The following is a 96671-nucleotide window of genomic DNA, read 5'->3' on the forward strand; positions in this document are numbered from 1 at the left end:
TACTGGTTAAAATAACCAACTACTGCGTTATTTATTTAATAATTAGAACAACTAGTTATTAAATAAATGCCTTATATTTGGCCATTTTTCCTGCGTATAAAGTAGACCACCTAATTAATGAAATTGGTATTATTAATTTTAGCGGTAAGCTAAGTAGTCGCCTGCCGATAAAAATCTACCTTAAGGCGAATAAGCAGCCTTGCCGTGGTTTAACTTCTTGGCAAAAGCGCTCTCTTGCAAGTTATGCGTCCAAGCGTATGTCATTTCACTGATTTATACCGGCTTATAATAAAAAAACTTAGCTTAGTTTACGTCAGCTAAAAGTGATAACCCTAGGCATTTGCTTTTAATTCGTCTATAATCGCGCCAAAATTTATACCGTATTTTAATTCTAATTTATTGAGAGGGCTATCATGGCTATCGAACGTACTTTTTCTATCGTAAAACCTGACGCAGTTGCTAAAAACTTTATTGGTCAAATCTACAACCGTTTTGAAACAGCTGGTTTAAAAATTGTTGCTGCTAAAATGATTCACTTATCAAAAGAAAAAGCAGAAGGTTTTTACGCTGAGCACAGCGAACGTCCTTTCTTTGGTGCTTTAGTTGAATTCATGACTTCTGGCCCAGTAATGGTACAAGTTTTAGAAGGCGAAAACGCTGTACTTAAAAACCGTGAAATCATGGGTGCTACTAACCCAGCTGAAGCGCTTGCTGGTACTATTCGTGCTGATCTTGCTGATTCAATCGATGAAAATGCAGCTCACGGTAGCGATGCATTAGAATCTGCTGCTCGTGAAATTGCTTACTTCTTCGCTGATGAAGAAATTTGCCCACGTACGCGTTAATTTAAAATATTACATAATAAGCTAGTGCTTTAGTCATTAGCTTAATGTAGTTTAAAAATTAATTTGAAGGATTTTACTGATTAATCGGTAAAGTCCTTTTATCTGTTTTAAGACCATATAAAACTGAGTGTTTTTGTCAGTAAGCATACTACTGAGAACATTGACTTTTATTGATATAGTGCGAATAAATATCTAATATCGATCCACTAAATTGTTTGTTTTGTCCAAAAAGCGTACAATTTATTCTGTAATTTTTGTAGTATTGAGAAGTTTTTATCATGAGTGATGTAACCGAAGTAGTAACCCCAGTGAAGAAAAAAATCAACTTACTAAACCTTGACCATCAAGGGATGCGAGAATATTTTTCTTCAATCGGCGAGAAGCCATTTCGTGCTGACCAAATTATGAAATGGATCTACCATTTTGGTTATGATGATTTTGAGTTGATGACCAATATAAATAAAAAATTACGTGAAAAATTACAACGTGATACTGAAATTAAAGCGCCCGAAATCTCTGAAAAACTGGTGTCAGACGACGGCACAATTAAGTACGCGTTAAGCCTTGAAGGCGGTCAAGAAATTGAAACCGTTTGGATCCCTGAAAACGGCCGTGCAACACTTTGTGTTTCATCACAAGTGGGTTGTGCATTGGAATGTACCTTTTGCGCCACCGCGCAGCAAGGTTTCAACCGTAATCTCACTATGGCTGAAATTATCGGTCAAGTTTGGCGAGTAGCAAATGATATTGGCGCGACGCGTATTGCGGGTACACGTCCGATTACCAACATTGTTATGATGGGTATGGGTGAACCATTGCTTAACATGAAAAACCTGATCCCGGCATTAGACACCATGTTAAATGATTTAGGCTATGGCTTATCGAAACGTCGTGTCACTGTGAGCACTTCAGGCGTGGTACCAGCCTTAGATATGTTAAAAGAGAAAGTAGATTGCGCATTGGCGATATCTATTCATGCGGGTAATAATGCCTTACGTGACGTACTAGTCCCGATTAACAAAAAGTATCCATTAGAGGAATTTTTAGCAGCAGCGGGTCGTTATATCGACGGTTCAAAAGCCAATAAGCAGGCGACAATAGAATACGTAATGCTTGATCATGTTAACGATAGCACCGAACAAGCACATGAATTAGCGCTTGCTTTGAAAGATTTACCCAGTAAAATCAATCTTATTCCATTTAATCCTTACCCAGGTTCACCCTACAAACGCTCGAGTAATTCTCGTATTGATCGCTTCGATAAAGTACTGCAAAGCTATGGCTTAACCGTGATCACGCGTCGAACTCGTGGGGACGATATTGATGCAGCATGTGGTCAATTAGCGGGTGAAGTGTTAGATAGAACCAAGCGGACAGGAAAAAAAGAGGTGAAAGCTGAGTCAATTTCAGTAAAGATGGTCTAATTACTCTTGAATTGATATTTACTAAGTGACTGTGCCTTTATGATGAAAAAATTATTACCATTGTTTATTGCGTTACTAACGACAAGTACATTAACGGCTTGTGTGACGCAAAATTATGGCAATGATAAAGATACGCCGATAATTGAAAATGAAGCCAGTAATAATGAAATAGCCATGACCCGTATATCACTCGGGTTAGGTTATTTAAAAATGGGCAATACTCAACAAGCTAAGCTTAACCTAGAAAAAGCCAAACGTTTTTCACCTAATTTAGTGCAAGTATACACAGCTTTTGCCCATTATTATGACACGGTAGATGAGGCTGAATTAGCGACCCAAGCTTATGAACATGCGCTAAGCATTGATAGTCAAGATGCGGATACGCTTAATAATTATGGCGTTTTTTTATGTCGACACGAAAAGTACGCTGCCGCTGAAAAAATGATGCTAAAAGCGATAGCCATTCCTAGCTATATTTTAGTAGCGCAAAGCTACGAAAATTTAGCCTTATGCCAACTCAAAGCAAAGCAGTTCCATAAAGCCGAAACATACCTTGAAAAAGCGATTGCTCACAGCCCTAATAGAGCGAGTTCTCTGCTGCAAATGATGCGCTTGCAATATGCTAAAAGTGATTATAAGTTAGCGCAAACTTACCTTTACCGCTATGAAAAATCAACGCGTCGTTTTAATGCTGAGGGATTAGCTTTAGCCTATAAAATATTTGCCAAGCAAGGTAATAAAGTTATTGCTAGAAATTATGGCAATATGCTGGTTAAAATGTTTCCCCGTTCTTTTGAAGCCAAACAATATATTTTAAATGAACTTTATCAGATTGATGCAGACAAACTAGCTGAAGACTACCTATTTTTTGTCTCGGGTGGTAACAGTAAAAAACGTGTGGTGATATTGTCGCCAAAAACGAGAGCAAGCGTTGCAAACTCTAGCTTAAGTCGTGATGGTTTAAAGCCTATTATGGCCAATTCAGTTATGGCAACGGTAGAGCAAACAGCTGAGTTAGAAGCAAAATCAGCCGACAAAAACCTTGACGGTAATACGTTGGTCAAAAATATTGAGCCAGTTAGGATGAAAAAAGCGCCGTCAAAAAAACAGACAAGTCAAAAACAAAGTAATGAAATAATGGCTGGCGAAGCACAAGTTAAACAAGAAAATAACAGTACACTTATGGTGTCTTTACCGATTCATGTTGTCATACAAAGTGATAGTTTGTTTGCAATTTCTAAACACTACAATATTGTGATTGAAAGTTTAGCGCGTTGGAATAAGTTACGCCGCCCCTATCTTATAAAAATTGGTGATGTTCTCTATCTCTCAGATCCAAAATCAGCGATTAAACGCTAAGAGAAATACTTGATGAATCAAGAGCTTGAAGTATTGAAAAATGAAAGTGATAAACTGTCAGAAACCACTGATGATATCGATGTAGTGGGTCCTGGCGCTATGCTCAGATCAGCACGAGAAATGCGAGGGTTAAGCCAACAGCAAGTGGCTAATAAACTCAATTTTAGAATTCACTTAGTAGAAAATATTGAAGTAGATAAATTTGACTGTAGCTTACCTGAGGCTTTTAATCGTGGTTATCTTAAAAATTATGCCAAGTTGGTTAATATTGCTCAGGAAGACGTTTTAAAAAGCTATGAAAAATTAGCGATAACGCAAAATCACTGTGCAGACATGCAAAGTTTTTCTAAAGGCACAGAGAAACAAGCAGAACACAATATGTTGATGTGGATCACTTATCTTATTTTAGCCATATTAGTGACAGCAACTGTAGTTTGGTGGTTTCAAACGCCTTCCGAACAAGCTGAACCGATAGCGATAAATACTGTTGAGACCTTAGCGGTAGATAATACGGCGACTAAGCAAGCCAATCTAGCCAATGAATACAACGCAAAAGACTCAAGTAGTATGCCAAATGACGAGTCAGTCGTTAGTGTAATTAAAGAGGTTAAAACTGAGGCAAATGTAAATAGCGATGCAGAACAACTCGATATAGCCACGCCGCTTGATGTTGAACAGGTGCTACCAACGGCTGATTTAACCGGCGCTCAAGTCGATTTAAATAATAACAAAGCGGTTGGTGAAAATGCATTATCTGCCACAATCGACAATGTTGTTTTCACTTTCGCGGGTGACTGTTGGGTTAATATATTTGATGCTACTGGAGAGCGAATTGCTTGGGGCGTGAAAAAATCAGGTTATATCATGCGAATTTCTGGTCAAGCACCTTTTTCTATCACCTTAGGTAAGCCTGAATTGGTGCAAATAGATTACAATGACGTTCCGGTTGATATGGCTGTATTTAATGCCGGTAATATTGCCAAATTTTCATTACCGCTAGCGCCTTAATACGGTAAGTTTTTTTTAATTAACGCAACACTATTGAAGTTTTATTATGTTTAAAGAATCTCCTATTATTCGTCGAAAGTCCCGCCAGATCATGGTTGGCAATGTCCCTGTTGGCGGTGATGCCCCGATTACAGTGCAGTCAATGACCAATACTCTGACCACTGATGTCGCGGCAACAGTTGCACAAATTAATGCCCTTGAGGGTGTTGGAGCCGACATTGTTCGCGTGAGTGTGCCAACGATGGACGCGGCGGAAGCATTTCGTGAAATCAAGCTACAAACTAATATTCCATTAGTGGCTGATATTCATTTTGATTATCGTATTGCGTTAAAAGTAGCGGAATACGGCGTTGATTGCCTGCGCATTAACCCAGGTAATATCGGTCGAGAAGACCGGGTGCGCTCTGTAGTTGAGTGTGCTCGGGATAATAATATTCCCATTAGAATTGGCGTCAATGGTGGTTCGTTAGAGAAAGATATTCAAGAAAAGTATAGAGAACCAACGGCTGAAGCTTTGCTAGAATCAGCCATGCGACATGTTGATATTCTTGATCGCTTAAATTTCAATCAATTTAAAGTCAGTGTCAAAGCCTCTGATGTCTTCCTTGCCGTGGGGGCTTATCGCTTGTTAGCGAAGCAAATTGATAACCCTTTGCATTTAGGCATTACCGAAGCTGGCGGTTTACGCTCAGGCTCTGTTAAATCATCAGTAGGACTCGGATTATTGCTTGCTGAAGGTATTGGCGATACGTTAAGGGTTTCATTAGCGGCTGATCCTATCGAAGAAATTAAAGTTGGCTTTGATATTTTAAAATCATTGAAGCTTCGTAGTCGCGGCATCAACTTCATTGCTTGTCCAAGTTGTTCGCGCCAAGAGTTCGATGTTATCTCAACGGTAAATGCTTTAGAGCAACGTGTTGAAGATATAACCACGCCAATGGATGTTTCAATTATCGGCTGTATTGTTAACGGACCCGGTGAAGCTTTAATTTCGGATTTAGGCTTAACGGGCAGCAGTAAAAAAAGTGGTTACTATCTTGATGGTATTCGTCAAAAAGAGCGCTTTGATAATAACAATCTTGTTGACCAACTAGAGCAACGAATCCGCGCGAAGGCTAAAATGCTTGATGCGAGTTATAAAATAGCCATACAAGAAATCGATTAATAATGGCGAATTACTGCCACAATTGCGCTGTTATTTACGTTTGATAGTAAACTGCCTATAATGCCCGCGATAAAAAATATTCTTTGTATAAGCAAACGAATAATTAAACAGATAAACACTAGCGAGAAAATAATACGTGAGTAAAGCACTTCAAGCAATTAGAGGTATGAACGACTGTTTGCCTGCACAAACAGGTATTTGGCAAATGGTAGAAACAGTACTGCGCCGCGTTGCCAGTAATTATGGTTTTGCTGAAATACGTATGCCGATTGTCGAGTCAACGGCGCTATTTAAGCGCTCTATTGGTGAAGTAACCGATATTGTTGAAAAGGAAATGTATACCTTTGAGGATCGTAATGGCGACAGCTTAACATTACGCCCAGAAGGCACAGCAAGTTGTGTTCGTGCTGGTAATCAACACGGATTACTGTATAACCAAGAGCAGCGCTTGTGGTATATGGGACCCATGTTTCGTCATGAACGTCCACAAAAAGGTCGTTATCGTCAATTTCATCAATTTGGCTTAGAAGCCTTTGGTATAGCAACACCTGATATTGACGCTGAAATTATTATGTTAACGGCTCGACTTTGGCGGGAACTTGGCATCAACGAATTTGTCACACTAGAGCTAAACTCACTGGGTTCGAACGAAGAGCGCGGCAATTATCGTGACGCGTTAGTGGTGTTTTTAACTGAACAAGAACATCTTTTAGATGAAGATAGTAAGCGACGCATGCACACCAATCCATTGCGGGTACTGGACAGTAAAAATCCAGAGGTACAAGCTGCATTGGTCGGCGCACCTAAACTAGCGGATTATTTTGCTGAAGAGTCAAGCACACACTTTGCATCGGTTTGTCAGCGCTTAGATGCTGCGGGTATCAAGTATGTGATTAATGAGCGTTTAGTACGTGGTTTAGATTATTATAACCGTACCGTTTTTGAATGGGTTACCTCGAGCTTAGGTGCTCAAGGCACTATTTGTGCTGGTGGTCGCTATGATGGTTTAGTAGAGCAACTGGGTGGTAAATCGACACCAGGGTTTGGTTTCGCTTTAGGCATTGAACGTTTAGTGTTAATGATGACTAGCTTAGAAAAAGCCAATAACATTAGAGCGCAAGTCGATGCTTACGTTATTATGTTAGGCGATGACGTTGCAATAACCGCTAACGGCTTAGCGGAGCAATGGCGTGATCAAGTGCCGGATATTCGCTTACAATGTCACTGTGGTGGTGGCAATATGAAAAAACAAATGAAGCGTGCAGATAAATCAGGTGCCCAAATAGCATTGATTCTTGGTGAAGATGAAATAGCTCAACAGACGGTAACTGTAAAATATTTGCGCGGACAACAAGAACAACAAAGTTTGCCACTTGAGCAAGTGCCAAGTCTTTTAACAAATTTACTTTAAGGGTCAGTTTTGGATATAAATCAAACAGAAGAACAACAAGTCGAATCAATCAAAAGGTTTTGGAGTAATAATGGTAGTGCGATTATTGCTGGTTTAGCCATTGGTTTTGCAGGATTTATTGGTCTTAACTATTATAATGATCATAAATTGCAACGAGAGCTAAATACCTCAGAAGCTTATCAAACGATGATTGAAGAGGGGGCTGAAGATAGCACGGCTTTTGAAGCTGCAGGCAACGCTTTTATTGCTGAAAATAGTGCCTCTGGTTATACCATGTTAACGGCTATTGCTTTAGCTAAAGAAGCTGCTGAAAAGCAAGATTGGGTAAAAGCTGAAACATATTTAAACACGGCAATTGAAAAATCAGTGGACGAGGGTATTAAAGCGATTGCTACCGAGCGCTTAGCGCGAGTGCAATTACAATTAGAGAAATATGAACAAGCGCTAGTGACATTAACAGCAAAATTACCCGCTTCATTTGACGCTAGCGTTGAAGAAATTAAAGGTGATATTTACTTTCAACAAGGTAAACAATCGCTAGCTCGTAATGCTTACCAAGCAGCAATTGATTTTGCTACTGAAGGCACTAACCCAGCATTGCAAATGAAATTAGATGATTTAGCGCAAGTCATTAACTTAAGCAAATAGAGAGTGATATAAGCATGTTTATAAGTAAACGCTTTAACAAAAGCCTCCTTGCTATTTGTTTGCTAGCGGTAGGGATTTCTGCATGTTCATCAACCGATGATGAAGATGATGAACTAAAAGTCGCGCCATTAACCGAAATAAAAGCATTATTTGAACCTGTTGTAAAATGGGATGCCACTGTTGGTGACGGCGTCGGAGATTACTTTTCTCGCATACAGCCAGTGGTTGCCTACGGCAAAGTATTTAGTGCTAGTCGTGACGGAGATGCCTACGCATTTGATGAGAATAGCGGTGAACAAGTTTGGCATGCTGATCTAAGTGACATAGATAATAAACGCGGTTTTTTTGATGAGAAAGAACTCGCCTTAATCAGTGGTGGCGCTGTCGTTGGCATCAATAAAGTATTTTTCGGTAGCGAGAATGGTGATGTCATTGCCCTTGAGGCAGAAAGTGGCGCGTTATCATGGCAAGGAAAAGTTAAAGGTGAAGTCATTGCTGCACCTGCACTCGATTCTGGAAAACTGGTGGTGAATACTGCATCTGGCGTTATGAAGGCATTTAATGCTTCAAATGGCCAAGACGACTGGCAAATTGAACAAGACGTTCCGCCGCTTACTTTGCGTGGTATTAGTGCGCCGGTCATTGCGGGTGGTGGTGTTATTGTTGGCTCAGCTGACGGTTCTTTATCAGTTTATTTACTAGAGCAAGGTCGTCAAGGCTGGACTGTAGATATTGGTGAAGCGGCAGGTTCAACAGAACTAGAACGCGTTATTGATGTTGACTCAACACCATTGATCTTCGGTGACAATATTTATACTGTATCTTCGCGTGGTAATTTAAGTGCGGTTGAACTACGTTCGGGCCGTGTGTTGTGGCAGCGCCAATACTCGTCTTACCGTGAATTAGCGATTAGTGGTAATAGCTTGTTTTTAACTGATGTGAAAGGCCACGTATATGCCATTGATCGTAATAATGGTTTAGAGCTTTGGAGCCAATTATCACTGACTAACCGTGGTTTAACCGGACCAGCTCCTATTGATGGCTATGTTGTGGTTGGCGATTTTGAAGGCTATCTACATTGGTTAGATCAAGCAACGGGTGAAATTGTTGCTCGTCACCATGTTGATAGCAGTGGTATTCATGCCACACCAACGGTTGAGAATAATGTTTTGTATAGTCAAGCACGTAACGGTGACTTAGAAGCTATTACTATTGCAAAATAAGTTATTTGATTAACCAGCTAATTATTATTAGCTGGTTGAATAGATAGACTAAAATTATAAACGGCTCCAATGCAAACAGCACTGGAGCCGTTGTTTATTAATAAAACTGATATAATGATTGAGTTATATCGAGTTAAAAGAGAGATTTGAGGTGAACATGCTTCCTGTAGTAGCACTTGTTGGCCGACCTAATGTCGGTAAATCAACATTATTTAATAGATTAACGCGCAGTCGAGACGCTTTAGTTGCCGACTATCCGGGGTTAACCCGTGATCGTCAATACGGAAAAGCGGAAGTTGAAGAGCACCCTTTTATTGTTATTGATACCGGTGGTATTGAAGGTAATGAAAAAGGTATTGATGCCCTAATGGCTGAGCAGTCCTTGATTGCCATTGACGAAGCAGATGCCGTGCTATTTATGGTTGATGCAAGAGAGGGTTTAACCTCTGCCGATCAAGGCATTGCTAGCCATTTACGTAAGCAAGATAAAAAAGTATTTTTAGTTGCCAACAAAATTGATGGTATAGATGCCGACTCTGCTGTGGCCGACTTTTATTCTCTTGGCTTGGGTGATGTAGTACATCAAATAGCCGCCGCACATGGCCGTGGTGTGACGCAATTATTAACCTTGGCGTTAACGCCTCATATTGCCGAACTTGGTAAACCCAAAGTACTAGAAAATGATGAATTTGACGGTGACTTTGATGAAAACATAGATCATGAAGCGCTAGATAAAAAAAATATTGACGAAGCACCAGAAGAAAATGACACCATCAAGTTAGCGATTATTGGTAAGCCTAACGTAGGTAAATCGACGTTAACGAACCGAATTTTAGGTGAAGACAGGGTGGTGGTATTTGATATGCCTGGTACCACACGTGATAGCGTTTATATTCCAATGGAACATAATGGCCGTCCTTATACCTTAATAGATACGGCAGGTATTCGTCGCCGTAAAAATGTTACTGATATCGTAGAGAAGTTTTCTGTGATTAAAACCTTACGTGCAATAGAAGATGCTAACGTATGTTTATTGATCATTGATGCACAAGAGGGCATTAGCGATCAAGATTTAAGCTTACTTGGCTTTATTCTAGAAGCGGGTCGCTCTTTAGTCTTAGCGGTAAATAAATGGGATGGTTTAGATGATCATGTTAAAGATCGTATTAAATCTGAATTAGATCGTCGTCTAGGTTTTATCGATTTCGCTCGTATTCATTTTATATCGGCGTTGCACGGCACAGGTGTGGGTCATTTATACGAGTCGGTAGAAGAAGCTTTTGTTTCAGCGACTAAGCGTATTTCTACTTCTATGGTAACCAAAATTTTAGATATGGCGGTGTTTGATCATCAGCCACCTATGCATCAAGGTCGTCGCATTAAACTAAAATATGCTCATGCCGGTGGTTATAATCCACCTATTATTGTTATCCATGGCAATTTAGCGAAAAATCTACCACTTTCTTACAAGCGTTATTTAATGAATTACTACCGTAAATCATTAAAAATTATGGGTACGCCAATAAGAATTGAGTTTAGAGAAACCGCTAACCCGTTTGCTGGTAAGAAGAAGCTCAACTACACCGAACAAAAGAAAATGGCACGTCTAACACAAGGTTATAAGAAAGACTAAGTCGCTATTTTAATAAAAAAGCTGATGATAATATCAGCTTTTTTATGATAAAATTTGGTTAGAATAGTGAAAAAAATATTGATTTTCATGATGATATTTCGCTACTGTGATGTTATCGACTAACTTTTTTTATTATTTTTTTGTTTCATTTAAATTAAATGTTATTGGAATTCTATGCCTGATAATCCTATAAACGTGCCAGTGGTAGGGCGATTAAGTCGCAATTTAGCGCTGTTAAATCCAGGCGCGATTGTCACCTTAGATATGACAACTCCTTCCGGTCAACGTGGTAAGTTTCGTTCAGTTTTTATCGGCTACATGCCAAAAAAATACGTTTTAGTACAATTTCCTGACAGTTCAAAGTTAGGCAGTTTTGCACAATATGTAACCCAAGGTATAGGCGTAACAGTGCGTGGGTTAATTGAAGGTCATGAAGGCGCTGTAGTGGCCTTTATTTCTAATATTAGGCAAACAATTCAAATTCCATCACGTATTATTGTGCTTGATTTTCCACGTGAAGTCCGCTTACAAAACCTACGCTCTTCGATGCGCATTGAGACCTATATTAAAGCAAAAGTTAAGGTGAAAGGTGAGTATTGGGCCTCAGTAATATCTGATATTTCAGTTTCTGGCTGTCAGATTATGATCACTAATGGCGAGAAACTTATCTTAACTGAGGATAAACCCGTGGAAATCATTATTGAAGCTTTTCAAGACTTAAAAAACTTGAAACTAAATGCTGAGATTTGTAACACCAAAACCCAAGTCGATGGTGTTATGCTTGGGGTTAAATTTGATGATTCAAGTAAAGTCGCAGTGAACAAACTGCTACAACAGGCGGTTATTTTACCGCATTAATTTACTGTATTAATTGACTTGCACCGCTATAACCTTAGCGTCTATTACACCATCTGAAATTTCTACTTTAATGGTATCAGCGATATTTATATCTTTGGTACTCTTAATCATTTGTCCCTGTTCATCACGAGTTATACTGTAACCACGAGCAATTGTTGCTAATGGACTTACCATATGAAGTTGTTCGCATTGATGGGCAAAACTTGCTCGCTTAGCTATTAATAAGCGCTGCTGTGCACCAATAAGTTTTGTGTTGAGGTCAGTCGCCTGTTCCAGGTTTTGTTTTATGTGGGTTAATGGTGAGGCATTGAGTAGTCGTTGTTCAAGGTATTGAGGCTTATGCTTAAGTTGGTTTATTGCTCGGGTAATTAGCCCTTGCAAGCGCATACTCAGTTCATCTGACTTTTGCTGTTTATTTTGTAATTGTTGCTCGGGATGCACTTGGGCTAACCTATGGTTTAAACTGGTTAGCGAATGACTTGAGCGCTTGAGCTGTTGCTTAAGTGCTAGGTGCGCACGACTGAGTAATTCAGCGACTTTATTAATACGCTCGTCAACATCAGCAGACACTATTTCCGCTGCTGCAGACGGTGTTGGTGCTCTTAAGTCGGCAACATAGTCAGCTAAGCTGGTATCAATCTCATGTCCAACAGCACTAATGGTTGGCAAGCTTGACTGGAAAATAGCGCGAGCGACTATTTCTTCATTAAAGGCCCATAAATCTTCTAGCGAACCACCACCACGACCAATTAATAAAACGTCAACTTCATTACGTTCGTTGGCCAAGTTAATCGCTTGGGCAATCTCATATTTAGCCTGTTCACCTTGTACTAACACCGGGTAAATAATGACCTTTATTAATGGATTTCTTCGCTTTAATACTGTGATGATATCTTTGACCGCAGCACCTGTAGGAGAGGTGACAATGCCCACCGTTTGAATTGACTTAGGTATAGCTTTTTTGTGGTGCAGTTCGAATAAACCTTCAGCGTGGAGTTTGTCTTTTAATAATTGATATTGCTGTCTTAACAGTCCGTCACCCGCTGACTCCATTTGTTCAATAATCAACTGGAAATCGCCTCGCGGTTCGTACAAGGAAACTTTAGCGCGTACTAATACTTGTTGACCATTTTGTGGCTGTATTCTCACCCGACGATTATTGCCTTTGAACATGGCACAGCGAACTTGTGATTTTTGATCTTTTAATGATAAATACCAATGGCCAGAGCTTGCAGCAATAAAATTGGATATTTCGCCACATAACCAGACGGTATTTAACTCACTTTCTAAGATAAAACGTACTTTTTTGGTGAGTTCACTTACTTGTAGAATGTGCTGTTGAGCCATAAATACTTTACTTTTTCTGTTGTTAAAAGGTAATAATTGGGTAATTGCCAAGTATTATATATTTGTTTAGACGAGCATCGGCAGTTTATTTTCGATTAATTGCAACTTTAAGTTTACCTTAGTAGGGAAAACGGTTAAAATTCTGCCGCAATATTTCCTCCCTAACCACTCACTTTAGAGAGATGTTGCGATGCTAAGAATTGCTCAAGAAGCGTTAACCTTTGACGATGTTTTACTGGTACCTGCCCATTCTACGGTACTGCCCCATACTGCCGATTTAAAAACTAAATTAACTCGAAAGATAAATTTAAATGTACCTATGATTTCTGCGTCGATGGACACAGTGACCGAAGCGCGTTTAGCCATTACCTTAGCACAAGAAGGTGGCATCGGGTTTATCCATAAAAATATGACCATAGCTGAACAGGCCAAAAATGTTTCTCAAGTTAAGAAATATGAAAGTGGTATTGTTTCAGATCCCGTCACAGTCAATCCAAGTGCAAGTATCGAAGACACTATGCGCCTAGCTGATGAACTGGGTTTTTCTGGTTTTCCTGTTGTTGATGAAAAAAATAAGTTGATTGGTATTATTACCGGCCGCGACTTACGTTTTGAAACAGACTTAACAAAACCGGTTTCAGCATTGATGACTAAAAAAGACAAATTAGTGACCGTGAAAGAAGGTGCGTCACGTGAAGTAATTTTAAGTTTAATGCACGAACATCGCATTGAAAAAATCCTTATGGTTGATGACGCTTTCACACTAAAAGGGTTGATCACAGTTAAAGATTACCAAAAAGCTGAAAATAAACCTAACGCTTGTAAAGATGAATTAGGCCGCTTACGCGTTGGTGCTGCTGTTGGTGTTGGTGCGGGTACCGACGAGCGTATAGATGCGCTGGTTGCTGCTGGAGTCGATGTATTATTGATTGATACCTCTCATGGTCACTCACAAGGTGTGCTTGACCGTGTTGCTGAAACACGTGGCAGATATCCTGACTTACAAATTATTGCCGGAAATGTTGCTACTGGCGCTGGCGCTAGAGCATTAGCTGATGTTGGAGTGGATGCGGTAAAAGTTGGCATAGGCCCAGGTTCTATTTGTACTACCCGTATCGTTACCGGTGTTGGTGTACCACAATTGACCGCTATTTCTAATGCGGTTGAAGCCTTAAAAGGTACGGGTATTCCCGTTATCGCCGATGGGGGAATTCGTTTTTCTGGTGATATTGCTAAGGCACTAGTGGCCGGCGCGCATTGTGTGATGGTCGGCAGCATGTTGGCAGGCACTGAAGAGGCGCCAGGTGAAGTAGAGCTTTATCAAGGACGTTACTACAAGTCATATCGCGGCATGGGCTCTTTAGGCGCCATGAGCCAAAAAGAAGGCTCAAGTGACCGTTATTTCCAAAAATCTGACGGTGAAGCCGACAAACTCGTACCGGAAGGAATTGAAGGCCGTGTTGCTTATAAAGGTCCTGTTGCCGCTATTATTCACCAACAAATGGGCGGTTTACGTTCATCAATGGGCTTAACTGGCTCAGCGACAATTGAAATAATGCGCACTAAGCCTGAATTTATGAAGATTACTTCTGCTGGTATGGGCGAGTCGCATGTGCATGATGTAGCCATCACTAAAGAAGCACCCAACTACCGTATGGGTTAAGCGCTATTGAATTATTGCCGGCCAACCTCAGCGTTGTAAGTGCTCACTTAGGAAACTAGGCTCGGCGCTAGCACCTTGAACTGGACGGCAATATTATCAATTGAATAACGATAGAAAGTAGAAAATTGATGCAGGCGAATACCTCATCAAAAATATTCTAATAGGCTGAGCAGTAACTCATATAGAGCGAACGCTCAGCCTGTTCATTTTATATATTTAAAAATAAAAGTAGGAAAACAACATGAGTAAAGACATTCATGATCACCGCATACTCATATTAGACTTCGGTTCACAGTACACCCAACTCATCGCTCGTCGTGTGCGTGAAATTGGGGTTTATTGTGAATTATGGGCTTGGGATGTTACAGAAGAACAACTGAAAGCGTTTAATCCAACCGGTATTATTTTAGCTGGTGGACCTGAGTCGGTTACTGAGCATAATTCACCACGTGCGCCAGAATATGTGTTTAATGCCGGTGTACCTGTTTTAGGTATTTGCTATGGTATGCAAACCATGGCTGAGCAATTAGGCGGCAGCGTTGAAAGCTCTGAGCAGAAAGAATTCGGTTATGCTGCGGTTGAAGTTATTACTAAATCTGCACTCTTTAATGCCATTGAAGACCATGTCAGTGAAAACGGTAATGCCTTGTTAGATGTCTGGATGAGCCATGGCGATAAAGTATCAGCTATTCCTACCGGCTTTATTACGGTTGCACAAACTCCTAGCTGTAAATATGCCGCTATGGTCAATGAAGAGAAACAATTTTATGGGGTGCAATTTCACCCTGAAGTGACGCATACCAAGCAAGGTTTACGTATTCTTGAGCATTTCGTTGTTGATATTTGTCAATGTGAAAAGCTTTGGACATCAGCGTCAATTATTGAAGACGCGATTGCCAAAATGAAAGCGCAAGTCGGTGATGATGAAGTCGTACTGGGCTTATCGGGTGGTGTTGACTCATCAGTTGTTGCCATGCTGTTACATCAGGCGATCGGTGATAAACTAACTTGTGTTTTTGTTGATAACGGTTTACTGCGTTTAAACGAAGGCCAACAAGTCATGGATATGTTCGGCGACCATTTTGGTTTGAATATCATTCATGTTAATGCCGAAAGCCGCTTCTTAGACCGTTTGGCTGAGGAGAGTGATCCTGAGAAAAAACGTAAAATTATTGGTAATGTTTTTGTTGAAATTTTTGATGAAGAAGCCAATAAACTCAGTAATGCTAAATGGTTAGCCCAAGGTACTATCTACCCTGATGTTATTGAGTCAGCTGCGTCAGCAACCGGTAAAGCACATGTGATTAAGTCACACCATAATGTGGGTGGCTTACCTGAGCATATGAAACTTGGCTTAGTTGAGCCATTACGTGAATTATTCAAAGATGAAGTGCGTAAAATAGGCCTTGAGCTAGGGCTACCTTACGACATGCTTTATCGTCATCCATTTCCTGGACCTGGTTTAGGTGTGCGAATTTTAGGTGAAGTGAAAAAAGAATATGCTGACTTATTACGTCGTGCGGATCACATTTTCATTGAAGAATTACACAAACATGACTTGTATAAAAAAGTCAGCCAAGCCTTTACGGTATTTTTACCGGTACGTTCAGTTGGCGTGATGGGCGACGCACGTAAATATGATTGGGTAGTTAGCCTACGTTGTGTAGAAACTATCGATTTTATGACCGCACGTTGGTCACATTTACCCTACGAGTTCTTAGGCCTAGTGTCTAACCGTATTATTAACGAAGTGGATGGTATTTCTCGCGTAGTTTACGATATATCAGGTAAACCACCCGCGACTATCGAATGGGAGTAACTGAGCCTTAAGCGCGTGAGAACATTCAACTCTGCGTTAGCAGTACTCAGTGAGTAAATTAGGCTCGGTGCTACTACCTTAAATTTGAATCTTCTTCCTGTGCTGATGACCTGAGTTATTTTTTATTAATATTATAAAACCCTAAGGTGTAAATCTTGGGGTTTTTTATGTACCAGTTGTTAGGGTATGCTGCGATCACATGGATATGTAGGCGCAGCGATTTTAATTATATCAAGGCGAGAATAATGACGATTGAAAGACTAGAGACTAAAGCGCGCATGAGTCGCGTAGTGAAACACAATGGCACCGTTTATTTATGTGGTCAGGTTTGCGCTGATGCCACTCAAAGTATTACCGAGCAAACACAAACTATGTTAGATAAGGTTGAGGCTTTATTGGTTGAGGCAGGTAGTTCAAAACAGCATATGTTATCAGCAACAATATACCTAAAAAACATGACTGATTTTGCTGCTATGAACACAGTATGGGATGCTTGGGTGCCAGTAGGTTTTGCACCTGCTCGTGCTTGCGTGCAAGCGGCCATGGCAAGAGATGTGCTTTTGGTCGAAATAAGTGTTGTTGCTGCTTTAATATAATAGACTAGACAGTAGATATTTAAGCAGTAGGGCAATTATGTTGATGTTACAGCAATCATTAAAAACTACCTTTGGGTTTGATGAGTTTAGAACCGGGCAAGAGCAAACGATAACGCAGTTACTTAATGGTGACTCTTCCTTAGCCATTTTCCCTACCGGTGCCGGTAAGAGTTTATGCTATCAATTAGCGGCAATAAATTTACCGCATTTAACCTTGGTGGTATCGCCCTTATTGGCCTTAATGAAAGACCAACTGGCATTTTTGCATACAAAAGGCATTGCCGCGGCCAGTATAGATTCAACCTTATCGTTTGAAGAGAGTCAGCAAATTACCCGTGACGTTCGCTCGGGTAAAATAAAAATTTTGATGGTATCAGTTGAGCGTTTTAAAAATGAGCGCTTTCGTCAGTTTATTGAAGCTATTTCGATTTCTATGTTAGTGGTAGACGAAGCACATTGTATTTCAGAATGGGGTCATAATTTTCGACCTGATTATTTAAAATTGCCACGTTATCGACAAGAGCTCAATATTCCCTTAGTGCTTTTACTTACGGCAACAGCCACTAAACAAGTTAAGCAGGATATGGCTGATAAATTTGCCATTACTGATGAGCATATAGTGCAAACAGGTTTTTATCGCAGCAACTTAGATCTATCTGTTTTGCCGGTCGCAGAAAAAGAGAAAAACCAAACACTGGTTGATTTAATTGGCCAGCACCAGGGCTGCGGTATTATTTATGTTACTTTGCAACATAGTGCTGAAAAAGTGGCTGACTTTCTGCAACAACAAGGTATAGCGGCAAAGGCTTACCATGCCGGCTTTAAAGATGATGTGCGCAAGCAAATTCAGCAAGACTTTATGCAAGGAAAAACCCCTATTATCGTCGCAACTATCGCCTTTGGTATGGGGATAGATAAAGCCGATATTCGTTTTGTTATTCATTATGATTTACCCAAATCCATTGAAAACTACAGTCAAGAAATTGGCCGGGCAGGTCGAGACAAAGCTAATGCTGCCTGTTTTACTCTGGCTAATCTTGATGGTATTCATACCGTAGAAAACTTTGTTTATGCTGACACGCCTGAGCGCTCAAGCATTGACTATGTGTTGCGAAACATACGTAACGAAATGCAAGATGGCCAATGGGAACTGCAAGTGCTGAGCTTGTCAAATGCCAGTAATATTAAACAGCTGCCATTAAAAACCTTATTGGTTCAATTAGAATTACTTGGGGTTATTGACGCTAAATTTAGCTACTTTGCTGATTTTAAATTTAAATTTGTTACGCCAAAAGCGCAAATCATCAGCGCATTTAATGCCGAGCGTAACGAATTTTTAGCACAAGTTTTTAATTGCGCAAAAATGAAGAAAATTTGGGGTGAGCCCGACTTTGATCTTATGTATTCGCGTTATCAAGCGCCGAGAAAACGTATTGTCGCAGCGCTTGAGTATTTAGCAGAGCAGCAGCATATTGTGTTGGAAACGAAAAAGGCTACAGAAGTCTTTAGTGTCAACATGGCGGCGTTAGAAAATAATGCTTTGGTCGACACGCTTTTTGATTACTTTTCTGACAAAGAGCAGGCCGAAATCGAGCGTATCACTAAGCTGGTCGGCTTTTTTCAAAGTGAAGATTGTTTAACTCAGCAGCTCTCGCAATACTTTGATGATCAACGTGCACCAAAAAACTGCGGGCATTGTTCTGTTTGTCGTGGGCAGGTGGCAATATTACCTTATTCAAGCAATCATCAAACGGTGAGTATTGACACAATTGCTCTCGGTATTAAGCAGTTGCAACAGCATTTTTCAACGTTAAAGTCTCCTGTCGGTGAATCAGCGCATATCTTGTCTACTGACACTATTTGTCGATTTTTGTCGGGCATGAGTGTGCCGTTATTTACCCGTGCTAAAGTTCGGCAATTAAGTTACTTTGGCGTTTGTCAGTACATGCGCTACAGCGAAATTAAAGCACAAGTCATACCTTTGCTATAATACCAATCTCACTAATTATCTGATCATTTTTACTGGTTAAAACAACCAACTACTGCGTTATTTATTTAATAATCAGCACAACTAGTTATTAAAATAAATGCCTTATATTTGGCCGTTTTTCCTGCGTATAAAGTAGACCACCTAATTAATGAAATTGTTATAACTTGTGCTCGCGAGATACCAGGCCGATCAAAAAAGGCACTTTATCAGTGCCTTTTTTAATATCAGCTTAGGCTAATCTAGCCTTGGATTCATAAATGTTAGTGATCGTGGCCACAACCTTCTTCACCTTCAACATGAACATGGCCATGCGTTAACTCTTCTTCAGTGGCATCACGTACTTCTATAATTTCAACATCAAACTTTAAGTCCATGCCGGCCAACGGGTGATTACCATCAACGGTAATCTCGTTTTCTTGTGCGTCAATGACGATAACGGTTTGTTCGCCTTCATCAGTCGTGGCGCGCAACTGGCTACCTACGTCTAAATCTTCAATGCCAGCAAACATTTCTTTGGGTACGGTTTGTACAAAGCCGTCTTCACGTTGTCCATAAGCATCGTCCGCACTGACTTCTACTTCAAATTTATCACCGGCTTTATGATCAACTAAGGCTGCTTCCAAGCCAGGGATCAGATAGTTAGAACCTTGAATTACCGCTAGTGGGCTGTGATCATAAGAACTATCAATTAAGGTGTCTTCGTTATCAGATACTGCGTAATGCAGTACAACAACTTTGTTGTCGGTAATTTTCATATTATGTCCTATTCAGTGGTTGTGCTTAATTTGTAAGGTAAGGGTATTATTGTTAGAGCTGAGTCTTGGGTTTTAATTCTTAGCGCTGTGCTATTATCAACATCGTTAGCTAAAACGCCTTGTATGTAGGTCTGCATATTACTGGCTTGATAAACCGCTAATACGTCACCGGCTTTACGCCAATTTTCACCAAGCTTTTTCTCGATGATATCACCGACGTTAGCCTCCATATCTTTGCCTGTTAAGGCAAAAAGCGCACGTTTGTTTTTACCTAAATATTGCATACGAGCAACAGTTTCTTGGCCTAAATAACAACCTTTAGTAAAGCTAATGCCATCGATTGCTTGCAGGTTTAGCATTTGCGGTACATATTCTGCGACGTACTGTTGAGAAAGCATGGGAAACCCAGCTGAAATCTCTAGTAAGTCCCAAAGCGCACCGTCATAGACTGGAAAATCAAAGGTGGCAGAAATATCAGCTAATTTATCAACTTTATCAATAATGATATAGCGACTAATGTTGCCAGCAAGATAAACCAAGGTGGTGTTATTTTCGTGTATGACGGGTGTAAGTGTGTCAGGCACTTGTTGAAATAATGTCGCCATTTTAGCTGATGCTTGCTCGCCTGCAATGGCTAAATAAGCCAGTTCTGTGTCTTGGCTTATCTCAACTTTAGCAAAGACGGCAAATTTCTTTAGTTCTGCTAAAGATTGCTCAATTGAACTTGTTGGTTGGAGTAGGAAAAATTTTTCTTCACGCTCCAGTAAACGAAAAGCAGAAAATACTTTACCTTTGGCGTTACAGTGCGCGCCAATAAGTAGCTTTGTCTGCGCCAAGGTGTCAACGTCACAGGTAACTTGCCCTTGTAGGTATTTGATTTGTTCTTGACCCGTTAAGGTAATGGCGCTAATACTATCAAGGTTGATTGCAAATACTTCTGGTAATTCGTTATAACTAGGTAAGTTATTATTCATCATATTCATCATCCGGCGATATTGCTAAAAAAAGGCTATTAACATCATAGGTGAGGACATTTATTCAGATTACAAGCATATAGCCGATTTTTCTGCTAATTTACTATTAAAAGTTTACTAATTTAAAGATCAATTCGTGGCTATTTTAACTTTGGATTTGTTAGAATATGGTGAGATTTTACTAATTAGAGTGATGTATGACATTAAAAGATAATAAACCTCGACTTCGCTGGGCTTGTCGACGCGGTATGCTAGAGTTAGATATACTTTTTATGCCATTTGTTGAAGAGGCTTACGATGAATTATCTAGTGAACATAAAGCTACTTTTGAGCGTTTATTAGAGTGCCAAGATCCTGAGCTATTTGCATGGTTTATGGGGCACGAAACTTGTGAAGACAAAGAGCTTAACGCCATGGTGCAGATTATATTACAGCGAGTTAAACTATAATATTAAGGTATCGCCTTCTAAGCATAGGGCGATATTTAACTTATTATTTTATTTCGGTTTTACTTATCTTACCTTAACCGTTCTTTTCGGAATTAGCTTTTGGCTTGGATTTTTTATGGCTGCTTTACTGGGCTTTATAATTTTTCTGTATCGCCAAGCCCCTGCGCCGCTAGCAAGTCAGTGGCTGATGTTATTTACCTCAAGCAAAGATAAAACTAAAGCGAACTTTGTTTTATCAGATACGGGTGAATGCCAATTTAACCATCAAAAATCTTTGCAAATATCGGCTAACTCACAAATTAATTTATGGGGTTATTGGTTGGTTTTTAGCAGCAGAGATGCCGTAACTGCTCAACACTTTATTTTCAAAGATAGCTTATCTAGCAAAGATCAGGCGCGTTTGGCTCGCACTATCTTGCGGGTAAAAAGTTACGGATGAAAAACGGTGACTGAAAAGTTACGGGTAAAAATGACTTATTACTCCACTGGTTTAAGTATAGTAATTTTTGCTTCTGTCAACAAATCAGGGAAGTCCAAGGTATAATGCAAACCTCGGCTTTCTTTACGATCTAATGCTGATCTAATAATTAATTCGGCCACTTGAACTAAGTTTCGTAACTCCAATAAGTTATTACTGACTCTGAAATGTCGGTAGTATTCTTCGATTTCACTTTGTAAAAGTTCGACTCGGTGCAATGCTCGCTCTAAGCGTTTTGTTGTGCGTACAATACCGACATAGTCCCACATAAATAACCGCAGTTCGTGCCAGTTATGTTGAATAACAACTTCTTCATCGGAGTCGGTAACTCGGCTTTCATCCCAGGCAGGAAGTGTTATGCAAGGTTTCGATATGTCTATTTTTTGTTCAATATCAATAGCGGCAGCTCGCGCAAATATTAGGCACTCTAGAAGTGAGTTACTTGCCATGCGATTAGCGCCATGTAGTCCAGTATAAGCGACTTCACCTATCGCATATAAATTTTCAATATCGGTTTGGCCCTGTTGATTAATCATGACACCACCACAGGTGTAATGAGCAGCAGGTACCACTGGCATAGGTTGTTTTGTGATGTCGATGCCAAGGGCAAGTGTGCGTTCGTAAATGGTTGGGAAATGCTGCTTAATAAAATCACTTGATTTGTGGCTAATATCTAAATACATGCAATCGGCGCCAAGTCGTTTCATTTCAAAATCGATCGCGCGGGCTACAATGTCACGCGGCGCTAATTCAGCTCTTTCATCAAAGCTAGGCATAAATCGGCTACCATCAGGGCGAAGTAGTAGTGCACCTTCGCCTCTTAGTGCTTCAGTCAATAAAAATGTACCCGCCTCAGGATGGAATAAACAAGTAGGATGAAACTGATTAAACTCCATATTTGCAACGCGGCAACCGGCGCGCCATGCCATAGCAATACCATCGCCACTGGCAACATCGGGATTTGAGGTGTATTGATAAACTTTACTCGCGCCACCCGTGGCTAAAATAGTTTTATGGGCAAAAATGCGCTCAACGTGTTCATCATTTCGATTCCATACATAGGCGCCAATACATTCACGTTCAGCATTGGCTTTATTTTTTTGATACACCAGATCAATAGCGTTATAGCGTTCAAAAATACGAATGCGAGGGTGATTTTTTACCTGTGATGCCAAGGTTGTTTGAATGGCTTGACCGGTAGCATCAGCTGAATGCAGAATTCTTCGGTGACTATGTCCGCCTTCTCGCGTTAAATGATAGCGAACGTCTCCATTAGCAGCAGGTACATCTTGATCAAAATCAACGCCTTTATCAATCAACCATTCTAAGCAGTTTTTGGCATTTTCAGCCGTATGTTGCACTATGGCTTCGTCGCATAATCCCGCTCCAGCGATTAAGGTATCAGCGACATGTGAGGCAATGCTGTCATTTTCGTCGAAGACTGCTGCTATACCTCCTTGCGCATAAAATGTTGAGCCTTCGTTAATTTGGTCTTTGCTTAAAATAAGCACGTCGGCATTTTTGGCCAGATGCAGAGCAAGCGATAATCCTGCTGCGCCACTGCCGATAATTAAAACGTCACAGTTGTGTTGTTGATTCATATATTCTTAAAATTAAGGTATAATAAACTATGACCCAATATAGCTTTTATTGCCGTTACAGAACAGCATAAAACTATTTTTATAAACAAAATTTAATTTTTTTCAATATTTATCGAACCTTTCAACATAAGGCTAGTCTCACTTATTGCGTTTGCCATGAGTTGTTGCGTTTGCTGCGAGCCAGATGTAAACCAGATGTAGATAAGTTAAATAATGGCAAGTAGGAGATGGAGCTCAAATGAGCGAACAAAACGTTGACCAAAAGTTGGTTGAGCGGGTGCAACGTGGTGATAAAAACGCATTTAACCTGCTAGTAATTAAATATCAACATAAAGTAGCAAACTTGGTTTCACGCTATGTTAAAAATCATAGTGATGTGCCTGATATAGTACAAGAAGCATTTATTAAAGCTTATCGAGCTTTACCTAATTTTCGAGGAGATAGTGCTTTTTATACTTGGTTATATCGCATCGCTGTTAATTGTGCGAAAAACCACTTAGTTGCTGGAGGGCGTAAACCCCCTGGCTCAGATATTGAAGTTGAAGATGCAGAGATGTATGACTCGGGTGAAGCGTTACGAGAGAATGCCTCACCAGAAAAATTATTACTGACCAATGAAATTAAAAATGTCATATTTAAGACCATAGAACAATTGCCGGAAGATTTGCGAACTGCGATCAACCTCAGAGAGTTAGAAGGCTTAAGTTATGAAGAAATTGCAACGGTTATGGATTGTCCTGTTGGCACAGTACGTTCAAGAATATTTAGAGCGCGTGATGCAGTCGATAAAAAAATCAGGCCATTGTTGCAGCAATAGTGTTACAGCAATAGAGAATGCAGCAACATTAAATGCAAAAATAGCAAGCTCAACAGCAGTACACGCAAGCATAATAAATATAGTATTAGCTGATAAAAGTTTAGTCTTTTGTTAGCTAATTAATGAAGAGTTATTTTTTTAAGGTGTCTTTATGAGTGAAAATAAGTTTGAGGCAGTATCATCGATTGTAGATAATGATCAACAAAACGATGAACTATTTGATGAAATCCTCAATGACTCACACTTGTCAGCAACCTGGCAACGTTACCATTTAATGGGTGATGTAATGCGCGGTGAAACTTCTGATGTTATTAATTTTGATCTGTCATCACAAATAGCGACAGCGATTGCTGATGAGCCAACGATTTTAGCGCCTCATACTAGCAATAACCTTGTTGGAAAATTAAAAGCGAAAGTGGTGCAGTTTGCTAAACCGTTTGGTCAAATGGCCATTGCAGCATCTGCGGCCGGTCTCATGGTCATGGGCGTACAACAAAATAGTGCTGATACCGATGCTTTATTGCCAGCTAGTCAAGTGGTTAAAACTATGCCATTTGGTGGTATTGCGGAACCCGTAAGCTTAAATTTTCAACAAACTAGCCGAAGCAGTGAAAAACAAGCTTTTGTTGAACAGCAAAGACGTTTCCAAGCACTATTATCAGATCATCAACAACAAATTAAATTAAGTTCAGTTGATGTAAACCATACACCACCACAAGATAAGGCTGAAGAATCAGCTAAATGAAATTAATATCAAGTCTGCTGCTATTGGTTACCATTAGCACATCAGTAGCAGCCAATGAAAACATTAGCCCCCCTGCAGCGGCCAATGAAGAAGACATTAGCACCCCAATAGCGGCCAATGAAAGCGAACAAGCTGAACCTTGGCTTGAGCGCCTCGCAACCTCTTTACAAACCCTTAACTTTAGTACGTCTTTTGTTGTTGTTAAAAACAATCAGGCAGAACCTTATCACTGGTTTCATGGTGTAGATGAAAGTGGTAATGAGTTAGAAATTCTCTCTTTGTTAAACGGCCCGCGCAGGGATGTTTTACGAAAGGACAATATTGTTAGTTATATCGAGCCAGAATTACCTCCATACTCAGTAACGTCTCATCAAATAACCGGTCCTATTCCTGCTGTTTTGCGCGAAGGTGTCACTGCGCTTGGTCAAACCTATGATTTTATCTCTGTTGGCCGAAGTCGTGTACTAGGGCGACCCGCGCAATTAATTCGTATTGTTTCTAAAGATGTCTATCGTTACGGACACTGGCTATGGTTAGACCAAGAATCTGGTATGTTATTAAAACTCGCCTTGGCAAATCGTACTGGGCAGTTATTAGAACAAATACAGTTTACCCATTTAGATATCACTAATGCTTTAAGTGAGAGTTTATTGCAATTACAGCAAACAAGTTTGCCAAAAGTTATTGAAATTCCAGCCGGATATCAAGAGCAAGTACTGCAATGGCAAGTTAAATGGTTACCTGAGGGCTTTAAACGTTTAAATGCCAATCGCCATCGAATTTCTACCACTAAAAAACCCGTTGAATTTATGCTTTTTAATGATGGTTTAGTCGATGTTTCTGTTTACGTAAATCCCAGTGAAGATACCCAACGTGCGACTGATTATGTTATGGACGGTGCAACCGTGGTATTGAATCAAGTGGTTAACGGCTTTGAAGTTAGTGTTGTGGGTAAAATTCCAGCAAAAACGGCAAAGGCCATTGCTGATTCTGTTGTTTTAAACAATCAGTCCACACCATGATAGAAGAACAAGCCACAGTCGTCGCTATTGACCATGACAATGTCACCGTGACCAGTTTGATAAAATCAGCTTGTGGTGGCTGTCAGCAAGTCGACAATTGTGGTAGTGGTCAGGTGGCGAAAGCTTTTCCACAGAAAAAGCTTTCGTTGACCTTAACATCTTCATTAGCCTTAGAACTTGGCGATAATGTCGTGTTAGGCTTGAATGAAAGTGCTCTATTACAATCGGCTTGGCAAGTTTATTTATGGCCGGTATTAGGCTTGTTACTTGCTTCTTGGTTTGGCCAATGGTTAGTGATTAACGCCATACTGCCTCATGAAATTTTTGCAATCTTATTGGGTATTACCGGTGGTTTTTGTGGCTTTATGCTAGCCAAAAGGCAACAAATAAAAAGCGCAACCTGTGCAAAATTGGCGCCAAAAATTATCCGTCGAGAAAATCAAAACATCATGATTACAGAAATCACTGATTGAATCGCAACAAAAGATAGCCCCAGCGCGCTAAATTCGCTAAAATCTCACCATTATTGAATTAACTATAAACTTATTTGACTTCCCATTTATGAAACATATTCGAAATTTTTCTATTATCGCCCATATTGATCACGGTAAATCAACGCTTTCAGATCGCCTAATTCAACATTGTGGCGGTCTACAAGAACGTGAAATGGAAGCCCAAGTACTTGACTCTATGGATATTGAGCGCGAACGTGGTATTACCATAAAAGCGCAAAGTGTTACTTTAGACTACAAAGCAAAAAACGGTGAAGTGTATCAACTCAACTTTATCGACACGCCAGGTCACGTCGACTTTTCTTACGAGGTTTCCCGTTCATTAGCGTCATGTGAAGGTGCTTTACTGGTTGTTGACGCCGGTCAAGGTGTTGAAGCTCAAACAGTAGCTAACTGCTACACCGCACTTGAGATGGAACTGGAAGTCATCCCTATTCTAAATAAAATTGATTTGCCACAAGCCGATCCTGAGCGTGTCAGTGAAGAAATTGAAAATATTATCGGCATTGACGCTACGGGTGCTGTGACCTGTTCGGCTAAAACCGGTTTAGGTATTGAAGACGTACTAGAAACTATTGTTGAGAATATTCCACCTCCAGAAGGTGATCCGGATGCACCGCTGCAAGCACTTATTATTGATTCGTGGTTTGATAACTACCAAGGCGTAGTATCCTTGGTTCGAATTATGAATGGCCAAATTAAAAAAGGCGATAAAATGGTGGTGATGTCGACAGGACAACATCATATTGTTGACAAGGTGGGTATTTTTACACCGAAACAAAAACCGACCGGTATATTAAAAGCGGGTGAAGTCGGTTTTATAGTTGCGGGTATTAAAGAAATTCACGGTGCACCGGTAGGCGACACAATAACTATCTTTAAAAAAGAAGCGCAAAAGGCTTTGCCGGGCTTTAAGAAAGTTCAGCCACAAGTTTACGCCGGTATATTCCCGATCAGTTCAGAAGATTATGAAAACTTCCGTGATGCTTTAAATAAACTTAGCTTGAATGACGCGTCTTTGTTTTTTGAACCTGAAAACTCATCAGCACTAGGCTTTGGTTTCCGTATTGGTTTCTTGGGCATGTTGCACATGGAAATTGTGCAAGAGCGTCTAGCTCGCGAATACGATCTTGATCTGATCACAACAGCGCCAACGGTAAATTATGAAATAGTTTGTACCAATGGCGATGTCATCTCTATTGATAATCCAAGCGATTTACCAGCAACAAATAATATTGAAGAAATTCGTGAGCCGATAGTGCAAGCGAATATTCTAGTACCTCAAGAGCATCTAGGTAATGTTATTACTTTATGTATTGAAAAGCGTGGTGTGCAAAAAGATATTATCTATCACGGTAATCAAGTTGCGGTAACTTATGAATTACCGATGGCAGAAGTGGTGATGGACTTTTTTGATAAGTTAAAATCAACCAGTCGTGGTTATGCGTCATTAGATTATAATTTCGTTCGTTTTGAACCGGCTGACATGGTCCGTGTTGATGTGATGATTAATAGCGACCGAGTTGATGCGTTAGCTATGATCACTCATCGCGCTAATTCTGTACCCCGTGGTCGTATGCTAGTTGAAAAATTAAAAGAGTTAATTCATCGACAAATGTTTGATATCGCTATTCAAGCTGCCATTGGTAATAATGTTATCGCTCGAACTACGGTCAAACAGCTGCGTAAAAACGTTACCGCAAAATGTTATGGTGGTGACATCTCTCGTAAGAAAAAATTATTACAGAAGCAAAAAGATGGTAAGAAACGTATGAAACAAGTGGGTAATGTAGAAGTACCACAAGAAGCGTTTTTAGCTGTGCTTAAATTGGATAAATAAGAATACCCAGTTGATTAATGATCTGTTCAATGAAAGAGTAGAGCATTTAAGTAGTCAACCTGGTATTAGTTTAATTATTAAAAGATAGGAATAATATGGCAGTTTACTTTTCAATATTTTTAGTCATTATTACCGCAATTACCGGCATTGTTTGGTTAGCTGATAAGTTTTATTTAGCACCGCAACGTCAGCTTAAGTTAGCAGATGCGCAAGCTCAATGTGCATCACCTTTAAGCGAAAACATTGTGGCTAAATTAATTGAGCCATCAGCATTAGTTGATACTTCGGTACAAATTTTCCCGGTTATTGCTTTTGTGTTGATACTGCGCTCGTTTATCTATGAGCCGTTTCAAATACCTTCGGGTTCTATGATGCCAACGTTACTTGATGGCGATTTTATCTTAGTTAATAAGTTTAACTATGGTTTGCGCGATCCCGTAGTACGTAATAAATTTTTTCAAGTTGGCTTGCCAGATCGTGGTGATGTTGTGGTCTTTAAATACCCACGAGATCCACAAATTGATTACATCAAACGTGTGATAGGTTTACCGGGCGATAGAGTGATATATAAAAATAAAGTTTTATATATCAAACCAGCCTGTTTGGCTTCTGATGCAAAATGTCCTGATTTTGAGCAAGTAAAACAAACCTTTAAAAATAAAACCGATTATAACGATGAGGGTATGCCGTTAACGCGTTACACCTCAACCATGGCTGATAAAACACATGACTTCTTAGTCAATGAGCAAATTTTACCGCGCACACAGCATTACTTTCAGCAAAGCGGTACACAAGCGAATGAGTTTTTTGTGCCTAAAGGTCATTACTTTGTTATGGGCGATAATCGGGATAATAGCCTAGATGGACGTTTTTGGGGTTTTGTGCCAGAAGAAAATTTAGTCGGTGAAGCGGTTGCTATTTGGATGAGTTTTGATTTTGATCGTACACCCGACAGCTTTATACCACACTGGATACCAACCAACGTGCGTTTTTCTCGAATCGGTGGAATTGAATAACTGTGTTACATACTCCTGCCGCGATTGCGCGGCTTTATAAAAAAATTGGCTATAGTTTTAAAGAGCCAAAACTATTATTACAAGCATTAACGCATAGAAGCGCTAAAGGTGCTCATAATGAGCGACTAGAGTTTTTAGGTGATTCAATTTTAGGTTTTGTTATTGCAGAGTCCTTATATCAAAAATTTCCAAAGCAGGCCGAAGGCGATTTAACGCGTATGCGTTCAAGTTTGGTTAAAGGTGTTACTTTAGCTGAGGTGGGTCGAGACTTTGACCTAGGTCAATATTTGATTTTAGGACCTGGCGAATTAAAAAGTGGTGGTCATCGCAGAGATTCGATCCTTGAAGATGCCATTGAAGCCATCATAGGTGCTGTCTATTTAGATGCCGACTTACCTACATGTCAGGCATTAATTCTCAGCTGGTTTGAACAGCGCTTAAGCGACATCAAGCCAGGCAATGAACAAAAAGACCCAAAAACACGTTTACAAGAGTATTTGCAGGGACGAAAAATTCCTTTGCCACAATATGATGTAATTAATACCACGGGGCAATCACACAATCAGCAGTTCACAGTGCGTTGCACAACAAGCGTAGTTGTGAAGGAAGTGATTACTAAGGGTAGTAGCCGACGTAAAGCTGAGCAATCAGCCGCTTTGCAGGTTTTAGAATTAATAGAACAAGCTTAATAGCTTGTTTGACATTTAAGTTGATAACTAGATTATGACAACAGAACAAACCTATTGCGGTCTTATTGCCATTGTTGGCCGCCCAAATGTTGGTAAATCAACATTACTAAATACTTTGCTTGGCCAAAAGGTCAGTATTACCTCACGTAAACCACAGACCACACGTCATAGAATATTAGGTATTTTAACCGAAGGTAATCATCAAGCGGTTTTAGTTGACACCCCTGGCCTACATTCAGAAGAAAAGCGGGCTATTAATCGTTTAATGAACCGTGCGGCCAGTAGTACCTTGGCAGAAGTTGGTACTGTAGTATTTTTAGTTGAAGGTACACATTGGACAAGTGACGATGAAATGGTACTGACCAAAATTAAAAACAGCGGTGCTCCCTGTGTATTAGTAGTTAATAAAATTGATAATATACCGGACAGAGACACTTTGTTGCCGCATTTACAGAAGCTAGGTGCTATGCACGATTTTGCTGATATTGTGCCGATTTCAGCGAGTAAAGGTGATAACGTTGAGGCGATTAAAAAAATATGCCTTAACACCTTACCCGAAGCAGAATTTTGGTTTCCAGAAGATTATATTACCGATCGCTCAAGTCGATTTATGGCCTCTGAAATTGTGCGTGAAAAGCTAATTCGCTTTACTGGCGATGAATTACCTTACTCAACAACAGTTGAAATTGAACAATTTAAGATTGATGAAAAAGGCATCTTGCATATTAACGCGCTGATCTTAGTCGAAAGAACGACCCAAAAGCGCATGGTTATTGGCAATAAGGGTGAAAAACTGAAAGTTATTGGCCAAGAAGCAAGACGTGATATGGAAAACCTATTTGAACGTAAAGTATTTTTAGAGACTTGGGTGAAAGTTAAATCAGGCTGGGCAGACGATGAACGTGCATTAAGAAGCTTAGGCTATGGCGACGATTACTCAGGTTAGTTTGATATATGCGGGCTAAATTTACTATTCACAAAGTAGTTGATTAAGCCTCGCCTACATAGAGTTAGGTATTTAGGTTTAGTTTGTAACTGTTACCTGAGCCAATAAAAATTTTATTTTTCGCTTTCTGAACAGTGCTTAAATGCCACTGGGCTAACTTGGAATCTAGATGCTAGAAACTACGCAGTCAGCTTTTGTGCTCCATAGTCGACCTTATCGAGAGAATCAGCTGCTAATTGATCTGTTAACTGAGCATGACGGCAAACTAGCGGCGTTAAGTTATGTCGGTCATTCAACAAAGTCGAGTCGTAAGGCCCTATTACAACCTTTTCTACCGATTAAAGTGACCTTGAAAGGGCAATACAACTTAAAGAGCTTAATTCGAGTTGAGCCGATTGGAAAATCTTTTCTTTTAAAGAAAAACGCCTTGTTCAGTGCTTTTTATATTAATGAATTATTGGTTAAGCTGCTTGGCGAAAATATTGCTTGCGAGGCGCTTTTTCAGCAATATAAAATGAGCTTAGAAGCTTTAGCACAAGCGAGCAATATTGAGATTTGTTTGCGAGAATTTGAATTGATGCTGATGGATGAACTGGGTCTTTCTTTTGATTTCTCATTAGTATTTGAGCATAGTGCAGAGGGCTTCTATTACTTACCAGACGAAGGCTTTATCCCAGCTTATACAAAATTAAAGCAGCCTTGTTATAATCGTTGGCATTTACAAGCGATTGCCAAACGTGATTTATCGACACCAGAAGTGCTCAATACCTTTAAAGCTTTGATGAGACAAGTGATTAATCATTTACTTGATGGTGTACCGCTCAATAGCCGAAAACTCTTTAGTAAGAAAGCATAGCAAAGCCATGATTAAATTTCTAAGTTAAAGCGTTAAACTTAGTGATGTAAAGTGTTAAAATTGATCCAGTAAACATTTAATCCAGTAAACATAATAGAGATTGTATATGAAAGATATTTTATTAGGTGTAAACGTAGACCATATTGCCACATTAAGACAAGCACGTGGCACTAATTATCCTGATCCTGTCTATGCGGCTTCTGTAGCCGAGCATGCTGGTGCTGATGGTATCACAGTGCATTTACGTGAAGACCGTCGCCATATCCAAGATAGAGATATTTATGTACTAAAGCAAACCTTACATACACGGATGAATTTTGAAATGGCCGTCACCGACGAAATGTTGGATATTGCCTGTGAAGTTAAACCCGTATTTTGTTGTTTAGTGCCGGAAAAACGTGAAGAGTTAACCACGGAAGGTGGATTAGATGTTGCTGGGCAACAAGATAAAATTAACGCCGCTGTAGCTCGCTTGGCAAATGCGGGTATACAAACCAGTTTATTTATTGATGCCGATAAAAAACAAATTGATGCAGCCGTACTCAGTAAAGCCACTTATATCGAAATTCATACTGGTCAATATGCTGATTCAGCAAGCGAAGAAGAGCAACAGCAAGAGCTTGCGCGCTTGGTTGAAGGCATTGAGTACGCTGATGGTTTAGGCTTAAAAGTTAACGCAGGTCACGGGCTTAATTACTTCAATGTTAAGCCAATCGCGGCGATACCCGAAATAATTGAGCTCAATATTGGCCACGCTATTATCGCCCGTGCAGTGATTGACGGTTTAGACAAAGCGGTTCGAGATATGAAGCGTTTAATGCTAGAAGCACGTTCTTTAGGGTAACTTAGTACTTCGGAGGGTTAAAGTTTGTCAGTTGTGGGTATTGGTACTGATATAGTTGATATTCGGCGCATTGCTAAAATGTCTGAAAATGCGCAGCAACGCTTAGCCAAGCGAATTTTAACGTCTGGTGAGTATCAGCATTATCTTACGTTAAAACAACCTGAGCGTTTTTTGGCTAAGCGCTGGGCTGGCAAAGAAGCCGCTGCTAAAGCGCTTGGCACCGGTATTGCTAACGGTGTTTCGTTTCAACATTTTGATATTGTGTCATTAGCGTCTGGGCAACCCACACTTGAGCTTAGTTTGCAGGCGTTAATGCTAGCTGAAAACCTAGGTGCTACTACATGGCATATATCACTTTCTGATGAAGTGAAATATGCCACAGCTTTTGTTGTATTATCAACATAGTTAATGACAGCAAGCTTAGTATGTAACGGCATGTGACAAAGTCACTGATAAATTATGACTTGGCAATTATATATACCCTATACTCTTATTAGGCTAAATGAATTTTTTTACCAGTAGATGTGGATTGGGGAGTTGATATGCCGTCGCAAAAAAATCCTATTCTTAATAGGCGAAAAGAAGTACCTGAGCAATCAATATGGTGGTCTAAACTCTCACTGGCACAAAAGTTTTCTGCCAGTAGTTTGGGGAGGTTTGGTTATGAACTCAGTTTTATTCGCAATAATGAAGGGCATAGCTTAGCCGTATTAAGGTCTGACTCAAGTATTGCGGTGATTACTGAAGATGGCGAGATTAATACCTCGCCAACTATAAAAATTCGTTAACGATTTACCTTGTTTACCTTAGTTTAATCTAGTGATATTTTCACTACCTACTTCAATATTGTTGATAAAATTTTCAGCTTCTTCTAGTACCAAATCTATTTGTTCAAAAAATTCAAAAAATTCTGGCTGTAGATCATCTAGGCCAATATCTCGTTTTAATTCTGTTTCAAGTTCATGAGTCACTTTCCCTAAACTGGGTACACCAGAGTAACAACAAGCGCCGTTAAGCTTGTGTATTAACACTTTTAACTGCTCAATATCTTGAGAGATAAGCGCTTCAGAAATGTTTGCCTTGCTTTCTGGCAAACTGTTGACCAAGCCAATAAACATATCTTTGGCTAACAGTTTTTTTTGTCCTGCTCTTTGTAATGCCAGTTTCCAATCAATAATTTTTGACTTAGAATCGTTAATAGCCTTAGGTGTTGGAGCAACAAGTTTAGGGTGATAAGCGAGTAATGTTGAATCACAATACTCATAAATACTATGATGCAGCATGGCTTCATCAATTGGCTTTGTAATAAAGGAGTTAAAACCATTGTCGAGTAATGTATCTTTTTCTTCGCCAAAGACATGTGCGGTCACCGCGATTATTGGGGTATGCTCATTAAGTGTTTGTTGACGAATAATAGCAAAAGCAGAAATGCCATCGAGTATAGGCATCTGTATATCCATAAAAATTAAAGCAAATTTCTCGTGTCGGCATAACTCTACTGCTTGAGCGCCGTCGGTGGCTGTGACGACATCTGTTACTTGTTCAAGTAACAGTTCATTGATCAATTTTAAATTGGCTTCATTATCATCAACTGCCAGTACTTTAATGGGTACTTTTTGTTCTGATACTGCCATTAAATTACTGATTTCTCGAATGGTTGTTGGAGCAAGCGTTTTTCTCAAGCGCTGTAATGTTATGGGTTTACTGAGACAAGTTTTAGCACCACTTGAAATTAACGCCTCATGTAAACTAGGTGAATTACTATTGATGGCTAAATGTATGGATGGAATAATATCTTTCAGGATAAATATAAATTTTTTCACGTCATTGAGCGCTGATGGTGTAACGTCATGGCCGATTAAAGCAAAGTCGAATGACGAGAGCAATTTTTTATTTGCCAGTAGTTCGTCCATATCACTGCGTTGGCTAATACAAGTCGTTTTCATTTGCCAACTTGCTAATATTTCACTGGTTGCTAAACGACTTGCGGCATGACGCTCATAATACAATATTGCCTTACCAGTCAGACTCTCAGGGGCAGGTAAATGCAAAGTGGGTATGGTGTTTATTTCACACTGGAAGGTAAACCAAAAATTTGAACCTTCATTTTCTATACTTTCAAAACCAATGCCACCGTGCATTTCTGAGACTAAACGTTGTGAGATAACCAGTCCTAAACCAGTTCCGCCATAAATCCGTGTCACACTTTTATCACCCTGGCCAAAGGCTTCAAAAATTGAATTTTTTTGCTGATTTGATATGCCGATACCCGTGTCTTGAACTGTTACCTTAATTTTATAGCGATTTTTGCCAATAACATGACCTTCAAGGTTAATATCCACTGAGCCTTTATCAGTAAATTTAATCGCATTACTGGCTAAATTAACCATCACTTGTTTGATACGCATTGCGTCACCAATCAGTGAGTCAGGTAATTGAGGGCTCACGCGCAATGATAATTCAATATTCTTTTTATGGGCACTGGGTGCCAGTAACGTCAGGGTTTCTTCAATGGATTCACGAATTGAAAATGGAATGTTTTCAATGATCATTTTACCCGCGTCAAGTTTAGAGAAGTCTAAAATATCATTAATAATGGATAGCAGGCTGGCCGCTGATCGTTCGATAGTTTGTAAGTGATCGCGCTGAGTGTCGCTTAAGGGCGTTTTTAACACTTGCCGGGTAAAGCCGATAACACCATTAAGAGGCGTACGTAACTCATGGCTCATATTGGCCAAAAACTCAGACTTTACCTTGTTAGCATCTTGCGCTTTACGCTTTGCAATATCTAACTCGACGTTTTGAATTTCAAATTGCTCTAAACTTTCACGTAAATCTATCGTGGCTTGATCAATACTACGTTGCATTTCATCTTGATAAGTGCCTAAAGATTGCGCCATGGTATTGATGCCATTTTTTAAAAAGTTTAGTTCACCAACAAGTTGCCCACTGATACGACTATCAATTTTTCCTTCTCTAATGCGGTCTATCGCTAATACCATTGATGATATCGGGCGGGTAACGCTATTAATGAGTTTATAGGCAAACAATGCACTGATGATAAAGCCAGCAAGTAAGATGAAAAATACTGTGATCAACAACTGTTGCTGAGCATATCTAATCGTACTCTTGTCAATGTGTATGGCGATATAGCCAATCACACTACTGCCTAAAGTGTCGTCACTGGTTTGTGTGGTAAATTCGTCAATAATGGGCGCGCGATAAATGAGGTCATCACCGAAGTCTTCATACTGAATACGTTTAGGCAAACTTTCTCCGGTTTTAAGACGCATGGCAAGGGTGTCACCGTGATAAGCACTGGTGACGAACACTTGGTTGTTGACAGTGAATATGGCGATGCTTTTTATAATGTCGGATTGACTACGGTGGCTAAAGCCTATCAGCGTTCTTAAACTATCTCTTTTTTTCGCTAATAATGGCTCAGCACTGCTAATGGCAAGAGGAGAAATGATGCTATTGGCACGTTGATAAATAAACTGATCGAGTTCGCTATAGCGACTATAGGATAAGTAGCCAGCAACAACTAAACTGATTAGGGTCGTAGGAACGACCGTAAGTAAAATTACCCAATCTTTCAGGCTTATTTTATGCATTTTTTGTTGAGCTTTAGTGTAAAATCATTGGGTTAATAACACTATAATGGCACAGTTAAGACTAATACCAAATAGTAATCGTTCACTATGGCAGCTAAGAGATAATTTATGCTGCTCCTTGATGGCAAACTAAGATAGCTATGGCAAATTTTTTTAAAGCAAGCCCGAAAAAAGCACCGATACAGCAACACATAACCGTTAATGTTAGCCACCTTGATCAGCAAGGCTGCGGCGTTGCCTTTCAGGGTAAAAACCCAATTTTTATTGAAGGTGCACTGCCCAATGAAACGGTTGAAGTTAATGTCTATGAGCAAAAAAGTAAGTTTGCAAAAGCAAAATTATTGCGTGTTATTAGCGCCAGTGCAGCGCGAGTAGAAGTTAAGTGTCGTCATTACTTTCAGTGTGGTGGTTGTAATTTACAGCATATGGACTACTCGCAGCAGTTAACTTATAAGCAAGATAAAATAACACAATTACTTGCTCGCCAAGCACTCAATGAAAGTCTGCCATGGCAGAGTCACCTTATCAATGAACCATGGCATTATCGCCGTAAAGCAAGAATTGGTGTGCAATATAATAAACGTGGCGCGCCGATTATTGGCTTTCGTCAACGCGAGAGCAGCCACTTAACTGAAATTAAGTCTTGCCCAGTAATCGTCGAAGCATTTGGTCATATTTTTACTGAACTAAAAGAACTTCTGCCAAGGTTGTCAGGTAAAAATGCCATCGGTCATATTGAAATTATTGCGGCTAATGAGCAGGTGGTTGTGGTGCGACAATTAGTGAAAGCAACGGCACAAGACAAAAAGCTTTGGCAACATTTTGCTGATAAAAATCAATGGCTAGTTTACTTTGATGACGGTAATGAGCTTACACCACTGACAGAAGATAAAACCTTGTTTTATGCCTTAACAGATGCAATAAAAATTGAATTTTCGGTGAATAACTTTATCCAGGTCAATCATCTGGTTAATAAGCAAATGGTGGAGCAGGCGCTGACTTGGTTAGCGCTTAATGATAACGATATTGTGCTCGACCTGTTTTGTGGCTTAGGTAACTTTAGTTTACCTATTGCCGAAAAGGTCAGTCGTGTTGTCGGTATTGAGGGCATCTCAGTAATGGTAGAGAAGGCCCAAGAAAATGCGCTGAAAAATGATATTCACAATTGCCAATTTTATCAAGCGGATTTAAACAGTGATTGGCAAGACCAGCCTTGGGCAAAACAAAAGTATACTAAGGTTTTACTTGATCCTGCTCGTGCCGGAGCTTATCAAGCGTTAACGCAATTACTGGCCTTTAATGTTAATCAGATACTTTATGTCAGTTGTGATCCGGCGTCATTAGCCCGTGATGCAAAATTACTTATCGATCACGGTTATAAAATTGAAAAAATAGCCTTAATGGACATGTTTGCACAAACAAAGCATGTTGAAACTATGCTAATGTTTAGCTTATAGCGTTGTTGAAAAATTGAATCACAGGTAGGGAGTTCCATGGTTTCTGTGCGTAAGTCACATCAAATGTCACAAGCAAGCTTTGAGCAATGGCTAGCGGCGCTTGAATTAGACAATGACAAAAAAGCAGCGTTAGAAAAATTGTATCAAAAGGTAAATTATTTATTTGATGATAGTACCCCCTGCCAAACTAAATCTTTAGAAATGGTGGAAATTCTATCGGGTTTAAATCTTGATACCGACTCATTATGCGCGGCTTTTATCTGTCCTTTGTATGAGTATAAGTGCATTAGCCTTGAATATATTAAAGAGAATTTCTCTAAACAAATATATTTACTGTGCAAAGGTGTTAGCCAAATGGAAGCGATCAAGGCGTTACAGCAATCACAATCTAGCCTAGTCAATACCAATCAAATTGACAATATTCGCCGTATGCTCTTGGCGATGGTTGAAGATGTTCGCGCCGTTGTTATTAAGCTTGCAGAACGCTTATGCCACCTACGCTTGGTAAAAGATAGTGATGAAGAAACCCGAGTGTTAGCGGCTAAAGAAACCAGCAATATATACGCACCATTGGCCAATCGTTTAGGTATTGGGCAGTTAAAGTGGGAATTAGAAGATCTTTCTTTTCGTTACTTGCACCCTGAGGTTTACAAAGAAATTGCCAAAGAACTAGATGAAAAACGTCTCGACAGAGAACGCTATATGGCTGAATTTGTTGATAACATATCTAAGCAATTAAAATCGTCTGACATTAAAGGTGTTGTTTGCGGACGCCCTAAACACATTTATAGCATTTGGAAAAAAATGCAACAAAAGTCGTTAGACTTTGAACAGCTATTTGATGTGCGTGCAGTACGCGTTATTGTTGATGAATTACAAGGTTGCTATGGCGCATTAGGTCTAGTGCACACTAGTTGGAAGCATTTGTCTAAAGAATTTGATGACTATGTTGCAACACCAAAAAGCAACGGCTATCAATCAATTCATACCGTAGTTATCGGCCCCGAAGATAAAACAATAGAGATTCAAATCAGAACACAACAAATGCATGACGATGCAGAATTGGGTGTTGCAGCGCATTGGCGATATAAAGAAGGTAATGCCAGTGGTAAAACCTCAGGTTTTGATGAAAAAGTCAGTTGGTTAAGAAAAATCCTACAATGGCAAGAAGACGTGTCAGAAAGTGGCGAATTACTTGATGAACTGCGTAGTCAAGTATTTGAAGACCGTATTTATGTTTTTACCCCAGGTGGTGATGTGGTTGATTTACCCAGTGGTGCAACCCCTTTAGATTTTGCTTACTATATTCACTCCAATGTTGGTCACAGTTGTATTGGCGCAAAAGTATTTGGTCGAATAGTTCCTTTTACCTATCTTTTGCAAACCGGCGATCAAGTTGAAGTCTTGCGCAGCAAAACACTCAATCCGAGTAGAGATTGGTTAAACCCCAGTTTAAATTATCTTCATACACCGCGTGCTCGGGCCAAGGTACAACATTTTTTTCGTTTACTTGACCGAGATAAAAACCTTGCTGCCGGTAAAGAGATGTTAGACACTGCATTGGGTAAGTTACAGTTATCTTTGGCTAAAGTTGATTTTTCTGCGGCGATAGAGCGTTTTAATTTTACGACAAAAGATGACTTATTTGCTGCGGTAGGCTCAGGCAGTACACGCTTGTTACAAGTGGTTCATTGTTTACAACAGCAAGACGAAAAGTTAAAACCTGAAGTAGATATTGATCCGCAAAGCTTAATTCGTCAGCCCCAACAAGCTGACACAGAAGCTGCTGATAATAATGGTATTACCGTTTCAGGTGTTGGTAACTTGTTGACTCACATGGCAAAATGTTGTCATCCTGTGCCAGGGGATGAAATCGCTGGCTTTATTACTCAAGGACGTGGGATTTCAGTGCATCGGGTTGACTGTGAGCAGCTCGCCAACGCACTGAATCAGCAACCAGAGCGTGAAGTAGAAGTACAGTGGGGCATAAATAACAAAAAAAGTTATCAAGTGAGTATCAACATTATTGGTGGTGATCGCCAAGGCTTACTCAGAGATATCTCGACGATTATTTCCAATGAAAGAGTCAGTATTATTGGTATTGAAAGTCATACCGATAACGCTAAACAAAGTATGAGCATGACCATAAAAGTGGAAATAGCCAATAACGAAGCATTAACGCGCTTATTAGCTAAATTAAAGCAGTTAGATGACGTTGCAGAAGTTAAACGATTATAACCAGTCATTAAGTTATTTTAACGACAAACTCTTCAGAAAAAAGCTGAGCGTGTGAGATGTGAATTAGGCAACCCTAGAAAGGGTTGCCTTTGTTATAGTAAGCCGAATTTTTCGTTGATATTACCCTTCAAATTTTTATAAAAAAATGACTTCACATTACAGTCGTTTCATTATTTAATATTAATCGGATGATAGCCAATTGCGTGATTACTCCTTTGAATTAAACTATTAAATTCATCGCTAAGTTTTTCTATTTTTCTATCCCCGCTTGTTTGTTGAATGCTTCCATCCACTTTATTCCTTCAGCAGATATGTCCCATTCCATGGATGAATAACCCTCTTTTAAAGTCCATGCTGTAGCCATATCCCATTCACCACTTTGCAGCCTTATAATATAAGGTACTTGAGTTCCCGCTGTTTTAGATGCGGGGAAATAATGGTTTGTGATTATTTCCATAGCTCTATCCACTTTTCCGGGTTTAAAGTCGGTATAGGTAATTGACAGGTACTCAACATTTGTTAAATTTTTAGGCTTTTTTTTCTGCATCAATCTTTTTTTCTTCTGTATCAATTGTAAACGGCATTACAGTTTACAAAAAAGCCAAACTAGTAATGATAGGCTTTCTCAGAATTATTCTTCTTTTGTAAAATTTATTTTTACTGCATGTTTTATTTACTTTAAAAGTTTAGTGCGAAAAACAGACAATAATGAATCGCCAATATCTTAATATTAAGGAATGTAATATATTGGCTTAATATGATGAATTAGGATGCTAGGTTAGCTATACAAAGTAGTAGGTGCTGTATAGCGCTAAGATAAATAGGCAGGATATTTAAAAATGTTGAACGACAAACCCTCAATAGAAAAACTTCGTTGGATCATGTCCGAGTTACGTAACCCTGAAACGGGCTGTCCTTGGGATCTGAAACAAACCTTTGTCTCTATTATCCCCCATACCCTTGAAGAAGAATACAAGTTGTCACGGTATAGTTATTAATATTCAGGGATGTGATGTTTAATGAAATTCAAAAAAAGCACAAGTTACTTTATTGTTAAGTACGCTTATTTTCTCATTTTGTTAATAATAGCTTACTTATCTTATTTTGTTTTTGAACATCCTGACTTCCAGGTGAATAAAAGTCACTATTTACAGAAAATTTTCGCCTATTATGCTGCTCCATTCATTATTCCTTTATCCGTAATCTGTCCGGTTTATCTTTGGTTTAAGTATCGAACATTAGAAGTGAATCTAGCTGACAAGGTGATTAAACTTAATAACAAATTTATTGATATCAGTATTGTTAAGGAAATATATATAAAATATGGGTCTATTACAGACTCATATGAATACACCTTTTACGAAGTAATTCCAATGGAGTACCAAAAACTTTTGGTTATCCCCATGTTTTTTGAACCAGCTTCGCAAGTCGATTTTGAAAAAGAGTTGAATGAATTCTGTATGAGAAATAAAGTAAAACTAACAAGCAATAAGTGAATTTAAAAATGTTAAATGAAATACCATCAATAGAAAAACTTCGCTGGATCATGTCCGAGTTACGTAACCCTGAAACCGGGTGCCCGTGGGATTTAAAACAAACTTTTGCATCGATTATTCCGCACACGCTTGAAGAAGCTTACGAGGTAGCTGACGCTATTGAGCAAGAAGACTTTACTGAGCTGGAAAAAGAGCTAGGCGATTTATTGTTTCAAGTGGTGTTTTATAGCCAACTTGGCGAGGAAGAAAAGCGTTTTGATTTTGACAGTGTGCTGAGTGCTATTTGTGAAAAATTGATCCGCCGTCATCCCCATGTTTTTGCGAGTAGTGACTTTGAATCTGAGGCGCAAGTCAAAGCTAACTGGGAAAATGAGAAGGTTAAAGAACGTCAGCAAAAAAATGACGATAAAAACTTAAGTATTTTAGCCGATATTCCACGAAACCTGCCGGCGTTATCACAGGCAGCAAAAATTCAAAAACGCTGTGCCCATGTCGGCTTTGATTGGCATAATATTGATGACGTTTTTGCTAAAGTTGAAGAAGAAGTGTTAGAGGTAAAAGCGGAGTTACATCGAGACGATACCGCTTTAGCTGAAGAATTGGGGGATTTAATGTTTGCGGTAGTTAATTTATGTCGACATGCTAAACAAGACCCTGAAGCTTTACTGCGCCAAGCAAATAATAAGTTTACTCGGCGCTTTTGTGGTGTGGAAGCGCAAGTTAATCGCGCGGATAAAAGTTTTCAACAACATTCGTTAGACGAGCTTGAAGCCTTTTGGCAACAAGTGAAAATTGCTGAAAAATCTTAAGCCCTAATTAACCTTAACATTAGGTAAGGTTAATTAATAAAATTATCGAGGTAAAAATGAGTTCACTACCCGCATTAGTTGACAGTAAAATAACGCTAAATAATAAAGTGCTTACCTTAACATTCAATCGCCACGATGTGCGTAACGCCTTAACGGGTACTGCCATTGCCGACGATATTGTCAATACCGTTGAATGGATTAATCGTACGCCTGAAATTGCTGTGCTGATTATTACCGGTGACGGCTCTGCGTTTTCTTCTGGTGGAAATATAAAAGATATGGCTGAGCGCACAGGAGATTTTTCCGGTGATGTACAAGCACTAGAAAGACGTTACCGAGAAGGTATTCAACGTATACCATTAGCTTTACACAAATTAGAAGTACCGGTTATTGCGGCGGTTAATGGCCCAGCAATAGGGGCGGGTTTTGATATTGCTAATATGTGCGATATGAGAATAGCATCAACAAAAGCTAAATTTGGTGAAACCTTTGTTAACTTAGGTATTATTCCAGGTGATGGCGGCGCTTGGTTTATGCAACGCTTAATTGGTTATCAAAAAGCCGCTGAGTTAACCTTTACTGGCCGTGTAATCGATGCGCTAGAGGCGAAAGAAATGGGTGTGGTATTAGATGTAGTTGAGCCAGAATATCTACTTGAGAGAGTACAAAAGCTAGCAAACGAAATAGCGGCTAAACCTGTGGCGTCGTTACGGTTAACAAAACGTTTAATGAAGTTAGCACAGCGTACAGAGTTGCCCGATTTTCTTGATATTTGTGCCGTGTTTCAAGGCATGTGTCATAACAATCCAGAGCATTTGAGCGCAGTAAATACCATGATCGAAAAACTGGCAAAATAACAGTGACTCACAAAGGTTAACCCACGCGTTAACCTTTGTGAGTATTAGTTATGACTCTTTTTTACTCTTCGTTTGACACATAACTTCACACTTAACTTCACACTCAGTGCTAATGCATAAACAGTTATTAGCTTACTTTAATGCTAGTAGATGTTTAGTTTAAGGCACTGCTTAATTTTGTAATAAAGTTATCTATAGCCGTTTTATCAATATCTAAATGAGTGACTAGTCGCATAGGGTTGCCCGCAGATAAGAGTATTTTATCTGCCTTTAACTTGTCGACCAAATTAGCCATATCCACAGCTTCAGAGAATTTTGCGAAAACCATATTAGTCTCTACTTGCTCCAGATTGACTGAAATATCAGCAAACTGGTTTAAGGCATGCGCTAAATATTTCGCATTAATGTGATCTTGTGCTAATTTTTCTGGATTTTGCTCTAGTGCTATTTTGGCTGCTGCAGCGATAATACCGGCTTGACGCATGCCGCCACCCACCACTTTTCGCCAGCGCTTGGCACTTTTTATCAAAGCTTGTGAGCCAAGCAATAACGAACCTATTGGCGCGCCAAGGCCTTTTGATAAACAAATAGACACTGAGTCTACGTGTTGGCAAATTTCAGTAATATCGACATTTAATGCGCTAGCCGCATTGTAAACTCGCGCACCGTCTAAATGCAGGGCTAGATTGTTTTGCTGAGTAAACTCACGCGCTTTTACCATATAAGTTAACGGCAGGACTTTACCGTTAATGGTATTTTCAATACTGAGTAAGGTAGTACGAGCAAAGTGAGAGTCGTCAGGTTTTATTGCCGCCGCAAGCTTTTTAAAGCATAAAGAGCCGTCTTGCTCATTGGCTATCGGTTGTGGCTGAATTGAGCCTAAAATAGCCGCGCCACCGCCTTCAAACTTATAGTTATGCGCTTGTTGTCCACAAAGGTACTCATCACCTCTTTGGCAATGTGCCATTAGCGCTAATAAGTTAGCTTGTGTACCTGAACTACAAAACATGGCACTGGCAAAACCGTGTCGCTCTGCTGCCCAAGACTCAAGGTCATTCACCGTAGGGTCGTCGCCATAAACATCGTCACCCACCTCAGCGTTTGCCATCGCCGTACGCATTGCTTTACTGGGGCGAGTTACTGTGTCAGAGCGAAAATCAATCATGTGGCACCTTAGGTTGTTAGGGCAAGATAGTGGCGATTAAAAAAAGCATCTTAACGTCATTTAGGAGTCAAATGGATTAAGACACTTTTAATCAAGCAGTTTTTCCTGAAAGTTATTCTTCAGCGAGTTCAGCATTGTGATAAATATTTTGTACGTCATCACAGTCTTCTAGCATGTTGATAAATTTTTCAAAATTAGCTAAGTCGTCTTCACCTGAAATTTCAGTATAGGTTTGTGGTACCCAAGTAATTTCTTCTACTTCGAGCTCAATTTCAGGCATGCTGTTGGCAAATTCTGTTTTGATTTTGAAAAATTCAGTATGTGGTGCGTAAACGGTAATAATACCGTCTTCAAGCTCAACATCAGTCACATCGATGTCAGCCATCATTAAGTTCTCTAAAACACTTTCATCGTCTTCACCTTTAAAAGCAAATAACGCTTGATGATCAAACATGTGTGAAACAGTGCCTGATGAACCAACTTTTGAGTAAGTTTTAGTAAAACATTGACGCACATCTTTAATGGTGCGATTGCCGTTATCGGTTAAACAATCAATAATGACCATACAGTTGCCTGGGCCAAAGCCTTCGTAGCGTGATGCTACATAATCTTCGCCGCCAGCACCTGTCGCTTTTTCTAATGCTTTTTCAATAACATGTGTAGGAACTTGATCTTTTTTTGCTTTTTCAATCGTCCGACGTAAAGCCAGGTTACCATCGGGGTCTACACCACCATTTTTCGCTAGTACATAAATTTCTTTGCCATACTTTGAATAAACTTTAGTTTTTTGACCCGCAGTTTTGGCCATTGATAATTTACGGTTTTGGTATGCTCTGCCCATCTGAATACGTCTCGTTGCTGATAATTAGAATTGCTATAGCTTAGATTCTAACGGGTAGTGTCGGCTATTTCTAGTGCTTAGCCCATTTGAGCTTTCAAATTTTAAAATAGTAGGTAAAATTTACCCCCTAATTAAGGTCAATTATTTGCTTGTTTTCTCTGTCAACGTTAGTGGTACTTAACGACCTGGTTACTTATTGGAGGGTTTGGTTGAATATAATTTTTGTCGCTGATATTTTTGGTTTAACCGATGAGTTTAAGCACTTATGTCAGCAAGTTACTGCTAACCTTGAGCAAGGTCTTGGCGTTGAAAATGGCTATGGTGTGGAAAAATTCTATGGCGTTAAATACCATATGGTTGGCCCTTATCAACAACAACCGAAATGTTTCACCTGTGAGCGTGACGCTTATCAGTACTTTACTGAAAACGTGAGTTTAGAGGGTTACGTTAACAAACTTGAGCAAAAGCTGTTGGCAATATCAGGCAGTAAATTGTTGGTGGGTTTTAGTGTTGGCGGCAGTGCTATTTGGCAGTTATACGCGCAAGGCGCGGTTAAGCAAAGCTTAGGGGCTATTTGTTTTTATAGCAGCCAAATTAGACACTTAACTCAGTTAACACCCAATATTGCAACTAGGTTGATTTTACCTAGCACAGAGCCACATTTTTCAGTGGCTGCATTGCGCGCTGTTTTACGAGACAAACCCACCGTCACTATTGAGCAAAGTGAATACTTACATGGTTTTATGAATCAATTATCAGTGAACTATGATGGTGACGCCTATTTATATTACCTTACAAGGCTGGCTGATTTATTATCAAAACAATACTCGGAGCATATTTTAGAAGAAAAAATCTTGCGCGAGTATTATTTTGAGCGAGTATTAGATGATGGTGTTAATGGTAAATAGACAAGCCTAACTCTTGGGCTAAACTCGCCACTAAATTTGTGCCAATCACTGAGTTACCAAAGCTATTTAACGGCGGACTCCAGGTACAAATAACACCATAGTTAGGCACTATCGCAATAACACCACCGCCTACGCCACTTTTTGCTGGTAAGCCAATAGAGAAAGCAAATTCGCCAGACTGATCATACATACCACTGGTGGATAATATCGCGTTAACTCGATGGGCATCTCTTGGCGTGCAAATAGCTTCTTTAGAAACGGGGTCGATACCTTTATTTGCTAAAAATAGCAGGCTAGTTGCCAGTTGTTCACAACTCATGGCGACTGAACATTGGGTAAAGTAATGACTTAATACCTCAGGTATTTCTGATTCTATATTGCCAAAACTTTTCATTAAATAGCCTAATGCAGCGTTTCGGCTACCATGGGCTAATTCTGATTGGTAAACATGGTTGTCGACATAAATACTGTCATCATGAGCTAACGAGCGCATAAAACTTAAAAAGGCTAACTTACTAGAAGAAAAGTGGCTAGTGAGCACATCAGCAACCAATAAGGCGCCAGCATTTATCACTGGATTTCGGGGAATACCTTTTTCCCACTCTAATTGAATAATTGAGTTAAAGGGTTGCCCAGACGGCTCCATATTAACCCGTTGCCACAAGTCATCGCCGATGCGGTTCATTGCCATCACCAAACCAAACACTTTTGAAATACTTTGAATCGAAAAGGGCTCTTGATAGTCGCCAGCGCCAACAGTTTTACCGTCAATAGTGGAAACACAAACAGCCATTCTTTCTGGGCTGACTTCAGCCAAGGCGGGAATGTAATCGGCTACTTTACCTTGAGTATAAAATTCTTGTTGTGCTGTGAGTAAGGTTTGTAATTTGACCTGCAAGTTGGAAATGTCTTTTATCATATAACGGACTTTTTTATCTTTTGAATGGCTTGCAATATTGCATGAGGGACCTTCATTATGCACAAAAAGTGATACATGCCTAGCGCTTTGTTAGCCTCACTATATTTAAGTTAATAAATCACTAACAAGGTGATTTTATTTGTTGCTCTATAGTATGAAAACTTATTTATTGTAGATAGTTGAAATCTTGGTTCAATGATTTAAATACGGTATTTTATTTTACGATTATAGAGTGGTGTTATGTTGGTTTTGACATTATTCATTACCTTAGCTAAAAGCTTATAAATTCTGGTAATGAATAATGCCGTCTTTTTACTCAACATCCCACTGACTAATCGAGATATGCTTAATTTCAATCATCAAGCTAATGGTTGAGCTAATTGTGTGAAGTATATTATTGATCATTTGTCTGCTCCTAGTTGGAAAGATATCAGCGTTAATCAGATAACGCCGCTATTTTTTCTACTTTGGTTACTGGTAACAGTCGTCTAATTTTTTGTAAATTACCCGCTGTAATGGGGTTTTCGTCAATGGTAACAGCAAATTCAAAGTCTTTTAATGCTGCGGTTAATTGATTTTGTTTATACCTAGCAACACCACGGTTACTGTAATTAAGTGAGGTTAAATAGCGAACTTTGCTACTTTGACGCTTGATAGACTCTATGCTGTCGATCGCCTCTGTACAGGCTGACTCTGATTTATTGTTCTGTGCAGATTGCAAATAAGCAACACACAAATTCATTTTACGATCATAAAAATCTTTGCTACTTTCACTAGCGGTTAATTTTTTGATCCCCAATTCTACTTCACCTTTAGTTATGTCGGCAGTACCCACAGTCCCTTTTACAACAGCCACTTGGAATATCGCTTCATTGGCTAAAGTTACATGCGTAGTACTTAATAATAAAGTGGCGAATAGTGTGTTTTTTAACATTGTTTTGTTCATGTTGTTATCCCATATGTGTTGTGCATCAAATTGATACAACAACAATATAAAGATAAGCCCAATAACTGACAAACGATTAGAATACACCTATCAAGTGAATAAAATTCAACTGTATGTCAGTAGTTTAACTCTGTTGTTAGCGAACCATTTATTTCAGGTCGAACATCAGCATTTAACGTTTATAAGCGTAAGGGGATTAAATGGTGAAGGTTTCTTTTACCCATTGAGCAAAGAGCTTCAGCTTTGTATTATTATCCATATTTTCATGCTGAATAAGATAATATTTATCATTGGTATTTAATTCCTCGTCAAATAGCTTTACCAGCAGTTGTTCACTGAACCAGGCTTTACTCATTGGCAATGGCACTAATGCTATACCCATGCCTTGTTGTGCCGCTCTAACTACAGCATACATACTGTCAAATTGGATGATTTGTTTAGGGTCAAAATCGTCAACATTATTTTTATCAGCCCATTGATGCCAAGACCATGGACGTGATCTATGTAAAAGTAATGGTGTGGTTTTTAAGGCAGAAAAACCGGTGTTTTTTAGCTTTTTATAAAGTTTTTTGTTACAAGCAGGAGCATAACGAATAGGAAATAACTCTTGAACTATTTTTGCATTAGGCTTGCCATTAGCAAGCACAATAGATAAATCTGCAGACAGTGATGGTTCGCTGCCAGACTTAACCGTTTCTAGTTGTAGGTTAATGGTTGGGTTATTTTGCGACCACTCTGATAAACGAGGGATAAATAATTCGCTGGCAAAAAATTCTGGCAAACTAATGACAATAGTTTGATTTTGTTGCTTTTGCGTAAATTCGTCTATGGTTGATTCTAATTGATTAATTAAAGGTTGAATCGATTGGTAAAACTTTTTTCCGGCACTGGTAAGTTCAATGGTTCTGGTGCCACGATTGAATAAAACCATACCTAATTGTGTTTCAAGTTGTTTTATTTGATGGCTAACGGCCGAGGGAGTTAAAAATAATTGTGCTGCAGCATGCTTAAAGCTTAAGCATTTCGACGCTACGCAAAATGAGCGTAGGCCACGTATAGGTGTTTGAATTGGCATAGTTAACATATTTTAATAAAGACAAATGCTTTATAGCAAAACTTAAGCCGTAATTTAACCTATTGATTTTATATGATTTATTTTATTAATTGCACTTTGAAATACCGCCTAGTGCACCATTATAGTGTGCTTGCACCAAAATAATATTGTCGATAAAAAATAATGAAAAAAAAAGGACATCAATTGATGTCCTTAAAATGAAACAAATTAACTATGTAAAAAACGTTCTTTGAACCGGGGGAGATCCTAAAACAAGATCATCTTAAGGCTATTATCTGTTGACAGCAAACGAGAAGAATTCATTCAACGGTTGAATTATTTTCACTCATTGCCTTATAACAGCGATAGCCAACCCTAAATACTATCTTAGCTCTCTGCGTAATAATTTACCGACGCTTGATTTAGGGATTTCATCGATAAAAACCACATGTTTAGGGACCTTATAGCCAGTTAACCCTTGGCGACAAAATTTTATAACATCTTGCTCAGTAATACTTTTATCTGCTTTAACGATAAAAAGTTTAACGGCTTCGCCGGTTTTATCATCAGTTACGCCGATGCAAGCTGATTCTAATATGCCGGTCATTCTAGCTACTTCAGCTTCAATTTCGTTAGGATAAACATTAAAACCAGAAACATTAATCATATCTTTTTTACGATCAACAATGTGGAAGAAGCCTTGCTCGTCCAGCATGCCGACATCGCCGGTTTTAAAGTAGCCATCAGGAGTCATACATTCATTGGTGGCGGCAATATTGTTCCAGTAACCTTGCATAACTTGTGGACCTTTAGCACATAGCTCGCCGGATTCGCCTTGTGCGACTACATTGCCATAATCGTCTCGAATAGAAAGATCAGTGCTGGGCACGGGTACACCAATACCGGGTATATAAACGGCTTTGCCATTAATGGTAGTGCCAAAATTTAATGACACAACCGGTGCAGTTTCAGATAAACCATAACCTTCGTTTAGCCTAACGCCGGTCACTTGTTGCCATTTGTCTGCTACCGCTTGCTGTACTGCTGCGCCGCCGCCCAGAGAAATTTTTAATGATGAAAAATCAACTTGATCAAAGCCTGGCGTGTGTAATAAACCATTAAATAAAGTGTTTACCCCAGTGAAAACAGTGGCGGGCGTGTTTTTCCATATCTCGACAAAGCTCGCCATATCACGAGGATTAGTCACTAAAACATTTTTAGCGCCAAAATAGAAATAGCTCAGCGTATTCGCCATCAAAGCAAAGATGTGGTACATAGGAATAGCGGTAATAACAACGTCATTACCGTAATTTATCTTATTTTTAGCAAACTCTTGGTATTGCATAATATTGGCAATTAGATTGCCATGGCTAAGCATAGCGCCCTTAGATAGCCCAGTAGTACCACCGGTATATTGCAAAAATAATAAATCAGTTTGGCAGAGGGTCGGCTCAGTCAGGGTTAAGCTTTCTCCTTGCGTTAAGGCATCAGTAAAACTTATGGTTTGGCTCAAACGCGGATCAACAGGATCGCAAGGTAAACCTTTATTGACTAAATCGTCTAAGTTAACTGTAATAACATTTTTAATATCAGTTTTTTCAATAACATCAGCAAGCATTTTTGTTGAAGGTGAAAATATGATGATGGTTTCGACTTGAGCATCATTAAGTTGATGCGCAAGTTCCCGTGGTGTATACATAGGATTAACATTTACTTGCACGCCGCCAACACGAATAATGCCCCACATAGCCACTGGAAAACATAAGGTATTCGGACACATCAAGGCGACACGTTCACCTGGAAGAATATTGAGTTCGTTTTGCAGATAAGCCGCAAAGGATCGTGATAGTACATCTACTTGTTTGAATGTCAGCTCAGCGCCGAAATTACTATAGGCGGTTTGCTGATCATATTTAGCGGTTGTTTGATGAAATAAAGCCAATAAAGAGTCATAACGATTTAAATCCACTTCATGAGCCACGTTTTCTGGATAATTTTTAATCCAAGGTTTAGTCATGTTATTTCCTTTAGCAACTAGATGCGTTGGTGCTTGAAACAAAGAGAGTAGAACAAGCAAAGTAATATGAAATTGTAAATTAATAATAATTTCATTAAGTTATTGATCAGTCGTAGCGGTTAAAATACATCACGGCAGCGGTGCTATCAATCACAATATTCAAGTATTGCTGCTAAATAACTGCAGGTACTTATGTTTAGTCTGTAACAATAAACATCTGGCTGATTTATTTTCTTTGCGCACAAAAAGATCAAAAACTTAATAAAAGTGTCATGAGTAAATTATTTACTCATGAGGTTAATTAACGAATAAATAATTTAAACAAAATTTGATGAATTTTATTACCGAATGGGGGAAATAATAATGTCCCTAAGCTTATTTTTCCTCGTGAAAGTACCGATTTTCCGTGCGAGAAAGTTTTAAAACCTTCACTACCATGATATTGCCCCATGCCAGAGGCACCAATACCACCAAAAGGTAAATCATCAATAGCGACATGAAAAGCGGCATCATTAATACAGACACCACCGGCATGCGTATTTAATAACACCTGTTGTTGAAATTCCTTGTTAAAACTGCAAATGTACAAGGCCAGTGCACGAGGTTTACTATTGATATAAGTAATGGCTTCGTCAATATTGTTATAGCCAATAATAGGTAACAAGGGGCCAAAAATTTCTTGCTGCATCACGCTCATGTCGTCATTAACATCGGTGAGCAGTGTTAAAGGCATTTTTCTCGACGCGCTATCACTGCTCGTTGGGGTCAAGGGTATTATGGTTGCCCCTTGCGCTTTAGCATCAGTTAATAAACCATCAATTCGGGCTTTTTGTCCATCATTTATGATACAAGTGCAGTCGTCATTTTCTAGTGTATTAGGGTACATACTTTGATAAGCGCTTTGAAAAGCTTGAGTTAGCTCTGATACTTTGCTTTGTGGGCAAAAAATATAATCTGGCGCCACACAGGTTTGGCCAGAATTAAGCGTTTTACCTAAAATCAATCGACTGACTGCGGTTTTTATATCGATGTCTTCATCAATAATGGTCGGTGATTTACCGCCTAATTCCAAGGTCACAGGGACTAGATTTTCAGCGGCAGCTTTCATCACTAATTTACCAACACCGGTAGAGCCAGTGAAAAATAAGTGATCGAAACTTAAACTTGAAAATGCCGCCGCCATGTCAGCTTCACCACACACTATCGCCACTTGATTACTCGGGAAAACCTTCGCCACTAACTTGGCTAATAAGCTGTTGGTTTTAGCTGTGTATTCACTCATTTTTATCATCGCAGTATTACCTGCGGCTAATGCTGTTGTTAATGGCCCTAAGGTCAAAAATACCGGATAATTCCACGGCGCGATAATACCGATAACACCTTTAGGTTGATAAATAACCTGACCTTTTGCCGGTTGAAATAAAATCCCGATATGTCTTTTTTCAGGCTTCATCCAGTTTTTTAATTTTTTTATTGCATAGTTAATACCCATAACGGTGGTGAGAATATCACCTATTCTTGAGTCATCAGCACTGCGATGGCCAAAATCTTCGCTCATGGTGGCAATAAAAGCGTCTTGATTATCAACAATAAGCGCTTTTAACTTGATTAAGTCACTAATGCGCTCTTGATAGCTAGGATAAGTATGCTGAGCAAAAAATGCTTTTTGTTGTAAAAAAGTCTCATTTAATGCTGTTTGTGTGATTATTTCTGTCATTACTTCTTGTCCTTGTCAGAGCCTATCTTCAGTAACCATGCAATAGCTGGAATTAGTGTTAGTGCTCCTAACATATTAAAAATAAACATGAAAGTTAGTAATATACCCATGTCGGCTTGGAATTTTATCGGTGAAAACACCCAAGTAGCTACACCAATAGCTAAGGTTATACCGGTAAAAGCAACGGCTTTACCTGTTTGGTTTAAAGCGTAGCGATAAGTCATGTATAACGATTTACCTTGGCCGAGTGCTTCTTTAACTTTACTGAAAATATAAATACCGTAATCAACACCAATACCCACACCTAAGGCAATAACAGGTAAGGTGGCAACTTTTACGCCAATACCTAAAACGCCCATTAAACCTTGGCTCATGATACTGGTTAAAATTAATGGCGTGATAATACAAATCACGATGCGACCACTTCTAAAGGTGATTAAACAAATAATAATCACAATGGCATATACCCAAACTAGCATTTCAGTTTGTGCATCTTCAATAACCATATTAGTGGCAGACTCTATACCGGCATTACCTGCAGCCATTAGAAATTCGACACCATCAACTGGGTTTTCAGCTTTAAATACTTCTACCGCTTTAACCACATTGTCTAGGGTTTGTGCTTTATGATCATTAAGAAAGACCAGTACGGGCACCATAGAGCAATCTTTGTTCATCAAACCTTGTGGTGTTTTAGACAAGGAAGCGTTGGTCATTAACTGGTTGCGATTTAAGCCATACCATTTTAATGAACCTTCGTTCATGCCAAACAGACCAAACTTTGAAACATCGGCAACAGACTTTACCGCTTGTACACCAGCCACATTGCGTAAATGCCATTGAAATTGATCCACCCACACTAGGTTTTGATATTGAGCACATTGCTCAACGTTAGTTTTAACCATAATGACAAATAGGTCGGTACTGGTACTGTAATTTTCAACAATATAAGCATTGTCTAAGTTATAACGGGAATCAGGTCTTAGCTCGGGTGCACCGGCGTCTAAATCACCAATTTGCATGGCTTGTGAGAAATAAAGCCCTAAAGCAAAAAGAATAATGCCAACGGCTATCGCTACTTTTGCAAGTGGCGGTTTAGCAAAGTTTTTAAACAAAAGCTCAACAATACCGGTTTTATGAGCTGATTTTTGGGCGTATTTTAAACCAGCAGGAGAAACACCGATATAACTCATTAAAATAGGCAGTGCAACTAAGTTGGTGACAATAATAATCGCGACACCAATACTGGCTGCTATAGCGAGTTCTCGGATCACTTCAATATCAATCACCATTAAGGTGGTAAAACCGATAGCATCACTGACTAAAGCAGTAATACCGGCAATATAGAGTGAGCGAAAAGCAAGTTTGGCCGCATCAATTTTATTAGCGCCAGTGACGCTATGGTGAATAATTGAATTGATAATTTGTACGCCATGGCTAACACCAATAGCAAAAACTAAAAAGGGCACCAACATTGAATAAGGGTTAATACCAAAACCGAGTAAATTCAGAATACCGAGTTGACAACATACGGCAAAAATAGAGAAGACTAATACCGACACTGTGCTGCGTATACAGCGTGAATAAAACCATAATAATACAAAGGTAATAAGCACGGCTAAAACGAAAAAGGCAACCACCTGTAAAGCGCCATCGATTAAATCACCGACCACTTTTGCAAAGCCAACAATACGAATAGTAATATTGTCACTACTGTATTTGTCACGTAGCTTTTCTTCTAAAATCTTTGACAGCTCTCGGTAATCAAGCGGCAAACCTGTTTCAGGGTTAATGTCTTGCAAGGGCGCTAAAATAATGGCTGATTGGAAATTATTCGCCACTAGCACGCCTATTTGTCCTGACTTAAAGATATTCGCTTTAACGCGTTCTATCATTTCAGCCGAACCATCATAGCCATCGGGGATTACGGCGCCACCGACAAAACCTTCTTCGGTGACTTCTTGCCAGCGAACATTAGGGGTCCACAATGATTTAAGGCCGTCACGACTTACGCCTGGAATATAGAAAACTTCGTCAGTCACTTGCTTTAATGTTTGTTGAAAATCAGCATTGAAAATGTCACCTTGATTATTTTCTACCACAATGCGAACCACATTACCTAAATCAGCCAGTTCTTTTCGATAGGTTAAAAAATTATTTACAAAAGGATGATCACCGGGGATCATTTTAGTAAAGCTAGCTTCGGGCTTAACGTTAACCGCTTGAATGGTCAGTAAAACGATACAAACGGCAATGATGGTCATCACTATCGCGCGATGACCAAAGACGAATCTCTCTATAAGTTGCTCTAACTTGCTAGCCGAATGAACGGGTTTATTCTCTGACATAAGTTTGCCCTTACTGCTTAAGTAACCAGGTTAAAATACCGAATTGTCCGGCGAGAACTAATGAATTTTCTTGCACTAAAACACTTGAAAGTGCTGCCCCTGAAGGGTGTTTATTAATAGCCAGCGTGCTGAGGTCTTCAGGGAGCAAATCGACAATTAAGCCCCCGTGGCCGACTAAGTAAGCTTTACCTTGTTTAGAGAAGGTGCCGCCGAGTAAGCTGGCGCTAGTAGGTAGCTTTTTATGTTGCCAATGCGCGCCACCGTCAAGCGATACCATCAGGTTGCCTTGTAAGCCAAAAGCCACCAATTGGGCAGAGTTTGTCGGATTGGCGATAATGCCAAATAGGCTGCCAGAGTAAGGTAAAGCCATTGACGACCAAGTTTCACCTTGGTTGTCAGAGTGAAAGCCCATGCCATTTTCGCCAACAATATATAACTGGTCGTCAGGGGTGGTAATTATAGAGTTCAGATGAAAGCTATCAGGGTTATCAAGGCGCTTACTGATTAATAACCAAGTTTCTCCCTGGTCATTGCTGGTCAAAAATGAGCCGTAGGCGCCAGTAGCAAATAGGGTGTCGTTAGCGGTACTTGTGACAGATAAAAGCGGTTTATTGGGGCCAGAGATTAATTCTAATTGGTTATCTTCAATGGCAAAGGCTAAGTCTTCAAGTTGGTAGGTTAGCTCTTCAAGTTCGTCTTCATCTTGCGTGTTCGTTATCACTAACTGCAGGGCTTTATATTGTGCTTTCACCTGGGCTATTTTAAGCTTAGTCAGCTCAGCGCCAGTAAATACTTTACGCCAGGTATTACTCTCAGGGGCACTTTTGAGAATGACACCATCATGACCCACAGCTATTTTGCTGCCGTTAGACAATACCCTGATGCTGGTTATAGACACACTCACTGGGGACTGTTGTTGCTGCCAATCGGACTGACTTTTCCCGCTAATAATATGACCACGTTCACCTACCGCTAGAATAGCGTTATTATCAGGCGTCATGGCCATAAGTACACTTTTACTGGCTAAAGCGCTTTGCTTCGCGGGTAACTCAAGTAAATCTAAGCTAGTTTTCGCTTCAGCTAAATTAAGCTGTGTGAGAAAAAATAAGTTTATCACGCTAAGAGCAATATAAGATGAGCGCATAAAAGTCCTAATAAGTTATATAAATCTACTGACTAGTATTGATGAAAAAAATTTAATTTAGAGGTGTTAAACGTGCCAAATGATTATCTTTGCAACACAGTTAATTTTTGATGGGATTTTTGCCGCTGAATTTGCACTATGTGATGTCGCTAGCATCAATTTAAATTTATTATCTTCAAAGCTTTAAATTGATTCTAGCCATTATATACAGGGCAGCCAAACTGCAGGTTTGTGCAGGTTTGTGCAAGTTGAGCAAGACTGAGCGCTAATTTTTTATGGTTTACGGCCTTGTCGATAATCACCAGGGGTTTGATAAGTCCAGCGTTTAAAAGCACGATTAAAATTACCGACACTAGAAAAACCCACTAAATAGCCAATTTCACTTAAGCTTAAATGTTTTTGAGTAATGTAATTCATCGCTAATTTTTTACGCGTACTTTCTAATATTTCTTTGTAACTTGTGCCTTGATCACTTAGTTTGCGTTGCAAATTACGCAAACTCATACCAAGAAATTCAGCTATCTCAGTTTGTGATGGTGCGCCGAGTGGTAAGAGTTCAAAAATTTTGTTTTTGATGATATGTGTTAGATCATTTTTATCAACTCTAGCCATAAATTCGTCAAGCATTTTTTCATGGCTATGAGTGATTAAGGGATTACCACAGAGTAATTTTTCTTTCGTTTGCTTGAGATCAAAGATAATCGCTGTTTGGCTACTATCAAACTCGACTTCACAGTTAAAATAATCTTTTAAAAAAGTCACGTCATAACGGGGAGTAGGGTAAGCAAAACAAACTTTTACTGGCGCAAAGTCTAAGGTAACAAGCTCACGAGAGAAGCGGATAATGGTCGCTAGAAAAGTCTCGACAGTTTCTTGTGATAGTACGGGTCTATTGGTTGATTCATAAGTAAAAATGTTCATTTCAAACACTAAGTGTTCATTGCGTTCATGATTAACTAATTGACAAGTGTTTGACACCACACGTTTGTAATGAGCAATACGCTCCAGTGCATCATATAAGGTATTTGAAGACATCATGGCATAACCTAACGCATGAAACATACCTGGATGAAATTGCTCAGCTACTAATACAGAAAAATCATGACGGTCTAATTTTTTATTACAATATTCAAGTAAATGGGCAAACTTTTCGGCAGCAATACTAGACTCTTGATCCTGCATGACATCGAGAGAGATATCACATGCTTTTAGCGCTTTTGCAGCGTCAATGCTATTTGCTTGCATAGCCCTTGAAATAGGGATCATCCAGCCAGTTAATGTTGAATAATAATCTTGCACTGCATTACCTATATTTTTGATTGTTTTTCCATTTTACGACTATTGCACGAAATGACAACAGGTTGGCGCATTTAGCGAAATATTAATTAAACCATTGGCGTAATGTAAATGCGAAAGAAATATTACATTACTTATTACAATTATAATAAAAAACATTACAACTGACCTATTACAACTATAATGACAGGCGAATAAAATGCTAACTAATAACTGTAAAATCAAACCATTAGCTCTGGTTGTTGCTATGGCACTGGGTACATCCTCAGCGCAGGCCGTAGACTTTAATTTTGGTGAAGACGATGACATTCTACTGCAAATCAACTCACAATTAGACATTGGCGCAAGTTGGAGACTGGGTGATGCTGACCCTCGTTTTATTGGTGCAACCAATGGCGGGACAGGTTTTACCTCTACTACAGATGATGGCAACTTAAACTATGCCAAGCATGATGCCTATTCAAAAATAATAAAAGGTGTACATGATCTGCAGTTGAGTAAAGGTAATTTTGGTGCTTTTGTTCGTGTTAAATATTGGTACGACTATGCGCTTAAAGATAGTGACGTGCTTCATGGTAATTCCAACAATGGTTACACGCCAAATACCCCATTAAGTGATGATGGCTTTGAAGACAATACTAAATTCTCAGGTGTAACATTACTTGATGCTTATATTTATGGTGCATTTGATATAGGTACCTCTCCTCTGGACGTGCGTTTAGGCCGTCAAGTGGTGAGCTGGGGTGAAAGCACCTTTATTCAAGGCGGTATGAACTCATCTAACCCTTTTGATGTCGCCGCCTTACGTCGCCCAGGCGCGACATTAAAAGAAGGTATTTTACCTGTGGGTATGCTCTACGCTAACTTAGGTTTAACCGGTGAACTAAGCATTGAAGCTTTTTATCAATATGAGTGGGAAAAAACTCAAATTGATGGTTGTGGTACCTATTTCTCCGGAGCCGATTTTGCCGCCTCTGGTTGTAACTTTGTTTCGGTAGGACCTTTTGGCGATCAAGCCGGTTTAGCCGGAGGTTTTGCTGCTGAACGACAAGCAGATGTTGAACCAGATGACGGTGGTCAATATGGTATAGCGGCGCGTTATTATGCTGAAGAACTCAATGATACTGAGTTTGGTTTGTACTACATGAATATTCACTCTCGTGTGCCACTAATTAATGCTGTTCGTACCCGTGTTCCTTTAGCAACAGGAAGCCCTACACCGGTTTTTGTTCCTAAGATGGTCGACCCAACAGGCGGCGCTTTAGCGGCACTAAATCCTGGTTATAATATTGAATTTCCTGAAGACTTAAAATACTTTGGTGCTAGTTTTGCCACCAATGTTGCCGGTGTGGCTTTATCAGGTGAGGTTTCTTACAAGCCAGATACACCTATTCAAATTAGTGGTCCTGAAATATTAAATGGTGCATTGTCTGAATCACCGGTATTACGTTTCAGCCCAAGAGTTACTGCTGTTGGCTATGGCCAAGAAGTTCAAGGTTGGGATGAATTTGATGTCACCCAACTACAAGTCACTGCGATTAAATTCTTTGAAAATAGGTTAGGTGCTTCTCGCATAACTGTTATTGGTGAAGTTGGTGTGATTTTAACTGATGGTGTTGAAGACTCTGAGCAACATTATGGCCGTAATTCTGTCTTTGGTTTAGGTGACTTTGATGCCGGTGGTGGTTTTAACTGTAGCAATTTAGTTGCCGCAGGTGCTTTATCAGGTGATTGTCGTGCCGATGGTTTTGTTAGCGATAATGCTTGGGGCTACCGCATGAAAGCTATCTTTACTTATAGCGATGTTTATGCGGGCATATCATTAGAGCCAAGTATTTTTTGGGGGCACGATGTGAGTGGCTATTCGCCAGATCCAGGTCAGCAATTTCATGAAGGTCGCAAAAATTTAGGGGTTTCTGTACAAGCTTCATATCAACAAAAATACTCTATGACGCTAGGTTACAACAACTACTCAGGTGGTAGTCACAGCAATTTAGAAGATAAAGATTTAGTTTCGCTGTCATTTGGCATTTCATATTAGTTATATTGCAAAAAACATAAGAGAATTATGATGAAAAAAAATATTACAACAGCAAGTTTACTCATGCTATCACTCATTAGTAGTTATACCTTCGCCAAAGTGACTGCAGAGCAAGCTGAGCAATTAGGTAAAACGCTAACGCCATTAGGTGCTGAAATGGCGGCTAATGCCTCGGGTACTATTCCGGCATGGACTGGTGGACTAACCAGTAAAAATACGACAGCAAGTGCAGACTCAGGGCGCCCCGCCAACATTTTTGCAGAAGATAAGGTTTTGTTTTCAATTACTAATGCAAATTTTGGTGATTACAAAGCTAATTTAAGTGCCGGTCAAATCGCTATGTTTGAGAAATATGCAGACTATACAATGCCTATTTATCAAACCAGAAGAACAGCCGCTTACTCAAATGATCTTTATGATGTTGTGAAGAAAAATGCGACCACAGCTGAATTGGTGCAATCGGGTAATGGTATCGCTAATTTTGATACCACTATCCCTTTTCCTATCGCGCAAAATGGCTCAGAAGTTATTTGGAATCACATCACGCGTTATCGTGGTGGTACGGCTAAACGTTTTTTGACCACGATTCCTGTACAAGCAAATGGTTCATTTGTGCCCGTAAAAATGAATGACCAATTAGTTTGGCCTGAGTTTTTAAAAGGCGGCCGTGATGCTGAAGAAGATGCCAATATATTGTTCTATTATTTGCAACAAATTACTGCGCCATCACGCTTAACAGGTACTGCGCTATTGGTTCATGAAACTATAGATCAAGTAAAAGAAGCACGTAAAGCTTGGGTCTACAATGCAGGACAACGTCGTGTTCGTCGTGCACCTAATGTGGCTTATGACGGCCCAGGCGCAGGTACTGATGGGTTAAGAGCGACTGATAACTATGATATGTACAATGGTGCTCCTGATCGTTATGACTGGAAATTAGTTGGTAAAAAAGAGCTTTATATTCCATATAATGCTTATAACTTACTAGATACCACAGCAAAATATGAAGACTTAATACAAGCAGGTCATCTAAATGCTGAGCATTTAAGATATGAGTTACACCGTGTTTGGCAAGTTGAGGCGACACTAAAAGAAGGTGCTAGACATATTTATGCTAAACGTACTTTCTTTATTGATGAAGATACTTGGGGCGCTTCTGTTATAGATCAATATGACGGTCGTGGTGAATTGTGGAAATTATCAGAAGCCCACAACATCCAATTCTATGATGTTGATACCCCTTGGATGGTTGCTGAAACCTTACACGATTTAAATTCTGGTCGCTACTTGGTGACTGGTTTAAGTAATGAAGAACCCACCTTTATGATTTGGGGCGAAAAAGTCAGTAGACAAGACTTTTCAACTTCAGCGCTTAGACGTTTAGGTCGTTAATTAAGGTAAAGAAAAGTAAAATCTAGCTGATTAATAGGGTTAAATTTATTTTCAACCGTATTAATCAGCTTTTTTTATCGCTTATTTAAGAGAAATGATATGTTAAAACGTACTTTTGTATTTTTATATTGTGCTTTATTAGTCACTATGAGTGCTGCTCATGCTAATACTAATACCGAGCTAAAACCCGCCAGTAAATATACCCTTGCTCATCAAGCGAAATTACTGAAAAACTTACCTTTTAGCGATAAACTTGATTTCTCCTTGGCGGAAAAAGGCCTGATCAAACGGCCTGAAAAACTCATTATTAAAGACACCTCGGGTAATGTGGTTTGGGAACTCGGTAATTATCAATTTTTACTTAATAACCCTAATATAGACACGGTTAACCCCAGTTTACTCCGTCAAGCTAAGTTAAATATGGCTTATGGCTTGTATCAAGTAACCGATCGCATTTATCAGGTCAGAGGCTACGATTTAGCCAATATTACTTTTATTAAAGGTGATAGCGGTTGGATTATTTTTGACCCCCTATTAACGGCGGCGACCTCTAGCGCTGCATTAGCCCTAGTGACCGAAGAACTAGGTCAATTCCCGGTAAAAGCCGTAGTGTATAGTCATGCACATGCTGACCATTTTGGTGGTATAAAAGGCGTGGTTAGCCAAGCCCAAGTTGACTCTGGTGCCGTAGAAATTATTGCCCCGCGTGGTTTTATGGCACACGCGATTAAAGAAAATGTCTTAGCCGGCAATGCGATGACGCGTCGTGCCACCTACCAATATGGTAACGCGCTGGCAAAAGGTCCTAAAGGCCAAGTTGACGCCGCTATTGGTAAAGGCTTATCTACCGGCTACATCGACTTGATTGCACCGACGAGAGAAATTTTAGCCGATGAAGAAACCATTATTCTTGATGGTATTGAAATGGTCATGCAAAACACCCCAGGGACAGAATCACCCGCTGAAATGAACACCTATTTCCCCCAGTTTAAAACCCTCTGGTTGGCTGAGAATGTTACTGGCACACTGCACAATATTTATACCCTACGTGGCGCTGAAGTACGCGACTCACAAGCGTGGAGTAAGTTTATAAATAAAGTTATTTATCGTTTTGCTCAGGATAGCGACATCATGTTTGCTTCGCACTCTTGGCCAAGATGGGGCAAGGAATACATTATAGAAGTGTTAGAGAAACAGCGTGATATGTATGGTTATCTACATGATAAAACGCTAAATCTTGCCAACAAAGGCGTCACCATTAATGAAATACACAACCAATTAGCGGTACCTGACGTGTTAGCGCACCAGTGGTATAACCGTGGTTACCATGGCTCTTATTCTCATAATGTTAGAGGTATTATCAATAAATACTTAGGTTTTTATGACGCTAACCCGGCAACGCTTAATAAGTTGAGTCCGGCGCAATCATCGGTTAAATATATTGACTTGATGGGCGGCGCAGAAAAGGTACTAACTCAGGCGCAAAAAGCTTTTGATCAAGGCGAATATCGCTGGGTAGCTGAGTTACTCAATCACTTAGTTTTTGCTCAGCCAGAAAATAAGCAAGCAAAAAACCTGCAAGCAGACACCTTAGAACAATTGGGTTACCAAGCTGAGAATGCCGGCTGGCGTAATAGTTATCTAGCGGCCGCTTTTGAATTGCGCCACGGCATACCTACCCAGGCTAAAGCCACTAAAGCTGGCCCAGATATCATCAAAGCTATGAGTAGTGAATTGATTTTTGATTTTCTGGGTGTGCGGTTAAATACCGACAAAGCCTTGGCGCATCAATTTAAAATTAATTTTGTTTTCCCTGACCGTAATGAAAAATTCCTAGTCGAGTTAAGTAATGCCCATTTAAATAACATTGAAAATATTCAAGACAAAGCCGCAGACTTAACGGTTACTATCGACCGAAAAGATTTAAACCTTTTACTGTTAAAACAGCAGTCATTTGGGCAATTGGTCAAATCTGGAAAAATGCAGCTCGATGGCAATGGCAAAGTCTTTGGTCAACTATTGATGATGATGGATGAATTTCCATTCTGGTTCAATATTGTTACGCCGTAGTGAAAGTATATATAAGTATAAATATAAAAATAAAAACGAATTAAGCCAATTTGAACAAGTGAGGTTTTTGTGATGAACACTCAAAAAAAATCAGCCAACGAGTTTGATTATATTATCGTTGGCGGCGGCTCAGCAGGTTGTGTGTTAGCCAATCGCTTAACCGAGAATGGTAAATTTACTGTTTGTTTATTAGAAGCCGGTGGTGATAACAAGAGTATGTTAGTTAATACCCCAGGCGCTTTTTCAGCCTTTATGTTTTTGAAAAAATTCAATTGGAGTTTTAATGCTAAGCCTAAAAGTGATATTCGTCACGGTGCTGCCCTGTTTGTGCCTCGTGGTAGAGGTTTAGGCGGTAGTTCTGCTACCAATGCCATGCTGTATCTTCGTGGTCAAAAACAAGACTATGACCACTGGGCTGCTTTAGGCAATGAAGGTTGGGCATTTGACGATATTTTACCTTACTTTAAAAAGTCAGAAACTAACCAGCGCGGGTCAAGTGAATTGCACGGTGATAGTGGGCCTTTACAGGTCACTGACCGGCCGGTTTTTTATGAAATCAGTAAACGTTATATTGAGGCGGGCAAACAAGCGGGCTTTAAATTTACCGATGATTTTAATGGCAGTGATCAAGAAGGCGTTGGCTATTACCAGTGCACCATAAAAGATGGTAAGCGTTGCTCGGCGGCGCATGCCTATTTATTGCCGGTACTTGCTAGAGAAAATTTGACTGTATTAACCGATGCACAAGTCAGTAAGGTACTGATAAAAGACCAACAAGCCTATGGCGTTGATGTGGTTATTAAAGGTAAAAGTAGCAGTATAACAGCTAAAAAAGAAGTGATCTTAAGTGGTGGAACTATCGCTTCACCGCAGTTATTAATGCTCTCGGGTATTGGTGATAAAAATGAACTTAACGAGCAGGGTATTGATTGTGTTCATGAACTTAAAGGTGTGGGTAAAAACCTACAAGAACATGTTGATGCCTGTATCTTAGTCAAAAGTAAAAAAACCGATGGCTTTACTGTGTCAGTCACTGGGTTACTGAAAATGCTGCCCGATACGGTGAAATATATTATGGCTAAAAAAGGTAAGCTGGCCAATAGTATTCTAGAGGCGGGTGGCTTTATTAAATCAAGTGAGCAGGTGCAAAGGCCCGATATTCAATTACATATGTTGCCATTGTTATATGACGATAATGGTCGCGACCTGAAACTTTTATCACAGCATGGTTTTTCATGTCATATTTGTGTTTTACGGCCAGAAAGCACTGGCACGGTATCGCTAAAATCTGCTAATTATCAAGACGCACCAGAGATTGATTTTAACTTTTTTTCTGATCATGCAGGAAAAGACAAAGCGGTGATGATTGATGGTATGCGACAGTTGCGTAAAATATTAACCGCGCCAGCATTAGCCGAGCATTATGATAATGAAATGCATCCAGGCAAGGCTTTTGAAACCGATGAACAAATTTTTGCTAAGGTAAAAGAGCGTCTAGGCATAGTGTATCACCCTGTTGGTACCTGCAAAATGGGCCATGATGATATGGCGGTGGTTGATCATCAGTTAAAAGTTCATGGTATTAAAAACCTGCGAGTCGTTGACGCTTCAATTATGCCAACGCTGATCAGTGGTAACACAAACGCGCCAACAATGGCGATTGCCGAAAAAGTGTCAGCGCTGATCTTGAAAAATTAATTGAGGAATATGCAGATGTTAAATGTCGTTATATATAGTCTTAAAGCTTTACTGACCAGTTTATGGGTTTTGGCAATATTAGGTTTATTATCGCTATCACCACTACCAGCAGACTATCAACTTTATGCTTTTACATTAGCGGGTGTGGCGCTTTTAGTACACTTTATTGAGTTTTTTTCGATGAAAGCTAAGTTTAAAAAACAAAGTGGTTTAGCCATGAACTTTGTGCAAACCATGCTTTGGGGCTTTGGTTATTGGCTGCCGATTTTGAAGCGATCTAAAAAGCAAGTTGATTAAGATGAAAATATTTATTTAACAATATGTTAGGGTAAATAAAAACCACATCCAGGCAACTGGCTGTGGTTTTTTTATGGGATTTTAACGCGAGTTAAATCTATTCTTAAGTCTACAAAGAGCATAATAAGCAGATAAAAAAAGAGCTTACACAACTAATGTAAGCTCTTCTGGTAAGGATTTTTTATACCTAGCTAAGCATACCTTTAAAACCGATAGTAACTAAGTCTTACAGGGGTAAAGGTAAACTAAATAGCGTTATTTTTCACTGTTCAATATATTGTCTAATTTTAAATCCGTTAACTTCATGGTACTTCTGACCACATAAAACATAATCGCAATTAGCATGATCATCGAAGGTATCGCAATCACTGGATAACTTAATAGGGTCATCTCACCTAATTGCTCGTTAAACTCCGTAGTACCTGCAGGGCTAACGACAATCCATTTCGCTAATAAGTAATTCATGGCAGCAGAAAAAACAAAGGTGGTGGATAAAAAGTGATTTGCCCGCTGAATTTTGGCTTTAAACTCATCAGTTTTATTTTTATTTTCGAGGGTTTGATAGATTAACTCTAAGTTAAACACCAGCGGATTTAATAATATTTTGGCAATTAAGGGTTTGCCCCAAAAGCCAGAAATGAGTACCACTAAACCAATGGCTGAGGGAATGGCGGCTTCTTTAATGGCTAGCCATTGCACATCTAACTCAAATAAACCAATACCCCCGGTTAATAAGGTGCTTATAAAGCCAAGTAAGGCAATGAAGTTCATGGACTTGTTTTTAATAAAATCATACAAGCCATAACCGAGTGGAAATAATAACGCCAATATTAAGGCATATACAGTGCCTAAATATTCATCCCCCGATAATTTCATTAAAATAACCGACGGAATAGCAATATTAAAAATAATCTCTAAAAAGGTATTAGGACGTTTAGCGGGTGTTTGAGTTGACATTATATTTCATTTTAAGGTGCAACTGACCATAGCCAGTTTATTTAAGTCTACCGGCATTTTAGCTAAAAATAGCTAAAATGTCATGTTATACCCATGCAGTGATTTTGAAGGTAAGATTTACTCGCCAGAGCCATCATCATTTCAGTGCTGACATTAAAATGATGATGGGAAAATTATGCGAGCTCTGCTATAAAAGTGGTGTTAATTATTTCTGTGGAATTTATGCTGTATTCATCAAGTAAAACACTGAGCTCTGGTTTGCAGGAACCACAATTAGTACCACATTTTAAGTTATTACCTAGTTGTTCAACTGAATTACAGCCCTTTTTAATAGCACTAATGATGTCTTTTTCACCGACATTAAAACAACTACAAATTTGTTTACCTTGAGCGAATTCATCACTGGAAGTGCCCGATAATAGAGACTGAATATCCTGCTCTAGTAAGATTTTTTGACTGAAAACATGCTGAAGCCAAGCGTTTTCAATGCTCGGATTAGTGGCCGAGCTATAACATAAAAAGGCTAATTTTCCTGCTTGTAAACAAACAACGTACTGGGTATCTCCTTGACTAAATTGTCGCCATTCGCCCGATATTTGACTACTTGTTTGACACCAATGCAAAATATCTGTTTCAGGCTGCGTATTAGCAAATTGAAAACTCATGCCATAACTTGTGCGAGCCTTGGTCCAAAATTCGTTAGTTATTTCAGTTTGAGCAATAAAATCTTCGCTAATATGCAGTTGTCCAAATTGCTGGAATGCTGTCTTGCTTAAAGCGATAGCCCCGTGTTTAAGTTCAGGTTGACCAGAAAGTGGGTCGGCAATGCTCGCATACAAGTTGCTGACATTGGCGCTAGAAGCAAACTGCTTATTCCAATGAATAGGCATGAAGCATTCATTAGGGCGTTGATTTTTATCTAGTTTCGCATGTACACTTGCTTGCCCTGTGTCGGATGAGATATTGACTATTTCATCATCAACTATCTTTAACCGTGCAGCATCGACAGGATTGATATAGAGATAACATTTATCGGTATGCGCGGTAAGTTGCGACGCTTTACCTGTGCGGCTCATGGTGTGCCATTGATCTCTTAACCGACCGCTGTTTAATCGAAAGGGAAATTTTTCCGAGGTTTTTTGTCTTGGCTGGCGCGGCGAAATCGGAAAAAAGAGTGCTTTACCTGAAGGTGTAGAAAATTGTCCATCTTCAAAGACGCGTTTTTTACCTTCAGGGTAGCTGTTATTCACGGGCCATTGTACCGGTTTTAAACGGTCATATTGTCTTGGCGTAATGGTTGAAAATGCAGAAATATCAAAGACACGTGCGCCATTATTTTCAAAACCTGACAATTGAGCAAACTCTCGAAAAACCTCACTAGCATGCGAATAATTAAAGCCTGAAAAACCCATGGCGGTGGCAACTTCTGCAATAATTTTCCAGTCATGTTTGGCTTGGCCATTAGGGGCTATCGCATTAGTTTGACGTGAGATGCGGCGCTCTGAGTTGGTTACTGTACCGTTCTTTTCTAACCATGGCGTTGCGGGTAGTTTTACATCAGCAAAGTCTAAGGTATCATTATTTTCAGCACAGTCTGAGACCACGACAAACTCACACTTATTCAAGGCCCGGGCGACTTTTTTACCATCGGGTAAACTTACCATGGGATTAGTCGCCATTATCCAGACCGCTTTAATTTTACCTTCGTCCATAGCGTCAAACAGATCAATGGCTTTATAGCCGGCTTTATCAGCGATAGTGGGCGATTGCCAAAAGCGCTGTACTGTTGAGCGGTGCTCAGGGTTTTCAATATCCATATGAGCGGCTAATTGATTAGACAAACCGCCGACTTCTCTACCGCCCATAGCGTTGGGTTGGCCTGTGATAGAAAAAGGCCCACAACCGTCTTTAGCTATTTTTCCGGTGGCTAAGTGACAATTAATAATGCTTTGGCACTTATCCGTGCCTGAGTTTGACTGGTTGATGCCCATTGAATAAAAGCTCAGTACTTTTTCAGTGTCGGCAAATAATTGATAGACACTGGCAAGGGTTTGTTGGTCAAGATCGCAATAGGCTGATACTTCAGCGAGTGACCATTTTTTTGCCGCCAAGAGTGCGGCGTCAAAACCTTGGGTATGTTGCTCAATATAGTCATTATTTAAGCCATTGTTAGCGCTTAAGTAATTTAACAGACCGTTAAAAAATGCGGCGTCAGTGCCTGGTTTTATTGGTAAAAAATAATCAGCTATTTGACAGGTTGCGGTTTTACGTGGGTCAATAACCACAACTTTCATGGCTGGATTACGTTTTTTAGCGCGTTCAATACGCTGATATAGTACGGGGTGGGTCCAAGCGGCATTAGAGCCAGTAATTAATAACAGCTCAGTACTGTCTAAATCATCATAGCTGCAAGGCACAACATCTTCACCAAAACTGCGTTTATAAGCGGCAACAGCTGACGACATACAAAGGCGTGAGTTGGTATCAATGTTGGCTGAGCCTATATAGCCTTTCATTAATTTATTCGCCAGATAATAATCTTCAGTCAGAATTTGTCCTGAGACATAAAAAGCGACCGCATCAGGGCCATGCTCTTTAATAATTTGTGCAAATTTATCCGCCACATGGCTTGTCGCCGTTGACCAATCAACTGTTTGGTTATTTATTTGTGGTTCAAGCAGGCGGTTGGTTAAATCTGTGGTGGCTAATAAATTGCTGCCTTTTACGCACAGTTGTCCAAAATTGGCGGGGTGCTCCATTGTGCCCTCTAATCCAGAGGCCTTGCCATTTTTAACTGTGATATCAATACCGCAGCCGACACCACAGTATGCGCAAGTTGATTGAACAATATGTGACGATTGAGAACAACTCATAAAATTTACCTTTAAAACAGAGAATGATATACAGCCCGCTTGATATGGGATGTTTTGCTAGTTTTGTTTATTTGTTTATTTGTTTATTTGTTTATTTGTTTATGTTCGAATTTTATTCGATGACACTCAGACAAATATCTTGTTTAACTTTCACAGCACGGCTTTCAAATTCTGCCTCAGCCAGACTTTTCAATAAAGCGCTACAACCACCACATCCGCTACTGGCTTTAGTACAGATTTTAATATCATCTAGGGAACAAGCCCCTTGAGCGATTGAGCTGATAATATGGCCTTTTGTGACCTGATGACATGAACAAATAATGGCGGTATCAGGTAATGCCGTAACATCTAATGTCGGTTTTTCTCCTGATGAAGGCAATATTAGCGCTTCGGGTGATGCAGGTAAATCTATGGCATTAAGCAGGTATTGTAATAACGAGTCGTATTCACTGCTATCACCAATTAACACCGCGCCGAGCATTTTTCTTTTGTCACTCGAGAGCACTATTTTCTTGTATACACCGGCCGGTTGATTTTGATAGGTATAGGTTATTGCCCCCGGGGTTTTTGCGTGTGCATCACCTATTGAGCCTACTTCAACACCCATGAGTTTTAATTTAGTACTCATATCGGCACCGGTAAACAAGGCTTGTTCACCCATAATATGTTTTGCGGCCACTTTAGCCATCTGGTAACCCGGTGCCACTAAACCAAAAATAAAGTTGTTCCAAAGGGCACATTCACCAATGGCATAGATATTTTCATCTGAGGTTTGGCATTGGTTATTAATTACTATACCGCCTCGTTCACCCATTTTAAGCGAGAATGATTTGGCTAGATTGTCATAAGGGCGAATACCTGCGGAGAATAAAATTAGGTCGGTTTCTAGTACGGTGTCATCACTAAAACACAGTTTATAACGACAGGTTTCGCCGTCTTCAATCACGCTAGTGGCTTTTGATGTATGTACCACGACACCCAAAGCTTCAATTTTTTCTTTTAATAAGCGACCGCCACCAGCATCAATTTGCACGCCCATTAATTGTGGCCCAAACTCAACTACATGGGTTTTTAAACCTAAGTGGCTTAAGGCATTTGCGGCTTCAAGGCCAAGTAAGCCACCGCCGATAACCACCCCCACTTTACTGACATTGGCACTAGCTTGAATAGCGTCTAAGTCATCTAGGGTGCGATAAACCAAACAATGCTCGCGGTCTTTTCCTGGAATAGGAGGTACAAAAGGATAAGAGCCAGTGGCTAAGATGAGTTTGTCATAAGCGATAACTTGGCCGCTTTGCGTGACAACATGTTTATTGCTGCGATCGATATCAACAACTTTGGCATTAGTTTGAAAATTTACCGCCCAATCTTGGTAAATTTTTTCGTCAGCCATGGCCAGATCTGCCGCTGTTTTACCGCTAAAGTATGTTGAAAGGTGAACACGGTCATAAGCAAGGCGAGGCTCTGCTGATAAAACAGTTATCTCAATGGCTTGGTCAGCTGTGTTCAATTGAGCCAATTGCTCAACAAAATGGTGACCCACCATGCCGTTACCGACCACGACAACTTTTTTTTTCTCTATGATTTGTTGGTTACTTGAGCTAATTTTATTTACCTGCTGCAATAGTGATATGGGTTTACAATTTGTGATAACGCTTAACAAACCTGTTGAGCGTTATCATTATAAGTGTGTTTGGTGAGCTAAAATTTTGCACTTACCCAAAGCCAGATTTTATCCGTATCCACTTTACCTGCAGTAGCATCGCCTGCTGAGTAAGCCGCATACTTTAAGCCTGCTTTATAATTCTTAGCGAATTTTTTCGCGTAAACGGCATTAATTTCGCTACCTAAATCATCAACGGTATCGGTTGCTTCATCAGCAGAATAATCATGAATTGTGACTGTCCAACCGCCGCCGAATGCTTTACCTGACACAGAGGCATAAATATCCACCAAGCCTTCTTTTGGTGTGCCTAAAAACTGATCTGCCCAACCATTGAATTTATGCAGTGTTGCCAGTGGTGTTGAAAATCCATACATTGAATCATCACTGCCCAGAACTTCTGCACCTAATTTAAGGGTTACCACATCAAAGCTGTAGCCACCTTGAATAGCCATATAACTTGCAGAATAGTCAGTAGCACCACTTTCTGAATCTTGAGTAGCAAATTCGGCTGAATATGAAAACTTGTCTTTTTTACCGTTAAAACTCACCCCGAAAGTATCTAAGCTATTCGCTGTTCCTTCATCAACTTCTAAGAGATAGCTGTAAGCGGTTAGTTTGCCATAACTCGTTTTGTAGGCGAGGTTAAGTAAATGATCTTTTGCATCAAAATCTTTTTCATTGGAAAAAATACGATTACGTTTATTAATGTAGCTATAGCTCATTTCTACATTGTCTAAGGCTGCATAAGTTACGGTCGCTGCATCAAATGTTTGTCTATCTTGACGCCATCCCACATGCCCAACATAACGATGATTATCTAAGGTCAGTACTTGGCGACCGACTTTAGCAGTGACGCCATCTTTTTTATATTGCACATAAGCTTGGTCTAATTCAGTCGTTTCTGGATCGGCAATAACAGCATATTCAGTATTATTACCCACGGCATCGTTATACTTGTTAACACCCGCTACTTGGCGTGAGTCTTCAAATTCAATAACAGCGGTAAAATCATTGTAGCTAGCACTGGTGTAATTTAGACGAGTTCTTAGCGTTAACGCTGAGGCATCTTTTTTGGCATTGTCTTGATCAACTGTTTCATATCGCAAGTTTAAATCTATACTGGCTTTAGCTTTAGTCTCGCTATTTGCGGTTGCTGAAGCACTTGCACTTGCTAACAAAATCAGTGCAGTAATTTTTGAAAGTTTATGAACGGTTTGCATGGTTTATCCCTTAAAGTTTTTTTAAATAAGTTTTATAATTTTTTAATTTAGCCAAATGTATTAAGCAACACTGGACGTGTTTTGTTTTACTTCAGCTTTTTCAGTTTTTTTGGTTGATTCAGCTGTGGGAATAACTTCAACTTTTCTTTGTTTTTCATACAAAAAAGTTAAAACAGCTGAGCGCAAGCGGTTATATTCAACATCTTCTGCTAGCGCTAAACGGTTTCTTGGATGAGGTAAGTTGACGTCTAATATTTCGCCTATTGTCGCGGCTGGCCCGTTGGTCATCATGACAATACGATCTGATAATAAAACAGCTTCATCTACGTCATGGGTGATCATGATGACGGTGTTGTTAAGCTTTTGCTGAATTTCCATTAATGAGTCTTGCATATGAGCTCGCGTTAAAGCGTCGAGTGCACCAAAAGGTTCATCCATCAAAAGTACTTCTGGTTTCATTGCTAAGGCTCTGGCAATACCAATACGTTGTTTCATACCGCCTGAAATTTCATCAGGACGCTTGTCTTTTGCATGATCCATATGAACTAAACGTAAGTTATGCTCGATCCATTCTTTCATCTCGCCTGAAGACATTTTATTTTTGAAGACTTGTTTTACCGCTAACTCAATATTTTGATAGGCGCTTAACCAAGGCAACAATGAATGGTTTTGAAAAACAACTGCACGTTCAGGACCTGGCTCTGTTACTTCTTTGTTATTTAATAACACGCCACCCAATGTTGCTTTGTGTAAACAGGCAACAATATTTAATACGGTTGACTTACCACAACCCGAATGGCCAATAAGTGAAATGAATTCACCTTTTTTGATCTGTAAATCAACACCCTTTAACGCGGTAAAGTCGCCTTTAGGAGTTGGAAATACCATATCTACTTTGCTGATGTCTAAAATAATGCTCATGTGATTTCCTTAATCCTATATTGGCTAAAGTTGTGCGCTTGATTTGTCCCAAGACAATATTCTTTGAAGTTGCAGCATGGTTCTATCAAGCAGGTAGCCAATAAGACCAATCGTTAATACTGCCGTCATAATACGGCTAAGAGATTGTGAGCTGCCGTTCTGGAATTCATCCCAAACGAATTTCCCTAATCCTGGACTTTGTGACAGCATTTCAGCCGCAATAAGTACCATCCAAGCAATGCCTAATGACATTCTCATGCCCGTAAAAATGGCAGGAATTGAGGCGGGTAGAACAATCTTTTGAATATGTACGTGCTTAGGTAGGCTTAATACTTTACTGACATTCACCCAGTCTTGATTCATTGAAACCACACCAAAAGAGGTGTTGATAACCATAGGCCAAAGGCTACATAAGGTGACCGTGATTAATGAAGTGATAAATGATTTAGCAAACATAGGGTCAGGAGATACATAAAGCGCACTGACCACCATGGTTACTATGGGTAACCAAGCCAAAGGAGATACAGGTTTAAAAATTTGTATTATGGGGTTAATTGCCGTGTTTAAAGTTTTACTTAAACCAATGGCAATACCTAATGGAATAGCAATAACAGCAGCCACTAAGAAGCCACTTATTACAGTCACTAAACTGGTGAATATTTGGTCTAAAAATGTTTCTTTACCGGTATAAATTCGTATTTTAGCTTGATAACTTGGATCTTTTGCCATGCGCACTTTATTTCGTTCGTCTTGGCGAATATAAAAAGCGTCTGCTTTGTCGCGCTCAGCATTATGTTCATCAATTAAATTAACCACTTGAGTCGCCACTGCACTGGGTCCTGGGAACTTACCAAGTGAAGTATCAATGCTATTAGCCGTTAACGACCATAGCAGCATAAAACAGAAGATACCGGCCATAGGTAATATCAACGCTTGTGCCTTTTCTGAAATAAAGGACCTGATCATTTTGTTATTACTCATTGGCACAATACCTAATATTTTTTTACTAATTACAGCAGTCATTTTTGTTCTCCTTTATGCGCTGCCGGTTAATGTGCAGCGCATTACTACTTATTAAAGTGCTGGCTAAAATATGACAAGGATCTAAAGTTTGTCACCGGCTTTTAGACCAATTTTAAACTTGTTGATATAGGCGTTTGGTTGAGTACCGTCATAAACAATGTTGTCAATAAAGTGTTTTTGAGGAGCACGGAAACCGTCTTCACCGACTAAGTCTGAAAAGTCGCTTTTAGACAATAATTTGTCATCAACTAATGATTGCGCTGCAGCCATGTAAATATCAGGACGATAAACTTTTGCGGCAATATCTTTGTACCAACTATCAGGTTTGTCATCGCTAATTTGTCCCCAACGACGCATTTGTGTTAAATACCAAATAGCATCAGAGTAAAAAGGGTAAGTGGCGTTGTAGCGAAAGAATACGTTGAAGTCAGGTACTGAACGCACATCGCCTTTTTCGTACTCGAAAGTCCCTGTCATGCTGTTTGCGATAACGTCGTAATCAGCACCAACATAGTTCGATTGAGATAAAATTTTCACTGCTTCTGGACGGTTAGCATTATTGTTGTCGTCTAACCATTTAGCAGCACGAATCAGTGCGCGTGTTAAACGAATGGTGGTATTTGGGTATTGCTCAGCAAAGGCTTTAGTAATACCAAATACTTTTTCTGGGTTGTTCTTCCAAATTTCATAATCGGTAACAACCGGTACACCAATACCTTTAAATACCGCTTGTTGGTTCCAAGGTTCACCTACACAATAACCATAAATAGTGCCGGCTTCCATTGTGGCCGGCATTTGTGGTGGTGGCGTTACTGACAACAGCACTTGTGCATCAATTTTTCCTGATGTATCACCTTTATGCGGGGCGTAGAATCCTGGGTGAATATCACCAGCCGCTAACCAATAGCGTAACTCGTAGTTATGTGTCGACACTGGAAACACCATACCCATGTTGAAAGGTTTACCTTCATCAAGATACTTTTCTACCACAGGCTTTAAGGCATCAGCTTTAATAGGGTGAACAGGTCTTCCATCGGCTTGCTTAGGAATATTGATCTTCATTTGCTTCCAAATTTCATTAGAGACAGTAATCGCATTGCCATTTAAGTCCATTGAAAAAGGCGTGATGATTTCAGCTTTAGTCCCGTAACCAATAGTTGCTGCAATGGGTTGGCCAGCAAGCATGTGAGCACCGTCTAATCGACCATCTATAACGCCATCAAGCAATACTTTCCAGTTAGCTTGTGATTCAATCGTGACGTATAAGCCTTCATCTTCAAAAAATCCTTTCTCATAAGCAATAGCGATAGGGGCCATATCAGTTAATTTAATAAAGCCAAATTTAAGTTCTTCTTTTTCTGGGTAGCCTAGCTCTGCTGCTTGTAAAGACGAAGTCAGTAGGGAGCCAGAAATACATAGTCCTGCAATAACAGTACGGCATAATTTTTTACATTCATTTTTTAAAGTTGTTTTCAAAATACCTTTCTCCAAATAAAAAAGCCCACAGTACTTCAGATACAATCCGAGTACTGTGGGCTTCAATGCCAAACTAACAATGACTACGTCGTTGCAGTGCGATTAGTTTTAACGAAATAAGTTTTGAGTCAATTTTCACTTTATGGTTAAAACAACCGCTGTTGATTGAATTAACATGAAAACGCTATTAACTATAAAGCACAATTAGTGCCATTTATTAATTACATTTAAAATCAGTGGCTTACTTTATTTTATGTGGTTTTTATTAAATGCTTTGCTCCAAAAGTGAGAAGTTTTTGCACTATTTTGGTGTCTATATAGAGCTACAAGCAGATAGTCTATTTTAGTAAAGGCTCTACTTATCCTTATATATTACAGCTTGATAAATATCTTCCCTGTAAATCGAAGCAATGTCTAGATCCGTTATTTGTTGTGTGTTTATGTGCCCACACGCTTGCATTAATTTGGCAATGTTTTCACCGTAATGATGTGCTGGCCTATTGAATGTGGGATCACCTAATGTCGAAAATTGTTGATAGCTTTCTACTTGACGTGGTGATGTATTGTTAAGGGTTAGGCAACTGCCCATTAATGAAGGCGCAATTACGTCGATATGTGTGTCTAAGTACTTTGCACGACTCAAGAACCTCGCTGCTTCAAAGCGATTGGGAATATTTTCAAGCCATTGGCATGCTTCATATAAAGCAGATACTAAGGCAAATGTTGTTTCTGGGTGCTTAACTTGCCAATCAGACATTAAGCCAAGCACCTTCTCAGGTGAATCTTCCCATAAGTCAGAAGAAGTAACACCTGTGATGCCAACACCTTCTCTAACCGCTTTAGCATTCCAAGGACTACCGACACAAAAGCCATCAAGATCGCCTGAATGCATAGATGGCACCATGTTTGAAGGAGGTACAATTAATAAATTAATGTCTGATGGATTGATATCACTATTTTTTAGCCATTCAACAAGTTGATAATGATGACAGCTATAAGGAAAAACGACAGCGAAGGTTAATTTATTACCTTCTTTTTTTCGTTCATCTATTTCATGTCTCAATATATTGGCCGAAAATGGCATACTGATCTCATTGGTATTGTGTTGTAATAATATTTTTTGGTAGAGTTTAGTCGATAACGTGATGCCATTACCGTTACGACTCAATATCATTGGGGCAATCACGGTTGACTTTTGTCCGTGTAAACCTAAGTTACTGGCAATGGGCATAGGGGCTAACATTTGGGCGGCGTCAATAACTTCGCTATGCAATTTATCTCTTAATGTGGCCCAAGAATTTTGTTTGGTTAGGTTTACGTTAAGTCCCCATTTTTCGAAAAATCCCATTTCATGAGCAATGACCAAGGGGGCACTATCTGTTAATGGCATAAAGCCAAGGGTTATATTTTTTTTTTCAATATTAAACATAATTGATATTCTCTACAGTGCTTTAAAACGCTTTTTAATTATCTAAAAAATGCTAGCAACAGCAAGGATGTTTTTGGCAACATCATCCATTTTCTGGCTGTTATCCATCGCTATTTTGCGAATGAAGTGATACGCATCTATTTCAGACAGTTGTTTTGTTTCCATTAACCAACGTTTAGCTTTATCGATGCTTTTCTGACTAGACAGTTTTTGTTTAGTGTCAGCAAGTTCTTGTTTTAGGCCCTGAAAAAGCTCAAATCTCGCAATAGCCACATCAATAATTGATTTCACTCTTGTTTGGTTAACTTCCCCTACAACATAAGCACTAACCCCTGATTTGACCATCTGATTAATGGTAGTATTGGCACATTGTTGTTCTGAAAAAACTACGATAGGTTTTGGGGCGAATTGAGAAATTTTATTGAGATTTTCAAGCATATCTCTGTTTGGAGATTCTATATCAATAATGATAACGTCTGGGTTTAGCTGTTCAACATCTCTTAATAAAGGTACGCCAGAATGAGCAACATGATAGATATCATATTGCTCATTTATCAGTACGCTCATTAATACCTTTGCTTTTGCATGGTTTATTTCGGCAAGCAATACTTTTAATCCTGAAGGAACATCCTGATGTATCGTATTTTTATTAGGCAAAGACAAGGTTTTATTTTTCAATTTATTCAAATTAAAATCAAGAATTAAGTATATTTAAAATATTTAAGCATAATTTATACCATAAATTTAATTTATTTAATATCAATTGGTTAGGTTTGTACTTTAGTTTTTTATACTCGTTTTTATGAGTTCGTGATGCAGAGATGCACCAAAATAGCCTGTTCCAGGATGGAACTGTTTTAAACACAGTAGTATGTAGAATTGGGATAATTAATCTTAGCGTATGCAGACTTTTTTGTGGCACATGCTAAGTGAGTCATATTACGCTTAAATTTAATAATGAATGGTAAAAATAAAATCCCAGCATCGTTAACTTAGCTAGGATTTTTTATGAAAATAAAGGGTAAAATCCTTAACCAAATATTTCTAATTGGCCATCGGTAACCCGTGTTTCATAGGTTTTAATTGCCAAGGTGTCATCATCTAAACAGGCACCAGAGTTTAAAACAAAACGCTGTTTTAATAAGGGTGAAGCAACGTAAACCTCGCCCTTAGTTTCGCCAATTAAACCGCGATATAAAACGTTGGCTTTACCAAAGGGGTCAAAGTTAGAAACCGCATAAATTTTGTCGTTACCTACTTGGAATAAAGCCACTTGCTCTTCGTTTGCTAATAAGGCACAAACACCTGAATTTTTAATTAAATCACTGGTGGGGCAGATGGTTTGCCAGCTATTTTCTGTTATCATTTTTTTCTTTCCTTATTCGTAAAGCTTGTTTATGCAGGTGTTAAATCAACGGCTTGAATTTGAACGCCATATTTTTTCTCATCACCTTGAGCGGGGCGAATTTGATCACGCTCAGTAACGAATTCTATGTTGTTATCGACGGTGTCAGAGTTAACAAACTGACGGAAACGTTTTAATTGTTCTTCACTTTCAATCGTTGTTTTCCACTCACATTGGTAGGTATCAACGACATTTTGCATTTGTTTTTCTAATTCAGCATTAATTCCTAAGTGATCGTCTTTAACTATTTTTTCCATGTAGGCTAAACCGCCTTCTAGGTTCTCTAACCAGACAGAAGTACGGGTTAAACGATCCGCGGTACGGACATAAAACATTAAGTATCGATCAATATATTTCACTAAGGTTTCATCATCTAAATCAATGGCGAATAAGTCGCCATGGCGAGGCTTCATGCCGCCATTACCACTGACGTACAAGTTCCAGCCGTTTTCAGTAGCAATAATACCAATGTCTTTACTTTGCGCTTCTGCACACTCGCGTGTACAGCCTGAGACCGCAAACTTAATTTTATGAGGAGAACGTAAACCTTTATAGCGATCTTCTAAGAAAATGGCCATTGCCATGCTGTCTTGTTGGCCGTAACGACACCAAGTGCTGCCGACACAAGATTTAACTGTTCGTAACGATTTACCGTAGGCGTGACCTGTTTCCATACCCGCATCAATTAAGCGTTTCCATATCGCCGGTAATTGGTCAACACGTGCGCCGAATAAATCGATACGTTGGCCGCCAGTTACTTTGGTATAGAGGTTATATTCTTTAGCGACTTCACCAATAACAATTAACTTATCTGGGGTTACTTCACCGCCTGGCATACGGGGAACGACAGAATAAGTACCATCTTTTTGCATATTACCTAGAAAGACATCGTTGGTGTCTTGCAGTGATACATGGTCGGGTTTTAATATGTAATCGTTCCACACCGAAGCGAGAATAGACGCGGCTGCTGGCTTACAAATTTCACAGCCTAAACCTGAACCGTGTTTTTCTATTAACAGGTCAAAGGTTTTAATTTGTTCTGCTTGCACAATGTGAAATAACTCAACACGGCTGTAAGCAAAGTGTTCACAAAGGTCAGTGCTAATTTCAACACCGCGTTTTTCTAATTCGTGATCTGTTACTTTTTTCAATAATGCCGCACAACCGCCACAACCGCTGCCGGCTTTTGTTGAAGACTTAACTTCACCAACATCAATTGCACCACAATCAAGAGCGGCAATAATGTCGCCTTTAGTGACATTCAAACATGAACATATGGTGGCTGTATCGGGTAGTGCATCAACGCCTAAGGTGGGTTTTTCGCCTGAGCTGGGTAAAATTAAACCGTCGGGGTTTTCAGGTAACTCAATACCATTGAGGGCGTATTGCAATAAGGCATCGTATTCGCTGGTATCACCGACTAACACCGCGCCTAATAATTCTTTACCATCGGCACTGACGACTATTTTTTTATAAATTTGATCGGGTTGATTTGAATAAACATAGGTTTTACAACCTTCAGTACGCGCATGGGCATCGCCAATTGACCCTACGTCCATGCCCATTAACTTCAACTTAGTGCTCATGTCAGCACCGGTAAATTGTTGCTCACCGTTAATAATGTTATCGGCAGTCACCTTAGCCATGGTGTAACCCGGCGCGACTAAACCGAAGATAAAGTTATTCCATAAAGCACACTCGCCAATAGCGTAAATGCTTTCGTCAGAGGTTTTACAGTAGTTATCAACCACAATACCGCCACGTTCGCCAACCGCTAAATCAAATTCACGGGCTAAGTTATCATAGGGGCGAATACCTGCTGAGAATAAGATAACGTCAGTTTCTAAATGCGATCCGTCAGCAAAATTCATCCGGTGAACGCATTCTTCGCCGTCAACAATTTCGCTGGTGGCTTTTTGAGTATGTACTTGTACGCCAATGCCTTCGATCATTGAACGCAGTAAAGCGCCGCCGTCTTTGTCTAATTGCACACCCATCAATTGTGGCGCAAATTCAACCACGTGTGTCTGCAGGCCCAGTTCTTTAAGGGCGTTAGCGGCTTCTAAACCTAATAAACCACCACCAACAACCACACCAACTTTACCAGCTTTAGCTGACGCTTGAATGTCTTCTAAATCTTGAATAGTACGATAAACCAAGCAATGGTCACGCTCTTTACCTGGAATAGGAGGAACAAAAGGGTATGAGCCCGTTGCCATGACTAACTTGTCGTAAGCGTAAGTTTCGCCTGCTTCAGTGGTTACCACTTTCGCGGCTTTATCAATGTGAGTGACTTTCGCGTTGGTGAAAAATTTAACACCGATTTCGTTGTAGTATGCTGGCGTTGTCATGGCTAAGTCATCAGCGGTTTTTCCAGAAAAATACTCTGATAAGTGAACACGGTCATAAGCTAAACGGTCTTCAGCTGATAATACGGTAATTTCATAGCCGGCATGTTTCGCCATTTCATCAACAAAGTGATGGCCAACCATGCCATTGCCAACGACGACGATTTTTTGAGCTGGTGTGTTCATTTATTACAATCCTACTTCTTTAAATTACCGCTGCACTAGCGGAACTAGATAATGGTTTGTTATCTGCAATAAACGAACCAGTTGATTTATATCAATAAATTCAAATAGATAGGGTTTAGGTGGTGGGTCGAAGTAGCGTTTTTGCACTATGGTGAAGAGGTTAGCGCACCAATAATGTGCGGTAATGGTGTACGCGATTATGATGTGCAGCAAGTAGGCGTACAAGATAAGTGACTGTGTACTAGCGCGGATCACTGAAAATGGCACAGGCTTAGGTATCGCGCTTATATCATACTAAGTTAGAAGAGACGGTTTACACTTTAGGCATTTTTTAGCCAGCCTTAGCCATTATATTAGCCATTATAAATCAAAGCAATTTATCGGGTGTGTGAAGCTTAATTAATCAACCTAGGTCCATCGCTTGATTAATTAAGCAAAGATATCATCAAGCCAATAAATAACAAGGCGGATACTGATTGCCAAAATAATAAAGGATTACGCGCTAGCAAAGGTTGTTTTTTGTATGCTTCAACAGCAGATGAACTGGGTTTACTTAAATCAGTAAAGAATTCTGAAAAGGCTTGGTAGCGTAGTCTCGGATCGGCCGCCGTTGCTTTTTGTAAGCTGAGATCTAACCACAAGGGCAGTTCAGGTCGAAACTGTTTAATGCTGCGATATTGCATATCGCTATAAGCCTTAATGGTGACTTCAGCACGTTGCATAGGTTTGTAAGGCAGTTCGCCTGACAGCATTTCATAACAAATAACCCCCAGTGAAAATAGATCACTTTGATTATCTGCTTGCATGTGTAATAAGGTTTCAGGCGCAATATAATTTAAAGAGCCTTGCGGTACTTCTTCTTTGATGGTTTCTTGGTTTTCATCAAGTGAAGCGACAAATACAGTGCCGTAATCAATCAATTTAATTTGACCATATTCATCGATCATTATGTTGTCGGGTTTTAAGTCGCGATGAACAAGATCTAAACGTTGAAACGATCGTAATGCGCTGATCACTTGTTTCATTACATCACGAACTTGTGCAATGTTAGGTTTAGGATTGTCATGTAACCACTCACTTAAAGTTTGCCCTTTAATATATTCACAGACATGGTACAAAAAAGGACTGTCTTGATTACCTTGTATCACCCGCATAACGTTAGCGTGCTTAATGCGTTCACCAACCCAAGCTTCACGCATAAAGCCTTGCAAATAAAGCGCGTCGTCTGAAAAATTAGCTGATGGTGCTTTTAACACATAAGGTTTATCTGTTTTAATATCGATGACTAAATACAAATGTGAGCGAATGCTGGCGTGGATCACTTTTTTAACCAGGTAGCCATCAAGTTTCTGGCCAACCTTTAATGCTGGTGGGATGGTTTTTGAGCTCAAATCACGTTCAATTTCCGCCAGTTTACGATTGGGTACTGCGTCAATATAGACCAGTAAACAAGTGACATTGTCATCACTACCGCGCTCAAGTGCGGTTGCAACAATTTTTTTTGCCAGCGCTTCTAAGTCTGACTTTTCTGGCGCTAACGGCAATGAATCAAACAGGGCTTTAAAAACAGCTTTGGACATATAATCATGAATGCCATCGCAACTTAGCATGTATAAATCACGCGGCTGTAAATCTATTTGGTGTACATCAACTTCTAAACGATTATCGCCACCTAATGCGCGTGTTAATAAATCCTGTTGGCCAATTTGCTTGCGATTATGATCACGGGTAATAACTTCTAATTGTTGATGACGATATTTTGTTATGCGGGTATCGCCAACATGAAAGATATAACCTGTGGTTGATTTAGCAATAAGGGCTGAAAAAGTGGTTAGCCACTGTGGGGCGTTTGGATCGGCTAAATCATCAATAAAGCCACTTTGTGAATACAACCAGTTATTTAAGCTAGTTAATACCTTAGCCGCAGACTTTTCTGTTGACCATGTTTGTGGGGTTGCAAGATACTCTGTAATAAATTGAGTCACGGCAAGTTGTGAGGCATCAGCGGCTTTACTGGCGCTTGATACCCCATCAGCAATGGCAGCAACCGCGCCTTTAGCGCGTAATTCAAGTTTTTTAGGCACAATGGCCGCGAAAGCATCTTGGTTTTCCGCTTTCAAACCTTTAGCAGAAAAACCGCCAAAGCACAGCTGTAAATCAGCCACCGTACTTTGGCGAGTTTTTTTTTCACTGTTCATGTTTTGTTAGTGACCAACTTTAATTAATTCTACCGTGCCATCTGCACGTACTTCGGTAATAGTACCCTTAGGCTCTTGCATAAAGAATAAGGTAACAAAGCCGACCACAGCAGTCGCTGCTATCACCAAAAAGAAGGTTGAATAATCAACCATGGTTAATACCGTTAAATAAACCACTGCACCCACGTTACCATAAGCGCCGGTCATACCAGCAATTTGTCCGGTTAAACGACGTTTAATTAAAGGCACGGCAGCAAATACAGCACCTTCACCTGCTTGCACGAAGAATGAACAAGCCATCGCGGTTGCTACGGCTAAGGCTAAAGGCCATTCACCAGTAATTTCCGACATGCCTAAATAACCCAGTGCTAAGCCAGCTGTTAAAATTAATAAGGTTTTTTTACGACCAAAGCGGTCTGATAACCAACCGCCACCAGGGCGAGACATTAAGTTCATAAAGGCATAAGTAGAGGCTAACATGGCTGCGTAAACCATGCTTAATTCGAAGGTTTCAGCGAAAAATAACGGTAACATAGAGACAACAGCTAATTCTGAACCAAAAGTAGCAAAGTATAGAATGTTTAATACGGCCACTTGCTTGAACTTATAACGGTGAATTTCTTCAACGGGCTTTGAAAATAAATGGCCGTTAACTTTAATAGTTTGTTTTACTTCAATGGCAAATAAAACCACTAAGCTAATGTAGGCAATAAGTGCACTTTGTGCTGACAATAAACTTACACCAGCAGGTGATAATTTCCATGTCAGTAAGGCTAAAGCACCGTACATAGGAATTTTCATTAATAATAATAAGAAGAAGTCACCGGTTGAGGTTACTTCCATCGCACCTGTGTGTTTAGGTTTAAAGTAGGTTGAACCTTTAGGCGTGTCAGTGACGTTTTGATACCAGATAACACTGAAAATTAAGCTTAATGCACCGGTAAAGGCAACCGCGTATCTCCAACCGTCTTCACCACCAAATGCCAAGGCAAGTGTCGGTAGTGACATGGCTGCAGCAGCTGAACCAAAGTTACCCCAGCCACCATAAATACCTTCAGCCGTGCCAAGCTCATTAGCCGGGAACCATTCAGACACCATACGAATACCGATAACAAAACCGGCACCAATAAAACCTAATAAAAAGCGAGATAAGGCCGCTTGCTCAAAGGTGCTTGAAAAAGCAAACATAAAACAAGGAAGGCTACATACCGCAAGTAATACGGCAAAGGTTAAGCGAGGACCATATTTGTCGGTCAGCATGCCAATGACAACGCGCGCTGGAATGGTTAAGGCTACGTTTAATAACATTAAGGTTTTTATTTCAGCTTTCGTTAAGCCTAATGAGTCTGCAATTACCGATACTAAGGGGGCAAAGTTAAACCAAACAGCAAACGTAATGAAAAACGCTATCCAACTCATATGTAAGGCTTTCATCTTACCTTTGAAAGAAAAAATATTGAGACTACCTTGACCACTCATACCACAACTCCTAAAAATTAACATTTGTGTTTTTATTAATGCAAGACGCCATTGCCCTGTTAATCATAACAATGGCTTGGTTATTAACTCAGCTGGCGGGCTTACACAATACGAAGAACATTCTTCAAATATAAATGTAACTGCAAATGTAATGCCATTACAGATATTTTTATTATCCTATTGTTTTTGTTGCTTTTAATTTATTTTTTGTAGAGGAGGGGTCTATAAATTAGGTTTGCATGCACAACACAATCACGATGACGCACACATTAGGTGCACAACAAAAGTATAAATAATCACTGTAATTGTCAGGCGAGCTTAATTTAGGCGAGTCTTATCAATATCAATACCACACAAAGAACAATGTCATGCAGCTAATAGCCAAAAAATAACAATACATAATTTAGAAGGAAGGTATGGTGTGATAAATGAAAAACATTACAGGTATTTAGTCTACATAAAGTTATCTGCATAGCTTTATAAGAAAGTGACTTATACAAAGGCTCTATTTTTTAGTATGTAATAGGCAAGTTGACTGATGAGGTCACTTATAACGCTCTGACTTGCTAATCCTTAACTTATTCTGATCTTTTTTTATCGCTACATATTTTGTAAACATTTTAAAAATATACAGTAAACAAGCATGATCAAACCAGATAAATTACAGGCTAATTTTTAGCTGTTTTAGCACAATGCAATGAATAAAATTTGCTGAACTTAGGTAACATTAGTGTCTTGATTAGAGTCATTAAAAAGGGAGTGGTATTTGTACCTAGCTTGACAGGTTTACATCACAATTTGGCTGCAGACCAGGGGAGGGTTAAGGATAGACACTGATGAATTGAGTCAAGCCATCAAAAGTTAACATGCAATCAATGGCTATTTTAACGCCTAAATCAAGTGGGCTTCACCGATCTTACAAGAAGATATACTGTCATTGAACAATGTCAGGTGATGAAATCCCCTTAGCGAGGCGTTTTTTTATCTTGATATTATCGCTGCAAGTTCACTCTTTAATTACAGTCTTCATTTTCACTCTCAACTTCACTCTTCAACTTCATAGTCATCATCATCAAAAACATCACGTAACTTTTTATGCACTTTTTTACTGGCTTGCTTCTGATGGCCAGATGCATTTGTTCTGTCTCTAAAATGTTTTGAATTAGCAAATTGACTTTGATGAGATAAATCAAACTCAGTTAATTCGTTATTCAATTTTTTTTTATTACTCGATGGTGAAGTTGAGTAAGTATTCATGATGTGCTCTTTTGTTATTAATAAATACTATTGTGGGAATACTCGCTATTTTTATTAACAATTGATAGTTAAATATTTTTGTCAGTCTGATTACATAATTTTGTTAACCGATATAATTTTTATTACTTATTGATTTGTATGGAAGTTATTATTATTCTTGCAGCAAATACTGGCATTCGTTCAAAGTCATCAAATAGAATCGGTATATATTGGCAATCATTATGATCTTGAAACTTTTCATCTGGATCAGGTTCATCTAGATAAAGGTACTGCTTATCATAACCACTGTTCACCACACTGTTCACCAGCGAATGAGGTTTTTTTTCTATCTAATCGATATGTGCTAATAAGTACTAATGATATTTACCCGTTCGTTGTTACTGATTGCACAGAATATTGGTAGACAGAGTTTGATTGGGGTATCTGTGTTTTAAATGGCAAAGTAATATTTTATTTTTGTTATTATAGAGTTAATAACCATTGGCAAATATATCAGCATAATAAAAATAAAGTCGCTTCAGGCCGTTTTGAAACCTTAGCTGCTGATAATATGTATTAGCTCAAGCTTGAACTATTACTATCACTTTGGCTTTATAGGTTTTGATCAAGACTGACAGCTGGAAAGCTAGCAAAGCGGTCGAGCATCATAAAACGGCTAATGCTAACTTTGTACGTATTCCAGCCACAATTAACTTGCTACTCAACCCTGTTTGGAAGCAAGTTAGACACTTTTCAATGGTAACTAAACAAACCTATGTTCGTTGGGTTTACGACTTGGCGAAATTGAACTAGTGGAAACTACACTATCACTTTGCGTATTTCAGAAGTGATAAGTAGCAAACAGAATTCCGTAATAGATAACACTTTGAATGTGCTCATCTAAGGCTCTATGACTCTCATGGCGCCTAATTACTCATAAATATATGACGTGAATTATTAATTTTGATGCTTAATGATTACCTTAAAGTCTATTTACCCAGCATCTTATCAAATTTTAGGTTTATTCTTCGAAATAAGCGTAATAATCAGAGATTAATTTTGCTAGCAGTTGATATTATTTTCTTATAAATTTTTCTATCTCGTTCTTAGATAGATTAATTTGCACAATTATTAAATTATTTTGAGAAGGCTGCTATAACTTATGTCAAAAACAAAGATATCAAAATCAAATAAAATAATAAAAGAACCAAGCTTACTAGATGCGCTTACTCCAATATTCTTTCTAATTATATTCTTATCATTATCAGTTTTTATTTTTGGTCCTGATGCAGCTTTAGGCCCCAATCAATTAACACTAATTTTGGCCGCATCTGTTGCAGGTATTATCGGTTATAAAAATGGATATCGATGGGATGATATACAAAAGGGTATAACTAATAGTATTCATTCTGCAATGGGTTCAATCTTAATTATTTTATCGGTGGGTATGCTTATTGGCACTTGGATTTTGTCAGGCACAGTACCAACATTACTTGTTTTTGGCATGGAAATGTTATCGCCTCAGTGGTTTTATGTATCTAGTTGTTTGTTATGTGCAATTGTCTCTATTTCGATTGGAAGTAGTTGGTCTACCGCGGGCACTGTTGGTGTTGGATTAATGGGGATATCGTATAGCCTTGGTTTAGACCCTGCTATTTCAGCTGGCGCTATTATCTCTGGTGCCTATATGGGAGATAAAATGTCACCCCTATCTGATTCAACCAACCTTGCTCCATCAGTTGCTGGTAGTGAGTTGTTTTCTCACATCCGCCATATGACATGGACAACAGTGCCTGCATTTGTTATTTCACTTGTCTTATTTACAATTTTGTCTTTGAACGAAACGTCAATAATAGATCCAAAAGAAATTGACATCATTGCTCAGTCCATTAAAGGTGAGTTTACTATCGGGCTACACCTATTAATTCCCATGCTAGTGTTATTTCTAATGGCACGCGCAAAAGTACCTGCCTTGCCTACAGTACTTATGGGGTCATTCATTGGAATAATTTTTGCGGTTGTCTTTCAGCAAGAAGCTATTTTAAAAATGATGGGCACAGACCATAATTTATCAACACCACTCGCTATTTTTAAAGGGGTTTGGACGACTGCCTATAATGGCTATGAGTCATCTACAGAAAACGAGCTTGTAAGAGGGTTACTATCCAAAGGAGGAATGAACAGTATGCTAAATACAATTTGGCTAATTATCTGTGCGCTTTCTTTAGGTGGTGTGATGGAATCAGTAGGTTTACTTAAAAAGTTAGTCAGTTACGTACTCAAAAATGTAGATAGTGCTAAGGGACTTATTGTGTCGACATTGGGTACAGCATTTGGCGTTAATCTAATCGCTTCAGATCAAAGCTTAGCCGTTGTTTTGCCTGGGCGTGCATTTAAGCAAGAGTATGAAAATAAGGGGTTAGATCCTTTAAATTTATCAAGGGCGCTTGAAGATGCCGGTACTGTCACTTCTGTATTAATACCATGGAATACTTGTGGAGCATTTATGGCAGTAACATTAGGCGTAAATACACTAGATTATATGCCCTATGCTTTGTTCAACATATTAAGCCCATTAATTGGCATTATTTGCGCTTTGACCTTATTTAAAGTGATTTATAAACCAAAAGTTCCTGAGCTGTCTTCGATTAATCATTCGATTCAGCAAAACAACCAACATATCTAACAATTGAATTTTTCCACACATTCCTTTTTAAATAAGACGTTATAGGGCTACACCGCTTCTTTAATAGGTGTGCTGTATAAAAATTCACGGAACTCTATCATCCATTAACGTCTTGTTCAATTTGGCAAATTAAGATAAAGAGCAGTATCGTATGTACCCTAGAATAGAAATCAAGTTAGATGCAATTAAGCATAATATGACGCGATTAGTTAATCAGTGTAAAGCATCTGGCATAGACGTTGCTGTCGTTGTCAAACTGATGTGCGGAGATGAAAGAGTAATCAGTAGCATCATTGACTTAGGTGCAAAAGTCATTGCAGACTCCAGGCTTGAAAATTTTAAAGACATGAAAGGTTTTACAGGCAAAAAGTTACTCTTACGTCTGCCAATGCTCAGTCAAATTGACAAAGTGGTTGATTTAGTCGATGTATCCCTTAATTCTGAAATTGAAATAATCCGAAAAATATCGGAAGTAGCTAGTAGTAAAAATAAAATACACGACATTATTTTAATGGTTGATTTAGGGGATTTACGAGAGGGTATTATTGATATAGATCTTTTAGATAAAACCATTGGAGATATTTTACTGCTAAAAGGAATCCACTTATTAGGTATCGGTACAAACCTTACCTGCTTTGGTGGCGTCATTCCAAGTACAAAAATTCTCAGTAAATTCGTCAATATCAAAGATAAGATAGAAAAAAAATATCAGATAAAATTTGACGTTGTTTCCGGTGGAAATTCTGGAATCTTAGGTTTGTTGACTAGTAATAAAATGCCTATTGAAGTCAATCAACTAAGATTAGGCGCTTCTATCTTTATGGGGATAGGTTTAAACGATGAAAGAATTGATGGGCTTAAATTCGATGCATTTACTTTAGTCGTCGAAATTATAGAGATGATGGATAAACCCTCGCGACCAATAGGAGAAATAGGCCTTGATGCTTTTGGAAATAAACCCTTTTTTGAGGATTTAGGTATTAGAAAAAAAGCCCTATGTGCCATTGGCCGACAAGATATCAATTGTGAAGATTTATATTCCGTTGATAAAAACATCAAAATACTAGGTATGAGCAGCGATCACCTTGTCTTAGATATTTCTGATGTAGAAAAAAAATATAGACTGGGTGATAAAGTTGAATTTCGGTTATCGTATCAAGGCGTATTAAGTGCGATGAATTCAAAATATATTAATAAGAGCTATCACTAACGTAATATGAATCTACGTAGACTTAAATGTTCATGTTTTTGATTTAACCGTACATTTTAAATAAGTTTATGTGTATTAAAAAAACAAATAACTCAAAACAGCACTGTTCAGCGATTCTCTCTAAATATCATTCTAATATTAGAGACTAATCTTGCTCAGTATTACTATAATTTTATATTCATTATTAGAATGATTGTGATTAATTACTTTAAAATCAATAAGTAATTAAAAAGCTGTAAAATCAAACCAACCTAGTAGTTTACTATTTAAGTTGTTTGATTTTACGAATTGTTATAACTTATTTAAAGGTACAACATGATAAAAAAATGTCATTTTACAAGTCAGCTATTTACTAATACTCGCAAGCAACTCTTGGGGTATATTTTTCTTCCACTACTTATTGTTAGCTGCACAAATAACAATATTACTAACAACTCTGATAGCAGTGTCGAACAAACTCAGTTAGTTGAGAATGCAATGATTATTGATGGGACGGGTGCTCCTGCTTATTTAGGCGATGTACGCTTTAGCAAAGATGGAATTTTAGAAATTGGCGATTTAAATCAAACATCGAGAGATACAACCATTGACGGAACCGGTTTAATACTTGCCCCAGGTTTTATTGATACGCATAGCCATCATGATTATGGCCTTGAAGAAAATACAGATGCTACGGCTGCAATATCACAAGGTATTACGACAATAGCTATAGGTAGCGACGGGTATTCTCGTCAGATTAAAGGTGATCTTAATAAGAAAATAACGAACAATCCAATAGCTATTAACCTTGTAACCTACACTGGTCATGGCTGGATACGCTCACTAGTGATGGGAGAAGATTTTAAACGAGAAGCTACCTCTGATGAAATTGCTGAAATGCAAGTTTTACTAACTAAAGACATGAAAAATGGCTCATTAGGCTTATCTACAGGCCTTGAATACGACCCTGGTATTTATTCAACGAAAGACGAAATTATTGCTTTAGCCAAAACAGCTTCAAAACTTGGCGGAATATACATTAGCCACATCCGCAGTGAAGATAGAGCTTTTGACGCTGCACTTGAAGAGATAATTAATATTGGTAAAGAAGCGAAAATACCTGTTCAAATTTCACATATAAAGCTTGCTGCAGTTAATTTATGGGGACAATCAGAGAGGGTGATACATCGTCTTGAAGCTGCAAGAGCTGAAGGCATTAATATATCAGCAGATATTTACCCTTACACTTATTGGGAAGCAACACTAACAGTGTTGTTGCCTGAACGAGACTTTAATGATCTTGATGCTGCACGATTTGCATTAAAAAATTTAGCACCCGCTAATAAGTTAACTCTTACTGCATATGCGCCTGATCCTAGTTTAATAGGCAAAAATATAGCTGAAATAGCCATTTTAAGAAATCAAACAAATGAAGAGACTTATTTACAACTCATTCGTGATGCGTATGGCGAGCTATCTAAAGAACAACTTGAACGCTCGAATGGTATTCGTGAAATGGTATTAGGCGTTAGTATGTCAGAAAATGATATAACTAATTTTATGTCATGGCAGCACAGTAATGTCTGTTCAGATGGTGCAAGCCAAGGTCATCCAAGAGGCTTTGGTGCATTTCCACGTGCCATACGAAAATACGTAAAAGAGCAAAAAACATTAACTATTGAACAAATGATACATAAAATGACTTCTTTAAGTGCAGCACATATAAACTTAAAAGGGGTTGGTGAAATCAAAACTAATTTAGACGCCGATCTAGTACTGTTTGATTTAAATACCATCACAGATAGAGCGTCAATGGAATCTCCAAGCCTTTTATCAGAGGGTATTATAGGTGTTTGGGTTAACGGAGTTCGTGTTTTCAAAGATAATAAAGTCACTAATAATAGACCTGGTGTCTTTAAAGTAGCCTCTAATATCTCAGATTAATTCGTATAAGAAATCAAATGTGGGAGATCATACTTCCACATTTGATTGAGTCTAACCACAAAAAAATTTCAACCAGCTCATTTATTTGTTTATTTAGAGTAAAGATCTGAGATATTGAGATGTGATATTTCTTTAACTGTCTTAGATACAGGAATGGTTTTATGTTTGATATGTAGTGAGGAATTTCCTAATAAAAAATCGATAGTCTTTTGATAACCTTCAAGTTCAGGAGATACGACTTTCAATAAATAATCAATATCACCTAAAACAGCCTCACACTCAATTACTTCTGGGATGTCATAAATCAACTTTTCAAACTCATTGGCTTTCGAAGTAGAATAATTTTTTATCGAAACCTCTACCCTAAAATAAGAAACATGAATTATTTTATTAAGATTTAATGCTGCGTGATAACCCTTAATCACACCTTTCTTTTCTAATTTTTTCATTCTCTCCCAACAAGGTGTTGCAGAAAGACCTACTTCTTCAGCTAATTGTAATTTAGTCATTCTGCCATCACGAGATAAAGCCATTATGATCTTTAAATCTATTCTATCTAAATCTGCTTTATTATGGCTACTTCTCAATTTACTTACCTTTAACTTAATCAAAACTAACTGTATTTTAATACAGATTATTTTACTAATTATTAAACAATGAATGATTTTAGCATACGAATCCATTTCAGGAATAAGAATAATCACTATAATAATATAAAATTTCAGACTTATTAGAATGTATTTTATTAATATTTGGGGTTTTACTCTGCTTTAACTTGTTATTATTTATCGAGTAAAAATAAAACTTCAACTTGATATTATTTATCGAGTAAAAAGAAAACTAATATCCACCTGTCACATTTCAAATAAAACATGATTGAATATTAATATTCACTTAAATAACGGGAAAAGTATGAGTAAAAACTATAAAAGCTATAAAGAATTTAATAAGTCTATACTTTGTATCACCGTAGGATCAATCCTAATGTTGCCTGGTTATGCTTTAGCAGAAGAAGTACCAAATAAAGCATCTGAGGCAAAAGGTATTGAAGTAATTCAAGTCACGGCATCCAGACGCTCTTCAAGTGTGCAATCAACCCCACTCAATGTCACTGCACTTGATAGTGATGTAATGAAAGATCAAAATATTTCCTCACCTGAAGATGTTGCACGCTGGGTACCAGGTTTAACCATTTCAGACCAAGGTGGACGAGAAAGTGCGACGATTATTGTTCGAGGGTTGAATACTACTTCGTCTGATAGGGAAAGTGATGGAGGTACTGTTGCTACTTATTTAGGTGAGGTTCCACTTAGAGCTGACTTTCGCCTTAAAGATATGGAACGTGTAGAGGTTCTTATTGGGCCACAAGGAACCTTGTATGGTGGAGGCTCTCTAGCTGGTGCAATACGATACATTCCAAATAAGCCTGAACTTGATATAACAGAAGGTAGTATCACTGGTGACATATTTTCATTGAATGAAAGTGACGGAACAGGTAAAGAAATAGGTTTTGTTTTTAACACCCCCATTATAGAAGACAAGTTAGCGGTTAGATTCAATGTTAATTATTATGACTCCCCTGGTTATGTTGATTACAATTATTTACTTAAAGAAGTTGGCGTTTCCAGCCCTGACCCTGATTGGAATGATGATGCTGATATTTCAGCCAATTTAAAACAAAAGAAAGACGCAAACGATGAAAGTACCACTACGGCGCGTGTTTCATTGCGCTGGAACCCGTCTGATTGGTTTAATGGCACACTAAATTATTTTTATCAAAAACAAGATGCTGGTGGTAATTCAATCGTACAACAGGATACATTAAGTACCAACAATCGTTTATTTGGCCAAGTTGGACAATTTGAATCAGTACGTCGTTTTGAGGAACCTAATGAGAATAAAGATACACTACTAAGTTTAGAATTAGAATTCGACTTAGATTTTGCTCAGCTTGTTTCTGCTACGGGTAAATCTACACACAAAGATGATGGTTTACGCGACCAGACTGATTTATTAATGGATATATATAGCGGATATGCTGATTTCCCAGCCTTTTCACATGATCAAAAATCTAGCGACACTTTTACTCAAGAATTACGATTAATCTCTAAATCGGAGTCTGATTTTAGCTGGATCGTGGGTTATTACTATAACAAACTCAAAGATAACGTTAAGGATAGAGAATATACTATTGGTATTACTGATGCTTGGTTTAACGGTACTTATACCAATATTGAACGTGACTTAGAATATATAGACGTCAACTCTAAATCAGAAACAGAGCAAGCTATCTTTGGTGAAATTGCTTATCAAATCAGTGATAAATGGTCTGTAACGCTAGGAACACGTATCTTCGAATATGATTTATCAGCTAAAGCGGATAATCATGCGCCATTCTATGATGGCCCGGTAGCAAGTATAGATGACTTAGTTTTTCAACAAACGTCGGCTAAAGGTAATGATACTTTGTATAAGTTTAATACTGGCTATCAGTTTACCGCCGATGTGATGAGTTATTTTACCATTAGTGAAGGTTTTAGGCTTGGTGGCGCAAATGCATTACCAGCATGTGATGGATCAACACAAGTTTGTGCCCTACCTCACGAATTAGATTATGATCCAGATAAAACAGTCAACACTGAGCTAGGCATAAAAAGTTCTTGGCTTAACAATAGACTGCACCTAAACGCTGCTATTTTCAATGTGGGCTGGGACGATGCTCAAGTTTCTAGCGTAACTCAAAATGGAGCGGTATTTATTACTACAAATGCTGGAAGTGCAAATTCTAAAGGCGTCGAACTTTCAACACGAGCAATGCTTGGGGATAGCTTCACTACTTACATGACATATTCATTTGCCAAAGCAGAGTTAACAGAAGCTGCACCTAATTTATTTGGATCAATTTCAACACCAGGAAGTGCATTGCAAAATCACTATGATGGTGCTGATGGTGACCGATTACCAGGTGCACCTGAGCATCAATTTTCTCTTGGTGTAGATTATGAAACTGAAGTAATGGGTGACAAATTATTAAATATTAGCTACGGTTTAACAGCACAAAGTGATGTTTATACTAAAGCAGGTTTAAAAGCAGATGGCGAAATATTGCCGGGTTATGCATTAAGCAATTTATCCGCAAAACTGTCTAATGAGAGCTGGTCTGTGACACTTTATATCAATAATTTATTCGATAAATATGCAAACACTTCGGTACGCCGAGATAAATCTTGGGCCGGAAACGCTAAATTTTCTAGCCAAAATAGAGGCGTGGATAATTTACAACGGGCATATGGTCATTACATAACTAAGCCACGTACCATTGGTGTTCGTTTTAATTACAACTTCGAATTGTAAACCTTTATTAGTCAACCTTATCAATAACGATGTTTTGATAAGGTTGACAAAAAATAACACTAATGAAATTTATGACACCTTTACCTATTGATAATTTGATCAAGTTGGCTCAAACAGCATTAGAGACAGATGACTTCCCGTCTGCACATAAACACCTACTTGAGGTACTTAAACAAGATCGAGGATGTGCTGAGGCATTCTTTTTGTTAGCAATGATCCCGTTAAGTACGGGCAATATAGATAAAGCTATTGAGCTTATTAATCGTGCAATAAAAATATCACCCGACAATAGCAAGTATATAGTTTACTTGGCTAAATGTTTTACATTAAAAGGTGATGTCACCAATGGCTTACTATGGGCTGAAAGGCTCTATAATGTAACGTTAACCTCTGCTATTTTATACGATACCTTAGGGGTTGTTTTTAGCCGTATTGGTCTACATGAAAAAGCAAAAGAAAAATTCAGTCAAGCAATTCATCTTGACGATTATCAGGCCAGCTTTTATTTCAATTTAGCCTCTTCTTTAAAATACTTAGGCGACTTTAATGGTGCAAGAAATGCCTATGAAAAATCAATATCGCTTGAGCCAAACTTTTGCAAAGCACATACCGCTTTAACAAGTTTGGGCGGTATTACCCAAGAAAATAATCATATTACCCGTTTAGTTCAATTAAGAGAGAACGCTAACAATCACGAAGACTTCCTTTATTTAAGCCATGCGTTAGCAACGGAATACGAAGCATTAAATGACTACACCAAGGCATTTACAGCCTTAGATAAAGCTAAAAAACGTAGAATAAAAGAAGTAAATTACGACTTTTCTGAAGACGAAAAAATGTTTAGTGCCATTAAAGAAACATTTTCAACACCTGAACTTCAGTTTCAGCCTGGCCATCATTCGGATCAAGCAATTTTTGTTGTTGGTATGCCAAGAACAGGCACCACATTAGTAGAGCGAATTTTATCTGGTCATCACAAGGTTAACAGTGTTGGCGAACTGCATAGTTTTGAACTATTGCTAAAGGAAGCTGCAAATTTACCTCATCGAAAACTCAACCAGAAAGAGGACCTTCTAAAGGCCGCACAATGTGATTTGACATCTGTTGGAGAAAAATATATTAAATCTACTCTAGCCATATCAGGTGAATGTGAAAAGTTTGTGGATAAATTACCGCTCAACATTCTCAATGTAGGCTTTATATTAAAAGCGCTACCGAAATCTAAAATCGTTTGTTTAGAAAGAAATCCATTAGACACCATTGTCAGTAACTACAGACAAATATTTTCCCTTAATTATGATTATTGTTATTACTCAAATGATCTAACATCAACAGCCAAGTTTTATGCTCACTTTATAGAGTTGATGAAATTTTGGCAAAAACAATTTCCTGACAATTTTATGATCACAAACTATGAAAAATTAGTTAATGATCCTGAACATGAAGCAAAAAAGATAATGAAATTTTGCCAGTTAGACTGGCAGAAACAATGTTTAAACATTCAAACTAATCCTTCACCCGTGTCAACAGCAAGTGCAGTTCAAGTAAGGCAGCCCATTTCCAATAAATCGATTGGAAACTGGAAAAAATATGATTTTTGCCTTGATGAGGTAAAAAAAATAATCACGTTATAAAAGTTTGTGTTTTTTTGTTTTTATAAAGTGCAATATTAACCATTAGAGACGCTAGCTTTGAGTAATCTAGATCTATGAAGATAATTCATTTCAGATGATTGATGATTCATGCGATGATTCATGCCACCCATGATAATTCGATGATTCATGCCACCCATGATAATTCTACGCAATAATAATGCTCTGAAACACTGCTATCCATTGGTCAACAACAATGCATGTACTTCATATGGTAAGCCTTTGTATATCGATTTTTATATATTTTCATTAAATGAGTGAATGTCAGGCAAGCGGTACTTGCTGCCCAAAGGTAGCTGTATTTTTCTTGCTGTCTTAGCATGTAGTTAAGTTTAAGCGCTATTCAAACAAGCTTGAGCATTGGCTTTACCGTGTGCTCGCTTTAAACCCACGTGTTCAGTAAATTCACACAAATGCTCTGCGGTGCCAACAGCACCAGTGAAAATCCCTTCAAAGTTTGTGGTGAGTTTTAGCCAACTTTCATCGCTGATGTGCAGCCTTGACAGTATCTGTGCGGTTTTAGCATCGATAGCGCCTCGTTTGTCTTCTCTTATGACGCGACCTGTTTCATC

At 39.0% G+C, this 96671-nt stretch carries 75 protein-coding genes and 3 pseudogenes; 45 read left to right on the forward strand and 33 right to left on the reverse strand.

Annotated elements, in window-relative coordinates:
* Positions 1–413: 413 nt before the first annotated feature.
* From ndk to H4J59_RS08655, 10 genes are all read left to right on the forward strand, one after another.
* Positions 414–845, forward strand: coding sequence for a nucleoside-diphosphate kinase (gene ndk / locus H4J59_RS08610; protein ID WP_182134874.1), 432 nt, complete (start codon positions 414–416; stop codon positions 843–845).
* A gap of 278 nt (positions 846–1123) precedes the next feature.
* Complete coding sequence (locus H4J59_RS08615) at positions 1124–2269, forward strand: bifunctional tRNA (adenosine(37)-C2)-methyltransferase TrmG/ribosomal RNA large subunit methyltransferase RlmN (protein WP_182238560.1); 1146 nt, start codon at positions 1124–1126, stop codon at positions 2267–2269.
* 39 nt (positions 2270–2308) lie between these two features.
* Entirely contained in the window at positions 2309–3628 is a 1320-nt protein-coding gene (gene pilW / locus H4J59_RS08620) for a type IV pilus biogenesis/stability protein PilW (protein ID WP_182238562.1), read from the forward strand.
* Positions 3629–3640: 12 nt separating this feature from the next.
* On the forward strand, positions 3641–4636 hold the full coding sequence (locus H4J59_RS08625) for a RodZ domain-containing protein (protein ID WP_182238564.1): 996 nt from the start codon (positions 3641–3643) through the stop codon (positions 4634–4636).
* 46 nt (positions 4637–4682) lie between these two features.
* The gene (ispG, locus tag H4J59_RS08630; protein ID WP_182238566.1) at positions 4683–5801 is read left to right on the forward strand and encodes a flavodoxin-dependent (E)-4-hydroxy-3-methylbut-2-enyl-diphosphate synthase; all 1119 of its coding nucleotides are present in this window, start codon (positions 4683–4685) and stop codon (positions 5799–5801) included.
* A 136-nt stretch (positions 5802–5937) separates the two neighbouring features.
* Positions 5938–7212 carry a histidine--tRNA ligase gene (gene hisS, locus H4J59_RS08635; protein WP_182238568.1) on the forward strand — a complete coding sequence of 425 codons (1275 nt, stop codon included), beginning with the start codon at positions 5938–5940 and terminating at the stop codon, positions 7210–7212.
* 9 nt (positions 7213–7221) lie between these two features.
* Positions 7222–7860 carry a tetratricopeptide repeat protein gene (locus tag H4J59_RS08640; protein WP_182238570.1) on the forward strand — a complete coding sequence of 213 codons (639 nt, stop codon included), beginning with the start codon at positions 7222–7224 and terminating at the stop codon, positions 7858–7860.
* A 14-nt stretch (positions 7861–7874) separates the two neighbouring features.
* Positions 7875–9083: an outer membrane protein assembly factor BamB gene (bamB, locus tag H4J59_RS08645; RefSeq protein WP_182238572.1), complete on the forward strand. Its 1209-nt coding sequence runs from the start codon at positions 7875–7877 to the stop codon at positions 9081–9083.
* Positions 9084–9240: 157 nt separating this feature from the next.
* Positions 9241–10716: a ribosome biogenesis GTPase Der gene (der, locus tag H4J59_RS08650; protein ID WP_182238574.1), complete on the forward strand. Its 1476-nt coding sequence runs from the start codon at positions 9241–9243 to the stop codon at positions 10714–10716.
* A gap of 174 nt (positions 10717–10890) precedes the next feature.
* Complete coding sequence (locus tag H4J59_RS08655; protein ID WP_182238576.1) at positions 10891–11574, forward strand: PilZ domain-containing protein; 684 nt, start codon at positions 10891–10893, stop codon at positions 11572–11574.
* A 9-nt stretch (positions 11575–11583) separates the two neighbouring features.
* Here H4J59_RS08655 and xseA read toward each other — a convergent pair whose 3' ends face one another.
* Positions 11584–12921, reverse strand: coding sequence for an exodeoxyribonuclease VII large subunit (gene xseA / locus H4J59_RS08660; RefSeq protein ID WP_182238578.1), 1338 nt, complete (start codon positions 12919–12921; stop codon positions 11584–11586).
* Positions 12922–13111: 190 nt separating this feature from the next.
* On the opposite strand from xseA, the gene guaB reads away from it, so the two are divergent.
* The 4 genes from guaB to H4J59_RS08680 all read left to right on the forward strand — a co-directional run bounded on the left by guaB (position 13112) and on the right by H4J59_RS08680 (position 18989).
* On the forward strand, positions 13112–14584 hold the full coding sequence (guaB, locus tag H4J59_RS08665) for an IMP dehydrogenase (RefSeq protein ID WP_182134897.1): 1473 nt from the start codon (positions 13112–13114) through the stop codon (positions 14582–14584).
* A gap of 241 nt (positions 14585–14825) precedes the next feature.
* On the forward strand, positions 14826–16403 hold the full coding sequence (guaA, locus tag H4J59_RS08670; protein ID WP_182238580.1) for a glutamine-hydrolyzing GMP synthase: 1578 nt from the start codon (positions 14826–14828) through the stop codon (positions 16401–16403).
* A gap of 245 nt (positions 16404–16648) precedes the next feature.
* Positions 16649–16999, forward strand: a complete 351-nt coding sequence (locus tag H4J59_RS08675) for a RidA family protein (protein ID WP_182238581.1) — start codon at positions 16649–16651, stop codon at positions 16997–16999.
* Positions 17000–17042: 43 nt separating this feature from the next.
* Complete coding sequence (locus H4J59_RS08680; protein WP_259369453.1) at positions 17043–18989, forward strand: ATP-dependent DNA helicase RecQ; 1947 nt, start codon at positions 17043–17045, stop codon at positions 18987–18989.
* Between the two features lie 260 nt (positions 18990–19249).
* On the opposite strand, the gene H4J59_RS08685 is transcribed toward H4J59_RS08680, so the two are convergent.
* Positions 19250–19744, reverse strand: a complete 495-nt coding sequence (locus H4J59_RS08685) for a peptidylprolyl isomerase (RefSeq protein ID WP_182238585.1) — start codon at positions 19742–19744, stop codon at positions 19250–19252.
* An 8-nt stretch (positions 19745–19752) separates the two neighbouring features.
* Positions 19753–20721, reverse strand: coding sequence for a tRNA-modifying protein YgfZ (ygfZ, locus tag H4J59_RS08690; protein ID WP_259369454.1), 969 nt, complete (start codon positions 20719–20721; stop codon positions 19753–19755).
* Positions 20722–20915: 194 nt separating this feature from the next.
* Here ygfZ and H4J59_RS08695 point away from each other — a divergent pair, with 194 nt between their 5' ends.
* Both H4J59_RS08695 and H4J59_RS08700 read left to right on the forward strand, forming a co-directional pair.
* Complete coding sequence (locus H4J59_RS08695) at positions 20916–21167, forward strand: succinate dehydrogenase assembly factor 2 (protein ID WP_182189911.1); 252 nt, start codon at positions 20916–20918, stop codon at positions 21165–21167.
* Positions 21109–21606, forward strand: coding sequence for a protein YgfX (locus tag H4J59_RS08700; protein ID WP_310733178.1), 498 nt, complete (start codon positions 21109–21111; stop codon positions 21604–21606). Before H4J59_RS08695 ends, H4J59_RS08700 begins: the two co-directional genes overlap by 59 nt.
* Positions 21607–21644: 38 nt before the next feature.
* Here H4J59_RS08700 and nadB read toward each other — a convergent pair whose 3' ends face one another.
* Complete coding sequence (nadB, locus tag H4J59_RS08705; RefSeq protein ID WP_182238591.1) at positions 21645–23246, reverse strand: L-aspartate oxidase; 1602 nt, start codon at positions 23244–23246, stop codon at positions 21645–21647.
* Between the two features lie 238 nt (positions 23247–23484).
* Between nadB and rpoE the strand changes: the two genes are divergently transcribed.
* From rpoE to H4J59_RS08765, 12 genes are all read left to right on the forward strand, one after another.
* Complete coding sequence (gene rpoE / locus H4J59_RS08710) at positions 23485–24063, forward strand: RNA polymerase sigma factor RpoE (protein WP_182189908.1); 579 nt, start codon at positions 23485–23487, stop codon at positions 24061–24063.
* 151 nt (positions 24064–24214) lie between these two features.
* Complete coding sequence (locus H4J59_RS08715; protein ID WP_182238593.1) at positions 24215–24808, forward strand: sigma-E factor negative regulatory protein; 594 nt, start codon at positions 24215–24217, stop codon at positions 24806–24808.
* Positions 24805–25830, forward strand: a complete 1026-nt coding sequence (locus H4J59_RS08720; protein ID WP_182238594.1) for a MucB/RseB C-terminal domain-containing protein — start codon at positions 24805–24807, stop codon at positions 25828–25830. Before H4J59_RS08715 ends, H4J59_RS08720 begins: the two co-directional genes overlap by 4 nt.
* Entirely contained in the window at positions 25827–26303 is a 477-nt protein-coding gene (locus H4J59_RS08725; protein WP_182238596.1) for a SoxR reducing system RseC family protein, read from the forward strand. The genes H4J59_RS08720 and H4J59_RS08725 overlap by 4 nt, the downstream gene beginning before the upstream one ends.
* Positions 26304–26391: 88 nt before the next feature.
* Complete coding sequence (gene lepA, locus H4J59_RS08730; protein ID WP_182189904.1) at positions 26392–28182, forward strand: translation elongation factor 4; 1791 nt, start codon at positions 26392–26394, stop codon at positions 28180–28182.
* A 95-nt stretch (positions 28183–28277) separates the two neighbouring features.
* Positions 28278–29198: a signal peptidase I gene (lepB, locus tag H4J59_RS08735; protein WP_182238598.1), complete on the forward strand. Its 921-nt coding sequence runs from the start codon at positions 28278–28280 to the stop codon at positions 29196–29198.
* 2 nt (positions 29199–29200) lie between these two features.
* Entirely contained in the window at positions 29201–29887 is a 687-nt protein-coding gene (gene rnc / locus H4J59_RS08740; RefSeq protein WP_310649779.1) for a ribonuclease III, read from the forward strand.
* 34 nt (positions 29888–29921) lie between these two features.
* Positions 29922–30833 (forward strand): GTPase Era, encoded by a 912-nt coding sequence (gene era / locus H4J59_RS08745; protein ID WP_182134927.1) that lies wholly within the window; start codon positions 29922–29924, stop codon positions 30831–30833.
* A 169-nt stretch (positions 30834–31002) separates the two neighbouring features.
* On the forward strand, positions 31003–31689 hold the full coding sequence (gene recO / locus H4J59_RS08750) for a DNA repair protein RecO (RefSeq protein ID WP_182238600.1): 687 nt from the start codon (positions 31003–31005) through the stop codon (positions 31687–31689).
* Between the two features lie 106 nt (positions 31690–31795).
* Positions 31796–32533, forward strand: a complete 738-nt coding sequence (pdxJ, locus tag H4J59_RS08755; protein WP_182238602.1) for a pyridoxine 5'-phosphate synthase — start codon at positions 31796–31798, stop codon at positions 32531–32533.
* A 24-nt stretch (positions 32534–32557) separates the two neighbouring features.
* A complete protein-coding gene (gene acpS, locus H4J59_RS08760) occupies positions 32558–32938 on the forward strand; it encodes a holo-ACP synthase (protein WP_182134933.1) in 381 nt (126 codons plus the stop codon).
* A gap of 137 nt (positions 32939–33075) precedes the next feature.
* Entirely contained in the window at positions 33076–33321 is a 246-nt protein-coding gene (locus H4J59_RS08765; protein ID WP_182238604.1) for a hypothetical protein, read from the forward strand.
* A gap of 18 nt (positions 33322–33339) precedes the next feature.
* Here the strand turns inward: H4J59_RS08765 and barA are convergent, their stop codons facing one another.
* Positions 33340–36147: a two-component sensor histidine kinase BarA gene (gene barA / locus H4J59_RS08770; RefSeq protein WP_182238606.1), complete on the reverse strand. Its 2808-nt coding sequence runs from the start codon at positions 36145–36147 to the stop codon at positions 33340–33342.
* Between the two features lie 140 nt (positions 36148–36287).
* On the opposite strand from barA, the gene rlmD reads away from it, so the two are divergent.
* Both rlmD and relA read left to right on the forward strand, forming a co-directional pair.
* Positions 36288–37604, forward strand: a complete 1317-nt coding sequence (rlmD, locus tag H4J59_RS08775; protein ID WP_182238608.1) for a 23S rRNA (uracil(1939)-C(5))-methyltransferase RlmD — start codon at positions 36288–36290, stop codon at positions 37602–37604.
* 36 nt (positions 37605–37640) lie between these two features.
* Complete coding sequence (gene relA / locus H4J59_RS08780; RefSeq protein WP_182238610.1) at positions 37641–39842, forward strand: GTP diphosphokinase; 2202 nt, start codon at positions 37641–37643, stop codon at positions 39840–39842.
* A 250-nt stretch (positions 39843–40092) separates the two neighbouring features.
* On the opposite strand, the gene H4J59_RS08785 is transcribed toward relA, so the two are convergent.
* Entirely contained in the window at positions 40093–40389 is a 297-nt protein-coding gene (locus H4J59_RS08785; protein WP_182238612.1) for a hypothetical protein, read from the reverse strand.
* Positions 40390–40681: 292 nt separating this feature from the next.
* On the opposite strand from H4J59_RS08785, the pseudogene mazG (H4J59_RS08790) reads away from it, so the two are divergent.
* From mazG (H4J59_RS08790) to H4J59_RS08805, 4 genes and pseudogenes are all read left to right on the forward strand, one after another.
* Positions 40682–40825, forward strand: a pseudogene (gene mazG, locus H4J59_RS08790) (nucleoside triphosphate pyrophosphohydrolase); the annotation flags it as partial.
* Positions 40826–40861: 36 nt separating this feature from the next.
* On the forward strand, positions 40862–41338 hold the full coding sequence (locus tag H4J59_RS08795; RefSeq protein ID WP_182238616.1) for a hypothetical protein: 477 nt from the start codon (positions 40862–40864) through the stop codon (positions 41336–41338).
* Positions 41339–41346: 8 nt separating this feature from the next.
* Positions 41347–42147, forward strand: a complete 801-nt coding sequence (gene mazG / locus H4J59_RS08800; protein ID WP_182238618.1) for a nucleoside triphosphate pyrophosphohydrolase — start codon at positions 41347–41349, stop codon at positions 42145–42147.
* 56 nt (positions 42148–42203) lie between these two features.
* Positions 42204–43004, forward strand: coding sequence for an enoyl-CoA hydratase-related protein (locus tag H4J59_RS08805; protein ID WP_182238620.1), 801 nt, complete (start codon positions 42204–42206; stop codon positions 43002–43004).
* Positions 43005–43158: 154 nt separating this feature from the next.
* Here H4J59_RS08805 and ltaE read toward each other — a convergent pair whose 3' ends face one another.
* Positions 43159–44169 (reverse strand): low-specificity L-threonine aldolase, encoded by a 1011-nt coding sequence (gene ltaE / locus H4J59_RS08810; RefSeq protein WP_182238622.1) that lies wholly within the window; start codon positions 44167–44169, stop codon positions 43159–43161.
* A 112-nt stretch (positions 44170–44281) separates the two neighbouring features.
* Positions 44282–45010 carry a YebC/PmpR family DNA-binding transcriptional regulator gene (locus H4J59_RS08815; RefSeq protein WP_182238624.1) on the reverse strand — a complete coding sequence of 243 codons (729 nt, stop codon included), beginning with the start codon at positions 45008–45010 and terminating at the stop codon, positions 44282–44284.
* 209 nt (positions 45011–45219) lie between these two features.
* Here H4J59_RS08815 and H4J59_RS08820 point away from each other — a divergent pair, with 209 nt between their 5' ends.
* Positions 45220–45918: a hypothetical protein gene (locus tag H4J59_RS08820; RefSeq protein WP_182238626.1), complete on the forward strand. Its 699-nt coding sequence runs from the start codon at positions 45220–45222 to the stop codon at positions 45916–45918.
* Here the strand turns inward: H4J59_RS08820 and glsB are convergent.
* The 8 genes from glsB to H4J59_RS08860 all read right to left on the reverse strand — a co-directional run bounded on the left by glsB (position 45905) and on the right by H4J59_RS08860 (position 57362).
* Complete coding sequence (gene glsB / locus H4J59_RS08825; protein WP_182238628.1) at positions 45905–46837, reverse strand: glutaminase B; 933 nt, start codon at positions 46835–46837, stop codon at positions 45905–45907. The genes H4J59_RS08820 and glsB overlap by 14 nt on opposite strands.
* A gap of 436 nt (positions 46838–47273) precedes the next feature.
* Positions 47274–47783 carry a tetratricopeptide repeat protein gene (locus tag H4J59_RS08830; RefSeq protein ID WP_182238629.1) on the reverse strand — a complete coding sequence of 170 codons (510 nt, stop codon included), beginning with the start codon at positions 47781–47783 and terminating at the stop codon, positions 47274–47276.
* A gap of 196 nt (positions 47784–47979) precedes the next feature.
* Positions 47980–48852: a LysR family transcriptional regulator gene (locus H4J59_RS08835; protein WP_182238676.1), complete on the reverse strand. Its 873-nt coding sequence runs from the start codon at positions 48850–48852 to the stop codon at positions 47980–47982.
* A gap of 367 nt (positions 48853–49219) precedes the next feature.
* Positions 49220–50854 carry an AMP-binding protein gene (locus tag H4J59_RS08840; protein WP_182238631.1) on the reverse strand — a complete coding sequence of 545 codons (1635 nt, stop codon included), beginning with the start codon at positions 50852–50854 and terminating at the stop codon, positions 49220–49222.
* Between the two features lie 301 nt (positions 50855–51155).
* On the reverse strand, positions 51156–52571 hold the full coding sequence (locus tag H4J59_RS08845; RefSeq protein WP_182238633.1) for a coniferyl aldehyde dehydrogenase: 1416 nt from the start codon (positions 52569–52571) through the stop codon (positions 51156–51158).
* Positions 52571–54919: an RND family transporter gene (locus H4J59_RS08850; protein ID WP_182238635.1), complete on the reverse strand. Its 2349-nt coding sequence runs from the start codon at positions 54917–54919 to the stop codon at positions 52571–52573. Before H4J59_RS08850 ends, H4J59_RS08845 begins: the two co-directional genes overlap by 1 nt.
* Before the next feature lie 10 nt (positions 54920–54929).
* Positions 54930–56063 (reverse strand): YCF48-related protein, encoded by a 1134-nt coding sequence (locus H4J59_RS08855; protein ID WP_182238637.1) that lies wholly within the window; start codon positions 56061–56063, stop codon positions 54930–54932.
* A 273-nt stretch (positions 56064–56336) separates the two neighbouring features.
* On the reverse strand, positions 56337–57362 hold the full coding sequence (locus tag H4J59_RS08860; RefSeq protein ID WP_182238639.1) for an AraC family transcriptional regulator: 1026 nt from the start codon (positions 57360–57362) through the stop codon (positions 56337–56339).
* 196 nt (positions 57363–57558) lie between these two features.
* Between H4J59_RS08860 and H4J59_RS08865 the strand changes: the two genes are divergently transcribed.
* The 5 genes from H4J59_RS08865 to H4J59_RS08885 all read left to right on the forward strand — a co-directional run bounded on the left by H4J59_RS08865 (position 57559) and on the right by H4J59_RS08885 (position 64857).
* Positions 57559–59400: a DUF1302 domain-containing protein gene (locus H4J59_RS08865; RefSeq protein ID WP_182238641.1), complete on the forward strand. Its 1842-nt coding sequence runs from the start codon at positions 57559–57561 to the stop codon at positions 59398–59400.
* A gap of 30 nt (positions 59401–59430) precedes the next feature.
* Positions 59431–60792 (forward strand): DUF1329 domain-containing protein, encoded by a 1362-nt coding sequence (locus H4J59_RS08870; protein ID WP_182238678.1) that lies wholly within the window; start codon positions 59431–59433, stop codon positions 60790–60792.
* Between the two features lie 99 nt (positions 60793–60891).
* A complete protein-coding gene (locus tag H4J59_RS08875; protein ID WP_182238643.1) occupies positions 60892–62862 on the forward strand; it encodes an alkyl/aryl-sulfatase in 1971 nt (656 codons plus the stop codon).
* 72 nt (positions 62863–62934) lie between these two features.
* Positions 62935–64560, forward strand: coding sequence for a GMC family oxidoreductase (locus H4J59_RS08880; RefSeq protein ID WP_182238645.1), 1626 nt, complete (start codon positions 62935–62937; stop codon positions 64558–64560).
* Between the two features lie 15 nt (positions 64561–64575).
* Entirely contained in the window at positions 64576–64857 is a 282-nt protein-coding gene (locus H4J59_RS08885; RefSeq protein WP_182238647.1) for a DUF1145 domain-containing protein, read from the forward strand.
* 255 nt (positions 64858–65112) lie between these two features.
* On the opposite strand, the gene H4J59_RS08890 is transcribed toward H4J59_RS08885, so the two are convergent.
* The 15 genes and pseudogenes from H4J59_RS08890 to H4J59_RS19820 all read right to left on the reverse strand — a co-directional run bounded on the left by H4J59_RS08890 (position 65113) and on the right by H4J59_RS19820 (position 85600).
* Positions 65113–65814, reverse strand: coding sequence for a VC0807 family protein (locus tag H4J59_RS08890; protein ID WP_182134977.1), 702 nt, complete (start codon positions 65812–65814; stop codon positions 65113–65115).
* A 173-nt stretch (positions 65815–65987) separates the two neighbouring features.
* Positions 65988–68687, reverse strand: coding sequence for a nitrate reductase (locus tag H4J59_RS08895; RefSeq protein WP_182238649.1), 2700 nt, complete (start codon positions 68685–68687; stop codon positions 65988–65990).
* Between the two features lie 130 nt (positions 68688–68817).
* A pseudogene (gene nirB / locus H4J59_RS08900) lies at positions 68818–70272 on the reverse strand (nitrite reductase large subunit NirB); the annotation flags it as partial.
* A gap of 116 nt (positions 70273–70388) precedes the next feature.
* Positions 70389–71573, reverse strand: a complete 1185-nt coding sequence (locus tag H4J59_RS08905; protein ID WP_182238651.1) for an alginate export family protein — start codon at positions 71571–71573, stop codon at positions 70389–70391.
* 60 nt (positions 71574–71633) lie between these two features.
* Entirely contained in the window at positions 71634–72494 is an 861-nt protein-coding gene (locus H4J59_RS08910; RefSeq protein ID WP_182238653.1) for an ABC transporter ATP-binding protein, read from the reverse strand.
* 24 nt (positions 72495–72518) lie between these two features.
* Positions 72519–73475 (reverse strand): ABC transporter permease, encoded by a 957-nt coding sequence (locus tag H4J59_RS08915; RefSeq protein ID WP_259369456.1) that lies wholly within the window; start codon positions 73473–73475, stop codon positions 72519–72521.
* A gap of 123 nt (positions 73476–73598) precedes the next feature.
* The gene (locus tag H4J59_RS08920; RefSeq protein WP_182238682.1) at positions 73599–74945 is read right to left on the reverse strand and encodes a CmpA/NrtA family ABC transporter substrate-binding protein; all 1347 of its coding nucleotides are present in this window, start codon (positions 74943–74945) and stop codon (positions 73599–73601) included.
* A 403-nt stretch (positions 74946–75348) separates the two neighbouring features.
* Positions 75349–76422, reverse strand: coding sequence for a CmpA/NrtA family ABC transporter substrate-binding protein (locus tag H4J59_RS08925; protein ID WP_182238657.1), 1074 nt, complete (start codon positions 76420–76422; stop codon positions 75349–75351).
* Positions 76423–76464: 42 nt separating this feature from the next.
* Entirely contained in the window at positions 76465–77109 is a 645-nt protein-coding gene (locus tag H4J59_RS08930; protein ID WP_220469773.1) for an ANTAR domain-containing response regulator, read from the reverse strand.
* 343 nt (positions 77110–77452) lie between these two features.
* The gene (nirD, locus tag H4J59_RS08935; RefSeq protein ID WP_182134985.1) at positions 77453–77788 is read right to left on the reverse strand and encodes a nitrite reductase small subunit NirD; all 336 of its coding nucleotides are present in this window, start codon (positions 77786–77788) and stop codon (positions 77453–77455) included.
* A gap of 29 nt (positions 77789–77817) precedes the next feature.
* A complete protein-coding gene (nirB, locus tag H4J59_RS08940; protein ID WP_182238659.1) occupies positions 77818–80361 on the reverse strand; it encodes a nitrite reductase large subunit NirB in 2544 nt (847 codons plus the stop codon).
* Positions 80362–80786: 425 nt separating this feature from the next.
* Positions 80787–82559: a bifunctional protein-serine/threonine kinase/phosphatase gene (locus H4J59_RS08945; RefSeq protein WP_182238661.1), complete on the reverse strand. Its 1773-nt coding sequence runs from the start codon at positions 82557–82559 to the stop codon at positions 80787–80789.
* A gap of 6 nt (positions 82560–82565) precedes the next feature.
* Entirely contained in the window at positions 82566–84038 is a 1473-nt protein-coding gene (locus tag H4J59_RS08950; RefSeq protein ID WP_182189867.1) for a NarK family nitrate/nitrite MFS transporter, read from the reverse strand.
* Positions 84039–85082: 1044 nt separating this feature from the next.
* On the reverse strand, positions 85083–85295 hold the full coding sequence (locus H4J59_RS08955) for a hypothetical protein (protein WP_182238662.1): 213 nt from the start codon (positions 85293–85295) through the stop codon (positions 85083–85085).
* Between the two features lie 122 nt (positions 85296–85417).
* Entirely contained in the window at positions 85418–85600 is a 183-nt protein-coding gene (locus H4J59_RS19820) for a peptidase C39 family protein (protein ID WP_404852014.1), read from the reverse strand.
* Positions 85601–86436: 836 nt separating this feature from the next.
* Between H4J59_RS19820 and nhaC the strand changes: the two genes are divergently transcribed.
* From nhaC to H4J59_RS08975, 3 genes are all read left to right on the forward strand, one after another.
* Complete coding sequence (gene nhaC, locus H4J59_RS08965; RefSeq protein ID WP_182238666.1) at positions 86437–87960, forward strand: Na+/H+ antiporter NhaC; 1524 nt, start codon at positions 86437–86439, stop codon at positions 87958–87960.
* Positions 87961–88111: 151 nt separating this feature from the next.
* Complete coding sequence (locus H4J59_RS08970; RefSeq protein ID WP_182238668.1) at positions 88112–89170, forward strand: alanine/ornithine racemase family PLP-dependent enzyme; 1059 nt, start codon at positions 88112–88114, stop codon at positions 89168–89170.
* A 315-nt stretch (positions 89171–89485) separates the two neighbouring features.
* Positions 89486–91093, forward strand: a complete 1608-nt coding sequence (locus H4J59_RS08975) for an amidohydrolase family protein (protein WP_182238670.1) — start codon at positions 89486–89488, stop codon at positions 91091–91093.
* An 89-nt stretch (positions 91094–91182) separates the two neighbouring features.
* Here the strand turns inward: H4J59_RS08975 and H4J59_RS08980 are convergent, their stop codons facing one another.
* Positions 91183–91680, reverse strand: coding sequence for an Lrp/AsnC family transcriptional regulator (locus tag H4J59_RS08980; RefSeq protein WP_220469774.1), 498 nt, complete (start codon positions 91678–91680; stop codon positions 91183–91185).
* A 325-nt stretch (positions 91681–92005) separates the two neighbouring features.
* Here H4J59_RS08980 and H4J59_RS08985 point away from each other — a divergent pair, with 325 nt between their 5' ends.
* Both H4J59_RS08985 and H4J59_RS08990 read left to right on the forward strand, forming a co-directional pair.
* On the forward strand, positions 92006–94447 hold the full coding sequence (locus tag H4J59_RS08985) for a TonB-dependent receptor (protein WP_182238672.1): 2442 nt from the start codon (positions 92006–92008) through the stop codon (positions 94445–94447).
* A gap of 62 nt (positions 94448–94509) precedes the next feature.
* Positions 94510–96081: a tetratricopeptide repeat-containing sulfotransferase family protein gene (locus tag H4J59_RS08990; RefSeq protein WP_182238674.1), complete on the forward strand. Its 1572-nt coding sequence runs from the start codon at positions 94510–94512 to the stop codon at positions 96079–96081.
* Positions 96082–96431: 350 nt separating this feature from the next.
* Here H4J59_RS08990 and H4J59_RS08995 read toward each other — a convergent pair.
* Positions 96432–96671: pseudogene (locus H4J59_RS08995) on the reverse strand (transposase); the annotation flags it as partial.

Source organism: Colwellia sp. MB02u-10 (assembly GCF_014077185.1).
Lineage (GTDB): Bacteria > Pseudomonadota > Gammaproteobacteria > Enterobacterales > Alteromonadaceae > Cognaticolwellia.

Bases quoted from the DNA above. Each gene is read 5' to 3' on its own strand.
- ndk (WP_182134874.1), top strand. From the start codon at position 414: ATGGCTATCGAACGTACTTTTTCTATCGTAAAACCTGACGCAGTTGCT.
- H4J59_RS08615 (WP_182238560.1), top strand. From the start codon at position 1,124: ATGAGTGATGTAACCGAAGTAGTAACCCCAGTGAAGAAAAAAATCAAC.
- pilW (WP_182238562.1), top strand. From the start codon at position 2,309: ATGATGAAAAAATTATTACCATTGTTTATTGCGTTACTAACGACAAGT.
- H4J59_RS08625 (WP_182238564.1), top strand. From the start codon at position 3,641: ATGAATCAAGAGCTTGAAGTATTGAAAAATGAAAGTGATAAACTGTCA.
- ispG (WP_182238566.1), top strand. From the start codon at position 4,683: ATGTTTAAAGAATCTCCTATTATTCGTCGAAAGTCCCGCCAGATCATG.
- bamB (WP_182238572.1), top strand. From the start codon at position 7,875: ATGTTTATAAGTAAACGCTTTAACAAAAGCCTCCTTGCTATTTGTTTG.
- der (WP_182238574.1), top strand. From the start codon at position 9,241: ATGCTTCCTGTAGTAGCACTTGTTGGCCGACCTAATGTCGGTAAATCA.
- H4J59_RS08655 (WP_182238576.1), top strand. From the start codon at position 10,891: ATGCCTGATAATCCTATAAACGTGCCAGTGGTAGGGCGATTAAGTCGC.
- xseA (WP_182238578.1), bottom strand. From the start codon at position 12,921: ATGGCTCAACAGCACATTCTACAAGTAAGTGAACTCACCAAAAAAGTA.
- guaB (WP_182134897.1), top strand. From the start codon at position 13,112: ATGCTAAGAATTGCTCAAGAAGCGTTAACCTTTGACGATGTTTTACTG.
- guaA (WP_182238580.1), top strand. From the start codon at position 14,826: ATGAGTAAAGACATTCATGATCACCGCATACTCATATTAGACTTCGGT.
- H4J59_RS08675 (WP_182238581.1), top strand. From the start codon at position 16,649: ATGACGATTGAAAGACTAGAGACTAAAGCGCGCATGAGTCGCGTAGTG.
- H4J59_RS08680 (WP_259369453.1), top strand. From the start codon at position 17,043: ATGTTACAGCAATCATTAAAAACTACCTTTGGGTTTGATGAGTTTAGA.
- H4J59_RS08685 (WP_182238585.1), bottom strand. From the start codon at position 19,744: ATGAAAATTACCGACAACAAAGTTGTTGTACTGCATTACGCAGTATCT.
- ygfZ (WP_259369454.1), bottom strand. From the start codon at position 20,721: ATGATGAATAATAACTTACCTAGTTATAACGAATTACCAGAAGTATTT.
- H4J59_RS08695 (WP_182189911.1), top strand. From the start codon at position 20,916: ATGACATTAAAAGATAATAAACCTCGACTTCGCTGGGCTTGTCGACGC.
- nadB (WP_182238591.1), bottom strand. From the start codon at position 23,246: ATGAATCAACAACACAACTGTGACGTTTTAATTATCGGCAGTGGCGCA.
- rpoE (WP_182189908.1), top strand. From the start codon at position 23,485: ATGAGCGAACAAAACGTTGACCAAAAGTTGGTTGAGCGGGTGCAACGT.
- H4J59_RS08715 (WP_182238593.1), top strand. From the start codon at position 24,215: ATGAGTGAAAATAAGTTTGAGGCAGTATCATCGATTGTAGATAATGAT.
- H4J59_RS08720 (WP_182238594.1), top strand. From the start codon at position 24,805: ATGAAATTAATATCAAGTCTGCTGCTATTGGTTACCATTAGCACATCA.
- H4J59_RS08725 (WP_182238596.1), top strand. From the start codon at position 25,827: ATGATAGAAGAACAAGCCACAGTCGTCGCTATTGACCATGACAATGTC.
- lepA (WP_182189904.1), top strand. From the start codon at position 26,392: ATGAAACATATTCGAAATTTTTCTATTATCGCCCATATTGATCACGGT.
- lepB (WP_182238598.1), top strand. From the start codon at position 28,278: ATGGCAGTTTACTTTTCAATATTTTTAGTCATTATTACCGCAATTACC.
- era (WP_182134927.1), top strand. From the start codon at position 29,922: ATGACAACAGAACAAACCTATTGCGGTCTTATTGCCATTGTTGGCCGC.
- recO (WP_182238600.1), top strand. From the start codon at position 31,003: ATGCTAGAAACTACGCAGTCAGCTTTTGTGCTCCATAGTCGACCTTAT.
- pdxJ (WP_182238602.1), top strand. From the start codon at position 31,796: ATGAAAGATATTTTATTAGGTGTAAACGTAGACCATATTGCCACATTA.
- H4J59_RS08765 (WP_182238604.1), top strand. From the start codon at position 33,076: ATGCCGTCGCAAAAAAATCCTATTCTTAATAGGCGAAAAGAAGTACCT.
- barA (WP_182238606.1), bottom strand. From the start codon at position 36,147: ATGCATAAAATAAGCCTGAAAGATTGGGTAATTTTACTTACGGTCGTT.
- rlmD (WP_182238608.1), top strand. From the start codon at position 36,288: ATGGCAAATTTTTTTAAAGCAAGCCCGAAAAAAGCACCGATACAGCAA.
- relA (WP_182238610.1), top strand. From the start codon at position 37,641: ATGGTTTCTGTGCGTAAGTCACATCAAATGTCACAAGCAAGCTTTGAG.
- H4J59_RS08785 (WP_182238612.1), bottom strand. From the start codon at position 40,389: ATGCAGAAAAAAAAGCCTAAAAATTTAACAAATGTTGAGTACCTGTCA.
- H4J59_RS08795 (WP_182238616.1), top strand. From the start codon at position 40,862: ATGAAATTCAAAAAAAGCACAAGTTACTTTATTGTTAAGTACGCTTAT.
- mazG (WP_182238618.1), top strand. From the start codon at position 41,347: ATGTTAAATGAAATACCATCAATAGAAAAACTTCGCTGGATCATGTCC.
- H4J59_RS08805 (WP_182238620.1), top strand. From the start codon at position 42,204: ATGAGTTCACTACCCGCATTAGTTGACAGTAAAATAACGCTAAATAAT.
- ltaE (WP_182238622.1), bottom strand. From the start codon at position 44,169: ATGATTGATTTTCGCTCTGACACAGTAACTCGCCCCAGTAAAGCAATG.
- H4J59_RS08815 (WP_182238624.1), bottom strand. From the start codon at position 45,010: ATGGGCAGAGCATACCAAAACCGTAAATTATCAATGGCCAAAACTGCG.
- glsB (WP_182238628.1), bottom strand. From the start codon at position 46,837: ATGATAAAAGACATTTCCAACTTGCAGGTCAAATTACAAACCTTACTC.
- H4J59_RS08830 (WP_182238629.1), bottom strand. From the start codon at position 47,783: ATGAACAAAACAATGTTAAAAAACACACTATTCGCCACTTTATTATTA.
- H4J59_RS08840 (WP_182238631.1), bottom strand. From the start codon at position 50,854: ATGACTAAACCTTGGATTAAAAATTATCCAGAAAACGTGGCTCATGAA.
- H4J59_RS08845 (WP_182238633.1), bottom strand. From the start codon at position 52,571: ATGACAGAAATAATCACACAAACAGCATTAAATGAGACTTTTTTACAA.
- H4J59_RS08850 (WP_182238635.1), bottom strand. From the start codon at position 54,919: ATGTCAGAGAATAAACCCGTTCATTCGGCTAGCAAGTTAGAGCAACTT.
- H4J59_RS08855 (WP_182238637.1), bottom strand. From the start codon at position 56,063: ATGCGCTCATCTTATATTGCTCTTAGCGTGATAAACTTATTTTTTCTC.
- H4J59_RS08865 (WP_182238641.1), top strand. From the start codon at position 57,559: ATGCTAACTAATAACTGTAAAATCAAACCATTAGCTCTGGTTGTTGCT.
- H4J59_RS08870 (WP_182238678.1), top strand. From the start codon at position 59,431: ATGAAAAAAAATATTACAACAGCAAGTTTACTCATGCTATCACTCATT.
- H4J59_RS08875 (WP_182238643.1), top strand. From the start codon at position 60,892: ATGTTAAAACGTACTTTTGTATTTTTATATTGTGCTTTATTAGTCACT.
- H4J59_RS08880 (WP_182238645.1), top strand. From the start codon at position 62,935: ATGAACACTCAAAAAAAATCAGCCAACGAGTTTGATTATATTATCGTT.
- H4J59_RS08885 (WP_182238647.1), top strand. From the start codon at position 64,576: ATGTTAAATGTCGTTATATATAGTCTTAAAGCTTTACTGACCAGTTTA.
- H4J59_RS08890 (WP_182134977.1), bottom strand. From the start codon at position 65,814: ATGTCAACTCAAACACCCGCTAAACGTCCTAATACCTTTTTAGAGATT.
- H4J59_RS08895 (WP_182238649.1), bottom strand. From the start codon at position 68,687: ATGAGTTGTTCTCAATCGTCACATATTGTTCAATCAACTTGCGCATAC.
- H4J59_RS08905 (WP_182238651.1), bottom strand. From the start codon at position 71,573: ATGCAAACCGTTCATAAACTTTCAAAAATTACTGCACTGATTTTGTTA.
- H4J59_RS08910 (WP_182238653.1), bottom strand. From the start codon at position 72,494: ATGAGCATTATTTTAGACATCAGCAAAGTAGATATGGTATTTCCAACT.
- H4J59_RS08915 (WP_259369456.1), bottom strand. From the start codon at position 73,475: ATGAGTAATAACAAAATGATCAGGTCCTTTATTTCAGAAAAGGCACAA.
- H4J59_RS08925 (WP_182238657.1), bottom strand. From the start codon at position 76,422: ATGTTTAATATTGAAAAAAAAAATATAACCCTTGGCTTTATGCCATTA.
- nirD (WP_182134985.1), bottom strand. From the start codon at position 77,788: ATGATAACAGAAAATAGCTGGCAAACCATCTGCCCCACCAGTGATTTA.
- nirB (WP_182238659.1), bottom strand. From the start codon at position 80,361: ATGAACACACCAGCTCAAAAAATCGTCGTCGTTGGCAATGGCATGGTT.
- H4J59_RS08945 (WP_182238661.1), bottom strand. From the start codon at position 82,559: ATGAACAGTGAAAAAAAAACTCGCCAAAGTACGGTGGCTGATTTACAG.
- H4J59_RS08950 (WP_182189867.1), bottom strand. From the start codon at position 84,038: ATGAGTGGTCAAGGTAGTCTCAATATTTTTTCTTTCAAAGGTAAGATG.
- H4J59_RS08955 (WP_182238662.1), bottom strand. From the start codon at position 85,295: ATGAATACTTACTCAACTTCACCATCGAGTAATAAAAAAAAATTGAAT.
- nhaC (WP_182238666.1), top strand. From the start codon at position 86,437: ATGTCAAAAACAAAGATATCAAAATCAAATAAAATAATAAAAGAACCA.
- H4J59_RS08970 (WP_182238668.1), top strand. From the start codon at position 88,112: ATGTACCCTAGAATAGAAATCAAGTTAGATGCAATTAAGCATAATATG.
- H4J59_RS08975 (WP_182238670.1), top strand. From the start codon at position 89,486: ATGATAAAAAAATGTCATTTTACAAGTCAGCTATTTACTAATACTCGC.
- H4J59_RS08985 (WP_182238672.1), top strand. From the start codon at position 92,006: ATGAGTAAAAACTATAAAAGCTATAAAGAATTTAATAAGTCTATACTT.
- H4J59_RS08990 (WP_182238674.1), top strand. From the start codon at position 94,510: ATGAAATTTATGACACCTTTACCTATTGATAATTTGATCAAGTTGGCT.